Here is a 112,478-nt window from a genome sequence, read left to right on the forward strand (position 1 = left end):
TCCCGCCAAGCTCGAGGGTGACGGATTTGAGTGGAAGCACCGAACCATCGACAAAGCCGTCGCGGCGGCGTTGAGCGCCTAAGCGCGACTCAGGCGGATTGCCTGACGGGTGGCCCACCGCGCGCGCCGACGGTCACCCGACGCGTCGTAGGCAAGACCCAGGCGGAACCAGGAACGCCAGTCCTCCGGCGCAGCCTCAACCGCCGCCTTGTAGGTCGGGAAGAGATCCGTCGCGGCCTGGCGTTCGATGCGCCCGCTGGGGGTGAGGGGCAGGTGCTCGGTCGGCATCCCCCCCTCAGTTTCGAGACGTACTCCGAGCCGCTCAGCGCGCACCGCAAAGAGCAGTTCGGCGACAAGGGCCCAAGCTGCGATCAGCGGCAGCACGAACAGCGCGATCCCCATGGCCACAGGGATGGGCTGACCCACACTGACCAGAAACACTCCATACCGAATGGCGAACACCAGGTACAGAACCAGCAGCGCCACCATGAGTGCGACGGCTAAACGCGTGCGCACAGTTACAGCCCGAGAAGGGGACCGAGGCCGACGATCAGGCCCGTCCGAATCGTCGCCTCCCGCAGAGACAGCAGGATGCCGGGCTCGTACGACTCGTCGGACAGCGTTTCGTGAATGATCCGCACGGTCTCGCCCGTTCCGCCGAAGATGACTTCCTGCCGGGCAGCGATTCCCGCCATGCGGAGGGAGTGCACCGGCACGCTGGCGACCTGCTGGCCACGGGCACGCTGGTCGGCGTGGGGGGCCGCGACCGGACCGAGGTCGGCGCGCGCGGCACCGATCAACTCAGCGGTGCGGATGGCGGTGCCCGACGGCGAGTCGGTCTTGCCCGCGTGATGGGCTTCGACGATTTCGATCGAGCCGAAGTGCGGGGCTGCGAGTTCGGCGAACCGGGTCGCGAGCACCGACCCGAGCGAGAAGTTCGGGATGAAGAATGCGGTGAGGTTCGCATCCGCTGCCAGGCGACGCTCGATCGGCGCGATCCGGTCTGCGGTCCAGCCCGAGGTACCGACCACAATCGGGATGCCGCGATCAAGGACGGCGTTGACGACCTCCGGCGAGGACGCGGGCACGCTCACGTCGATCACGACGTCGGCACCCTCAACGCGGTCGATCGGGTCGTGCCTACCGATGCGCGCGTGAACGTCGAAGTCTTCGCTCTCCGCGAGGAGCCGCGTGACGAGTCCGCCCATCCGCCCGGTAGAGCCGACGACGGCGACCTTGGTTGCCATGGTGTTGAGCTTAGAGTCGTCTCATGCCCGAGTTCATCCCGACGCCGACCGACTCACCCGTCGCCGACGAGTTGCTCGGCGAATACTTCACCAGCCGCGAACTCGGGATGCCGGGCTACCACACCTTCCGTCCCGACCCGGCGCTGTTCGCAGGCGACGCGGGTGTCTTCCTCGTGGTCGAGGTTGACGACTCCCCGGTGGGTTGCGGTGGGGTCAGGATGCTGTCGCCGGTGCGCGGCGAACTCAAGCACGTCTGGGTGCGGCCCGAAGCGCGCGGAACCGGTCTCGGCCGCGCACTCGTCGTCGAGTTGGAACGACGCGCAGCCTCCCTCGGGGCGACCGAGGTGGTGCTCGACACCAACGAACGACTCGAGGCGGCCCAGAACCTGTACCGCACCTCCGGCTACGAGCAGGTCGAGCCCTACAACGACAACCCGAACGCCACGCATTGGTTTTTGAAGCCGCTCTAGTCCCCGAATCCCGCGTTCAGTTGTAGGGCCGATAGCCGATGAGTCGCAGTGGGAATGCGCAATCGCTGGTGGTACTGTCCCATCATGAGTCCCACCCACCAGATCCGCGTCGGCGACAAGGGCCGCACGGTGATGCCCGTCGACGTTCGAGAACGTTTCGGCTGGGTGGAGGGCACGACCTTGATCGCGCTCGAGGGGGCTGACGCGAAAGACGGCCTGCTGATCCTGTCGCAGGATGCCGCGCTGGCGGCGATCCGATCGCAACTTGCCGGTCACGACCTGGTTGCCGATCTGCTCGCCGAACGCCGTGCGGCCGCCGCTCGCGAAGACGCCGTGGCGTGACCGTTGTCGATGCGAGCGCTCTGCTCGCCTTCCTTCAAGGCGAGGCTGGCGCTCAGGAAGTCCAGGCTCGACTCGCCGAGGCGATCTGCGGAGCAGCCAACTGGTCCGAGGTCGCACAAAAGGTCAGGCAGGCCGGCGGTGACTGGCCTCTCGCGCGGCAGCTGCTGCTTAGCTACGGCATCCGCATCGAAGCTGTCACTGAGGCGGATGGCGAACGGGCGGCCACACTGTGGAGTGCCGGTTCGGGACTGTCGCTCGGCGACAGGTTGTGCCTCGCGCTGGCCGCTCGACTCGACCAAGACGTCCTGACGACCGACTCCGCCTGGCGGGGGTTGCCGCGCGTCATCCTCGTCCGATGACTCGCGGGGTGGGGCTCTAGTAGGGCTGTTCTTGCGGCAGTCCGCTTCGCAGTTCGCGAGGCAGATGGCCGAGATCGTTGTGCGTGATGAGCACCGGCGGTTTCGCCGATCTGACTCGGATGATCGTGAGCCCAGCGTTGGCCTGATTGATCCCGAGCCAGCGCCACCGAGGTGCGTCGAACACCTCTCGCACGAACCATCCGATGACAAAGTTGTGCGTGATCAGCAGGTCGTGCCGATCCTCGCGGGAGGGCGCCATCCATTCGCCTGTCGCGTCGGCCATCTGCGCTTCGCCGGCTTCGATCTCTTGTTCGGTTATCGCGCCGAAAAAGGGCTCGAAGGCGTGGGGCATATCGGGCGCCGGGCCTGAGGGGATGCAGTCCATCAAGAGCGCCGACGGCTCCGGCGTGAGCGAGGGAAGCCGCTCGGTCATGATGCGGGCCGTTTCCCGAGCGCGTTGCAGCGGCGAGGTCCAGGCACCCGTGAACGGCACATCGCCGAGACGTTCAGCGATCGCTTGAGCTTGGCTCACACCGCGCTTCGAAAGCGGACCGTCGGGCAGGCCGTGTTCGGCATCTTTCTGCTCGCCGTGGCGTACCAGGTAGAGATAGCGGGATGGCATGGCGAGCGGTTCTCCTTGCCGGGCAGTACTGCGGGTGGGACTTCAGGGGATGTGTCGGATCAGGCTGCAGGGGTGTCGCCGTCGAGGGCTGCGAGGGCACCTTCATCGACTGAACCGACCGCCGCGATCGACAGGGGCCGCGAGGCGAGTTCAGCCGCGAGGTCGCGCACATCGTTGGCTGTGACACTGTCGAGGCGACGGAGGATCTCGTCGAGGTCAGCGAACTCCCCCATTGTTAACTCGGAACGACCGAGTCGTGTCATGCGGGTGTCGGAGTCTTCCAGGGCAAGAGCCGAGGCTCCGCCGAGTTGGCCGCGTGCGCGCGTCAGCTCGTCGTCGGTGATTCCCGCGTCAGCCAACCGGTGAAATTCATCGAGCATGAGCTTGCCGACCTTGGTTGCCTTTTTCGGCGAGCATCCCGCGTACAGGCCGACGACGCCGGCGTCAGCGTACGACGCCGCGAACGAGTAGACCGAGTACGCGAGGCCGCGCTTCTCGCGGACCTCCTGGAAGAGTCGGGATGACATCCCCCCGCCGAGCACCGAATTGAGCACAGTGAGCGCCGGCCGCCGAGGATCGGACGCGGGCAGACCCGCGACGCCGAGCAGCAGGTTGACCTGTTCGGTGGGCCGGTCGGCGATCACGAGCGGGCTCCCGCGTTCGATCAAGTCGACGGTGGGGTCACGCCGTGCCACGGGACGAGCGTCGACCGTCAGGTTCCACTCCGCGGTCTCGAGCGCGGCGATCACCCAGGCGACGAGGAGGTCGTGGTCGACCGCTCCGGCGACCGAGATGACGAGATCTTGCGGCCGGTAGTTCGCGCGGTAGTGCTCAAAGACGGCCTCGCGCGTGACTGCCGTGATCGCGTGCGGGTAGCCGCCAATCGGACGGCCGAGGGGATGTTCGCCGAAGACGGCTTCGAAGAACCGCTCGCTGACGACATCCGATGGATCGTCGTCGGCCATCGCGAGCTCTTCGAGGATGACCCCGCGCTCGCTCTCGAACTCGTCGGCATCGAGAAGCGATGAGGTGAACATGTCGGCCAGAACTGTGACGGCCATGGGAAGGTCCTGGTCACGCACTTTGGCGTAGTAGCAGGTGTATTCCTTGGCGGTCATCGCGTTGTGCTCGCCGCCGACGGCGTCGAATGAGACCGCGATGTCGAGAGCCGTGCGGCTGGTGGTGCCCTTGAACAGCAGGTGCTCGAGAAAGTGCGTCGAGCCGTAGGTGATCGGCTGCTCGTCGCGCGATCCGACGGCGACCCAGAATCCGATGGTCGCGCTCTGCGAGCCGGGAACCTGCTCGCTGAGGATTCGCGCCCCGCTCGGCAGGATCGTTCGACGCACGAGGGAGCCCCCGGATGCGGCGATCCGCAGCTCGGGAACATCGAGTGGGAACGCGACAGCACCGTTCATCGTGTTGAGCCTAAGTCATCCGCACGCGGCCGGTCACCGACGCTCGAAACACCACGATTTGCGGACAGACACATCTGTCTGTCCCCCTGTGTTATGGTCGCCTAGTTGGCTTACGCGTTACCAGCGCTAGTCCGGCACAGTGTCCGTCCCCCGGGGATCCTGTGCCGGATCTCACAGCCCGATCCGCTTTACACCGTCCGCCAGCCGAGAGCAGCCTGCGTGTCCCTCATCATCGATCTCGACCCGCCCCTGACCGAGCTCCCTGAGGCGCCGGCCAAACTGCGCATCCTGCTCACCGCTGACGAGCTGTTCTACGACGAAAGCATCCGCTCGATCGGCGTTGATCGCTTGATCGCCGCCTCCAACGTGACCAAAGCGACCTTCTACAAGCACTACGGCTCCAAGGACCGCGTCATCGCGGCCTACATCGGCTACCGCCACCGGCAACTCGTCGCATCGATCACCAAGATCGTCACCGACGCACCCGACGCTGAGGCCGCGCTACGCGGAGTTCGGGATGGCATCCTCGCCAGGATCGCGGCGCCGGGCTTCCGCGGCTGCCCGTTCATTAACGCAGCAGCGGAGTTCTCCGACGAGAAGTCGCCGGTGCGGGTCGCCGTGCGCGAGCACCGCGACTGGTACAACACGGTCCTCGAGCGCCTGACGCGCGCGCTCGGCCATCCCCTCCCCGGCGACGCCGCCGACGAACTGGTGTTGGCACGCGACGGCGCCATGAGTGGCGGCTACGCCGGCGACCCCATCGCGGCCTCGACCGCCCTGACCCGCACGTACGAGCGACTCATCGCGGAAGCGAAGCGCTAGCAGACGTATTGACGTACCCCAAGAGGGGGACGCGCGTACTCAGGCACCGCTAGGATCGGGTCCGCACGGCACCCTGCCGTGGCCCGACAGCAAAGGTTGGATGATGGAAATCACTTTCGGTTTTGCCCTCACCCTCATGTTCATCGTCGCCGCCGTCGGCGGCGTGCTTGCCCTGGTCGATGGCGTCATCCGTGCACGCGGCGGCGCTGCCGTGCTCGCGGTCGTCGAGATCATCGTCGCTGTTCTGTTCCTCCTCTCGCTCTTCATCAAGGGATTCCCGATCGTGATCGGCGGCGCGGAGTTCACCACACCGCTGCTGGCCCTGATCCTCGTGATCATCCTGCTGATCCAGCTCGCGTTGCGGGGCACCACGCGTCGCGGGGGTGTCGCCCTCACGTTGATCGCGATCATCCTGCTCGTGATCTGGTTCGTCTTCGGCGACGGCGCCCGCGTCAACATCCCGGGCGTCAACGCGTAGCAACGATTCACTCCCGACCGCGTCGGCGAGTCACCCTCTGGGTGGTCTACTCGCCGGCGCGGTCGAGTGCTGTCAACTGTGATCGCGTCAGCGATACGGCAACAGCGGCGACCAGATCGAAGACCTGATCGCCGGTGCTCGCCGAGACGACTGGCGCGACAACGTTCGGCTTACTCAGCAGCCAGGCGAGCGCGATCGTGGCAAGCGGAAGCTCGTGCTCCGCGGCAACGGTGTCGAGCGTGTGCAGCACCTTGAGCCCTGAGCGGTTGAGGAAGCGGGCGACCTCCGACTCGCGGCGGTTGCCGAGAATGTCGGTCTTCGAGCGGTACTTCCCGGTCAGGAAGCCACCGGCAAGTGCGAACCGGGGCATGACTCCCAGGGAAAGGTCGGCCGCCACCCGCGCCAGCCCCTGCTCATACTCGGTTCGGAACACCAGGTTGTAGTGGTTTTGAAGCGCGACCATGCGGGCGACGCCGAGCTGCGCGGAGGCGATCCGTGCCTCGATGAGCCGGCTTCCGGTGTGGTGAGAGGCTCCGAAGTAGCGCACCTTGCCCGCCCGGATCAGTTCGTCGACGGCGAGCAAGGTCTCGTCGAACGGCACCTCAGGCTCATCCAGGTGCAGGTAGAGCAGGTCGATCCGATCGGTGCGCAGGCGGCGCAGCGACGCGTTGACGGCAGCCTCAATTGCCGACGCGCTGAGTCCGGGATGATCGGCGCTCTTGCCGACCTTGGTGGCGAGTACGACGTCGTCACGGTGCCCCCGAGATCGGAGCCAGTTGCCGATGATGATCTCGCTGCGGCCGCCCGCGTAACTGTCGGCCGTGTCGATGAGGTTGCCGCCGTGCGCCGCGTAGACATCGAGAACTCGCTCGCTCTCACTGGCATCCGCCGTCCACCCGAAGACGTTGCCGCTCATCGCGATCGGAAAAACACTGAGGTCGGAGTCGCTCACCCGGCGTCGTGTCGCCACGGGCATCGATCCAACAATCGCGCGCGTCTGCTCGGTTGTGATCACGGGCACGCCGGTCGGTGGGGTCGCGACAGGGGTGCTGCTGTGTTCGCTCATGCCCTCGCCTCCTCCCCCGCTCAACGCCGACGTACCTGCTTTGGTTCCACCGGCGTGTTGGCAGCGTAACCTCCGGGTTTCCCCGAAATGGGTCGACGTGGCCGAATCGTTACGTCCCCCATTGTGGGGACTCTTCGGAGGCGCGCGACGACGCGCATCCCAACGTTCGGCGAACACGGTGCGTCTATATAGGTAAGGGACTCGCTGGAGTCCGAGAGGATGTCTCATGGCCACCGTCACCGCCGCACCCGCTCAAGCCGCTCCGCGCGGTCTCGTGCTCTGGCTTGCCCCGGCCGGCGTCTTCGCGCTCGCGGCCATCGGCATCCTCTGGGCACTCCCCCGCCCTGCCGCGGTCTGCCCGGCGATCTACCCGGTGCCGCCGGAGTGCGCGACCGGCACCGACTCGAGCGTCGTGCTGCCGTTCCTCGTGGGGATCGTGTTCGTTTACGCCGCGATCATCGCCTGCACTCTGCTGGTCACGTCACGCTGGCGGCCGCTCGTGCTCGGCCTGCTGCTGGGGCTTCTCGCACTCGGGTTTCTCATCGGCGTCACCACGGTCCTTTCGGCGGCGACCAGTTCGGTCATCTACTACTGACCTGCTTAAAACGACGGATGCCGCCCTCCCAAAGGAGGACGGCATCCATGCCGCACTCTGTCATTCAGAACTCCCAAAGGAGGACGGCATCCGTTCGTTAAGCGCTGAAGATCACCCTTCGGCGGGGGCGTCTCCCGGACCCTCAGAGCCGGCGTCCGACCCTTCGGTGTCTGCGGCGTCAGCCTCGTCGACGACCGGGGCGAGCGACAGCTTGCCCTTGTCATCCATCTTGGTGATCTCGACCATGATCTTTTGCCCGACCGCGAGCACGTCTTCGACGTTCTCGACCCGCTTGCCACCGGCGAGTTTGCGCACCTCGCTGATGTGCAGCAGGCCGTCCTTGCCGGGCATGAGCGACACGAACGCACCGAACGTCGCGATCTTCACGACGGTGCCGAGGAAGCGCTCCCCGACCTCCGGGTTGATCGGGTTGCCGATCGCGAGCACCTGGGCACGCGCGGCCTCGGCCGACGGTCCATCGACGGCGCCGATGTAGACGGTGCCGTCCTCTTCGATGGAGATATCGGCTCCGGTCGAGTCCTGGATCGCGTTGATCGTCTTGCCCTTCGGGCCGATCAGCTCGCCGATCTTGTCGACCGGGATGTTGACGCTGATCACGCGCGGAGCGGTCGGCGCCATCTCATCCGGGCCGTCGATCGCCTGGTTGATGACCGCGAGGATCGCCGTGCGGGCTTCCTTTGCCTGCTTCAGCGCGCCATCCAGAACCGACGACGGCAAGCCCGCGAGCTTGGTGTCGAGCTGAATCGCGGTGACGAAATCGGCGGTCCCGGCGACCTTGAAGTCCATGTCGCCGAGCGCGTCTTCAGCACCGAGGATGTCGGTGAGGGCCGCGTAGCGCGTCTCGCCGTCGACCTCGTCGGAGATGAGACCCATCGCGATACCGGCGACCGGGGCGCGCAGCGGCACACCGGCGTTCAGCAGCGACAGCGTCGAGGCGCAGACCGAACCCATCGACGTCGAGCCGTTGGAGCCGAGAGCCTCGGACACCTGACGGATCGCGTAGGGGAAGTCTTCGCGCGGCGGCAGCACCGGCACGAGCGCGCGCTCGGCGAGGAAGCCGTGCCCGATCTCGCGACGCTTCGGGCTACCCACGCGGCCGGTCTCACCGGTCGAGTAGGGCGGGAAGTTGTAGTGGTGCAGGTAGCGCTTCTTCTTGACCGGGGCGAGCGAGTCGATCTGCTGCTCCATCTTGAGCATGTTCAACGTGGTGACGCCCAGAATCTGGGTCTCACCGCGCTGGAAGATCGCCGAACCGTGAACGCGCGGGATGACCTGCACCTCGGCGTCGAGCGCCCGGATGTCGGTCAGGCCGCGGCCGTCGATGCGGATGCCTTCGGTCAGCACGCGGGTGCGCATGACCTTCTTGGAAACCGACTTGTAGGCGGCGCTGACCTCGGCGTTGGCCGTGGCCGGAAGGCGCTCCGCCTCAACCTCAGCGGCGATGTGTCCCTTGACGCGATCCTTCAGCATGTCGTCAGCGTTCTGACGCTCCTGCTTGTCGGCGATCTGGTACACGCCCTTGAGCTCGTCGTAGGCGAGCCCCGCAACGGCGTCGTAGGTCGCCTGCTGGTACGGCGGGAACAGCGGGAACTCCTGGATGGCTTTGCCCGCCTGGTCGGCGATCTCCTGCTGCGCCTTAATGAGCTGCTTCAGGAACGGCTTTGCGGCCTCAAGACCCTGGGCGACGACGGTTTCGTCGGGCTTGGTCGCGCCAGCGCGGATCAGCTCCCAACTCCCCTCGGTTGCCTCGGCCTCGACCATCATGATCGCGACATCCTCGTTGCCGTTCTTGTCGGTGACCAGGCGGCCGGCAACGGTGAGGTCGAAGACGGCCTCAGCGAGCTGGGAGAACTTCGGGAAGGCGACCCACTGGTCACCGATGAGGGCGAGACGGATGCCACCGACCGGACCGTAGAACGGCAGGCCAGAGATCTGGGTCGACAGGCTGGCCGCGTTGATGGCGAGCGCGTCGTAGAACTCGTCCGGCGCGATGCTCATCACGGTGATGACGATCTGCACCTCGTTGCGAAGACCTTCAACGAAGGTCGGGCGCAGCGGCCGGTCGATCAGACGGCAGACCAGGATCGCCTCGGTCGACGGGCGACCCTCGCGACGGAAGAACGAACCGGGGATCTTGCCTGCGGCGTAGGACCGCTCTTCGACATCCACGGTCAGCGGGAAGAAGTCGAACCCGTCACGCGGGTGCTTGCCCGCGCTGGTGGCCGACAGGATCATCGTCTCTTCGTCGATGTACGCGGCAACGGCACCCTGTGCCTGCTGTGCGAGACGACCGGTTTCGAAACGGACGGTGCGCTTGCCGAACTTGCCGTTATCGAGAACGGCTTCAGCGAATTTGATTTCAGGACCCTCCATGGGTCACTCCTCTTGGTTTTGCCCGCGAGCGGGCGCATCGGAACCAAAAGCAGGAGCATGCACAGAAGTGCCCCCAGATTATTCCGCTGAATTTTCGGCGGCGATCTAGGTTTTCAGGGGCGATCTGGCCAACAGTAGAAGCGCTCCGCGCGAGTGCTCGGAAGACCACCACCGGTGACCAGGCTTCGATGCCGGCCTGCTCCGGGTATATCGGCCACCGATTGGCGGCCTCGGTAATGGTATCTGAAGAGCTGTCTCCAAGCCAGGAAGCAGCCCTGGACACAACCGCGCCGCGAGGCTTGACTGGAACTGTCCACGTCAACCTCGACCCTGAAGGAGAACCTCATGGCCACCGTCGCCCGTGTCACCACCATCACCTCACGAAGCACCAAAAGTTTCGAGGATGCTGCCCGCGAGGGCATCGCCCGCGCCAGCAAGACCCTGCGTCACGTCTCGGGCGCGTGGATCAAGGAGCAGAAGGTTGACGTCACCGAGGGCCAGATCACGAGCTGGCAGGTGACCCTCGAGGTCACCTTCGTCCTCGAAGACTGAGTCTGAGCACACTGCGTCTCATCTCAAGAATTCAGACACCGCGAGTCCACCAGGCTCGCGGTGTCTCTTCTTTCGGGCCAGGTTCTTTCGGGCCAGGTCGACACTGAGAGCGCCGGGTAGAATCTGCACATGAACGAGAAGCCCGTCGAGACCTCAGCGTCGGACGCTGCACCGATTGACGCTGCACCTATTGACGCTGCACCTATTGACGACATGAAGCGCAAGTTCCGCGAGGCGCTGGACCGCAAGAACAAGAAGCACCTCGAGAACCCCGCAGGCAATGTCGACGGCGAATCCTCGGTGGTGGGTGCGCAGTCGAAGATCGGCGGCAAGCGGGAGTTCCGGCGCAAAAGCGGCGGCTGAGACATGACCAACCACGTGGCCACGGCCGAGGGCGACGTCAATGCGACGATCGACGAAGTCTGGGCCGCCCTGACGAATACCGACACGCTCGGCGAGATCATGTTCGGGTCGACGGTCGAGACCGACTGGACGATCGGGTCGCCGATCATCTACCGCGGCGAATGGGAGGGTAAGCCCTTCGAAGACCGCGGGACGGTGCTCGAGCTGACAGCGCCCACGCTCATCCGCGTGAGCCATGAGTCGCCGGGCAGTGACGAGACGCACGAGGTGCGCTACGAACTTCGCGCGCTCGGTTCGGCTACCCACGTCACGCTCACCCAGGACGGCAACTCGAGCGTCGAAGCCGCCGAACATTCTTCAGCGAACTGGCGGGCGACTCTGGATTCCCTCCGGCGCGTGGTGGAGCATCCCGCTTAGGCTTGATCCCATGGCCCCCGTCGAACTGACTGCCGACACCTTTGAACCGACGATCGTCGAGTCGGGCATTGTGCTCGTCGACTTCTGGGCGGGTTGGTGCGGACCGTGCCTCGCGTTCGCGCCCATCTACGATGCCGCAGCGAGTGACAACGCTGACATCGTGTTCGGCAAAGTCGACACCGAAGCCCAGCAAGAACTGTCGTCGGCGATGAACATCCGCTCCATCCCGACCCTGATGATCTTTCGCGACGGCATCGGTGTTTTCTCGCAAGCCGGCGCGCTCCCCCGCCCCGTGCTCGACGATCTGATCGGCAAAGTTCGCGCGCTCGATATGGATGTCGTCCGCGCCCAAATCACGGAACGCGCGAACGCCTAAAACACCGGCTACGCACTACCAACACCGGGTGCGGCGAGGGCTAGTCTCGGTCCATGTCCGACGCCATGAACTCCGCCACTTCGCCCGCCTCTCCCGAGCCTGTCGTCGCCTCGGTCTCGGCGGTTGAGCCCGCTCCGCACGGGGCTACGGCCGCGACCAAGAAGAAGCGCGGATTCGGACTCTGGGCGTTCTTTCTCGCGCTGATCGTGGTGCTTTCCGACCTCGTGGTGATTGTCATCGTCGTCGTGGCCGTCTTTGCCGCGTTTGGATCGCTCAGCAGTGGAGCCCTCGGTGCCGGTGCAGACTGGGGCCCGGTCGTGAAGTCGATTCTCGCGTTGGGCCTCTTCGTGATTGCCGACTTCTGGGTGGGCTTCGTGCTCGCCGGTGTCGCCGCAGTTCTCGGCCTGATCGCCATCGTCTCCGGCCGGGGCCGCGTGATCGGTTTCATCGGTCTGATCTTGGCGGCCGGCGCGATTCTGGTGCGAGTGATGATCCTGTTCAACAGCTCGGGCCTCAGCAATGTCGTCACCAACGGTTCCGCGGGCAGCTAACCCTTCGGGTTTCGGGCTTACGGCGTCGGGCTTTTCGAGGCCTACTCCTCGCCGAGGACGATGATCTTGTCGCCCGGGGCGAACGTGCGCGCGAGGGTCTTCGTCGGGTTGACCGTCACACCGTAGGCGTCCGCTTTGCTGCGGGCGTGAGCAGAGATGCGGTATCCGATCGCAGTTTCGCCCCGGCGGCGCGCGGCCTCGAGCACGGTGTAGAAGTCGACCTCGGCCCCGTCGGTGACGTACAACTCCGCCGGACGCAGGTAGATCTCCGACCCGACGGCCGAGAACAGGTCCTCGAAGACATCCGTGAGCTGCTTGTTCTCGCTGACCTGAGAGAGCATCAGGCTGATCAGGTGGTCGCTGACGATGAAATCGTCGGCTTGGGTGACTTCGGCGAGTTCGCGGTTGCGGTCGTCGATCATCTCGCTGACGACATTGAGGTCGACCCCCCTCTGCTCGGCGATATCGCGAAGGTGAAGCAGGGTGATGAGTGTCTTGGCATCCGCTCGCTGGCTGCTCAGGGTCTCCTTGGCGGCGAGCACGATGATGTGGTCGTACTCGTGGGCATGGAGGGAGTCAAGAACGGCTCGACTCGTCGGATCGCCCTTCTCGAAGGTCACGTCGAGACCCGGAAAGGTCGCAAAGTCAGGGTGGTCGACGTTCGCGACGATCGTCACTCGCGAACGCGCCGTCGAGTAGTCATCGAGCTCGGTGAGCATCAGATGCAGCCCCTCGTTGTACCCGAGCACGAGCGTGGTCTCCGGCTTGGGCGGCTCGACCTTCGATGTGCTGATCGCGGAAACGTTGGCAGCACCGGATGCGCTGAGTGCGATCGTGTCGTCGTCTTCGGCGATCACGATGAGCTGATCCCCCGCGCCGATCACGGTGTCGGCCGGCGGGTTAAGCGCGACCTTGCCACCCTGCACCATCCCCATCACCGCGGACTGCGCAAAGGCCAGTTGGGCGTCGAAGTAGGTTCGGCCGACCAGCGTCGGCTGCTCGGTGAAGTAGATCTCGGCACCGGCGAAGTCGAGCAACTCGGCGTAGACGACCGACAGGCCGCTCTGCCGGCAGGTCTGCACGGTGATACGGCTGATCAGTTCCGACGAGAGCACCCAGTGTGCTTCGTCGCGGCCCACCAGTCGGGCCGCTTCCAGGTTCTTAGGATCCTGCAACTCTCCGACGATGTGGTACTCACCGGTCTTGCGGTTGGGGTTGTTCGTCACCGCGAGGGTCGTCTTGATCACCGTCGAGTCGGGGTCTTCGTCGCCTTCGGGCGCGAGCACGATGATGCTGCGCGCGGCGTGCGGGTTCGCGACCTCCAGCTCGGCGAGGTTCATCGGATCGCCGGAACGGATGACCACCTTCGTCTTTCCGAGGTTGGTCACCTGGGCCTTGATGTCATCCTCCATCTCGACCTTGTCGCGGTCGGCGAGGATGACGATCGCGCTCTTACCGCGGGACTCGTTTGCCGTGCAGATCTCGCGAACGATCGGGAACACCTTGTTGCTCCAGCCGAGGATCAGCGTGTGGTCCTGTTCGAGCACGCGCGACCGACCCTTGCGCAGCTCCTCGACCTTGCTGTCGAAGGCGCCCGACACGATGCCGATCAAACTCGCGACGATGATCAGACCGCCGATTGTGACGACGAGCATCAACAACCGGAAGTACCAGCCCTGGTCGCCCCCCATCGTGCCGGGGTCGAGGGTGCGCATCAGGCTGCCCCAGAACACGTCCCACGGGGTGTATTCCGGGTCATCGAACGTGTTGTACGAGGTCGGGAAGAGCGCGATGACGACGGCCGTGATGCCGCCAAGGATCGCGACGAACACCAGAGTCGCGATGCCGAGGAGTAGCACGAGAGCGACGGGGCCTCGCGACATCCAATTGTCGAACCAGTACCGCAGGCGTTCGCTCAGGGCAGGCTTGTTCATCGTTCCTCCGGATCGCAGTTCTCGAACCCTAGCGAACCGAAGGTACCGAGCGGCGAGCAGATCAGCGGCGCGAGGAGCCCGCCAGGATGCCGCGGAGCGCGAAGTAGACCAGTACCGCCACGAAGGCGACGATGATCAGCCGCACCACGAACCAGATGAACGAGAATAGGAACCCGACGAGGAACCACGCGATCACAGCTGCGGCGATGACGAGCAGGATCGTGAGGACGTTGCGGCTCATGCCCCCAGCGTAAGACGTGGCCGACGTCTCGCGGGCCGCGGGCTAGCCCTCACGCAGAATCGCGTCGGTGCCGCGCCGACGCTCAACGAGGTAGCCAACCTGGAGCAGCACGACCGCGAGCAGGATGGCGGCGGCCGCGGCGTGTGGCACCTCGTGGGGGCCGGCGGCGTCGAGTGCCAAGCCGCCCACGATCGGCGCGATCGCGATGCCGACGTACAACGCTGTCGAGTACCACGACAGACTCACGGCCGAGCGCTCGGGGTCGATCGCGACCAACCGGTGCTGGATCGGGATGCCAGCGCCGAACGCCGAGACACCCCAGAGCAGGAACAGAACCGCTATCACGATGAAGTTCGGCTCGGCGGGCGGCATCAGCACGAGTACAGCAAGTTGGGTGACCAACAGGATGCTGGCGACGATTCGGTTGCCGAGCCGATCGGTGAGTCGCCCCGCGATCACGTTGCCGACGACCCCGCCGATTCCGTAGATCAGCAGCAGCGTGGCCAACAGGGTCTTCGAGCCTCCGGTTGCCGTCTCGGTGAACGCCGAACTGTAGATGTAGGCGATGTTGAAGCCCATCACCGTCGCGACGACCGAGAGCGCGGTCAGCAGGATGCGCGGGTCCCCAAGTACGGCGAACCGGCGGGCGAACGAGAGCGGCGGCGAGGCAGGGATGCCGCGGACGAACAACGCGAGGGATGCCGCCGAAGCGAGCGACAGCACCGCGACGGCCGCGAGCGGGATCTGCCAGCCGCCGACAGCTGCGACGGCGGTGCCCAGCGGGGAGCCGACTGCGGTCGAAAGGGTGAAGCCGAGCGCAACGATCCCGATCGCCTGCCCCCGGCGGAGCGGGGTCACCATCGACGCGGCGGCCGCGACCGCCGTCGGCACGATCGCGGCACCGCCGACCGCAGCGACCGCGCGGCCCACCATGAAGATCGGAAGGGTGGTCGAGATCGCCGTGAGCGCCGTGCCGGCGGCGACCAGAATCATCCCGATCGTGACCAGCAGCGTGCGGGAGACGTGGCCGAACACCGTCGCGAACGTCGGGGCGAGCACCGCGACGACGCCTGCGTAGACCGTGAATGACAGGCCAACATCGCTGGTGCGCGCGTTGACGCTTTCGCCGATATCGGGCAGGAGCCCGGCGATGACGAAACCGTTCGTGCCGACCAGGAACGTCGCGAAGGTCAGCAGGTAGAGCTTGACCGTGATGCCGATCGGGATGCGGGCGGCAGCATCGGAGGGCTGAGCTGGGGTCACTTACCGACCCTACGACTCACCGGTGGCGGACGGAGAAACGGGCCGCCATCCCGAAGGATGACGACCCGTTTCCGTGTGTCTTGCGCTGCGGCGATCCGCTCCTTAGCGGCGCAGTCCCAGGCGTTCGATCAGCGAGCGATAACGCGCGATGTCGATGTCCTGGAGGTAACCCAGCAGCCGGCGGCGCTGGCCCACCAGAAGCAGCAGACCACGACGTGAGTGGTGGTCGTGCTTGTGCTCCTTGAGGTGTTCGGTCAGATCCTTGATCCGATTGGTCAGGAGTGCGACCTGAACCTCGGGGGAACCGGTGTCACCGGGCTGCACTGCGTACTCTTCGATGATCGCCTTCTTGGTCTCAGCGTCAAGAGCCATAGATTCGATCCCTCCTTCACCTCGTTGCGCGGCGCTCGGCACCTGATGTGCGAGCTCTCTGTATCCGCGGCCGTTCAGACGGCAACCTTGCGAGGATATCAGAGGACGAAGAAGAGGATGGTCGTCGCAGCCAATGAGGCGGTGACCAGTAGCGTCCAGAGGCCAGACACGACGATGCCTAGGATCGCCCAGCTGCGGCGACGGAGGCCGCCGACCTGGGTCTGGGCGATGCCGCGAATGCCGAACCGCACCGAGACAACGAAGAGCGTCACGACGACGACGAAGCGCACCACCTCGAGAATGAGGGCCGCCTGCGTGAGGTGGGAAGCATCCGACAGCAGGTAGAGCACGCCGAGCGCGGAACCGCCGAGCAGGATGTTGGCGAGCACCCCCAGCGTTGCAAACTGCAGCGAGCGGGTGGCCGCGAGCGACGCCGTTCCGGCCTTCACCGGCACGGTGACGCGTGAACCGCAGTGCGCGCAGAACGGCTCCCGGCTCTGGGTGCGGGTTCCACACGAGAAGCAGGCAATGGTGACTACGGCATCGAGGTGGGGCGCCTGGATGTCGGTCGTCGGGTAAGCGACCGTCATGTCCCCCATCTTAGGGACATGAGACTCAATCGGGCTAACACGGAGGCGAGCAGGAGGTCGCACGCCGCGCCGTCGAGGGGAGAAAGCTACGCGGCCTTCAAACCAGAGTTCGAAGGCCGCGTCTGGGGGTCATTCGCCGAGCATGCGGTAGAGCTCGCGACGCAGGTCGTCGAGCTTCTTCGAGGCGGCGGAACGCTGTTCCGACGTGCCTTCGGTCGCGACCTGCCGCACGACGCCGGCGAGCTTGCGCGCGGCACCGAGCAGTTCGCCCTGTTCCTGCAACGGATGCCGGGACGTGGTCCAAGCACCCGCGATTTCTTCGCTGTGCTCCTCGACGTGGGTGCGACCTTCATCGGTGAGCTCGTACTCGGCGCGAGCGCCCTCCGACGTCGGAACGATGAGTCCCTCGTCGACGAGTTGCTGAAGCGTCGGGTAGACCGAGCCGGGGCTCGGGCGCCAGGCGCCCTCGGTCTTGGTGTGGATGGCCTTGATGAGGCCGTACCCGTTGGTTGGACCCTCGCTCAGGAGAGAGAGGATCGCGCTGCGCACGTCGCCCTTGCGGGCTCTGCCGCCAAACCCACGCGGTCCGAACGCGGGACCGCCGAGGAAGCCCATGTAATCGGCTCCGGGGTGCGGTCCGCCGAAGTTGCGGAAGCGGGGGGTGGACATGGCCGCGTCGATGCGCGGCCTCTGGGGGTGATGTTGTCTGTTCATATCCGACATGTTACGACACGTCACCGATATATCGCAATAGATCGCCAAAAGAATTTCAGTGGATGCTGTCGATCTCGCCACTCGACCGGCGTAGCGCGCCAACCGGCGGGCGATCCTGTCGCACACTGGTCACCATGATCGCTGCCCGCCTCCTCGACGTGCTGCTCGTTCTCACCCTCCTGGTCTTCATCGGCGAAGGGGTGCGCAACGGGTTCGCTCGCAGTTTGGGATCGTTGATCGGCATCATCCTGGGCGGGATCATCGCGTTCCTGGTGATCCCCGTCATCTCGACGATCGTGCCCAACCCGTTCTTGCGCATCGCGATCGCTGTCGCCGTCTCGCTGTTGTTGCTCGTCGGGGGCCACGCACTCGGACGACGGATCGGCCGCGGCATCCGCGATCGACGTGACGAGCCGCTTCGCGCGGGGAGCCGGTTCGCGGGCGGGATCGCGAATGGGATCATCGCAGCCCTGACGATCGCGCTCGTCGCGGGCGGCGTCAGCGCGATGGGCAACCCGCTGCTCACCCAGGCGATCTCAGGCTCCTACGTGCTGCGCGCGATCGACGTCGTAACGCCCCCACCCCTGGATGCCGCACTCGCCCGCCTGCGCGCGACGGTTCTCGAAAAGGGTCTGCCTGCGATCGGCGAGGCGCTCGGTGGTGTGCAGGACTCCCCCGGCATCCCGAATGTTGCGACGAATACCGACCCGCTGGCGCTCGCCGCCCAGTCGGTCGTGCGCATCGGGGGCACGGCCTACGCCTGCGGGCAGAACCAGACCGGGTCGGGTTTCGTCGTCGCGACCGATCGGATCCTCACCAACGCCCACGTCGTCGCGGGAGTCGATCAGCCGACGGTCGAAGCTCCCAACGGTCAGACTCTCGAGGGCCGAGTCGTCTACGTCGACCCGATCGACGATCTGGCGATCGTCGCCGTCGACGGTCTGCAGGTCGCTCCTCTCGCGCTCTCCCCCGACCTCGCCGTGGGTGCCGACGCGATCGTCGAGGGCTACCCCTACGGCGGACCGTTCACGACCGGAGCGGCCGAGGTTCTCGCGGTGTCGACCGAGAACCTGCCCGACATCTACGACTCCACTCGGAGCACCCGGCAGATTTACACGATTGCGGCTCTCGTGCAGCCCGGGAACTCGGGCGGTCCACTGCTGTCCACTGATGGCCGGATCGCGGGTGTGGTGTTTGCGCGCAATGCCAACCAAGACAATCTCGGCTATGCGATGACGAACGCAGAACTCTCCCCCGTCATCGCATCCGCCCCGGGACTCGACCGCGCAATCTCGGCCGGAAGCTGCGTACGCGGCTGATCCCGGTCGTGACGCCGAAAGGTGACTCGGCGATGAGTCTGTGTGCGGGTATCTGATCGTCCACAATGGAGCCATGGCTACCGCCGCTCGCCTCGTCGACTATTCAGCACTTCTGACCCCCGCGTCGCCCGCCGACGTCGCGGCGTACCGGACCGCAGCGAAAGCGTCCGGCGCAAAGTGGACGGGCGCCTCGATGAGCACGCTGACCGGGGTCATCACGTTGGTCGTCATCGGGTCGCTCATCGGGATCACGGTGGTGGGTGGCATCACCTACTCGATCGCGAATGCCGCTAGCTCGGGCAACGCGAACGGGGTCGTGGCTATCACGATCGCGGTGATCGCCATCGCCGCGATCGCCCTCGCAATCAACCGCGGCTTGGCGGCCCTGAACCGCCGCTGGGAACGGTGGCTGCGCATGGACCGCTTCGCCCAGGCGAACGGTTTCACTTTCAGCCCTGCCGATTCTTCTCCGAGCTATCCGGGCGTGATCTTCCAGCAGGGAGACAGCCGCAACGCAATCGAGCACTTCCGGACCGTCGCTGGGCGGTTTCTCGATTTCGGCAACTATCAGTACATGACCGGTTCGGGCAAAAGCCGAGCCGTACACAACTGGGGCTTTCTGGCGATTCAACTGGATCGCAAGTTGCCCAACATGGTTCTCGACTCTCGGGCGAACAACCGACTCTTTGGATCCAGCAATCTGCCGGCGAGTTTTGACAAGAGCCAGATTCTGTCGCTGGAGGGAAACTTCGACTCGTACTTCACGCTGTATTGCCCGAAGGAGTACGAGCGCGACGCCCTCTACGTGTTCACGCCCGACCTGATGGCGTTGCTCATCGATGAGGCATCGCCGTTTGACGTCGAGATCGTCGACGACTGGATGTTCGTGTACTCAGCGACGCCCTTTCCGCCGGCAAACCCCGCGGTCTATCAGCGCCTGTTTCGTATTGTCGAAACCGTCGGCGCGAAGACTCTTCGGCAGACCGATCGCTACCAGGACGATCGCACGGCGCAGCCGTTCGCCGCGAACGTGGTTGCCCCTCAGGGCATTCGGCTCAAGCAACGCGTGAGCGTCATCGCGGTGATTTTCGGCATCCTGATCGTGGTGTTCTGGGGCTGGAGACTCGTCGCCGGCTTTATTTCGCCGTTTATGCGCTAGCCCGGATCGGCGCCAGCCCAGATCAGGTCGTCGGAACCGGTGCCGCCATGGTCGGAGCTGTTGCCGCCAGACGGGCGCGTGACTCGCTCACCTGGGTGAGGAGCAGTGTTTCGTCGGCTTGCGATGCGACCCGATCACGGCCCGAGACGATTCGGTTGCGCGTGAACGCGAGATGGGTCGCGTCCTTGATGTACTCCTTCATTACGGGACGCATACCGCGCTGACGGGCCCACGCCAGCGCCTGGCGTCGCCCTGCACCGGTGCCGAGGGTGTTGACCTCGGAGGGATGAATCCACCCCGCGGTCGCGTATTCGGCAAGTCGCAGTTGGGTCATCTTGGCCTCGCGACGCCGGAGTATCGTCACGGCCACGATCCCCAGCACGAACAGCGGCACCTGCACCACGAGGTAGTACAGGTAGAACTGGAAGGCGTTGTAGACGAAGAACAGAATGCCGTTCCAAAACGCGTGCAGCAGGATCGCGGGAATCAGCCCGAGGAAGAAGAATCCGACACCCGCCGCGGTGGTCCCCTTGCGGGCGGCGAGCCCGATGAAGAAGCCCGTGAAGGCAGTAAACATCACGTGCGCGAACGGCGACAGGATTCCTCGGATGAAGAAGATCTGCCCGACTTGGAGGTCGAGACTCCCCGATTCACCGATCTGCAGCGCGAAGTACTGGATGTTCTCGGCGAAGGCGAACCCTCCGGCGACCAGCGCCGCGTAGACGATGCCGTCGACGGGACCGTCAAAGAATCGTCGCGCAATCAGGTAGATGAGCAGAACGCCGAGGCCCTTGGCTGACTCTTCGACCACCGGTGCCTGAATGACGGTATGGATAAAGATGGTCCAGTTCGTTTCGCCACCGCCTGCGGCAATCAGGAGCGAAGCGCCGAGGTCGACGGTGAGCGCAATCACGATCGCCGCCGTCGCCCCCCACAGGAATGCGATCAGCACCAGCAGTCGCGGCTCGGGCTCCCAGCGGTCGATCCAGCGCACCCCGAGCAGCACGATCGTGAGGGGGATGAGCGCGAGCAACGCACCGAGGAAGGTCAGCCCGGGGCCGATGAAGGCCAAAAAGTACCCGAGGACCAACAACAGGGCGATTCCGAGCACAACTCCCGCAACGATGAGCGCAATCCGTGCGCCGCGCCGCTTGCGCGGGTCGGTGTCGAAGATCGCGTGCGGGGTCGAGGTCGTCGCTGCCTTCACTTCGGCGGGCGCCTCCATGGGCGGGTGGGCGCTCGCACCGGATGCGGCGTGAGCCGTCAACGGCGCAGGGGCCGACGGGCCGGGAGTCGGGGCACCGGGTGCGACGGTGCCAGCGGGCGCGGTGTTCTCAGCGGGAGCCTGCGTCATGGCAACAATCTATCCGCCCGGCGATCGTCGGCGCGTCAGCGTTGCTTCTCGCGCAGAATCGCGAGTGCCCGGCTGACTCGATCGCGCAGGCTGGGAACTCGTCCGCGCTGCGGGATGCGAGCCCGCTCGAGCATCGCAACTACTTCGGCACGCTGAGCGCCGAGGACCACGTCGAGGCGCCCGCGTCGCACTGAGGCTGCCCTGAGGGCGACGACGAATGCGACGATCTCGAGCGCGCCTCCCCCTAGATAGAGCCACCCTTCGGCGCGGTCGTTGACCAGAAACGTGAATGCACCGATCGACGCGACACCGAGCACCAGCACCAGCCCGATGAGCCGAACGGCCACTGCCGCCATCGGGTGACGCCGACGGATGCGGTCCGCGCGGTCGAGTCGGTCCTCGAAGTCGGCGAGCTCTTCCGCATCGACCGAGAAAGTCGATCGGTCGCGCAGGTCACGGCGAATACGGGCGTAGGTGGGACGTTCCCGGCCGAGCACCGCGCGCACCGCGATCAGACCCGCACCGAAAGCTCCGAACGCTGACGCGACGAGCACCCAGGCACCTGCCACCGGCTGTTGGCTGTCCCAGATCAGCCGTGCCGCGCCATCCACCCCGAACGCGATCAGAACCGCGAGAGTTGCGGTCACGGCGAGCGTCCAGAACAGTTCGCGGAAGCGGCGCCGGGTGAGCGCGTCGGGTTCGTCGATGTCGCGGATCGTGACGGCATCGATCACGCCAAACACGGCATCCATCAGTTGAAGGCAGAGGGCGAAAAGGGCGGCGATGACCAGCCCGACACCGACCAGGTTCACGTCATGACGCGGCCGAAGCCGGCGGTACGAGTTGGGCGACGAGCGAAAAAATGCAGACCCCGAACATCAGCCCGGCATAGCCGGCCAACACGGCGCGGCTGGCCTGCGAGAACGTCGCCTCGACGCGGGTGATGAGTTCGGACGGCACCCGGCTCGGGTCGGCGCCGACCGAGCGGCCCCACTCCAGAAGCAGCGACTCCGCTTCGGTGACCTGGGGATTGACCGGGTCGTCACCCCCGGCGCGCAGGATGCCCTCGAAGAACGCTGTCGGATACGGCGCCGGCACCGCGCGGGCGAGCGCAAGGGAGAACAAGGTCACCGCGCGTTCGCCGACCAGCTCTTCGAGCTCTTCCTTTACGTCGAACCACGGCGTGTACGCCGCAAAGACGGTCGGGTTGTTCAGCAGCGCGCGATCGAGGTCAGTCAACCGACCGGGGTGCGCGTCCTGAAACCTGTTGGCGGCCGCAATCGCATCCGACGAAAGCTCGTCGTCAGATGGGACGGGGAGAAAACCCATACCGTCAGCCTAGAGGGCGGCTCGGGCCCTTCCGCTAGCGGTTACGCGGCCAGCTGGCTTTCGGCGACCGGCATCAGGGCGATGTCATCGAAGACCCCGGCGCGGATCGCTTGGAACACCTCAACGGCGGCCTGAGCCAAACGCCCGTGGCTGCCGAGTTCGCGTCGGCGGGTCATCCTGTCATCCTGGATCGCAACGGCCGCCGTGTTGTCGACAACGCGGGCTCCGAGCGACCGCACCCAGGAGGCCGTGAGTTCGGCGACGAGAGGGTCGTGCGACTCGATGCGTACCTGCTCGCCTCGACTAAACGGCCGGGTACGAACCAACGCACGCGCGATCAGGCCGGCACCGAGGTAGGAGACGACTTGGTCATCGGAAACCCAACTCGGCACGCCCAGCACGTCATCCTGATCGATCAGGATGAGCTCTGAGAGGTGCTGCCCGGCGTCTCGCCAAGCGACCCTGTCGCGTGGGGCGAACCCGTTCGTGTCGGGGCCCACAGCATCCACGATTCCGACGATGAAACCGCGACCGCGGCGCGTCGGGCGCAGTCGAAGGCGCCCGGTTGTGGGTCGCGGCACGAAATTCGGGCGGATGCGCGTGTCACTCAGGTTCGTAGACATACAGAGGTGACAACGCCGGGTTGCGGGGCTCTATTCCCGCGATTGACCCACCATCGGGTTAGAAAATCTTGCCCGGATTCAGGATGCCGAGCGGGTCGAACACCTGCTTGATCTGACGCTGAAGATCGAACGAGTCGTCGCCCAGCTCGTCGCGCAGCCAGCGCTTCTTAAGGATTCCGACGCCGTGTTCGCCGGTGAGGGTACCGCCCAGCCGCAGACAGTCTACGAACATCTCGTCGGCGGCGGCCCAGACGTGCTCGGGTACCTCGACGTGACCGTTGACCTTCTCGCCATGGAAGACAAAGTTGGGGTGCAGGTTGCCGTCGCCGGCGTGCGCGACGGTCGGAATTTCGAGACCGTACTTCTTCGCGATCCGCTCGATCGAGGCGAACATCGCGGGCAGCGCGCTGCGCGGCACGGCGACGTCTTCAATGAGAACAGTGCCGCGGGCTTCGAGTGACGGGTGGAACGACCGACGGATGTTGAACAGCCGGACGCCCTCCTCGGCATCCGTTGTCGCCTCGACCTCGGCGCCCAGGGAGCGCATCACGGCCGCGATCGCGTCGGCCTCGTCGGCTGCTGCCATGCCGTCGGTCTGAACCAGAAGGATGGCGCCCTCGCCGAGTTCTAGCCCGAGGTACTCGGCGATGCTCGAGACCGCGTGCGGATCAAGGAGCTCCATCATCGACGGCTTGAGGCCGGTCGCACTGACGACACTCGACGCCCGAGCCGCCTGTTCGGTCGTCGCAAAGACGCCCTTCACGGTGACGACTCCCCCGCGCGGAAGCTGGAGCAGTTTGAGCGTCGCCTCGACGATCACGCCGAGCGTGCCTTCCGAGCCGATCATCAGCGCCGTGAGGTCGTAGCCCGTCACGCCCTTCACGGTGCGATGGCCAAGTTCGAGAAGCCGGCCGTCGGCGAGCACGACCTTGAGACCGAGAACGGCCTCGCGCGTGACGCCGTACTTCACGCACAACAGACCCCCCGCATTGGTGGCGATGTTGCCGCCGACGGTCGCGATCTTGCGGCTCGCCGGATCGGGCGCCCACCAGAGGCCGCGAGTGCTCAACTGGTCGTTGAGGTCGGCGTTCAGCACGCCCGGTTCAACGACCGCGAGTTCATCGTCAACCGACACCTCGAGGATGCGGTCCATCAGCCGGGTGCTCAACACCAGCTCGCCTTCGCTGCCGATCGCACCACCGGCCAGACCGGTACCGGCCCCGCGGGGCACGACCGGGACGCGGTGCTCGGTCGCCCAACGCAGCGTCGCCTGCACATCGGCAATCGTGCGCGCTTCGATCACGGCGAGCGGGGAGCCCTGCGCGACGTACCCGGATTTGTCGGCGCGGGCCGCATCCAGCGCATCGCTATCGGTGCGCAGCGCATCTCCGACCAGCGACCGGAGTCCGTCGAGGAAGGTGGTGGGGCTCGTCTGCTTCGACGTCATGCTCCGACTGTATCGGCGCGCCGAGGCATCCAGCCGAGGTCGTGTCCGATATCCGCTACTCGATGACGGGGGCGCGTGCGACGCTGGGCTGCATGGACGGATTCGCCGAGGCTCAATTCGCCCGACGGTACGCCGCCCTGTCGTCTCGTGACTCCCGCTTCGACGGGCAGTTCATCGCCGGCGTTCACACGACCGGCATCTACTGCCGACCATCGTGCCCCGCCGTCACGCCGAAGCCGGGAAACGTGTCGTTCTATCGCACGGCGGCGGCAGCTCACGAAGCGGGACTGCGCGCCTGCAAACGCTGCCAACCGGATGCCGTGCCCGGCTCCCCCGACTGGAACCTGCACGACGATCTCGCCTCGCGCGCGATGCGGCTGGTGCACGACGGCGTCGTCGAGCGTGAAGGCGTCACCGGGCTCGCGGCCCGCCTGGGCTACACCTCTCGACACGTGTCGCGGGTACTTCGCGCCGAGCTAGGAGCCGGTCCGCTCGCCCTCGCCCGTGCGCACCGCGCCCAGGCGGCACGGTCACTATTGGCGGCGACCGAGCTTCCGGTGTCTGACATCGCGTTCGCCGCAGGCTTTGGCTCGCTGCGCCAGTTCAACGACACGATCGGCGCGGTCTACCGCGCGACCCCGAGTGAACTGCGGGCTCTCGCACGGCGCGGTGCGTCAGCCCCGGGGAAGGTGCCGGAGGGCGGGGCCGTCACCCTGCGTCTCCCCGCTCGCGAGCCGTTCGATGGGATCGGACTGTTTCGCTTCTTCGCCGACCACGGCATCCACGGGTTTGAGGAGGGCGACGACACCCGATTCGCGCGGCCGATGCGGCTGCCGAGTGGGCTTGCTCAGGTGGAGGTGCGGCTCGATCCGCAGCGTGCCGGGGTCGTGCTGACGGCGCAGCTTGCGGCCCTTGCAGATGTGCCGGCGCTGACGGCTCGCGTGCGGCGAATGTTCGACCTCGACGCCGACTCGGTCGCGATCGATGCCTGGCTCGCCCGCGACCCCGATCTGGCTCCGCTCGTCGCGGCGGTTCCCGGCATCCGGATCCCCGGCACTGCCGACCCCGAAGAGGCCCTGTTCCGCACGCTCGTGGGCCAACAGATCTCGGTAGCCGCCGCACGCACGGTGCTCGGCCGGATCGTCGAACACTTCGGCGGGTTCCCGACCGCGAGCCAACTCGCCGAGCGCGGCGACGAGGTGCTGCGGGGGCCGGCGGCGCGAGTGCGGGCAATCCGCCAGGTCGCCGAACGAGTCGCGGCGGGAGACATCCCCCTCGACCCTGCCACCCCTGTCGTCGAACTTCGACGTCGCCTCCTCGCTCTGCCCGGAGTCGGACCCTGGACCGCCGAGTACCTCGCAATGCGCGCGCTGGGGCATCCGGATGCCGTCCCCGCCACCGACCTCGTGCTCAAGCAGTCGGCGGCGGCGCTCGGCATCGCGGACTCGCCCCGTGCCGCGTGGGCACCGTGGCGCTCCTACGCCGCCTTGCACCTCTGGCGAGCTCGACCGCTAACGATCCGCGGAGGGCGAATCCAGAGCGTAGAGTGACGCCCGATATGTTCGTCTCGGTCGTGATCCCCGCGCGGAATGATGCAGAAATGCTGGCTCGGTGCCTCGGCTCACTCGCCCACCAACGGCGGCCCCCCGACGAGATCGTGGTCGTCGATAACGGCTCAACTGACGAGACCCGAGCAGTCGCACAGGCGGCGGGAGCCCGGGTCATCTGGGAACCGATCGCGGGTATCCCGAGGGCGTCGTCGGTCGGGTTCGACGCGGCCCGCGGCGACCTGATCGCCCGGATCGACGCCGACAGCGTGTGCCCACCCGGCTGGCTCGACGACGCAGAACGCGCCTTCGACCGCGACCCGGACCTGTCGGTGCTGTCGGGATCCGGCGACTTTTACGACGCGGGTCCGATCCGTCGGCGGCTCGGCAAGTCAATGTGGGTCGGTGGCCTCTACTGGTCGATGACCATCTACCTCGGGCATCCGCCGATCTTCGGATCCAACTTCGTGATGCGCCGTTCGGTGTGGGAGCAGATCGGCCCCGAAGTGCATCGTGAGGCGACCGACATCCACGACGATCTCGATCTCAGCCTGCACATCAAGCCGTGGATGACGGTGCGCTACGACCCGGATTTCACGGTCGGCATCTCGGCACGCCCGTTCGCGTCATGGTCGGGTTTCACCCGGCGACTGTCGTGGATCCTGCCGACTCTGCGTAACCACTGGCCCGACGAATCGCCGTGGGCGCGCCGGGCCGCGCGTCGTCGTTGGGAACGGGAACGCGACACCGAGCGCGAAGCTCTGGCTTAGTCCGCGGCGCCTTCGGAGGATTCGGCGAACAGCGCGATCATGTCGCGCGACAGTTGGTTGGGCGTCGTTTCACACGGACTGTGCCCGGTCGGATAGACGACGAGTCGGGCACCGATCTGTTCGGCAAATGCAGCGTGTAACTCGGTCGGCCACAGGTCGTGTGACCCGACGGCGACCAGTTTCGGAATCGGCGACGCAGCAACCTGCGCGCGCAGGTCGGGGGCACGCTTCATCAGCCGGATGATGTCTTCCATGCTCCGCCGCGAGGTGAAGTTGAACCGCATCCGTACGAAGTCGAGCCGCAGCGGCGACACGTGATTTCTGTTGCTCGTGATGCCCCAGGTCATCAGGGCGGCACCGATCCGGCCGCCGACCAGGAATGTGTAGGGTCCCAGTCCACGCACCCCGCGGAAGCCGTTGCCCGGCTCGGGCGGGGTCGCGAGCAGCGTCACACTGCGCACCAGGTTGGGGCGACGAACGAGCACCAGTTGGGCGATCGTGCCGGCAAACGAGTAACCGAGCAGGTGAGCGGGCGACCCGTCTTCCAGAAGGGCGATCAGGTCGTTGGCGAACAGGTCATAGTCATAGTGAGCACCGCGGGGCGGCCCGGCCTGTCCCGACTGGTACTGCCCGGCGAGGTCGAAGGACTGCACGTAGTAGCCGGCCGCGGCGAGCACCGGCAGCATGAGCACGAAATCTTCTTTCGACCCCGACACCCCGGGCACCAGGACGACCCGGGGATGCCGCGGGTCACCGAGCGACACCACGGCGAGTTCACCGCTGGGCGCTGCAAACGTCGAGGCGATGGAGCCCGGCGCGGGAACGGTCCAGTCCCGGTCTTCGAGGGCGCGATCAAGACGCTCGGCTTCGTCGACCGGGTCGCCCGAAGTCTCCTGGTAGTGGTCGAACACCCGGCCAGAATACTGAGCGACTGGGCCCCCGACGACCACGACCGGTTCGCGGTCCGTAACATCGGGGCATGGTTCACGAAGGCGAGACCGAGGTCGAACGACTCGACCGTAACTGGGACGACATCCTTCAAGAACTGCGGGTGACGCAGACGGGCACGCAGATTTTGCTCGGGTTCTTGCTGACGATTCCGTTCCAGCAACGCTTTAGCTCGCTGGATGCCGAACAGCTCGGGCTGTACCTCGTGTTGGTCGCGGTGGCTGCCATCGCGACAATTCTCGCTCTCACTCCGGTGGCACTCCATCGGGCGCTCTTTCGACACGGCAGCAAACCGCGCCTCGTTCCGCTCGCCAATCTGCTGCTTCGCTTCGCCCTCGGGGCAGTTGGCTTGACGTTGAGTGGCGCGGTGGTGCTGATTTTCGACGTCGTGCTCGGGTTTGCTGCAGCGCTCGTTGCCGGTTCGATCACCCTCGCGCTGGTGGGGCTCGGCTGGGTGCTGCTGCCCGCCCTCATCCGCCGCGCTCCGGCAGCCGGAAGGCCGTAGGGCGCGCTAGCGTGATGGCATGTCGTTCATCACCCGCGGCTTCACCGGCAAGGGGCGCGAACGCGACCCGCGGCTGCCTCCCGGGCAGTCTCTCGTCGAGGACTGGCCGGTGCTCTCGGCCGGTCCGACGCCCGACATCGACATCGCCGACTGGTCATTCACGGTGCGCACCGAGACCGGGCAAGTACACAAGTGGACGTGGGATGAGTTGCTCGCGCTCGGCGTCGAAGATGTCACCGTCGACATCCACTGCGTCACCCACTGGACCAAACTTGACATGCCCTGGCGGGGAGTGTCGCTCGACAAGATCTTCGAAAACATCGAGACCAGCGGCGACTTCGTGATGGCGCACAGCTACGGCGGCTACACAACCAACCTCGCCCTCGACGAGCTGCTTGACGGGCAGTCTTGGATCGCGACCGAAGCCGACGGCGAGCCGCTCGAACCGGAGCACGGTGGGCCGGCCCGGCTGCTGGTTCCTGCGCTGTACTTCTGGAAGAGCGCCAAGTGGCTTCGGGGCCTCGTGATGATGGGCGACGATTCGCCCGGATTCTGGGAGCAGAACGGGTACCACATGCACGGCGATCCGTGGACCGAAGAACGCTACTGGTAGAGCGCCTGTGGTAACCCGCATCCGACCGGCGTGGCTGGTCGGCACTGTTGCTGAAGTCACGGTCGAAACCGCCACAGCGCGGCGAATCGTGCTCGACGTGGCGGGCTGGCCCGGCAACGACGCCGGGTCGCACCTCGACGTACGGCTCACCGCGCCAGACGGCTATCAGGCAACTCGGTCTTTTTCGATCGCGTCGTACGGCCCTTCGTCGCGCGTGGTACTTGCCGTCGACGAGGTGCCCAACGGTGAGGTGTCGCCCTACCTCGTCGAAGAACTGCGAGTCGGCGACCGGGTCGACGTGCACGGCCCGCTCGGTGCCTACTTTGTCTGGAAGCCGCACGGTTTCGGCTCGACCACGGGCCCCGTACAACTGATCGGCGGAGGGTCGGGCATCGTTCCCTTGGTCGCGATCGCGCAGGCCGCGGCAGACGCCGGCCGGATGGCCGACTTCCGTTTACTGAGCAGCGTGCGCTCCCCCAACGACCAGTTCTTCGACGCCGAGCTCACGGCCCTATCAACCGAAGGTCTTTGGATTGATCGGGTGTACACGCGTCAGATTCCGGATGGCTGGCCGGTCCCGGCGGGACGACTCACCCGAGAGACGCTCTCGGCCGCAATCACGAACCCCGCCGAGATCGAGCGCAGCTACGTCTGCGGTCCGACGCCTTTCGTCGAAGCCGTCTCCTCGTGGCTCATCGAACTTGGGCACGCACCCGGCACGATCCGCACCGAGCGGTTTGGCGGCGCGGGCCCCGCTTAGAGCGAAGGCGCTTTCGCGCGGGCCCCGCTAAAAGCGAAGGCGCTTTTGCGCGGGCCCCGCAAAAAGCGAAGGCGCTTTCGCGCCTTCGCCGCGGCCCCAGCGCCGATGCCCGTCCCGGGGGTCGGGTCGGCCTAGGAAGCTTTCTTCTTGGCGGCGGGCTTCGTGGCCGCCTTCGAAGTGGGCGCCTTCTTAGCCGGAACTTTCGCAGCATCCGCACCCCCGCGCTTCGCGTCGACCGACCGGCGCAGCGCCTCCATCAGGTCGAGCACTTCGCCGCCCCCCTCGGCCTCTCGGCTGAAGGTCGCCTCGGTGTCGAGAGCGTCGCCCTGCTCGAGCTTCGCCTCGATGAGTGTCTTCAACTGCTCCTGATATTCGTCGGTGAACTTCTCGGGAGTGAAGTCGCTCGCGAACGACTCGACCAGTTGTCGCGACATTTCGAGTTCCGCGGGAGTGATCCGCGGCGTCTCGTCGAGTTCGGGGAACCGTGCCTCGCGCACCTCGTCTTCCCAGAGCAGCGTCTGCAACACCAGGATGCCGTCGCGCACACGAAGTGCGGCAAGCCGGGTGCGCTGACGCAGCGCGAACTGCACGATCGCGGTGCGGTCGGTGTCTTCGAGGGTGCGCCGCAGCAGAACGTACGCCTTGTTCGACTTGGAGTCGGGCGCGAGGTAGTAGGTCTTCTCGAGCATGATCGGGTCGATCTGGTCGGTCGGCACGAATTCGACGACGTCGATGTCTTTGCTGCGCTCGAGCGGCAGCGACGCGATGTCCTGGTCGGTGAGGATGACGGTCTGATCACCGTCGACGTACGCCTTCGCGATGTGTTCGTACTCGACGGTCTCGCCGTCGATCTCGCACACCCGCTTGTACCGGATGCGCCCGCCGTCTTTGTCGTGCACCTGGTGCAGCGAGACGTCATGGTCTTCAGTCGCGGAGTACAACTTCACGGGCACGTTGACCAGCCCGAAGCTGAGCGAGCCTTTCCAGATGGAGCGCATCTGCCCATTCTCCCGTGCGATCAGTAGCTTGGGGAAGGTGGTTGCGCAGAGCGGGTCGAAGCGGGCAGAAACACTCGTGAGCGTGGGAGGCCACCGCCTCAAGCTCACGAACCTCGACAAAGTTCTCTACCCCGAGACCGGCACGACCAAGGCCGAGGTCATCGACTACTACTCACGCATCGCGGATGTTCTCATCCCGCACGCCCGCAATCGACCGGTCACCCGCAAGCGCTGGGTCGAGGGCGTCGGCACCGATGCGAAGCCCGGCAGCGTGTTCTTCGAGAAGAACCTGCCGAGTTCCGCGCCGTCCTGGATTTCGAGCCGCGACATCCAGCACTCCGATCACGTCAACACCTACCCGCTGGTCAACGACCTCGCGACGCTGGTCTGGATGGCGCAGCAAGCGTCGCTGGAACTGCACGTTCCGCAGTGGCGGTTTGCCGGTGCTGGTCAACAGAGCGCGGGAGCCCGACAGAATCCCGACCGACTGGTGCTCGACCTCGACCCCGGCGAGGGTGCGGGTCTCGAGGAGTGCGTCGAGGTCGCGAAGCTGGTGCGCGCGATCCTCGAAGGAATGGGGCTTGAGGTCTTCCCGGTGACGAGCGGGTCGAAGGGCATCCATCTGTATGCCCCGCTCAACGGCGAACAGACCACCGACGACGCCTCGGCCGTCGCCCACGAACTCGCGCGGGCGCTCGAGGCGGATCATCCCGACCTCGTCGTCTCCGACATGAAGAAGGTGCTGCGCCACGGCAAGGTGCTGCTCGACTGGAGCCAAAACAATGGCAACAAGACGACGATCGTGCCGTACTCGCTGCGCGGGCGGATGCGGCCGACGGTTGCCGCACCGCGCACCTGGAAAGAACTGCTCGCGCCGGGGCTGCGGCAGCTCGAGATGCACGAGGTACTCGCGCGGGTGGCGAAGAACGGTGACCCTGCCGACGAGTTGGAGCGGGAGATCTGGCACTCGAGCGAGGCCGACGAGAAGCTGTCGACCTACCGGTCGATGCGGGATGGCACGAAGACTCCCGAACCGATGGGCGGCGAGGTGCCTGCGTTGGGCAACTCGTTCGTCATCCAGGAGCACCACGCAACCGCGCTGCACTACGACTTCCGGCTCGAGCGCGACGGGGTGCTCGTCTCGTGGGCGGTGCCGAAGGGTGTACCGACCGAGCCCGGCAAGAACCACCTCGCCGTGCACACCGAAGATCATCCGCTCGAATACGGCCAGTTCGAAGGCTCGATTCCGCACGGCGAGTACGGCGCCGGCTCGGTCGAGATCTGGGACCGCGGCACCTACGACCTCGAGAAATGGCGCGACGATGAGGTGATCGTCACGATCCATGGCGAGAAGCATGGCTCCCACCGGCTGGCTCTGATTCAGACCGACAAAGGTGCGACACCCGGCAAGAACTGGCTGCTGCACCTGATGAAAGACCAGCAGCCGGTCGACTGGGATGACCCCGACAGCATCGCCGCCTCGAAGCAGCGCAGCGCCGCCGGGTCGTGGAAGCGGGTTGGCGCCGAACCGCGGCGCGGGCTGAAGCGGGGCAAGAGTGTCGTCGGGGGTCGCACGAACGCGACGGGCACCGTGCATCCGATGCTGGCCACCCTCGCCGACCTCGACTCCTCAGACCGCGCCCTTTTTGAGAATGACGCCGACTGGGTGTTCGAGATGAAGTGGGACGGGTACCGCGCGATCGCGACAGTTCGCGGGGGCGAAGCCGACTTCCGCTCGCGCAACGGACTCGACTTCACGGCGACCTACCCGGAACTGGCCGAGCTCACCGCTGCCGTCGACGGCAATGGTGCGGGCGGCGACGTGGTGCTCGACGGCGAGATCGTGGCGCTTGATGCCCATGGGCGACCCGACTTCGGACGTCTGCAGACCCGGTCGGGCATCACCAATCCACGGGATGTCGACCGCGCCCGCGCCGTACAGGGCGTCGAGTATTTCATCTTCGACATCCTCGAACGCGACGGTCGGTCGCTTGTAAATCTGCCGTACTCCGAACGCCGCGCGGAGTTGCGAGCCGCCGTTCGCGACGTCGGGGTCATCCGTGTGCCGCCCGAGACCGGCACCGATTTGGATGCCGCGGTCGCCACCAGCCGTCGCCTGGGGCTCGAAGGGGTGATGGCGAAGCGCGCCTCCAGTCCCTACCGTCTGGGTCGCCGCTCGCGCGACTGGTTGAAGATCAAGCACACCCTCACGCAGGAGGTCGTGATCGCGGGGTGGCGACCCGGCAACGGTGCACGTGCCGACACCATCGGGTCGCTGCTGCTCGGAATCCCCGACGGCGATCAGCTACGGTACGTCGGCCGGGTTGGCTCGGGCTTCAGCGACCGCGACCTCACCGACCTCCGCGCGAAGCTGGACCGGATCGCCCGGCAGACCTCTCCCCTCGTCGATGTTCCGGCTGCCGACGCCCGTGATGCGCACTGGGTAACCCCGAAACTGGTCGGCGAGGTCGAGTATGCGGAGAGGACGGCCGACGGCAAACTGCGAGCGCCGACGTGGCACGGCTGGCGCCCCGACAAGTCCCCCGCCGACATCAACGTCGAGTCCTGAGAGTCGGTCGAGCCCCGCAGTCCGCGTTTTGCGTATGCTTCCGCGGAATCCCAGGCCGCCAAACGTGGGCCCCGACGCAAAACGCGGGCTGGGGCGTCCACGAGGCGCGCGAGCATCAGTACAGAAAGAAGATCGGCGCCCAGGTCGGCTGCCGCGCGTGCACGATCGCGAGAAACACCAGCGCGTCGAACATCAGATGCACCGCGAGCACGTAGCCCAGCGATCGGGTTTTCGCGAAGAGGTAGCCCTGCAGAAGGGCAAACGGAATCGTCAGCGCCGGCCCCCAGACGCGGTAGCCGAGTTCCCACAGGAACGACACGAAGATCACCATCGTGAGCAAATTCGCCTGCCAAAGCGGGAAATGCCGGCGCAGCAGGGCAAGCACCGTGCAGATGAAGAACAGTTCATCCCAGGTGCCGACAGCGTTGACGCCGACAAAGAACCGCAGCAGTTCTGAACCATCGGCAAGCACCGGCCAGTTCAGGTACGCCCCCGAAGCGATGAAGTAGAACGGCAGAATCAGATAGCCCAGAGCCGGCACCGCGACCAAGTAGGCAATCTCGAGCCGCGTCTTCTTCTCGCGCGACCGCCAAGGAAAGGTCACCACCCGCCGACGGAACACGAACCTGTCGATGACGAACGGGGATGCCACGGCGAGAGCGAGCACCGTGCCGATCCTGATGAAACTGGGCCACGAGACGTCCGCCTCGACACTCGTCGTGGCAACAATTCCGATGCCGAGGGCGACCAGCGCGAGATCTTTGCCGAGCTCGGCGTCGAGCATGGCGGCCGCAATCACGGAAACCGCGAGTAGCGGGATGCCGACCGCGTGCCACTGCAGCCCGAAAAGGAAGAAGGCGGCCAGCGAGACCCCGCCCGCGGGAAGCAGGTTCCACCTGGGGCGGGTTTCGACACGCCCGCTTCGCGGGCTGCTCAACCAGCGAGACCAGAAACCGCTTCGCGGGCTGCTCAACCAGCGAGACCAGAAGCTGCTTCGCGCGCTACTCAACCGGCGGGACGGGCACCGGCAGGGTGATCGCTCCGGTGGCCGGCACCATCCCCGACAACCGCTCCGGTGACAGGACGCGCTGCAACTGCTCTTCGGACATCACCCCGGAGTCCCGAACCAGGTCGGCGATCGAGGCGTGCGTCGTGAGGGCGATATGGGCGAAGGTGGCGGCAGCGGCGTAGCCGATATACGGCGTCAGGGCCGTCACGACTCCGACGGAGGTTTCGACCTGCATCGAGAGGCGCTCGGTGTTCGCGGTGATGCCGTCGACACAGTTCACCCGCAGCGTGCGGCAGGCGTTCGTCATCCAGGCCAGCGACTGCAGGATGCTGTGGGCGATCACCGGCTCGAACGCGTTGAGTTGCAACTGCCCGGCTTCCGCCGCCGCCGTGACCGTGGCATCCGCTCCGATGACGCTGAACGCAACCTGGTTCACGACCTCAGGGATGACGGGGTTCACCTTTCCGGGCATGATCGACGAGCCGGCCTGCCGCGCCGGGAGGTTGATTTCGCCGAACCCGGCCTGCGGTCCCGACGAAATGAGCCGCAGGTCGTTGCAGATCTTCGAGAGTTTCACGGCGGCGCGTTTGAGGGTTCCCGAGACGGTCATGAAGATTCCGGCATCCGAAGTTGCCTCGATGAGGTCGGGTGCGGTTTCCTGCGGCATCCCAGTCAGCTCTTCGAGGTGTCGGCGCACCGCCTCGGCGTAGCGTGGGTCGGCCGTGATGCCGGTGCCGATCGCGGTCGCGCCCATGTTGATCTCATTCAGCCACGGGATCACTTCGCCCAACCGATCCTGATCTTCGCCGAGGGTGTGGGCGAAGCCCGTGAACTCCTGCCCGAGCGTCATCGGTACGGCATCCTGCAACTGGGTGCGCCCGATTTTCAGGATGTGCGCGAACTCGACGCCCTTCTTGGCGAATGCCGCACTGAGTTCGCGGTGCTCAACCAGCAACCGCTGGATGCCGAACACCATCGCCAACTTGATGGCGGTCGGGTAGACGTCGTTGGTCGACTGTGAGCGGTTCACGTCATCGATCGGATGCAGCGCCTCATAGTCGCCGAACGGGCGACCCATGGCCTCGAGCCCCGCGTTGGCGATCACCTCGTTGGTGTTCATGTTGGTGCTCGTGCCCGCGCCGCCCTGAATCACCCCGACCACGAACTGGTCGTGCAACTCGCCGGCGACGATCCGCTCGCAGACGGCGTCGATCACGTCAGCCAGGTGCGGATCGAGAACGCCGATTTCTTTGTTGGCCCGAGCCGAGGCCTGCTTCACCCGCGCCAGAGCCCGGATCAGGTCGGGGTAGTTCCAGATCGCGCGCCGCGAGATCGGAAAGTTCTCGAGCGCCCGCGCGGTGTGAATTCCCCAGTAGGCGGCGGCCGGAATCTGCATCGAACCGAGCGAGTCGCTCTCGGTACGCGTCGGGCCATCCCCCTCGAGCAGCATCGATGCGGGCTCGGGTCCGTTGGTTCCCTGCATGAGTCGAGCCTAGGCTCACCGACCGAATGTCAGTGAGAAACGAATGTCAGTGAAAAAACGGAACCACGAGCCAGATCCCCACGAGCGCGATCCCCGCGCAGATGACGAACAGGGCGACGGCGACCGGGCGTCGCCAGGGCGCGGTGCCGTCGATCAGTCGCAGTCCCAGCGAGAACAAGGCCACTAACGCCGCTGCGGCGACGAGCGAGACCGCGACGACGAGCACGAACGACATCCAGGCGATTGTCATCGGGACGCCGCCTTGCGCTTCTTTGGCCGCACGAACTGGCCGGGTTGCGGCTGGTGAAAGGTGCGATGCGTCACGCTGTTGCGACGCGACCAGAGGTAGATGCCCGCGATCACGACCAGCGCGAGCACGACATCCGCGATTATGCCCCAGAACCCGATGCCCGCGAGGAGTGCCGCGAGTGCGGCCACGATGCCCGCGGCCGGAATCGTGATCAACCAGCCGATCGCGATCTTGCCCGCCGTGCCCCACTTGACCTTGGCTCCCACGCGACCAAGCCCGGTGCCGATCACCGACCCCGAGGCGACCTGGGTGGTGGAGAGCGCGAAGCCGAGGTGTGACGAGGCGAGGATGGTCGCAGCCGTCGACGCCTCGGCCGCGAACCCCTGGGCGGGTTCGATATCGGTCAGATCGCGGCCGATCGTCTTGATGATGCGCCAGCCGCCCGTGTAGGTGCCGGCGGCGATCGCGACGGCGCACGCCACGATCACCCATATCGGTGGCGTGGCGTCAGGCTCGAGGGCCTTGGCCGCGATCAGGGTGAGGGTGATCACGCCCATCGTCTTCTGGGCGTCGTTAGTGCCGTGAGCGAGCGAGACGAGCGACGAGGTGAAGATCTGCCCGATCTTGAAGTTGTCGCGCTGGCGCTTGCGGGTGATGGCGTAGGCGATCTTGGTCGCGAGGAACGCCACGCCCATCGCGGTCAGCGGCGCGAGCACGGCCGGGATGAGGATTTTCGACACCAGCACCCCACCGTCGATCGCCCCGGTGCCGGCGCCGACGATCGCGGCGCCGATCAGGCCGCCGAAGAGCGCGTGACTCGACGAGGAGGGAAGGCCCAGCAGCCAGGTGAGGAGGTTCCAGACGATCGCGCCGATCAGCCCCGCAAGAATCAACGTTGGGGTGATTTGCACCCCGCCAGCGCCCTCCTTGATGAGGCCACCCGAGATGGTGCGAGCCACCTCGGTGCTCAGAAACGCGCCGACCAGGTTGAGCGCTGCGGCGAGCGCGACCGCGACTCGGGGACGTAGTGCTCCGGTCGCGATCGGAGTCGCCATGGCATTGGCGGTGTCGTGGAAACCGTTCGTGAAATCGAACAGCAGAGCAAGCCCGATGACGAGCACGACGAGAAGTGTGGGGTCCACCGCCGACGAGTCTCACACATTCTCGGCAACGCGTCACCTTGCCGTGGCCCAGCGTGTCCTCCGTGTGGGTGCTCCTCGAACGGGGTGCCCCCGAAGCGGGGCGTATCCCCTGTCGGCACGCCGCCCTAGTCTCTGAGCAGTCAAGGTTTTCAGGGACTACCGCACCTGACGATGGGAAAAAACAGTGCACTCGTCGCGAGTGCTGGGCGTGGTCGCGCTGGGTGCGATCGTTGTCGCAGCGATCAGCTTTGCCGTCGTGGATGTCACGGCGGCAGACAGCTGCGCGACAAATGCGTGCAATTCGGGCATCCCGATCGTCACGATCACCTTTGCGGCACTGGGGGTTCTCGCGGCTCTGGTGAGCGTCATCCCGGCCGTCACCTGGATCGTCGACACCATCCGGTCGGTGCGCACCCAGGATCACGAGACCGACCGCGAGGTCGCTCGCGCCGTCAGTCGCCGCACCGTGAACGACCACGACTTCCCGGACGACGAGCACTAACTTTCCCGAGCTCGCGCTTCGGCTGTCAGTCGAGCCGATCTACGCGCAGGACGGTGACGACAGCGACTCCCTCAGCTGCTGACGCCTCAAGATCGACTTCGGCGACGATTCCCCAGTCATGATGTGCGGCCGGGTCGTCAAGGATTTGCCGCACCCGCCAGAAGCCGAGCCGATCGGCCGGCTCCTCTTCGATGATCAGACGAGCGGTGCTGCGGGCATCCGGCCCGGTGCCGATCGCGTCGTGTTCGGCGTAGTAGGCGTCGAGAGCCTCCGGCCAGCCGGCGTTCGGGTCGAGCGCGGTGAGTTCGTCATCCTGCTGGAGAGCCGCGAGGTGCACGCGTCGCCATAGGGCGTTGCGCACGAGCACCAGGAACGCGCGACGGTTGGTGACAACGGAGGTCGGTGCTGGCGGCAGCACCGGCTTCTCGGGGTCGATCTCCGCCGGGTTCTGGAGCGCATTCCACTCGTCGAGCAGACTCGAGTCGACCTGGCGCACGAGTTCGCCGAGCCACTCGATGATGTCGTGCAGTTCTTCGGTCTTGGCCTCGTCGGGAATCGTCTGGCGGGCCGCGCGATAGGCGTCGGACAGGTAGCGCAGCACGAGTCCTTCGCTACGCCCGAGCTGGTAGAAGGCGATGTAGTCCGAGAACGACATCGCGCGTTCGTACAGGTCACGCACGACCGACTTCGGTGAGAGTTCGAAGTCGCGCACCCACGGCTGGGATGTCGCGAAGGTCTCGAAAGTCACCTCGAGCAGCTCGTCGAGCGGCTTGGGCCAGGTCACCGACTCGAGCAGTTCCATGCGCTCGTCGTACTCGATGCCGTCGGCCTTCATCGCGGCGACAGCCTCGCCTCGAGCCTTGAACTGCTGCTGCGAGAGCACCGGTCGCGGGTCGTCGAGGGTCGCTTCGAGGATGCTGATCATGTCGAGCGCGTAGGTGGGCGCTGGGCTTTCGGGGGAGCCCCGATCGAGCAGTTCGAACGCGGCGAGCGCGAACGGTGACAGCGGCTGGTTGAGCGCGAAGTTCGGTTGCAGGTCGACGGTCAGACGCGGGATGCCGTCCCGCAGCTCGACGACGCCAGCTGCGGTGAGCGTGCGGTAGATACCGATCGCGCGACGGGCCAACTCACGCTGACGGGTGATCGGCTCGTGGTTGTCGTACACCAGCTGCTTGACATCGGTGAACGGGTCTCCCCCGCCGTGCCCGTCAGAAGCCCGCCCGATGACGTTGATCAACATCGCCGCCGTGATTTGCATCGACGAGGTGAGAGTCTCGGGCTCGGCCGCGATCAGCCGCTCGAACGATGCCGGACCCCACGAGACGAAGCCCTCGGGCGCACGCTTCTTCGGTCCTTGCTTACTCTTCTTGCCCGATGCGGTGGCCTTCGCCTCGGCCTTGATCGCGACGAGCGCGTTCTCGATCTCGTGCTCGGGGGCCTCGGCCTCGACCTCACCTTCGGTATCGAAGCCTGCCCTCCCCGCACGGCCCGCAATCTGGTGAAACTCGCGAGCCGACAACTGCCGGGTCTTCACCCCGTCGAACTTCGTCAACGCGGTGAACAACACGGTTCGGATCGGCACGTTGATGCCAACTCCGAGGGTGTCGGTGCCGCAGATGACGCGCAACATCCCGAGTTGAGCGAGCTGTTCGACGAGTCGCCGGTACTTGGGCAACATCCCCGCGTGGTGCACGCCGATGCCCGACCGCACGAGCTTGTTGAGGGTCGACCCAAATCCGGGCGAGAACCTGAAGCCGCCGATCTCTTCGGCGATCCGGTCACGCTGCTCCCGAGTCGCGACGCGTGCCGAGAGCAACGCCTGGGCGCGCTCGACGGCTGCCGCCCGCGCGAAGTGCACGATGTAGACCGGGGCGAGCTTGCCATCCATCAACTCTTCGACCGTCTCGTGGACGGGCGTCGTGACGTACTTGTAGCGCAGCGGAACCGGTCGCTCGACCCCCGTGACGTGCGCGACCTCGCGGCCGGTGCGACGTTCCAGGTCGGCTGAGATGTCGGTCAGGTCGCCGAGGGTCGCCGACATCAGCACGAACCGCGCACGATTCAGGATGAGCAACGGAACCTGCCACGCCCAGCCGCGTTGCGGGTCGCCGTAGAAGTGGAACTCGTCGGCGATGACGACATCCACCTTCGCGTCGACCCCTTCGCGGAGGGCCAGGTTGGCGAGGATCTCGGCCGTGCAGCAGATGATCGGGGCGTCGGGGTTGACGCTCGAGTCGCCCGTGACCATGCCGACGTTCGCGGGCCCGAAGGTCTCGACCAGGGCGAAAAACTTCTCGCTCACGAGTGCCTTGAGCGGGGCGGTGTAATACGAGCGCTGGCCCTGGGCGAGGGCAACGGCATGGGCGGCGATCGCGACCAGCGACTTCCCCGTACCGGTCGGGGTCGACAGGACGAGGTGACGGTCGAGCACCAGCTCGAGCACCGCCTCTTCCTGTGCGGGGTAGAGCTTGAGGCCGCGCGAGCGGGCCCAGTCGTCGAAGGCCTCAACGAAGGCATCCGGATCCCACGGCGACGGCAGGGCGGCGGCAAGGCCGGTATCGCCGAGGGAAGTCATGTGGTGAAGTCTGCCCTGTTCGGTCGGGGTCGCCCCTCTGCGGGTGTCCCCTGGTCGGGGTAGACGAACCGGGTACCCCCGGGAGGCCCCACCGCTTAGAATCAGCTGTGAATCCCGACTTTTTCGGGCAGTCAGGGACGTGAAGGAGCGCAGTCGTGGCAGACGACGACGTCCGCGTTCCTGCGGGATGGTACCCCGATCCTCTCGGGTTACCGCAACTGCGATGGTGGGACAACCACTCGTGGACCGAACACACTTCGGATGCCCGTCAGCCCATGGTTTCGCAGCCGTTGCGGGCGCAAAGCGCTCCGATGGAGCAGGTGGCGGCTCTGCCTCCCCGGCTCGCGTTTGCCGACGATCTTCCGTTCGCGGACGACCTTCCCTTTGCCGACGATCTCATCGACCTCGAGGACACCCAGCTGTACTTCGAGGAGCCCCTCTACACCGGCGCGACCGACCTGCCGTCGCGGCGAGCGCTGCGCGAACAGGAGCGCCTGGCCCACGACGATGACGTCGTTCGCGACCGCGCGGGCGACTCGCCGCGCTTCGCCGAGCCGCTGAGCGAACTTGAGGCACCGACGCGAGGGCACGAGATCGCGACCGAGATGTCGCCTGCGGCGCGCGCCGCCCAGAGCTCCCCTGTCGATGATGCCCCGCGCACGATGCGCTACGACCTCGACGAACAACACGAAGATCTGTTGGGCGAGCCGTCCATGCCGCGCTCGTCGTTCCAGCACGCGTCGTCGTCAACGACAACGTTCATCCCCGAGTTTGCGCCGGAGCGCGCCTACGGGACGAGCCCCGCTGGGGACGCCGGCTACGGACACCGTCGAACGACGCTCACCGCGGCACCATCGACAAGTACCGTGCCGGGCTGGATCTTGACCCTCATCCCGGCCTACATGTTGCTCATCGCGATGCTCATCCTGCTGAGCGGCCCAGACGCGTCGTTCGCCCCGTTCGCTCTCGGGATCGTTCTTGGCGTGCCCTGGATCGCGGGCGTCGTACTCGCAGCCCTCGATCGGCGCCGCCTGCTCAGCACCGGGATGACCTCCCCCGCACATTGGGCGTGGGCCTTCCTTGGCGCTCCCGTGTACCTCGTGGCGAGGCTTGTGGCGACGGTTCGCGAAGCCGGAACCGGCTTCGCGCCGGTGCTCACCTACCTCGTGCTGGGGCTGTTCACCATCGGCGCGATCGTCGCCGTTCCGGGTTTGGTGATGGAACTCGCGCCTTCGACGTTCTCGGCAGAGGCCGAACGGTCGGTCACTCTGGACGCCAGCTCGATCGGCGCTCAGCTCACGATCGACTGCCCCGAAACTCCTCCGCTGCTGGTCCAGCAGTCGTTCACCTGCGTCGCCAAGAACGCCGCCGGAGAGCAGTTCAATGTGCTCGTCAGCCTCCAGCGATCCAATGGTTGGATCGACTGGCGCGTCGACGACTGGGGCGTTTTCTCGATCGGCAACTGAGCCACCCGGCTCTGAACGGTGCGTGAGCGCGATGTCGACACACCCGAACTGGGTTCAGCGCCCCACAGCCCAGGTACCTAGACTGAGGCCACCCACTGCACCATCCGTGACCTGCACCGCCCTTCTATTACCCATCACAGAAGCGTCCCCAACCGACGCGCTGTCCAGAAGGAGAACGGCTTGACCTACGAGGCGACCCGCGTCGTCCCCGCGGGCTGGTACGAAGACCCGGCCTCGAGCGCCCACGTGCGCTGGTGGAATGGTCTGGCCTGGACCGAGCACACGACGCTCAAGCCGACGGCGCCGCCTCGCCCACAGCAGCCGGTCGCCGAACAACGCTACGGCGATGGATTTACTCACCAGCAGAACCAGCAAGGCTGGCTGAGCGACCACACCGATGGTCAGCACGCCACGAGCGACCAGGGGTCGACCGCACCCGATGCTGTCGATGCCGGCCAGGCCGCATCCACCGCTGCTCGCATCGCCGAAGCCCGCGCCCTCGAGCGCCAGTACGGCATCAGCACCGAAGAGCACGACGTCATCGTGCGCTCGGCGACGGAAGGCTCGGCCCAGGATGCCAGTGCTGGCCTGTACGGCGCCAGCGACGCCACCTCCAGATCTCGCGGCACCTCGAACTGGCACGCCGAACCCGAAAGCCCCGAACCCTCGGCGCGGCGCACGGCAACCGCCTCGTCGTGGCTTATCGCGCTCTACCCGGTTCTGACCCTGGTCGCGGCGATCGCGGCCGCCTACGTCGCCTTCTACATCTCCCCTGAACCCGCCGTCGCCGGCATCCCGGTCGTCGCGGGTCTGGTGCTCGTTCCCTACCTGCTCTGCCTCATTTGGGCGTTCGTGGATGCCAGCCGCCTGAAGTCGCTCGGCCACTCGCCCGCGAGCGGGGCCTTCGCGATTCTCGGCCCGCTGGTCTACCTGATCGCGCGCCGGGTGCGCGTGAAAGGTGTCGGCCCGCTGATCGCGTTGATCCTCCTGACGCTGGCTTCGGTTGCTGTTCCGGCGGTCGCCATTTCGTCGGGTGCCACGGCACCGCTCGCCAAGGCTCTCGAGGTTCAGCAGACGATCCGCGCCGACTTGGTCGGCTCGGGGCGGCTCGCGTCGGTCAGCTGCCCGATCTCTGTCGAGAGCATCCAACCGGGAACCCTGTACACCTGCGACGGAACGCTGGCCGACGGCACGGCTAAAACGGTGTGGGTCAGCATCGACACCAGCGCCGGCGGCTTCTCGTACGCGCTGGCCGTCAAGTAGCCTGCCCACTGGTTCAAGCGCCCGGCATAGGCTGAGGTCGACATGCGGATTCTCTTCATCAGGCACGGCCAGACTCAGGCCAACGTGGATGGCGCCCTCGAGACAGCCACCCCCGGCCCCGGCCTGACCTCCCTCGGCACCCGTCAGGCCGAAGCCGTGCCCGCCGCGCTCGGCGATGCCGGAATCTCCGCGATCTACGTCTCGAAGTTGCGTCGCACGCACGAGACCGCCGCCCCACTTGCCGCCGCCCTCGGTCTGACCCCGATCGAGTTGCCGGGTCTGCATGAGATCGAAGCGGGATCGCTTGAGGGCCTGAGCGACCTCGAGTCGGTGCGCGGATACATGGGGACTGTGTTCGGCTGGGGTGAGGGACATCTCGATCGCGCGATGCCCGGCGGACTCGACGGCACCGCATTCTTCTCGCGCTTCGACGCGGATGTCGCCCACATCGTCGCCAGCCACGCGGCCGACGACACCGTTGTGGTTGTCAGTCACGGTGCAGCAATCCGGGTCTGGACCGGCAGCCGCGTCGCCAACCTCGGCGAAGAGTTCACCGCCGAGAATCGCCTCGACAACACCGCGGTCGTCGTCGTTGACGGTTCGCCGGAATCCGGCTGGACCGCGCTCTCCTGGGGTGGGGTACCGATCGGCGGCGCCGCCTTGAACGACCCCGGTGCTGAGGATGTCATTGGCGAAACCGTGGACGAACCCGCTGCTGAGACATCCACCGCTAAGACATCCACCGAGTCCTGAGCGCGGCGCGCGTCCCTGAGCGAGTCGGGGGTGCGTTCTACGGTGAGGGGATGACCCGGCGCCTGCTCTTCGCACGTGCAGAACTGGTTGCCGAGTCGATCGAATCCCGCGGCATCCAGAGCACCTGGCATTCGCTCGTCGCCACTCATGCGTCCCGGGTCGCTGAAACCCGTGTCACTGAAACCCGGGCGCTTCCGTCGCTGACAGCGATCCTCAGCGACCTCCCGCTGCGGGATGCGGCGTTCGCCGATGACCTTCTCGACGGCCTCACGATGAGTGAAATCGGGGTGCTCTACGAGTTTTCGCTGGCCCACGTCGACCGCGGCAGCCGTAAGTCGTCGGGCCAGTTCTTCACCCCCGACGACGTCGCGCAGTTTCTCGCCGCTCGTGCCGCGCGGTTTCCGGCCGGCGTCTGGATCGACCCGTGCTGCGGCGTCGGCAACCTGTCGTACTGGCTCGCGCGCGAGCAACCCGATCCTGACCGTTTCGTCGCGACCTCGCTCGTGCTCGTCGACCGCGACCCGCTCGCCCTCCTGATCGCCTGCGTGCTGCTCACGGTCGAGTTTGAACGAGAGCGCCCGATCTACCTCGCCGTCGTCGGCCGTTCACGAGTAGCCGACGCGCTCACCGACGAGCTTCCCGAGTACGACTACGCGATCCTCAATCCGCCCTACGTCGTCGTGCCGCGTGACGACCGGTTTGCCTCAGCCGAGTCACGCGACCTGTACGCGTACTTCATCGAACGGATGCTGCGCGCCGGCGACCGCGAACGTCGGGGCATCGTCGCGATCTGCCCGCAGAGTTTCACGACCGGGGCGAAGTTCACGACCTTTCGCCAGCTACTCGTTCGGCGTCTTGCCACGATGGATGTCTACTGCTTCGACAATGTGCCCGACAACGTGTTTCGCGGCATCAAGTTCGGGTCGCAGAACAGCAACCGGGTCAACTCGACCCGTGCGGCGGTGCTCGTCGGCACGGCGCGGGTCAGCGGCGATGCTGACGGCGAGCAGGCGCTGCCGAACCGGCACCGCATCACCCCGCTGCTGAGATGGCGCTCGCACGAGCGGGCGGAGCTATTCGAGCGGGCGGATGACTTCCTCTCGCCCCTGCAACCGGATGCCGAGCGCGCATTCCCCAAGGTTGGGGCAGACCTGGTGCCGCTGCACCGCGAGATGGTGGCGGTCGAGGCCACCTTGGCCGACATCACGTCCCGAGAGTGGACGGCGTTTCACCTCGATATTCCGATGACGCCGCGCTACTTTCTGTCGGCGGTGAAGCGCTCCCTCGATCGCGGCCACGTTCACCGCCTCTACTTTCCGACATCCCTCGCGCGGGATCGCGCCTACGTGGTGCTGAACTCCTCTCTCGCCTACTGGTGGTGGCGGGTTTACGAGGGCGGCATCACGGTGTCGAAGTCCACGCTCGCGTCGCTGCCGCTGCCGATCGCCTCAGCCCGCCGAAGCCTGGTGGTGGAGATCGAGAAGTCAGAGCACGAGAACGTCGTCGTCAAACAGAACGCCGGCCGCCGCAACGAGAACGTCAAACATCACTGGCGTCTGCTGCGTGAGCTGAATCGGGTGGTGGCTCCCGAGTACGTCGAGCACCTCATGGCGGTGCATCAGAACTCGAATATCGCGATCTACAGCGAGGCGAACAATTCGTCGAGCGAACTGAGGTCGGTCATCAGGACGCCGGCCGACGCCGCCATCTCGCGGTCGAGTTGAGACACCGGGTCGCCGAGTAACACCACCGCTCTCGTCGAGTCGTGCATCGCCGACAGTCGGGTGCGGTATTCGATGACTTGGCCCAGAGCGAGCCGGGCCTGTTGGCGATGGTTCGAGGGATTCGCGCTCTTCACCTCGACGACAACCACGGTGCCGTCGATCTCCCAGGCGAGATCGAAGTCGGGCTCCCCAGACCCCGGCGATCGCGGGCTGTACCCGGCAGCCCGAACGACCTCCGCCAGGGCAGACTCGAGCCGCTGATGCGCGCGAGTGGCTTCGTCGAGAGCATCCCAGTTGCGCACCAGTTCGGTGGGCGCTGCCGCGATACCTCCGGTTCGAGGGCGGTATTCGACTCCGAGCCCCGCCGCATTCGCCTTGGTCGCACTGGACTCCCCTGCGCGACGCTCGAGCGCCTCAATCATGTGGTTGAGGCCCGACAGGGTGACGGTCGATCCCCTCGACCAATGTTCGGCATCCCAACTCAACCCGGCTGCCTCGACCACTCGGCGGGCGCGTTCGGGCATCGAACCATCGTTCGACAGCCCGAGTCGCGCTGTCGCGGCGTCGAACAGGACCGACGAAACCGAACTGCCGACACCGATCTGTTCGTTCGTTCCGAGAATTTCGTTGAGGCGTCGAATGGCGTCTTCTTTGAGAGCGCTCGCGGTGAAGGCCATGTGCGCGACCTTAGCGAGAGTTACGGCACACCCGGCAGAACTGGACCATGAGGCGGCCGACACAGGTACGGTATTCGAAACCGAGGGGGAACGGATCATGGGACGACACAGCATGGACACGCACAGCGAGGTCGGCGATCAGGTCGAAGACGACGAGGTGGTCGAGGCAGAGGTGGTCGACCCGGAGTTGCTGAAGACAGAGCTGCTCGAGCCAGAGTTGCTGGAGCCAGAGTTGCTCGACCCCGAGTTGCCGCCAGCCCCGGGCTCGCACCGGGCAACCGGGCCGTTTGATGTGACGGGCTCGGCCGAGGACAGCTAGCGAGACTCCCGCCGGCGCGCCGCCGCTCCCCCGACATACTGTCGCGCGAGCGTGACGCCGACGAGCACCAACCCCAGCAACACTCCGAACGGGGTGAGCGTGCCGAACACGATCCCCGCGTTCTGATTACCCTGCACGAGCTGCTCGGGTGTTGCGATCGACACCGCCCACGATCGACCGAGGAGCGCGAGGGCGACCAAGAAGACGAGCAGCAGCATCCCGATCAGGAAGCCACCCCAACGCCGCGAGACGAGTCCGATGACGAGCCCGGCGATCGCCATGCCCGCCGCGAGCGGCACGAACAGCCCCAGGATGAGGCTCGCCGCTGGCAGCGCGATGATCACGATCAGATCTATCGGGTTCACGCCGCCACGCTAACCCCACACCCGTGGGATTCCGTCGGGGCGCACAGGTGAGTCGCCGCTCCCCCGAGCGGCGACCCCTGGGCGATCCAGCCCCCCGGCTGGACTACCGCAACCCGTTCAATCCCGCGCGAGCGCAGCGCGGCGACGGGGGACTACAACAAGACGGGGGACGACAACAACCAGAGTTCCGGTGATCAGCAGAAGCAGCGCTGCGATGATCGACGGCACCATGGTGGTTTGGGCGTCGACACCGGTGGAGGCGAGGACCTGAGGTGCACTGAAGATGCGACTCGCACCGTGGCTGCCAGCGTTGCGGCTACCACTCGATCCGCTCGTGCTCGTCGTTCCATCCGTGCCGCCGGTCCCGGATCCACCGGTCCCGCCGGTACCACCCGATTCCTCAGCGGCGATTCGCTCCGTCGAGGTCTGACGCACGCACGGTGATCCCATGGTGATCAGGTTGTTGTCGAGGGTTACGGCACCGGCGTTGGTGGCCCCGGCCAGCAGTTGTCCCTGAATCGTGGCGCCGGTGAGCGCCGAGATGGAAGTCGCGGCAACGACGGTGCCGACGAACGTGGCGTTAGTCCCGATTGTCGCGGAACTGCCCACCTGCCAGTAGACGTTGCACGACTGGGCGCCTCCGACGAGGAGCACGACGCTGTTGGAGCCGACGGTCAGTGATCCGGTGGATGCCTGGAAGATCCAGACGTCGTCAGCCGCTCCCGAAAGAGTAATGGTGCCGTCGAGCAGCAGATCGCTTGCCGACTGGTACACACCCGGTCCGTACGGGAGAGGGTTGGCTGCGAGATTGGTCGTGCCAACGACGTCTGTTGCTGCCGTGTTGGCAAGAATGACGTAGGCAATGTTGAGGTCGGCGTCGGCAGTTGTGGCAGCCGTGTCGTTGACGTGGATGTCGCCGCCGACCTGAATGTCGCCGAGCTGCTGGTCGGTTCCAGGCGTCAGCCCCACGTTTCCTTCGACCTGGGTGCCGTGCGTCGCGGTGTCAGTGATCGTGTCCGACGCGATCACCGAGTAGTCCTCGGCTGAACCGAGAAAGTCGTCATCACCCGGTTCTGCCGCGCTGGCGGCGAGCGGAGCGAAAAGGATGGCAGATCCGACAGCGAGCATCGTGCCAACTGCAATGAGCAGCGGACGACGAGAGCGTTTGGCTGTCGCGGGTACGGAAATGTCGTAGGGCATTGTGCAAGCCGGCTTTCTCAGTGGGTGTTGAACACCGGACAAGAGCAGCAAGGCTTGGGGCCTACGGGGGAAGCAGCTGATGAAATGGCGTCCCGAGGAGGGGACGCCGCGATGGGTATGACAGTCTGCGAATCACGGGGATCGCTCGGTTCGCGATCTCTTAATCGCGAATGCGCCCTTATCGGGCCACGCGGAGCGACCGCCGGTCTCACGGACCGATGATCGACAAGTTGGGAGGAATCCCAACCTTCGGCTTACTTATGCTCGCAGAGAGCACCTAGACGAAACGGTACACCCACAGGCTAGTGGGATACGAACCTGTGAGAAATGGGAAAAGCTCACAGGTTCAGAAACCCGGCTTTCAGCAGTCGCGCCCGCGACATCTCGAAATACTCGGGGTTGAGTTCGATCCCGGCGAATCGGCGCTGCAGAGATCCGGCGACCAGGGCCGTTGTGCCCGAGCCCAGAAACGGATCCATCACCAAGTCGCCCGGCTCGCTGCCGAGGGCCACACACGGCTCCACCAGAGTCGAAGGAAACGTGGCGAAGTGACCGCTCGCCTCCCCCACCCGCTGAGTCGGCACATCCCACACCGTCCGCAGCCGGCGATCGTTCGGTCCTCGCACCGCATCGACGTCGTACCGGTAGTGCTCCGACTTGGTGAGCAGAAAAACGGTTTCGTGTGAGCGAGTGGGTCGGTCACGCACCGACTCGGGCTGGGCGTTCGGCTTGTTCCAGATGATCTCCGAGCGGAGGTACCAGCCGCGTTCTTGCAGAGCGAAGGCGAGTCGCCACGGCACCCCGATGAGATCTTTCGACTTCAGTCCCTCGGGGGTCCCGGGCCGCGTCGACATCGCGCGCGCGACGTTCTTCTTGTCGGGGGCACGCCAGGTGCGCCCGCCGGATGTGTACGAGTCGCCGATGTTCAGCCAAAGAGTTCCGTCGTCACGCAGCACGCGCTGCACGTCGTCGAAGAGCTCGGCAACTCGGTCGATGAAGTCGAAGACGGATGCCTCGAGCCCGACCTGACCGCCGATGCCGTAGTCGCGCAGCGACCAGTACGGCGGGCTCGTGACGACGGTCTGCACGACCTTGCTCGGCATCGCTCTCAGCACCGCCTGTGCATCACCCTGCACCAGCACCGACTCGTCGGCGAGCATCCCGTAGCTGCTCGAGTCGTCGTGAGTGATGGCCCGAAACTCGGGGCGCTTGATCGGGACAGCCGGCACTCGATGGAGGCTACCGTGCGGCAAACGGCAGCCTCAGAACCGCGCTCGGCCCCGAGCAAAATGTGTTCTCCCATAAGGGATTCGCGGTCCAAATCGACCCGCAATTTGCCACTACCCCCACACGGGGGTCAACCCCCCAATCCGGGGGGCATCCGGGGGTAGAACGACCGGTGTACGGTGCCGGTAAGTACCTGGATATCGCTCTCACCAGCGGGATGCCAGGGATCGTCCATGGGGGGCGAAATCGAAAGATGGGAACGGGCATCATGACGACAACTCTCACATCACCCAAGCCGCGGACTACGCCGGAACAGGCGCAGCCCACTGGGGTCGAACCGAACAGGGTCGAACCGAACAGGGTCGAACCGAACGAACAACCCCGCGGGAACACGATCGGGATGGTCGCGCTCGGCCTCGGCATCCTCGGGTTCCTGCTCGCGATCTTCCTGATAACGGCTGGCCTTGCCTGGATGCTGCTGATCCCCGCGATCGCGCTCGCAATCGTCGGGCTCATCCAGCCGAAGCGCCGTCGGGGAGTCGCCATCGCGGCGCTCACCGTCGGGGTGATCGGACTCCTGCTGTCGTTCGTCGGCTTTCGGCTTCCGGCCGGCACCGGTGCGGGCACCGAGGTTCTGAACAATGACGGGGTCAACCCGTTCTCGGTCTTCACCGGACCGCTTCCCGGCCAGACGGTTGGCGGCAACCCGGTCACCGGTGGAGGCACCCCGGTCACGGGGACCAACGCCGACGGGTTGACCGTCACGGTGAGTTCGGTTGACTGCCACGCGCCTCTGGCGAGTGTTACCGGCCTCAACATCACCGGCAACGTCTGCGCTGTGACCCTCACGGCCACCAACAATGGCAACGACCTCGTCACCATCGACAGCTCGAACATCACGGCCAACGCTGACGGCGCGAACCTGCTGGCAAGTGTCGACCTCGGCGAGGGTCCGGTACTGAGTGCCGAGCTCAATCCGGGCGACTCCACGACGGGGTTGATTTACGTCAACGTGCCCAACGGCACCGGCCTCGACGGCTTGTCGGTCAACGCCGGAAACACCGGCGGCGACCTGTTGAACCTCAATCTCGGCGGCCTGACCAACGGGGGTTGAGTCAGTCCGTCGCTCCCAAAGAGTGGTCGGTGAGCCTTCGGGTTTGCCGGCCACTCGTCTGTTTCTGAGGGGCTCTGTGCCTGAGGGGCTCTCTGTGCTCGGGGGCTGTCTTTTGCTGCGACGATGAATGGATGACCGACATCCAGATCCTCGAGTTGGGCGCCATCGACACTTGGCGCGACTTCTTCGGCGGTTTCCGCCCCGAAAGCTACCGCGACGGCCGCCGAGTCGTCGACCACGAACTGCCGATGCAATACATCGGGATGACGTCGAACGCCTACGAACCCGGCGAGTCCGCGGGGTACTGGCACGCACACTCTGACATCGAGGAGCTCTACGTGTTTCTCACCGGCCGCGGCGAGATGGGTCTGGATGACCAGGTCGTGCCCGTCGGACCCGGAACCGCAGTGCGCGTGGGTCAGGGCGTCATGCGCACCTGGCGCTGTGTGCCCGACAGCCCGGAAGCGCTCACCTGGTTCTGCATCCGTGCCGGCGGCGGCGCACTCGACCGTCTGCCATCCGACTCCACTCGGGATGCCGACCGCCCGATGCCCTGGTAGGTCACCCCGTGAGCTCTCGCTGCGCATCGGGTTGTCGCCGTGAGAGGTGCGCCCGCATCGCGCGCGACTTGGTCTCGAGCATCGCGCCGATTTTGGCCGATCCGTCGGGTGGCTCGAGCCAGTAGCGTCCGGCCCGCAGAATGATCCGCCATCCTTCGTTGTGTAGTCGCAAATGGTGGTGACGGCAGAGGAGGATTCCGCGGGCGACGTCGGTGCGGCCGTCATCGCGGGCCCAGTGATCGATGTGGTGCGCCTCGGTCCAGGATGGGGGCCGTTCACAGGTGGGCCACATGCATCCGCCGTCGCGAACCGCGAGAGCCACCCGCTGTCGTGAGGAGTACAGCCGCTGCTCGCGCCCGAGATCGAGAACGTTGCCGACCGAGTCCACGAGCACCGACTGCGTGCCATTCGCGCACGCGACCCGCTCGATGGTCGCCCGCGAAAAACTCTCGCCCGATCCTTCGGCATAGCCGTGACCGGTCGGCGATTCGAGCGCCTCGGCGGACACAATGATCCGAACCGAGGGGGTCGCGGATCCGATCAGTACGTTCTGGTCGACCGACGCCGACTGGCGGAGCAGTTCTGCAAACGAGTCGGACGCGATCTGCTCGACCGTGCGCTCATCCCGCTCGAGCTCTGACGCCCGCGCCGCCTTCTCGGAGTCCACGAAACGCGGACCACCGCGACGCGGTGAGGTCGCGCGGTCGTAGATGTCATCGACGATGCCGGCCGTCTCGGGGTCGTAGTCCCAGATGATCCGCTTCATCCCGTCGCGAAGATCGATGCGCCGCAGCGATCGACGCAGGCGCAGAACGTTCTCCCGATCGGCTACGCCCGCCTCGTCGAGTTCGTCGCGCACTTCGCGAGCCCGCTTGCGCAGCCGGTCGGGATCGAGCAGTCGCGCCTCGTCGCACAGCAGTTCTGCGGCACGCGCGAGAAGACCCTCGTCAACCCGGCCAGCGCTCATCGAGCCGGCGTCGTCCGCTCCGAATCCGCCGAGCCCACCTCGGATGGCGTCTGCAGCTTCGACAGACACGGAGCCCGCCGCCACTCCGCTCGCGACGACAGCGAAAGGCCCGACCTGATCGGTGAGCTTTCCGACGCGGACGGCGGTAGCGGCATCCCGACCCGTGACCTTCATCGTGGTGGTCAGCAGTTCTTCGACGGTGCGAGCGCCCTGCCGGCGGGCTAGCCCGGCGCCGCCCAGTTCCGGACGAGAGCGGTGCGCGATCTGGCCTGCCGCGAGCGCGCTGTGGGCACCGGCCAGCCGCGTGATCTCGGCCACGACGCGGGACACATCGAGCAACTCCGAGTCGGCAGCAGCCGCGTAGTCGCCCGCCACCCGCGGCACCTCGCGCAGCGACCGAAGCGCTGCGTCGAGGGCGGGAAGGGTGGCGAAGGTCATGGGATCAATCCTTTCTGATCCCATTCTCGCCGATCGAACAAATCTTCGAAAGTACCAGAAGTCGGCGCGCGGCGGCCTGTGGAGGACTCGCAAAGCCCGGCGCGAAGTCTCCGGTGCGAGTCTCACCACCCGATCGAGCATCGCGGTAGCTCACCCCAGGTGACGCACGTGCACCGCTGAACTCAGCACAGTGCCGTTTACGTCGAGATACAGCTGCCCCTCGATGACCGACACGTTGAGCACGGTGCGCCGTTCGAGCGCCGCGACTGCGGCATCCACAAATCCGGCGTCGAAACTGTGCAACGTGATCTGCTCCAACTGATGGATGCGTTTGCCCGCCCACGCGCCGATCACCTTCTCCGGATCGCGGTGCGTGTAGATCGTCGTGCGGTCGGCCAGTTTGCTGGCGTAGTGCAACCGGTCGGCATCGGGGGCGCCCACCTCGATCCAGGTGGTGAGTTTGCCGGTCAGGTCTCGCACGAGCACCGCCGGTTCATCCGTCGACGAGACACCCTCGCTGAAGGTGATCCCCTCCACGTATTCGAGGCAGTACGCGAGCACGCGCGTCACCATGTAGGCGTCCGACTCGGACGGGTGACGCGCGACCCGGAGGGCGAGATCTTCGTACACTCCGCGATCCACGTCGGCCAGCTGCACGGCGAAGTTGTACATCACTGCGCCGGCTGCCACGCGTCCGACCCTATCCTGGCGGGGTGAGCGAGATTCAACGATGATCAGCTGGAACACGAAGCTTGCCTACGGCGTCGGCGCCCTCGGCAGCAACATCATCTACGGCTTCGTGGTGACCTACCTCGCGGTGTATTACACCGACGTTGCCGGCATCGCGGCGGGGACGGCCGCCATCCTGTTCCTCGTGGTGCGCAGTATCGACGCGCTGCTGGATCCGGTGATGGGCCTCATCGTCGACCGCACGAAAACGCGCTGGGGGCGGTTCAGGCCCTACCTGCTGGTTGTGCCGCCGATCCTCACGATCACGACCGTGCTCGCCTTCTCGCTGCCTGTTCAGCAGGGCGCGCTCACCCTCGGACTCGCGTACCTGACCTACCTGCTGTGGAGCCTCTCGTACACGGCGACCGACGTGCCCTACTGGTCGATGTCGGCTGTGTTGACGATGGATGCCCGCGACCGCACGTCTCTCGTCATGGTGCCGCGCACTCTCGCGAGTGTTGGCGCGATCGGCGTCAACATCATCACCCTCCCCCTCGTCGTGCTCTTCGCCTCGCTGTTCGCGGCGGGCCAGGTGACCGCGGGGTGGCAGACGGTTGCCCTTCTCTACGGGGTTGTCGCGCTCGCGCTGATCTGGGTGACGTTCTTCCGGGTGCGCGAACCCGCCATCGTGCCGGGCGCGAGGGCGGCGACGCACTACGGCCTCCCCCAAATGCTGCGCCTGTTCGCGAGCAACCGGCCCCTGCAACTGCTGCTGGTGACGATGCTGTTCACCGAGGCCGCGCTCACCCTGCGCAGCGTCGTGCCGGTCTACTACATGACCTACAACTTCGGCTCGGCGGCGCTCGTGCCGGCGTTCCTCGGCATCTTCGCCATCACCGCGGTCATCGGGTCGCTGCTGAGCCCGCTGCTCGCCCGCCTCTGGGGCAAGCGCCGGGCCGCGTTCGTCGGCATCGCCCTCACCGCCGTCACTTCGGTGGGCGCCTGGCTGACCGGCTACTCCGACCTCGCGCCGATCCTCGCCTGGATCGGGGTCGCCGGGCTCGGGTTCGGCGTGACCAACATCGCGCTCGTCTCGATGCTCTCCGACACCGTGGAGTTCGGCCAGTGGCGCACCGGCCGCCGCACCGAGGGGCTCATCTTCTCGAGCAACATCTTCAAGTCGAAGGTGGCCTCCGCCCTCGGAACGTCCGCGGCGCTCGCCCTGCTGGCCGTGTTCGGTTACGTCGCCGGGGTGCCGCAGAACACGGCGACTCAGGATGGCATCCACCTGACGGTCACGCTGGTTCCGGGAATCATCGGCGCGCTCGGCGCCATTCCGCTGATCTGGTACCGGCTCGACGAGAAGCGGCACGGCGAAATCGTGGCGGAACTCGAAACCAGGGAAACGGTCTGATGATCTCTTGGCAGCTCGGCGTGCGCGCGGAGTCGGGAGTGCACGTCATCACGGAGCCCGGCACCAACGCTGGCCTCACCCTCCGCACCGGCGGCACCGGCCTCTCCGCGGGTGACGGCGACTTCTGGATCGAGGTGACCGCAGGCGAGCATCAGGTCGACCTCGACTACCTCGTCGTGACGTTCCCCGCCGAAGTCGAACTCGGCGACCTGGTCTGGCTCAACGGGTACCAGAGCTGGTCGGAGTCGGCCGTTCGCCCCCTCGGCCGCGGACGTCGCCCCCTCTTCTCACCCGCGCGGCTGCTGAAGCTGCACCTCATCGGCGACGACGTCATCGCACCCGCGCAACGGAACCGACGCGCCGAGGTGTCGCACGAGGTGCTCGCCGCGCAACCGTCCTCGGCGACGGGTGCGCCCGGGGCGCGGCTGTGGGCGTCACGTCTCGGCAGCGACGCCTTCACCATCCTCGAAGTGTCAGCCGGAAGCATCCGGGCCGTCATCGATGTCGCAGGTTGGCGTCTGGCGGCCGGTGAGTCCGCCCGCATCGCCTGGCTCGAGGCCCGCACGGGTGACACCGCACCCCACCTGCTGCGCGACTGGGCCGGGTCGCTCGCGACGGCGCGCGAGGTGCCCGCGATCACCGGCTGGACGAGCTGGTACCGCTACTACACCGACATCGACGCCGAGCGGCTGAGTGCCGAGATCGATGCGCTCGCGGCATCCGAGATCCGTTTCGACGTCTTCCAGATCGACGACGGATTCCAAGCGCAGATCGGCGACTGGCTCGACCCCAACCCCGGGTTTCCGAACGGCGTGGCGCCGCTCGCGAAACAGGCACGGGATGCCGGCATGCTGCCCGGACTCTGGATCGCCCCGTTCATCGTCTCGAAGCACAGTGCCGTCAGCCGCGAGCATCCGGACTGGGTTCTGCGCGACCGTCGTGGCCGCCGGGTGCCCGCCGGCTGGAATCCCGCCTGGAAGGGCGACTACTGGCTGCTCGATCTGGAACTCCCCGAGGTGCAGCACCACCTCGCCGAGGTCTTCCGCACGGCGCGCGACGACTGGGGTTTCGGCCTGTTCAAACTCGACTTTCTGTTCGCCGCCGCCCTCGACGACCGCCCCGGTGCAACCCGAGCCCAACGGATGCGTCGAGCGATGGAACTGCTGCGCGAATGGTGCGGCGACGCCGTCATCCTCGGCTGCGGTGTGCCGCTCGTGAGCGCTGCCGGTCTCGTCGACTACTGCCGCGTCGGCGCCGACGTCGAAGCCCGCTGGGAGAGCCCCCTGCGCCTGCTGAACTACCGCGAGCGCGCCTCAACGGTGTCGGCGCTGCGCAGCACCCTCGCACGCTCCTGGATGGACGGCACCTGGTTCGGAATCGATCCGGATGTCGTCATCCTGCGCACCACCGACACCCGACTGGATGACACCGAGCGTCGTGCACTGTTCACGATGAACTCCGCGCTGGGGTCTCTCGTATTTGTGAGTGACGACGTTGTGGGGTATGACGGGGAAACGGCTCGGCTGCTGGGGACGTGGGACCCACCGGGTGCGGCGCGCGTACTCGCTCACACGCAGGTGTCGGGGGTGGATCAGGTCGTCACCGATCGCGGGGTGCTGAGCGCGCGGCTCGGGCGCGACGGCGGGTGGGTGCGGGTCGACGGCTGAGCCGACGGCGCGTACTCGGCCGCCGGAAACCTCGGGCATCTCGAACCCACAATTGCTCACACGGCGAGCGCGAGCACCCGCAAGGCGCGCCACAACGTTGGCAGACCTTCGCGTAATTGGGGCCCCGCGATACCCTGGGCTCATGTCGTTCGCGGCCGCCTCACCCGAGACTCTCGCCCTCCGCGAGCTTCTCGACGCGCGGCGAGGCGACTTCCAATCGCTGCTGACGAAGTACGGCGCAACGAATCCGAAGCTGTTCGGCTCGGTCGCTCGGGGCACGGCGCACGAGGGCAGTGACATCGACATTGTGGTCGAGATGGATCCCGCTGACGGGAATCTGCTCATGCGCGCTTCCGGGCTCATGGAAGAGACCCGAACCCTCTTCGGCCGCGACGACATCGACATTTTCCCCGTGCAGCTGCTCAAGCACCCGGTCTCAGAGTCGGCGCTCGCAGACGCGATCTCCCTGTGACCCGCGAGACAGATCAGCGGGTCGCCGACATCCTTCAGGCGATCGACCGATGTCGGCGATTCGTCGACGCGTTCGACAGCGACGATCGGAACCTCGTTGACATGGCCGAGGATGCGGTAGAGCGCAACCTTCAGATCATCGGCGAGGCAGCGAACCATCTGCCGCCAGCGATCACCGAGGCCCACCCGGAAATCCCATGGCCGCAGAGCCGCGGCTTTCGGAACATCCTTGTGCACCATTACTTCGGGGTGGATGTCGCCACCGTGCGCGACGTGGTCGAAACGCACCTCCCGCCGCTCGCGGAAGCGCTGAGCGACGGCGCATCAGGGTAGTTGCCTAAGCGCCGTCCGGTCCCGATGTTGTCGCGAGCAAGGCTTGTCGCTGCAGGTCATCTCACCGCAACGACGGCCAGCCGTGGAGCACCTGCAACCACGCCGCCGGCACCCCGCTCAGCCCCTGACCTGCACCGGCGAGGGATCCCGCGATGGCCGCGACCGTGTCGGTGTCACCTCCACCTCGCACGGCCCGCTCCAGGATGTCGACCAGCGAGTCGCCGCGCGTGATCGCCGACCAGGCCCCCTGTAGTGCCTCGACCACCCAGCCGTTGTTCGCAAAGTCGCGGGGCCGCTTCGCTTCGGCGTCATCGATCCGCGCCGCCCACAGCGCCGCGCGATCCGCACGTAGAAGCGGCAGCCCCACCCGCGCATCCACCTCGCCGGTGCGCACCGCGTGCCGGATCGCGAGGCTCCACAGCACGCAGGCGTCGCCGGCATCCTGCTCAAAATGGGTGAGAGCACTGAGCGCCCGCGCGACCGCAGCGAGCTCAGGCTCCCGCCCGTCGTCGAGGTAACCCAACGCGACAGGCCCGGTGCGCATCAGCGACCCGTTGCCGCCGGAACGTCCCGACGCCTCGTGCACCCGCTGCGCCGACACCCGCGCCTCCGCAACGGTCGGTACGGTGAGACCCGCCAGCACCTGACGCGTCTGGATGCCGACATCCGGAGCCGTCTTCGCCCACGCCACCCACTCGGCAACGATGGCATCCTGCGTCGCCTGCGCCGCGAGGTCACGGCCCTGCGACAACGCCCGCAGAATCGGAATCGCCATGCTCGTGTCGTCGGTCCACTCCCCCGGTGCCCAGCCGAAGGAACCCCCACCCGCCATCCGCACGTCGACCGAATCGTCGAGCGGCGGGCCGAACTCGTAGCCCGCGCCGAGGGCATCACCCGCAGCTGATGCGACGACGGCCCCGATCGCGCGGTCCTGCTGTGCGGTGGCGAGCTTCACGCAGGGCAGGTTATCGCCCGCTAGGAGCGCACGAATCGCGCGGCGAGCAGGTCGGTCGTCGCGGCGACGTCCAGAAGCTGTGGGCCGGGGGCGGTCATGCGATCGATCAACTTCCGCGCCCACAGCACGTGGATGCCTCGCACCGAGACGTCGCCGCCGATGATCGGCCAGTCCGCATCGACGAAGCACAGAGCGCCGAACACGGGAAGGTCTCCGACAACCGCCTGCACCTCGGTAGCCTGCCACTCGGCACCCTCGATGAGCTTGGTCTTGTCGCGACCGCCGATGAAGAGACGTTCAACCCGCGGCCGGAACAGTCCGCCCTCGACGCGCTGCTGCGGGCGACCCTTGTACTTCTTGGCGTCCACAACCCAGATGCTTCGAGGCGCAGACCCATGAGGATGCGTGCGACTCGCAGATCACCAAACTTGGCGCAACGTAGCGCGAACTGCGTCCGAGAAGAGAAGTGCTGGAAAGACCCGCGAGGTGTGGCGTTGCCAACGGGATGGATGGCGCGGTGAATCTCCGAACGACCACGCAGAAATCTCCCGAGATTGCAGTTCTCCTATGACCCACTCGACCTGCGCTCGCTGATGGGCACGTGCAGGCCCGGATGGCTGGCTCGTACCCCAGGCGAGGAGCGCAACATCAGCTTGTTCCATCGCCCTCTCAAGCGGCTGGCGAGAAGCAACCCATGGTTGAAGATCACGACCTAGTGTTGATATTTGTCGCGTGTTGGACGTCGGCAATCCGAAGAGGTTCGCGACCACGATCGCATTCGCGCCGACGACCTCGGCGGCTTGTCTCACACGAGACATTGTGCGATCGCCAGATGTTGCAAGCGGCGGGGCCGCAAGCAGCGCGAGCAATCTCACCGGTGCTGCCCAAGGGCAGCACCGACCCCGCTCACCCAACCAAAGGTGCGACAGGGGTTGGCAAGATTTTCCGCCCTGTTTCTAGTCAGCAAAGACAAACTCGGCGGTCTCCCATCTGCTGCCGGTTCCGTCGAGTGGCGCCGAGGCAATTACATCTTGAGATTCCACGATGATGGGCCCATTTCCTTGAACCCACGTATGAAAACGATAGGCGCCGGCGAGTTTTACGCATGTCTCGTACTCCCCGCGCGAGAGGTGAAACCTTACGATCGAACTCACCGTGGACTTGACTTCGATGGCGAGCTGTCGCCAGACCCCATCGTCTACCTCCCACGATTGGATGTCGTAACCCGCCGAGTTGTCATCCAAACTTAGCCATCGCGGAAGATAAGGGCACCCGATCTGCGAGAGCCTGTCGAGCTCGTACTCAAGGGAACGCCGCTCTGCATCGCGTCCGAGCTCAAGGCGCCTGGCGTCTAGGTCGCCGCGGGCTCGTGCCGCCAATTGGTCCCACCACTCGATCGCCTCGACGCTGGGAACTGGGTCAAATAGCCCGCCGGCACGCAGGACCTGAAGGACGTCTGGCTCAAGCTGACTGGCGACCCGCTCGCGCCCCAGCGGCACGACCTGAAGCCAACCGGGAGGGTCCGCCTCGAGCAAATCCGTTACTAGACGGCGAATATCACTCTCGAAGTTGAGCAAGAGATTTGACGAGTCGACGACCGCGTCAAGTCGAACCGCAGCCTCATAGTCGTGGGCCGCGCGGACAACGTCCAGAAACGGAACATGCAACACCGCTTCGGCGACCGATTCCGAATTGGCCGAAGCAAACTCGCGAAGATACTTCAGCGCAGTGACCGCGCTCATGGAAATATCCTCGAAGAGCATCAGAAGTTCTCATCTTGCGCCGGAGCACGACCCTGCAGCTCTAGAACGAGATCCGCGACGTCATTGAAGTCCACTGAGTCATCGACGGGCAAATCTGCATCATCCTCCGCCATAGCGATCTCGGCGAGATCCGGATCGTTCAGAAGTTGCCCGAGATCGCGTGCCTTTGTCGCGAGCCTTCGACTGATCGAAACGTCGATGTTCCCGATACCAGTTGGCGTGACGCTCTGAAGCACCTGAACCCGAGTTACTGTGCCGACTTCAAGGCCGAGCCTGTGGATGCGGTCAATGGATTGCAGATAGTGCGCCGCATTGTAAGTCCGGTCCACATAGATCGCCTCGTGGCATCGCTCATGCAACGAAAGACCCTCGCTCGCTGCGGCGGGATTTGCGACGAGGACCATGGATTCGTCGGTCTTCACGAACCTCCGCAGTGCCTCGTCTCTTGTTACTTCGCCCGCCAGCGGGTCATCACGATTTCCCCCATAGATGGCGACTGCATCAAGATCCACTAGGGCCGTCCGAAGCAACTTGAGCGTGTCGGTAAAGATCGTCCAGATGACTGTCTTGCGCCCTTCGTCGGCATTCTGACGAGCTAGAAACGCCGCCATTTCGATCTTGGGAGATAGCCCCTCCGCAATTGCTGCGGCCAGGACGTCAGAGGGGCCAGAGAACGCGCCAGCCGCGAGGGGTGGATTGACCGACGCCTGCATCAGCCTGAAAACTGCGCCTCGCGCCTGCGGGAGGGTTTGTGGGGTCCTAGCGATCTGTGTCAACTGGGCAAGAGTGCGCTCCCGCAGAATCCCGTAGAGCGCGAGCTGCCCGTCGCGCATGGGGACTGGCACAAAGATCGTCGGCTCGCGCGGAGGCAAGTTCAGCTCGCGTTTCGTGGTTCGAACGAATCGGCCCGCAAGCACGTGAGAGGGTGACGAACCGTTGCGGATTGCGCGGCCAAGCCCTTCTCCTTGCCAAAGGAAGTCGGCTTGTGCGGCGATATCACTGGCTCCTTGAGGCATCGGAGTCCCCGAAAGAATGTCACGACGTGCCGCTGCTGAGGCAAGCGCTAACGCAGTGGCGCCGCGCTGCGACCCCGGGCCAGCCTTGATGCGATGGGACTCGTCGATCACCAAATGGGACGGTGCAGCCGCTAGGTAGCGCCTGACCTCTGTCGCGACTTGGACTGCCATTTCGTAGTTGATTACTAGCCGAGGGTGCCCGCTCCGAAGGAGTCGAATTACTTCTTGGCGGTCCTCAGCCAGACGAGCGAAAGGCGTGAAGTCGGCGTCCATGCAATCCTCAACGACCTCTTCCCACGCCGTGAACGCTGATTTTGGAGCGACGACGAGCATTCGGGAGTTCGCTGGCATGGCAATCAGGTGAAGCGCGAGAGTCACAGTGGTCTTGCCTGCACCGGGTACGGAGAAGTTCGCGCCGTGTGGCGCGGACGCAAGCTGCCTCAGATCGCGCAACTGATGGTCCTTCAGTTGCCGTCTAGTAAAGCCAGATGCAATAAGTAGGGCATTTAGCTCGTCAGCGGTAAGGTCACTAATGCCTTGATTGTGCTCGCGGGCGTTCTTTACCCTTTCGACGAACTCGTGAACCCTTTCGCGTGACTCCGAATCCGCGAACACGAATCTAAAGGCCCACTGCCGCTGCAAAGGAGCCAACTCGCGGAGGAGGTCCAATCCATCCCCGTAGGCGAGCGTAAGTGTGAAACGGCTCTGTACGTACTGGTACCCAAAGGCGGAAGCTTGAGCCCTGAACTGTTCGAGAATCGCCGGAGCTACGGCTTCATATTCAAACGAAAGCTCGTCTTCGGCGAGGTCTACTCGCACAATCACATCTGACACGATCCCGGCTAACGCGAAAGACCGTCGAGTCGCGCCTGAGCGGCATCCCGCAACACACCTGCGCGGATAATGAGCTCGCTCAGCTGGGCCACAACCTGTGGGAGGTCATCAACCGGAGCTAGGAGGACCTGGAGACCCTCGAGGTTTGAACGCGCCGAGCGAATGATCTTTAGTGGCTTAGCGGCTCGCTCAGCGTTCTTCTTCTTGTCTACCAAGTCGTCGGCCGCGTCTTGAATAGCAGCTTGGACGACCTCGCGAGTGCCTGCCGAGTCGGCAGCGTCAATAAAGCCTTGGAGGTCAGCGCCCGGAGCGATCGCACCAAAGTCAACTTCGAATGGCTCTGGGTCGTCGGCGCCGGGCTCAAAGCCGCCAAGAACCTCAGCGACTCGTTCGACGATCAGACTGGGGTCATCACCGATTACCGCGTTATAGTTGTAAATACGCCCAGATCGGTCTTCCGAAGTCTCAAGCGACCACGCGACCCGGCGGCTGGCCTCGGAATCGAGAACGGACTTGTCCTTAACACGCTTTGCGACGTCCAGGAAAAACTGCTTCTTGTTCTTCACTAAGTTGAACGCGGTCGGATTCGCAATCCAGTCACGGAGGTAGCGTCGCGCCTCGTCGAGAGCACGAATCGTTGAGTTGACCCACTGGGTGCTCTCGTTGTTGAGCGCGGCGACCTCGCGTGGAGTTCGACCTTGTGCAAGCGCCTCCTCGATGACCAGCGCCTGGTCGACCCAGGAGTACTCAAGAAGCGTCTGAGGCGTCATCTGAAGTCTCACTTCAACTTCCAGAGACTGCTCAGGAGTCAGCAGAGGCAGGACCGCGACATCGATGTTGCTGAAGTTGCTATAAGCAGCTGGGTCAGTCTCGTACAGTTCTCGCATCGCCGCGAGACGACGATTTCCATTGAGAACTACCCCTGAAGGCGTTACAAGAATCGGTTCCCGCTGGCCGTTCAGTTTGAGTACTTCCATAATCGGCGTCACGCTGCTCTCGCGCCCGACAACCGCAAACTCAGCCAAAATCTCATGTTGCTTTTGTTGCGCGTTCTGGTTCTCCTGGCCGTTAGAGAAGAAGTCCACAGGCAAGTCATTGTCCGCGACGAACTCCATTTGGGTACTACGCGTCCGGCCGTTTGTCATACGGTAAAGCGGAAGAGAGTGATGGACGCTGACCACTGGAAGTTGGGTCGCCGTACCGGGGTTAACCTCCCATGAAATGAAGGTAGTCGAGGGCGACTGGGCCAGATCTTGAAGATGGGTCTTGCGCTGGGGTTCGGGCGTGACCACGACGTTGTACGGCAAGAAGACTCCGATCCTGACCTATTCGAATGCAACCAGCAACATCGGTACCGTAATCTGTCGGCTGAAGAGCTGGAGCTCGTCCCACATTCTGTCGCTGTTTGCGATGTTGGAGCCAATCCTGGACGCACCCACCTTCGTGGGCACCGCGAGCGCGGCAGCCCCTATCCCCTCGGTCAGGTACAAGTGCTGGAGCTTGAGGAGGTCGTAGGCAGCCCGGCTGACGTTCCCAGTCTGAACTTGAAAGGCGAGATCGCCCTTCTTGGCAGTGACAGTCAAGTCGAAGTGGGGCGCAATTCGGCAATCGATCGCCCACCCGCTCTCACCTAGATTCTTGGCAACATGGGCTCGAATCGCCGCTCCAGACTTTGGCCCAACGTGAACGTTGGGCGCATCGAACATGTCGGTGAGCCACTCGAAAGCCTCGCGAGACTGCCAAGCCGACTCGCCTCCATGAGAAGAGAAGCTTTCTACATACCTCACCGGGGAGACCCCGTCGGTTCATAGACCGGCTTGTTCATGGGACGAGTCCGAAGTTCACCACGTCCGAGCCTCTCGAGTCTGTCGCGGGCAATGTCGATGTACTCGGGGACACTGTCGACGCCCAACCCCCGTCGTCCGTTCTTCACGGCCGCGATCGCGGTGGTGCCAGACCCAAGGAAGGGGTCGAGGACGGCGTCCTCTATATTGCTCATTGCAAGAATCAATCGTTCAACCAGACCGACCGGGAACTGACAGGGATGATCTGTCTTCTCCAGGTGGTTCGCTTTGACATTCGGAATGTCCCACACATCACCGGGGTTCTTGCCGAGCGGGTTGCTCGACACTTCGCCGCGGCGAGGCCCTTTGAAGTGCTTCTTCAGTGGGTACTTGGATGGCACTCGCACGCTATCCAAGTTGAATGTGTAGTCGTCACCCTTGGTGAACCAAAGGATGGTCTCATGACGACCGGAAAAGCGTCGACGCGCATGGAGGCCATGGCCAAAGGTCCACACGATTCGGTTGCGAAGCTTGAGCCCGGCTGCCTTGAAAATGGGGTAGAAGATGGCATCGAGGGGAATCACTTCTCCATTCGAAACGCCATTCCCTACTTGCCAACAGATGGAACCTCCTGGCGCGAGCACCCGGACTAGCTCTCGGATGATTTGCGACTGCCACGATACGTAGTCCTCATGCGAGAGACGATCCTCGTACTCCTTCCCGACGTTATACGGAGGCGAGGTGACAACGAGCTGCACTGACTCATCAGCGAGACCCTGCAAGTAGGCGAACGCGTCGCCGCACTGAATCTCATACGGTAACCCCCGAGGGGCCAGCCTCACGATGGGGGGCAACTTGTCGACGGATTGCGGTTCTTCCGCTGCCACGCTTGGGATGCTCACACTGAGAGACTAGATCCAACCGGCGACTAGTTGGCCGGGACTCGCCAAACACGTCACCACTCAAGTCGGCGACCCTATCGGCGTTCACCCGACGCAGGCAGCCTCACCCAGGTCTCCGCAAGTCCCATACGACCCTCGACGCCAGCACGTGGCGTTACGCGGGCGTCAAGAGTTTCAGTGTCGGGAACGCGCTGCGGTAGCGGCGAGCGTCGCGGGTGACGAGCGTCAGACCGTCCACGACGGCGTGCGCGCCGATGAAGAAGTCGGGGAGCGTCGCCACCCGAGTACCGCCGCGTCGCCGGTAGGCGTTGTGCGCCTTCGCCGCGAGGAAACCAGCGCGGTACGGGAGCGGCGCGCGTGTCAGAACCGACTCCGGCATCCGCCGATCCAGGTCGTCGATGTGATCGAATCCCACGGAGACTTCGGCGTAAATGAGCGGGTTGATCAGCGTGCGACCTCGACGTACCGACTCCGCAAGTGTGAGAGAGGACCACTCGCCCCAGACGGGATCATCGGTGACGATGTCGAGCAGCACGTTTGAATCGATGAGGAAGGCCTCCCGGTCGGATTCGCTCATTCGTAGTCGCGAGTGAGGCGCATGATCTCGTCGGTCGAAAGCTCGCCTCGACCGCTCCCCCGCAGTCCGCTCACCAGACGCTCGGCGCGGTCGGGCTTCGACCCAGCGCGGGATGGGCGCACCACGACGAGCCCATCCTGCTCGACGAAGTCGATTTCGGTGTCGGGCAGGAACCCATGACGCTCCCGGATGTACTGCGGGATCGTCACTTGGCCCTTCGAAGTGATGCGCACGAGTCCATCGTAATTCTTACTCATCGAAGTAATACCACCTTTCACTCAGTTGCAGCGTGGCAGCGACAATGCGCCCCGCAGGCGTTGGTGCGAGAACGTGCGCACTGCCGTGTGCAACGACCCGGTGGGGTGGACGTCGCACCTCGCCGATAGCCTCCAAGCATGTTCATCCGCAATGACCGCGTGTACTACAGCGCCTCCGACCTGAAGGCGGCGGTGGAGTGCGAGTGGGCGCTCATGCGGAAGCTCGACGCGAAACTCAAGCGCGTCGAGATGATCGACGAAGCGGAAGACGCGATGCTCGCCCGCGCGGGCGAACTCGGCAACAAACACGAGGAGTGGGCGCTCGACCGCTACCGCACCGAACTGGGTGACGGTGTCGTCGAGATCGACACCACCGAGACTCGCGCCGACCCGGTGCTGCTTGCTGAGAAGCACGACGAGACCCTCGCCGCGCTGCGGGCCGGCAAAGACGTCGTCTTCCAGGGCACCTTCCTCGACGAACCCGCTGGCGCGCGCACGGGGTTCGTCGGGTTCGCCGACTTTCTGGTGAAAGACGCTTCGGGCGCCTACGAAGTCTGGGACACCAAGCTCGCCCGCAAAGCCCGCGTCACGGCGCTGCTGCAACTCGCCGCCTACGCCGACCAACTGCGGCGCCTCGACATCCCGGTGTCGAACACAACGGTTCTGTTGCTCGGCAACCGGGAGCGATCCGATCACAAGCTGACCGACATCGAGCCCGTGTTCCACGACCGGGTCGCCCGGCTCAAAGAGATGATCGAAGCACGGCTCGACGACCCGAATCCGATCGAGTGGGGCGCCGAGGGCTACACCGCCGACGGACGCTGCGACTGGTGCGCGCCCGAAGTCGAACGCACCCGCGACGTTCTGCTCGTCGCCGGCATGAGAACCACCCAGCGGAGCAGGCTCAACGCCGTCGGCATCCACACCATCGATGAGTTGGCCGCCAGCACGGGAAGCGTCGAAGGGATCGGAGACCCGGCGCTCGAGAAGCTGCGTAAGCAAGCGCGGATGCAACTCACCGCTCCCGCCCACGTCGAGGGCGAAGCGCACGAGGTGCTCTACGAAGTCGCGAGCGCTGCGGGGTTGTCGGCACTCCCACCCATGGATGCCGGGGATCTGTTCTTCGACTTCGAAGGCGATCCGCTGTGGACCGACAACGGCATCGACTGGGGCATCGACTACCTGTGGGGGGTCGTGACGCTCGAACCCGAAGAGCGGTTCACCGCGTTTTGGGCACACGACCGGAAGGAAGAGAAGCAAGCGCTGATCGACTTCCTGGCGTTCGTGCAGGAGCGGCGCAAGCAGCATCCTGGGCTGCACATCTACCACTACGCCGACTACGAACGCGCCCACCTGCTGCAACTGACGGCGCGGTACGGGGTGGGCGAGGCGATCCTCGACGAACTGCTCACCGAAGACGTCTTCGTCGACCTGTACCCGATCGTGCGGCGCAGCATCCGCATCTCGGAGGGCTCCTACTCGATCAAGAAACTCGAACCGCTCTACATGGGCGCCGAGGTGCGCACCGGCGACCTGAAGAAGGGTGACGAGTCGATTCAGTTCTACGTCGACTACACCGAACTTCGGGATGCCGGCGACACCGAAGCGGCAGGGGCGAAGCTGCAGCAGATCGCCGACTACAACGAGTACGACTGCGTCTCGACCCACCGCCTGCGCGATTGGCTGCTCGCCCGCGCCCACGAGAACGGCATCGAACCGGTCGCCTACCAGGTCGCCGAGGCATCCCCAGAAAAGAAGCAAGACAGTGACGAGTCGCTGGTGCGCGACCGACTGTATGCGCAGATTGACGGCATCCCGGCGCTGGAACGCACCGCCGATCAGGCCGCCATTGCGCTGGCCGCCGCGGCGATCGAATACCACCGCCGCGAAGACAAGTCGTACTGGTGGGAACATTTCTCGCGCGAAACCCTCGACCTCGACGACTGGGAAGACACTCGGGATGTATTCCGCGTCTACGACGCCGCCGTGGTCGACGACTGGCGCATGCCGGAGGGCAAGCGCACCGAGTCCCGACAGATTCGGCTGCGGGGGCGCCTGGCACCCGGTTCGCGACTCGGCGTCGGGGCACGGCCGTTCGTCATGTACGAGCAGCCCCTCCCCGCGGTCTGCCCCCCCGTGCGACCCGGCCAGCGCGGCGAACACGCGCGCGGCGAAGGCATCCTCTCGATCACTCCGGTCGAGGGTGGGGGTGGGGATGTCTTCGAGGTGCTGCTCGACGAGAACGCCGGGGTCGGCGGTGAGACCTGGTCGAGCTACCCGGTCGCGCTGACGCCCGAATCCCCGGTGCCGACTAAGGCGCAGCGGGAGGCGATCCTGCAGTGGGGTGGAAAGGTGGCGGATGCGCTGCCGGGCTTCCCTGCGGATGCCAGCCTCGACATCCTGCGTCGCGTTGCGCCTCGGATGATCGACGGGGAGGGCCTCGAACCGGTCGGGATCGACGGCGCGCCAGCAGCGATCGTGGAGTCGCTGAAGCGGCTCGACCACTCCTACCTCGCCGTGCAGGGTCCCCCCGGATCGGGCAAGACCTACGTCGGCGCCAAGGTCATCGCACACCTGGTGACCGAGCTCGGCTGGAAAGTCGGAGTCGTCGCGCAGTCACATGAGGTGATCGAAAACCTGCTGCGGAAGGTGCTGACCGAGGGGGTGCCCGGCGAGCGGATCGGCAAGAAGCCGTCGAGTGCCGGCTACGCCACCCCGCCCGGCTGGACGATCCTGCCGGAGAACTCCGACATCCCACCCTTCATCTCGGCGAACTGGGACGAGGGTTTCGTCCTCGGCGGCACCGCCTGGGATTTCGCCAACGCCGGCAAGGTTCCGCGCGACAGTCTCGACCTGCTCGTGATCGACGAGGCCGGGCAGTACTCGCTCGCAAACACGATCGCGGTGTCGGTTGCGGCATCCCGCCTGCTGCTGCTCGGCGACCCGCAGCAACTGCCGCAGGTGACCACCGGCGTGCACCCCGAGAAGATCGACACCTCGGCGCTCGGCTGGCTGTCGGACGGCCACGACGTACTGCCCGACTCCCTGGGCTACTTCTTGGAAGAGACCTGGCGCATGCACCCCGCGCTGACGACCTCGGTGTCCGACCTGTCGTACGAAGGCCGGCTGCGGTCGCACCTGCCCGACACCGTGCTGCGGCATCTGGATGGTGTCGAGCCCGGGTTGCACTCGGTACCGGTGCACCACTTCGGCAACTCGACCGAGAGCGTCGAAGAGGCTGTCGCAGTCGTCGCACTCGTGAAGCAGCACCTCGGCGTGCCGTGGGTCGACCCGTCCACCGGTCGGGATGACGTGCTTCGCCCGTCGGATGTCATCGTCGTCGCGCCCTACAACGCCCAGGTGGAACGCATCCGCCAGCTGCTCGAGGCCGAAGGTCTCGGCGACACCCCGGTCGGAACGGTCGACAAGTTCCAGGGGCAGGAGGCGGCGGTCGCGATCCTGTCGTTGACGGCATCGAGTGCGGCCGATGTGCCACGCGGGGTGTCGTTCATCCTGTCGCGCAACCGCCTCAACGTCGCCATCTCGCGCGGCAAATGGGCGTCGTACCTGGTGCACTCCCCCGCCTTGCGCGACTACCTCCCCCTCACCCCGCAAGGTCTCGCCGAGTTGTCGGGATTCATCCGACTGACCACCGCCTAACCCGCGCCACCAGATTCGGCAAGGGTGTCGCGCCGCGCCGCGGTCAGGCGTTGAATGACCCCATGGACATTGACAACGTGGACATCGACGACATCCCGAATGACGACGGCACCGACGACGGCACGGCGGGGCTGCGCTCCGACGGCGGAACCACCGAGGCCGAGCGCCTCGCGAATCGCGGCTCGGGAGTCAGCGTTCCGCAACCCGACCCGACCGGCGCAGGCGGGGTTATCCCGCAACCCGAAGTGCCACTCCCCGACGGCGAGATGTATCCCGAAGAGCACGAAAAGGACAAGTAAATGGATGACATGACGCCCGGCGATCTGCCCAACCGGCTCGGAGACGACGACTCCGACAAGGCGACCCACCCCGAAACGCCCGGCGACCCCGAAGAGACCGACCCCGTGCTCACCGACGACTTCGACAAGTTGATCAGCGATGACTTCAAGAAGATGGCTGGCATCGAGCAGGGCGACCCGCCGGAGAGCGGTCCGGGCGGCAACCCGTTCCTGCAGCAGAACCTCTAGACAGCCACGGTCTCGCTAGCAAGGCATCGCTAGCTCGAATCCGCCCCTCTGGCAAGCCCTCGACGGCCCGTCGCGTCCGGCGTGAAATAAGTGCATGGCTGACAACGAGAACATGACCCCGGATGCCGAAGACCAGAAGCGCATCAATGACCAGCGCCGAGCGGATGACGCCAACGAGCCGAGCGGACGACACCTGCCGGTGATGCCGGCCGACACGATGAGCCCGCGCGGCATCGACGTTGACGACGTGGTCGACGACGAGGGCAACGACGACTGGATGGCGGATCGCAAGGGCGTCGTTCCCGATGCCGACATCGTCATCCCGGAAGCCGACGAAGAAGCCGAAGAGCCGGTCAGAGATCGAGACCTTCCGAAATAAAGAGGCGCAGCGCGAACAGCGTTGCGTCATCGACCGACCCGGTCTGACGCAGAACGCGTTGGCGTGAGGTGCTTCTCAGCTGCTCCGTCATCCCCCAGGTTTGCTCAGCAAGCCCGGTCTGGCCTCGCAGCGCGACGTGATTGGGCCATCCGCGATCGCGGGTGGTCGCGGGGATGAGATGCACGAGCGAGTCGACGGATGTCAGGAACCTGACTGACGAGACGACTACGGCTGGTCGAATTCCAGCCCGTTCAGGTCCGCGACCCTCTCCGAAATCTGCCCAGACCACCGCTCCCGGAAAGTACTCCACCTACTGAGGGTCGTACTCAGCGAGGTCGGCATCGGAGGCCTCATCGAAGGCCCGTGTCTCCTCGTGGTATTCGGCCCACTGTGCAGGAGTCGTGTTGCGCATCGCAACCCGAACGGCTTCCCACCGCTCCTCACGCTCGCGCGCGGCAATCAACTTCTCGATCACTTGCCCAACGGTGAGGCGGGTATACCAGCTAGCGCCCTCGGCCTCCACCGCCGCCGCCGCCACCACCCGAGAACCCGCCCCCGTGCGAGCCGCCCGAGAACGACGACCCTGACGAGCCGCTCCAGCCGCTGCTCGAGCCGCCCGTCCCCCAGCCGCCCTTCCAGAAGTTGTCGCTCGAGGCGAGGCTCTGCGCGACGATCGGCTTCGGCACTTGGGGGGTGCGCAGCCGCAGGTTTTGGATGGTCGAGTTCAGCTGCCATCCGGAGAACTGCGACGAACCCGACCACCATTCGACCGGAACATTCGCCGCGGCCGCGCGCACGCTGAGCTCGTTCGACCACTTGTCTTCGACGCCAAAGATCACCGCATACGGCAGCAGTCGTTCGTAGAACTTCACCATCTGCGTGGTGTCGTCGACGTTGATCCGTTCGGCACCCTCCGGGCTCTGCAGCATCCTGATGCGGTCCTCCTCAGCGAGGTGCAGATACTCCTTCAGGCCGAGCAGCTGATCGTTGAGTTCGTGGCCTCTCGGGGTAAGCAGGGCGATCGTCGCACGATGAGCCCAGACCGAGCCCAACGAGAAGACGGCGAACCCGAGACCAATCCACGAGAACCCCAGGTCGTCATTCACCAACCGCCGCAGGGTGTCGATGCCGGCCGCGAGAGTCGCCAGCAAGGTGATCACGAACAGCACCACCCAGAGCGCCGTCGGCCGGCTACCACCCTGGATGCCGGCGCCCGTGAGCTGAGCCTTGACTGACTTGTAGACGGGCTCGATCTTCGAGCCGAGCGTGGTGTTGGTGCCGCCAAGGGTGATCCGGATGCCGGGCGCCGGTTGCGCCCCGAACATCGCGGTCACCAATTGGGTCTCAATCGCGTCGAGCCCGGTCGCGTCGAGCAGCTCGACGGCGAACGGCACGCCCTTCTCTTTGTTGTCGAGCAGTCGCACCTTTCGGCGCACGGCGAGGCTGATGATCTGCGCCGCGAACGCCCGAGTCGGTTCACCAACGAGGTAGGCCGCGACCATTACGTTGAGGTCTTTCGGCGGGGTGTACTGGGCGATGATCGTGCCGCTCGGGCCGAACTTGCCCGGACCGCCGGCGCCGCGAGTTGCCGACGCGATCAGCCGAGAGACGATGGCGGTGCCGCCGAGCACGAACGGTGCGAACATCTCCCACCAGGGCGAGGCCGGATATTCCGGTGGATCCACATATTGAGTGCCGCCACCGTTCGACGTCGGCGGCGCGACGACGACCTCGCCCGGCGTGAAGGTGCCCGCGGTGAAACCGATCGAGAAGGTGAGCGAGTCGTTCGCGCTCAGGTTGGTGGAGCCTGCCGTGAAGGTGACCGAGCCGTCGTCGTTGGGGTGCTGAACGAGCGGGTCGGTGCACTCCCCGGTGAGCACGTAGCAGGCCGAGTCGCCGCTCAGGGTCGGCACGATGGACGGGTCGATGCGCAGCGACATGCTCGCCTCGCCGAACGGCTGCGCCCACCCGGTGCCGTTGACATCCCAATACAGTTCGTCGGCGCCGGTGTCGGCAAATGACTCCACCACGTCGACCTGGTCATAGGTGATGACGTACGTCTGCCGGCCGTGAACGTAGGTGTCGTCACCGAGCCCGACGCTGAAGAAATCTTCGTAGTACTCGGTCGTGTGCGGCACCCGCTGGCCGTACTCGTCGACGACCGAATCGAGGACGGTGTGCAGTTGCACGCCGTGGCGATACTCCGGGATGTCGCGGAAGAAACCCTTGTTCTGGTCGAAATCGGGGTAGACCGCCACGATCGTCTCGACCACGTGAAGATGGGCGCGACCCTCGGCATCCTGAGTGAGGGTGTAGTCGGAGTGGAACGACTGGATGTCGTAGTCGTCGAGTCCGGATGGCGCGGCCAGCGCGGGGCTCGACACCCCGGCGAACAGCAGCAGGACCGCACCGGCCACGAGCCCGAGCTTCGAGAATCTGCGCATTCGTCCACCCTACGGGCAGGATTCGGGCTGAAGCGTAGGCTAGAAACGTGACCGAGAACGAGGGGCGGCCGCGGCACGCGAGCCTGGAGGTGCTGCGCGCCGAGGCGCAGGAAGAGCTCGGCACGGTTGTCTGGGAACGCCTTCGGAGCGGCGAAGACCCCTGGGCATTCATGGAGGAGATTCCGAGTGTCGACGAACTCGTGGTGCTGATTCTGCGCGCCGAATGGATCACCGCCAACAACGGTGTGCGCCCGACACCCGAGGTCGACTACCGCGTCCTGCGCCAGATCGGGCTCGCCTACCCGGGGCTCACACTCACGGTGTGGTCGATGCTCGACCGACGGATGGCGTCAACGTGATCGGCGACGAGATCGGCGACGCATGACCGCCAACTCGGCGCTCGCCCTCGTGTCGTTCGACGACGCGGGTGCGGCGACGGGCCATCGGATGATCGATCCCGACGAGGCCGTGCTGCGGGTCACCGAACTCGCCGCGACCCGCGGTGACGGCATCTTCGAGACGGTCGGACTCTCCAACGGACGGCCGTTGAAACTGGCCCGGCACCTGGTGCGAATGGCGAACTCGACTCGGATGCTCGACCTTCCCGAGCAAGATCCCGCGATCTGGAGCGCGGCGCTGCACGCTGTCGCCGACGCCCTCGGGCCGGCCGACGAGGGCTGGGTGAAGATGGTGCTGAGCCGGGGCATCGAGGGCGGCACGACTCCCACCGGCTGGGCGTACGGGATGGTCGCCCCCTCGTTCGCACCCGAGCGAGCGGATGGCATCCGGGTGGTGTTGCTCGATCGCGGCTACCGCCACGACGTGGCCGCGACATCCCCCTGGTTGCTTCAGGGGGCGAAGACGATCAGTTACGCGGTCAACCGCTCGGCGTACCGGGAGGCGACCCGTCGCGACGCCGACGACGTCGTTTTCACCTCGAGCGACGGCTACCTGCTCGAGGGACCCACCTCGAACCTGGTGCTGCGGGATGGCATGCGCCTGCGTACCCCGCGAACCGACCTCGGCATCCTCGCCGGTACCACGCAAGCCGAACTCTTCGCCTGGGCCGGGGAACGCGGCTACCAGACCTCGTACGACCTGCTGACTCCCGCCGACCTTGCAGCCTCCGACGCCGCCTGGCTGGTGTCGAGTGTGCGCCTGGCCGCCCCCATCCGCTCGGTGGACGGCACCGCGAAACCCGTGGATGCCGCCCTCACGACAGCGTTCAACGATCACCTGCGCGGGTTGACTGCCGAGGGTTAAGAGTCCCGGGGAAAATCGCGGAGAAGAATCGCGGAGAAATATTGACGGCGGTGAGCTCGTCTGCGAATTCGCACTTACCCCCGTAATTGCGATTCGTATCTTTGACGAGGTCACCGCCGTCTGGCTAGTCCCCCAACTAGTGCACTCCTGAGACTACCGACGGGGTACCCATGTCGCTGTCCCCAATGGGGGTGTCCGCGCCAATGGGGACACCGCTACGCCAAAACGGGGTACAGAAGGGAAAGTCTGCGGACAAACGAAAGGCCCTCGAAAACCGCGTTCACCAGCCTCAGTGTTGCCACTAAGCCGGGTGTTCGTCGAGCCTCAAGGGCCTTTCTGTTGCCTTCTGGTTTTACCCTTCCGGCAAACTCCAACTTACTCAGCGGTGAACATCGCGCAACCCGTGAACTCTCGCTAGATAGTTGAGGGTTGGCTGGTGCGGCCTAGTCGGAGACGTTGTCGCGCAGCAGCGAAATGAGCGCTTCAAGCTGAACCGAACCCTCTGCGGCGGCGAGCTCCTCCTCGCCGTCGAGGGCGCGCGCGGCGAGGCCGGCCTTCGAGTCGATCAGTTCCGAGATGCGTCCATCGAGCGTTCCGGCGGCGATGATGCGCCATGCGGTGACCGGCAGTTCCTGACCGATGCGATGCACCCGGTCGATTGCCTGGGTCTGCTCGGCATTGGTCCAGGACAACTCCGACAGCACCACGTTGGATGCCACTTGAAGGTTGATGCCGACGCCGGCCGCGGTCAGCGAACAGACCGCGACCGCGACAGTCGGGTCGTTCGTGAACGCGTCAAGCGCGAGAGTGCGGGCCTTCGTGGTCTGCTCACCACGGATCGACACCGTCTTCAGCCCGGCCTTCTTGAAGAACTCTTCGGCCGTGTCCATCACGTCGATGTGCTTGGCGAAGAAGACCACCTTGCCGACGTTGCGAGCGAGGTTGACGGTGTAGTCCGCTGCCGGCACAGCCTTCGCCTGCCCGATCTTGCGCACCATCGAGAAGACGTTGTCGCCGCCGGTCCCGACGCCGCGCGATTCCTCGAGTTCGGCGGCGGCCACCAGACGGATCACGTCGCTGGGGTCACTGTCGGGTCGCGTCGCGCGCAGCCGCCGGTACCGCTCGACGAGACGGGCAACGAGTGCCTGCTCGGCATCACGGATCGAGCGACCCGCCTCGCCGTCGAGTTCGACCGGGATGTCGGCGATGCGCCGCGCGGGGATGTCGGCGGCGACATCCACCTTCTTGCGGCGCACCATGCCCATGTCGACGACGGCGGCGCGGGCGGCGGAGAAGAAGCCCGAGTCGCCGGGATCTAGTTCGGTCTGCTCGAGGCGTCGCATCAGTTCGGGCAACGGCTTCTTGTCGTCGATCCAGCCGAGGTACTGCCAGATCATCTTGAAGTCTTCGATCTGGTTGATCAGGGGGGTACCGGTCAGCGCGACGAACAGCGCGTTCGGCGTGGCCGCGCGGATGTTGCGCGACAGGGTCAGCACGTTCTTCGACCGCTGCGAGTCTTTGTTTTTGATGAAGTGCGCCTCGTCGACGACCATCCCCTTGAACCCCCGTCGCGAGAGCCAGGCCACGTGCCGGTCGAGCACCTCGTAGTTGACGATCACGACATCCGCAAACGCGTCGATGTCGTCGCCGTCACCGTGTACGACGGTCGCGACGCGCTGCGGCGTCCACTTCTCAACCTCGCGCGACCAGTTCACCTTCACGACGTTGGGCACGACGACCACGATCGGATACGCGTGGGCCGCCTCGGCGGCGAGCAGTGCCTGGGCGGTCTTGCCCAGACCCGGCTCATCGGCCAGCAGATAGGTGCGATGGCCCGACCGCGCGCTCTCGATGAAGCGCGCCTGATGGCGCATCAACTCTTTGCCGCCGGCTGCGGCGAGCGAGCGAGCTTCGGGCAGCTCCATGCTGGCCGCTCCCCCGCCGCCGAGCTCGAACGAGCGGAACAGGGGCTCGATGAGTTCCCAGTTGTTCAAACGTCCGGCGGTGCCCGACTTCGCGATCGAGGCGCTGAAGTCGGGCGCGAGGAACGGGTTCGACATCTGGAACTGCTTCACCGACTGCGGAACGACCTGCTTCTCCTCAGCCCGCGCGGCCGGAGCCTCGGTGACGACGATCAGATCTTCAGGCGACAGTTCGGCGCCCGCCTCGAGCAGCATCGCCCGCTTGGCTTCCTGCTGTTGCGGGGTGAGCGGGGCGGTATCGGTGAGCAGCTGGATGAGAGAGGTGTCGCGCGCCGCGGTCTTCGCCATGATCGTGGCGATGCCGTCGAGACGGGTGAGTTCTTTCGTGCGTTCGGAATCCGAGAGGGCGGGGTCGGTCTTGATGCGGGCGCGTTCCTCGCGCACCAACATCGCGACGACCCGAAACCGGGTGCGGTTCGACGGGGCGACTTTGCCGCGCTCGGCCGAGTTCTCGATCGCGCGAACCGTGCGCGCGAGGATCGGGATGATGCCCGACTCGTCTTGATGCTGGCGGCGACGCTGCTGCGGGGAGGTCGAACGCTTGCGGGTCGACGACTTCTGGCCTGACGCGCTGTGGCCGGAACTGGCCTTGTTCTGCCCGGTAGGGCTCATCGGTCTCCTTGGCTCGCGTCGCAGACGTGAGCCGGTAAGTCGATCCACCAGCGGCGGCGGACCGGAAGTGATCCTGACGTGCTCCGCGAAACGTACCCAGACCCGGCTTGACCGGTGGGAGGGGAGCGAGCCAACTCTAGCGCACCGTGGGCCCGACGTCCCCCGAACCGTAGGATCGACACGTGCTCTCCACCGTGCTCCGGGTTCTCGTTCGGTGCTGGCCTGCCCTTCTTGCCTGGTTCCTCGTGGGCTGGACCGTGCGCGCGCTCATCATCCGCGGCGGGTCGTATCTGCTCAACATCAGCTATGACCTCGGTGATCTGGTGCTGCCGCTCGCGATCCTCGCGCAGCTAGCTGCCTACGTCGGCATGTTCTTCGCGATCAAACGCGAACTACGCCATGTCAGCCAGGCGGACGATGTCCAGGCGGGCGAAAGCGCGGTCTCCGCCGCTCGGCAGTGGCGCGAGTCGTTACTCGCCTCGATCTTGCCCTTCTTTCTGCTGTACCTCGCGTGGAACCTGAACGTCGCAGATCGCACGGATCTCTATGCGGCGTCCCTCACTCAAGGCAACTTCGGCAGCGACTCCAGGGTCGAGTCGGTCACCTGGTTCGTGCTGGGATTCGCCGTGCTCGCGTTCGTCGCACGTTGGTTGCTCGGTCGGTTCTCAGCCCGCCTCCCCCGCTGGAGCACTCTGCTCGCGACCTACCTTGAAGCAGTGTGGGTGTTCATCGCCCTGTCGTGGATTCAACACGGATTGGGGATTCTCGGCAGCTGGCTCTCGACCCGGCGCATGTTTGGCGGCATCGTTGATGCGTGGGCCGAACTGCGCGCGAACTTCGCGTGGCTCGGCGCCATCGGCGACGCGATCGGCTGGACGTGGGCGCAGATCGGAACGCTGGTCGGCCTCCCGCTCGCCTGGCTCGCGTTCGCATCCATCATCTATTTCGGAACCATGCCTCGCTCCCCGCGTCCCGACTCTTCGGTAGCGCGGGTCGCCAGCGAGCGATGGAACAGGATGCCGGTCTGGCTCCAGCGCGTCGGCTCGACCGCCAGCGCGGGAATTCTCGACCGTTGGCGACCGGTGACTCTCGCGGCGCGACTCATCTGGCGCTCCGGTCCGATCGCGATGGGGACCTACCTGCTGGCGTTCGCCGTCATCACCGCCGCCTCCGAGTGGCTCAGCATGCTCATCTTCCGCCTTCTCGGGCCTCACGAGGTGGCGTGGTGGTACGGGGCGAGCGACGCAGTCAATCTCGGCGTCAGTGCCGTACTCGCCGTGCTGCAGGTGTGCGTCGTCGCGGCGGCGTTCGACCACGCGTTGCGCAGTGACGCGGCTGAACAGGGTGCGCTCGAGGAGATTGTCGAAGAGGCGGGCGACGCCGTCAGTGCAGCCGCAGCTCCTGCGGGAACGCCGCCGTCGACGTGAATCGGATGGCGGGGTCGGGCACCTCGCCTCGCGGCACATAGAAAACCAGCTGCAGGTGATACCGGCGTGCTTCGCTGAGGTCGCAGTATTTCTCGAACTCGTCCGGCACCTCGTAGTCACTCGATGCGATCGCCTCGTCCCACTCACGCTCGACCCCGTCGATCGGCGCGACCAGCGTCACGGTGCACACCGATGATGCGGGCGGGTCGACCACATCGATCGCGAACGTCGCAACAACGACATCCGAACCCGCCGGGGCATTCAACGCTTCGCCGTCGAGAACCTCGAGGTCGGTGAGTTTCACGTTGGCTCCCGAGTAGCGCTCGTCCAGCCCGCGGGCGACGTCGATCACCGCCGGTTGATTCTCGAGGTACGGGAAGAAGCGTGGGATGAGCGACACCACGAGAGCCGCCGGGATGAGCACGGCGAGCGCGACGAGGAACCAGCGGTTGCGGCGCAGCCACGTCATCGGCACTTCGGTGACGGGCCGCTCGGAGTCGCTCATCGGCTGCCGTCCCGCGCGGGCTCAAGTTCGACGCGGTCAGCCACCTCGAGGGTGGTGAGGTCGATAACGATCTCGACGACGCTGTCCAGGCGATCATCGCCGAACGGGCTGATGCGCAGCACCGCCGAGCGCGCCCCCGGGAAGTTGACAACGTCGGCAGGCAGTTCGATCAGCAGCGGCCCCGTCGCCGGAAAGCGCACGGCGACCGTGTGTTCGTCGACGGTGCCGCCATCTCCGCGTTTGGTCCCTCCATACTGCACACCGTCGATGAAGAGATCGACCTCGATGAGTTTCGACTCAAGGGTCGCTTCGACGGTCGCGTCCGCCACGAACCAGACCCCCGCGGTGGTTCCCCGCCAGGAGCCGAGCTCGACCTCGTGCGCGAGCGACGCCTCATGCACGGTCGCGATCAGGTGCTGCGACGAGACGGTATCGCCCAACGACCCCCGAGACCCGAAAGGTGCTTCGACGAGTTGAGAGGTCGGGGTCGTCGCCGCTACCGCGTAGGTCGCGGCGAGCAGCCCGAGGCCGGCGACGATCGCGAGACCGCGCTTCATCGGTCGTCTCGCACGGTGGTCGAAACCTCGACGGCGACGTGCTCGTCAACCCACCGGGTGCCGTCAATGATGTCGGCCTTCTCGGGCGTCGCGTCGGTGAGACCGATGCGCAGAACGTCACCCTGCGCGAACTGGCCAGAGCGCACCGTGAACACGAACAGAAGGGTATCGGGAACCCCGGGGCTGAGCACCGGCTCGAAAGTGCCGTCTCGCTTGAGGAACACGGTGAGGTCACCGTAGCCGGGGCGCTCATCGAGGTTCATCAGCCCGTCGATCGTGAACGGACTGGGGGGTCCGATCGAGATCGGCGACTCAGGCTCGGCGGTCAGTCCTTCCAGCGTCGCGACCACGACGAGGAAGCTCTCTCCGGGTTTGGTTTCGGTGTAGTCATCCGGAAAATCGTCGGTGAGGTAGAGGTCGTCGATCGAAATGGCGAGCCGGTTGCCGACGAACGTGTCGCCAACCGACTGCTCGGGGATGACGGCGCTTTGAAGTTGCACCGTGTCCCAGCCGCCGAGCGGGATGGCGACGACGCCGGCGACTGCCAGCACGGCGCCCACCACGAGGATCGGCAGCCAGGCTCGAACTCGGGACGCGAGGGTCGCGCGTGGGGACGGTTTAGCGGGCACGACGCTGCTCTTCCGAGATGGGAACTTTGATCATCCAGCCCGCGACCAAAAAGACGATCGCGGCGACGTACTGCGCCACCTGCCAGAACGGATCGGGGATCGCGATGATCCACACCGGGTTCCAGGCGACGGCGATGGCGGCGAAGACCGGCAGCCATCCCCACTGTTTGGCTTGGAATGCAAAAACCGCGACGATGAGCGCGAAGATCGCCGCGATGTACCGCACGACGATGAACGAGTCCTCAGCGAGGACCGCCAGTCCGATCAGCAGCGCGAGGGCAGCGATCAGTCCGGGCGCGAGCGCAAGGCGCCGCCATCCCGGATCGGGCTTGGTCCCGTAACGGGAGCTGTTGGATGCCATCGCTGCCACCCTACGATGTGCCGCATGGGCTTCTTTGACAGCATCGCCGATTCTTTCCGCTCGGCCGTCGGCTCGGCCGACCCCGACCTCATCAAGAACGGCACGCTGGGCCGCGGTGACCTGACCGGCATCCAGGTCTCGAACACGACGATCACGATCGGCAACGGGCTCACCGAACGCAAATGCACCTTCCAACTGAAGGTCTACCTCGAGGGCGTCGAACCGTTTGACGCCACCTGCGAACAGCGCGTGCAAGAGGTTTACCTGCCGCAACTGGTTCCCGGGGCGGCCGTGCTCGCGGTACGCGTCGACCCGACCGATCACACCAAAGTGGCGATCGACTTCGCGTCAGAAGTGCCCAACGTCACGATCAAGGCTGGCACCGGTCACGATTCTGCGGCGTGGGTGCTGGCCAATGGCACGCCCGCGAAGGTCGTGCTCGTCGCCAATCAGCCGATCGGTCTCACCTCCTCGAAGGGTGATCCGGTTCAGGCGCTGACCCTGACCGTCGACAAGGGCGATGCGAGCTATCAGGCCCAGGTGGGCAACGGGGTGCCAAACAGCGCCCTGCCGCTGCTGTTTCCCGGCTCGAAACTGCACGCGATGATCGGCGACGGCCCGAACGACATCGTCGTCGACTGGGCCAAAGGCGCGCGCACCGACTGACCCGCCGCTTACGCTCAGATCGTGGATGCTGACGCGGCGGTCGAGCGACTTCGGGCGCTGATCCGAGTACCGACGGTTTCTCGCGAAGATTCCGACCTTCAGGATTCGGCAGCGTTCGAGCGCTTCCCCGCACTGCTTGCCGAGCTTTTCCCGCGTGTCCACGCGACCCTCGACCTCGAGACCCTCGACGGCCCCGGCCTGCTCTACCGCTGGCACGGGCGCGAAACCGGGGACGCGCTCATCCTGATGGCGCATTGGGATGTCGTGCCCGCCGATGAGGAGGGCTGGACTCACGAGCCCTTCGCCGCCGACCTGACCACCGACCCGGATGGCGCACGCCGACTCTGGGGGCGTGGCGCGATCGACGACAAGGGCGCGCTGGCCGGCATCCTCGAGGCCGTCGAAGCGCTGCTCGAGTCCGGGTTCACGCCAGCCCACGATGTCTACCTCTCGTTCGGCGGTGACGAGGAGGTGCAGGGTTCGGCGGCCGAAGCTGCAGTGGCCCTGCTGGCGTCGCGGGGGGTCGCCGTCGATCTCGTGCTCGACGAGGGGGGCGCCATCGTCGAAGGGCAGTTCCCCGGCATCAGCGGCCCAACTGCCGTGATCGGGATCGCCGAGAAGGGCATCGCGACGATCGAACTGCGCGCGACCGAGCAGGGCGGGCATGCCGCGCATCCGCCGCGTTCGGGCCGCACCGCGACCGCTCGGCTCGCCCGCGCCATCCTGCGGGTGTCTCGCCCTGTTCCTGCGGGGATGCCGCCGACGATGTACCCGATGTTCGCCGCCCTAGGTCGCCGGGCGGGCGGAATCCTCGGCCTGGCCTATCGGCATCCGCAGCTGTTTCGTACCGTGTTGCTCGGCGCCCTGGCCCGCGGAAGCGACGAGGCGAACGCGCTCATCCGCACCACCCGGGTCGTGACGCGGCTGCGGGGTGCTGCCGCCGATAACGTGCTGCCCGAGGTGGCGACAGCATCGATCAACCTGCGCATCGTCGTCGGATCGACGCTCGCCGCCGAAGTGGAACGCATCCGTCTGGATATCGCCGATCCCGGCATCACCGTGCGGGTTGTGCGCGGTAGCGATCCCTTCCCGGTCGCCCCCGTGACGGGGTTGCCCTGGGACCGAGTCGTGCAGGCGCTGGCGCACTCGCATCCCGAGGCACTGCCGGTGCCGTACGCGATGCTCGGCGCGACCGACGGCCGGCACTTCACCCGTCTCACTCCGGCCGTCTACCGCTTCACGCCGTTCGAACTGACCACCCGCGAGTTGGCCGGGCTGCACGCGATCGACGAGAGCATCCGCGTCGACCCCTACCTGCGCGGGATCACCTTCTACCGCGCCCTGCTCGAGTCGGCCTAGATCGAAGCGGCCTGACTCGAATCGGCCTACGCCCTACAGCACCGACTTCGTGTGCCAGACAGTTTTCGTCTCGGTGAACGCGAGGATGCGGCCCAGCGACAGCTCCGGGATGCCGGGCTCCGGCGAGAGCACCCGCTTCAGGGTGTCGGCGGCGGCGATCTCGAGGTCGATCCATTCGAGGGCCCCGGCTCCGGCAAGGTCGAGTGCGTTGACATCGGCGTGTGAGGCGAGCCACGGTGCGATCTCGGCGGGTGACCCGGTGAGCACGTTGACCACTCCCCCGGGCACGTCGCTGGTGGCAAGCACCTCGGCGAGCGTGATCGCCGACAGCGGCCGAGTCTCGTCGGCGATCGCGACCACGGTATTGCCGGCGACGAGCGCCGGCGCAACGGTATTCACGAAGCCCAGCAGTGATCCGCCCTGGGCTCCCTGCGGCGCGATGACGACGACGACGCCCGTCGGTTCCGGAACCGAGAGGTTGAAGTAGGGACCGGCGACCGGGTTGCCCGACCCGGCGACCTGGGTGTATTTGTCGGTCCAGCCCGCGTACCAAACCCAGGCGTCGGTCGCTCGGTCGACCTGAGCCGAAGCGGCCGCCGCCGACACGCCTTCCGACGAGCGGATCTCTTCGACGAACTGTTCGCGGCGACCTTCGAGCAACTCGGCGATGCGGTACAGCACCTGTCCACGGTTGTAGGCCGTCGCCCCTGCCCAGCCGGACTGTGCTGCGCGGGCGGCGACCACGGCATCCCGTGCGTCTTTGCGGGAGGCCTGGGCGGCGTTCGCGAGGAACGCTCCCTTCGGCGTCGTGACCTCGTAGGTGCGGCCGGACTCGCTGCGCGGGAACGCCCCACCGATGCTCAACTTGTACGTCTTCGGAATCGCGAGCCTGCTCATTTCGACGAACCCTTCAGATAGGCGGCGAGCCCGTGACGGCCACCCTCGCGGCCGTAGCCGGACTCCTTGTAGCCGCCGAACGGCGACGCGGGATCGAAACGGTTGAAGGTGTTCGCCCAGATCACTCCGGCCCGCAGTTTGTCGGCCACGGCGAGAATCTTGGAACCCTTGTCGCTCCAGATCCCAGCCGAGAGGCCGTAGGGCGTGTTGTTCGCCTTCGTGATTGCCTCAGCCGGAGTGCGGAAGGTCAGCACCGACAGCACCGGTCCGAAGATCTCTTCGCGGGCGATCGTGGATGCCGCCTGCACGTTCGTGAAGATCGTGGGTGCGAACCAGAACCCGTTTTTCGGGATCTCGCAGGGCGCCGTCCAGCGCTCAGCACCCTCCTTCTCGCCGATATCGCTCAGTTCGCGAATGCGATTCAGTTGCTCGCGGGAGTTGATCGCGCCGATGTCGGTGTTCTTATCGAGCGGGTCACCGAGCCGCAGCGTCGACAGCCGCTCCTTGAGCCGCGAGACGACCTCGTCGTGCACGTTCTCTTGAACCAGCAGGCGGCTCCCCGCGCAACAGACGTGACCCTGGTTGAAGAAGATGCCGTTGACGATGCCTTCGATGGCCTGCTCCATCGGGGCGTCGTCGAAGACGATGTTCGCGGCCTTGCCCCCGAGCTCGAGGGTGACCTTCTTGCCGGTTCCCGCGACGGCCTTCGCGATCTCCCGCCCGACCGCCGTCGACCCGGTGAAGGCAACCTTGTTCACGTCGGGATGCCGCACCAGCGCCGCGCCGGTCGCGCCCGCTCCGGTCACGATGTTCACCACACCCTTGGGCAGGTCGGCCTGCTGCAGGATCTCCGCGAAGATCAGCGCCGACAGCGACGTGGTCTCTGCGGGCTTGATGACGACGGTGTTACCCGCGGCGAGGGCCGGCGCGATCTTCCAGGCGAGCATCAGCAGCGGAAAGTTCCACGGGACGATCTGCGCGGCCACCCCGAGCGCCCGCGGGTCCGATCCCAGACCCGCATACGAGAGCTTGTCGGCCCAGCCTGCGTAGTAGAAGAACCACGCAGCGACGAGCGGGATGTCGACATCCCGACTCTCTTTGATCGGCTTGCCGTTGTCGAGGCTCTCGGCGACGCTGAGTTCGCGGGCACGCTCCTGGATGAGGCGGGCGATGCGGTAGAGGTATTTGCCGCGGTCGGCGCCGGGCATCTTCGACCAGGTCTTGTCGAACGCCCGGCGGGCCGCGATGACCGCCCGGTCGACATCCTCGGGCGTCGCCGTCGCGATTTCGGCGATCTTCTTCTCGGTGGCCGGCGAGATCGTCTGAAACGACGAACCCGATCCGTCGACGAAGTCGCCGTCGATGAAGAGCCCGTAGGACTTCTTCAGGTGCAGGATGCTGGTCGATTCCGGCGCGGGCGCGTAGTCCAGAAAGCTCATCAGTCCACCGTCACGTAGTCGGGGCCGCTGTAGCGACCGGTAGCCATCTTCTGACGCTGCATGAGCACGTCGTTGAGCAGGGTCGAGGCGCCGAACCGGAACAGGTGCGGCTGCAGCCACTCCTCCCCCACCGTCTCGGCGACTGTCACCAGATACTTGATCGCATCCTTTGAGGACCGGATGCCGCCAGCCGGCTTCACCCCGATCTTCTCGCCGGTCAGCCGATGCCACTCCTGCACGACCTGCAGCATGAGCAGGGTCACCGGGAGGGTGGCGGCGGGCTGCACCTTGCCGGTCGAGGTCTTGATGAAGTCGCCCCCGGCGAGGATCGCGAGCCAGGATGCGCGGCGCACGTTGTCGTAGGTGTTGAGTTCCCCGGTTTCAAGGATGACCTTGAGGCTCGCGGAAGAGCCGTCCTTACGACGGCATGCTTCCTTGACGGCGACGATCTGCTCGAAGACCGTTCCGTAGGAACCCGCGAGAAACGCCCCGCGATCAATCACCATGTCGATCTCGTCGGCGCCAGCAGCCACGGCATCCTCGGTGTCGGCGAGCTTGACCCGCAGCGACGCCCGGCCGCTCGGGAAGGCTGTCGCGACGGCCGCGACGGCGATCTTGCCGTCATCCGGATCGCCGTGCAGGTCGCCCAGTGCTTCGACGGCGGTGCCGACCATGTCGCCGTAGACGCAGACCGCGGCGACGCGCGGGGTCGACGGGTCGGTCGCGTCAGGAGTGACGGCCTTGGCGACCAGCGACTTGACTTTGCCGGGAGTGTCGGCGCCCTCGAGCGTCGTGAGGTCGATCAGGCCGATGATGCGATCGAGCGCCCACGCCTTCGAGGTCGTCTTGATCGAGCGCGTGCCCAGCCCCGCTGCGCGGGACTCAAGGCCGACAGCATCCACACCCGAGAGTCCTTCGAGGTGGAGCCGCAGACTCTTCTCAGTCAGGTCTCCGCCGAGCAGTTTGACTGCCCGTTCGGCCGGAGCCAGCGCCGTCGCGTTCATCCGACGAAGTCTACGCTGGGGCTGTGAACGACCCTGTGCTGGCCATCGATTTCGGCGGCACCAAGGTCGAGGCCGCTCTCGTCGCCGACGGGCTCCTGGTCGAGGGGAGCCGATTCCGCGAGACCACCGGCGCCGTGAAAACTGCTGCCGAGCTCGACGACGCCGTCCGTTCCGTCGTGACGCAGGCACTCGGTGACCGCACGGTGACCGCGGTTGGGATCGGATCCGCCGGCCCGGTGGATGCCTCCCGCGGCGTCGTGTCGCCTCTCAACGTGCCGGCCTGGCGCGATCATCCCCTGGTGTCTCTGGTGGCGTCACTCGTGCCGGACGTTGCGATCACCCTCGCGATCGACGGGCTCGCGATCGCCCTCGCCGAGCACCGCTACGGCGCCGGCCGGGGCGCCAGAAATCTGCTCGGCATGGTCGTGTCGACCGGAGTCGGCGGCGGGCTCGTGCTCGACGGTCGGGGCTTCGCCGGCACGACGGGCAACGCCGGTCACATCGGCCACATCGAGGTTGCCGGGTTCACCGACGCGTGCCCGTGCGGCGGTTTCGGCTGCCTCGAAGCGATCGCGTCCGGCCCGAGCAGCGTGCGGTGGGCTCAGGCCCAGGGCTGGGCCGGATCGACGGGCGAAGAACTCGCCACCTCGTCTGACCCGATCGCCCGCGCCGCGATCGAACGTTCGGCCCGCGCCGTCGGGCAGGCTCTCGCGTCGGCGACCGGGCTCCTCGACCTCGACGTCGTCGCGGTCGGCGGCGGCTTCTCACACTCCGCCCCGGATTACCTCGACCTCGTGCGTGCTGAGTTCGCCGGCCGACTGTGGGAGTTCGTGACGAAGGTGCGCATCCTGCCCGCCGGTCTCGGCAGCGAAGCCCCGCTGATCGGGGCCGCTCTGCTCACCGAGCAGTAGCGCGCTTCGCGGTCAGACTCGCCACCCCGAGTGCGGGAAGCGCAAGCAGAAACACCGTGAACGGTGGGATGTCGTGCACCACCGCAACGAGGATGACCAATCCCAGCGCTACCGCTGCGCACACCCACCGGCTCCAGTCGCGCAGGGCGAAGACGAGCACTCCGAAGCCGGCCGCCATCGTCAGGAACGCGACGAGCCAGAGCACGTGGCCGATCTCGCCGAGCACCAGGTACGACAAATCCTTCGCCGTTCCGCCTTGCGCGTCCGACATCAGGATGTTCGTCGACATCGTGACCAGCGCGACAATCCACAGAATGATTCCGCCCGAGAGCACACCGACGCCAGTTGTAACGAGCGGTCGGCCCGCGTAGGCGCCCAGAGCGTTCACTCCCAGGAGTGCGGCGATGCCGGTGAGCGCCCAGAGAACGCTCGACAACTGGTAGCCCGCTCGCAGGGTGTGCACGACATCCACCGCATCGAGCGCGCGCGCGGTCACGACCGGCCAGGCATCCGGAATGGCGAGCGCCGCGATGGCAAGCACGCCACTCGCCACCAGCAGGATGCCGGGCACCCGGCTCGAAGGAGAGGTGGCCACGGCGCTCATGACGTGACCCTACTGCGACGCGTGGACGACCTGGGGATGCCGCTCGAGCTCATCATCGACGTATCGTCGGTGGCGCAGGATTGCGACTGCAGGGACGGCGATCAGCGCGGTCGCGAGCAGGGCGAACATCCCCGCGGTCCAGTTGCCGGTCAGGTCGTGGAGGACGCCCATCCCGAGCGCGAACAGCCCCGCCGCGAGGTAGCCGATGCCCTGTACAAACGCGCTCAGTGCCACCGTGACGTGCTGGTCGCGGGTGCGGGTGTTCACCAGGAGCAGCGCGAGCGGGAACAGGATCGCCACGAGGCCGATCAGCACCGCCCACAGCAACGGAGCAGCCGCGGGGGCGGTCAACATCCCGATCCAGGCTGCAACGTCGCACACCGCGGCGATCACGACCATCGGCACGACCGCGCCAGCTCGGCGCGCGAGGAGCGGCACGATGAGAGCCTCAGGGATGCCGAGCGCGATCGCGATTCCGACGGCAACACCCGCTGTGGTGGCAGACACACCCCCGGCCTGCACCAAGATCGTCGGCAGAAACGCCATCGCACCGTAGATGTTGATCGACGTGAACGCGAGTGCGCCGGTGATCGCCCAGGCGGTCGGCGAGCGCACGATGGCCCGGCGAGCGTGGGTCGCGGTGGGAATTCCCTCGGTATCGAACTCGGGCGCGAGGGTGCTGACCTTGTCGTCAGGCGGAGTCTTGAGCATCGAGATCCACGGGATGACCGCGAACACCGGCACGACCGCCCAGACAACGAGCGCGACCCGCCAGCCGTAGCTCTGGGCGATCTGCACCCCGGCGAAGGCAGCCGTCGACGCGCTGACCCCCATCAGCACGAGGTAGAGCGAGGTCATCGGAGCGATCTGGCGAGGGAAGTAGCGCCGCACGAGCGGCGGCAACAGCACGTTTGCCAGCCCGATTCCGGTCATGATCACCGACGTCGATGCCACCAGCAGCACCGCCTCCTGCGAGAGAACGCGGGCACCCTGCCCGATGAGGATCGCCAGGATGGCGACCACGAGTGTTCCTTCAAGGCCCCATCGTTGAGTGAGCGTCGGCGCGATCAGCCCCGCCACCGCAAACATCAGAGGTGGAGCCGCGCCGACCAGTGACAACACGATCACGCCGAGACCCAGGTCGTCGGAGATCAGCGAGAAAACCGGCCCGATTACGGCGACCCCGCTGCGGATCGACAGCGCAACCAGCACGATGCCGAGCACTGCGACGATTCGGCCCCCGCGCGGGACCACGGCCGCGGGCAGAGTCACCCGACGAGTCGCTCGTGCCAGGCGTTCGCCGAAACGTCGGTGAGTGACGCGACCTGGTCGACGACGACGCGTTTGCGAGCCGTGTCATCCGCGGCCGCGGTCCAGTCGCCGGTGAAGCCGACATCCAACTGGGTCGGGTCGGCCAGCAGCCGGTCGGCCAGTTCGGTCAGAATTCCGCGCTGGCGGGCATAGAGCGGCTGGCGGGCGTTGGTCGACATGACGTTCGCCGCGACGATTCCCTTGAGAACCGCGATCTCGGCTTGAGTCTCGAGAGGGGTCGCGACATCCGCTCCGAACCGGGCGAGGGCGCCCTGTGGATGCGCGGCACGTGTGGCACGCTCGGCGTGTCCGGCGAAACGCCCGATCAGAAAACTGGTGAGGTTCTTCAGCCCGGCCAGATCCCGACGACTGCCGTCCCACGAGTCGATCCAATACTCCAGGTTGTCGAGTCGATCGAAGGCCGCGATCAGGGTGTCGTGGTCGAACTCGCCGCCGATCCAGGCGAACATCGCGTCGACCAGTTCGTCGTGATCGACCCGCGCACCCAGCGCCCGCACGTCGAGGTAGCCGTTGACGATCGCATCCTCGAAGTCGTGAACCGAGTAGGCGATGTCGTCGGAGAGGTCCATCACCTGGGCTTCGATGCAGCGCACCCGGTCGGGTGCGTCGGCCCGCAGCCACTGGAACACCGGGGTGTCGTCGTCGTAGAAGCCGTACTTGCTGCGACCCGACGGATCCGGGATGCCCTGCGCCGCCGGCCACGGGTACTTACAACTGGCATCCAGGGACGCGCGGGTCAGGTTGAGGCCGTACGACCTCGCGTCGTCGAAGACTTTGGGTTCGAGCCGGGTGACGAGGCGCAGGGTCTGCGCGTTCCCCTCGAACCCACCGATGTCGCTCGCCCACTCGGCGAGAGCGCGCTCCCCGTTATGACCGAACGGGGGATGCCCGAGGTCGTGCGCGAGACACGCGGTGTCGACGACATCCGGATCCAGTCCGAGCCGGGCACCCAGCTCACGCCCCACCTGCGCGACCTCGAGCGAGTGCGTGAGACGGTTGCGGGCGAAGTCAAGTCCGGCGGTCGGACTCAGCACCTGCGTCTTCTGTGCGAGCCGACGCCAGCCGCTGGAATGCAGGATGCGGGCGCGATCGCGGGCGAAGTCGCTGCGGCGGCTGGCGTGTTCCTCGGGAAGCCAGCGCTCGGCATCCTGTTCTCCGTAACCCGGAGGGAGGTGCTCAACCGCCACTGTTGTGCAGTTCCGCCTCGGCGACCTCGGCCCGCATGCCCTCGGCGATCTCGCGACTGTCGAGCCAGCCGTAGGGCAGGGTCGGAATCTTCGGGGTGCCCGCGCGCCCCCGCTGGCCTTCGGCGTCGACGCCCGGGTAGAGCTGGTCGTCGTCGAGCGTGCCGATCAGGTCGGCGATCTGCTGCAGGCTCGACGACATCGCGAGCGCCGCACGGGTTTCGCCGCCCACCGCGTAGCCCTTGAAATACCAGGCGACGTGCTTTCGGATGTCGCGGCAGGCATGGTTCTCGTCGCCCTCGAAAAACTCCACGAGCAGTTCAGCGTGGCGCAGGAACGCCGCCGCGACCTCCCCAAGCGTCGGCTCGGCCTTGAGCACCTGCCCCTGGAACGCGGCGGCCAAGTCGCCGAACAGCCAGGGCTTGCCCAGACACCCGCGGCCCACCACGACGCCGTCGCAGCCGGTCTCGTCGACCATGCGCAGAGCGTCTTCGGCCGACCAGATGTCGCCGTTGCCGAGTACCGGAACGCTGGTCACGGTCTCTTTCAGTTTCGCGATTGCCGACCAGTCGGCGTGGCCCGAGTAGAACTCGCTCGCCGTGCGCGCGTGCAGGGCAATGCTCGACACCCCGGCTCCTTCGGCGATGCGACCGGCCTCGAGGTAGGTCAGGTGGTCGGGATCGATGCCCTTGCGCATCTTGATGGTGAGCGGCCGATCGCCCGCCGCCTTGACCGCCCCTTCGACGATGTCGCGGAACAGGCCAAGCTTCCAGGGCAGCGCCGCTCCCCCGCCCTTGCGGGTGACCTTCGGCACCGGGCATCCGAAATTGAGGTCGATGTGGTCGGCGCGGTCCTCAGCGACCAACATCGTCACGGCATCCGACACCGTTTTCGGGTCGACCCCGTAGAGCTGGATGCTGCGCGGCGTCTCCGACGGATGGTGCTGGATCAGCCGCATGCTCTCCGGGGTGCGCTCGACGAGGGCACGGCTCGTGATCATCTCCGAGACGTAGAGTCCCGCGCCGTACTCCCGGCACAGCCGACGAAACGCCGTGTTCGTGATACCCGCCATCGGCGCCAGCACCACCGGAACCGTCAACTCGATCGGCCCGATGTGCAGGGGCGCTGCGACGCCCTGTGCGGCGACGACGGAGGTGGACACCGTCCGATTGTTTCAGACCCGGTGCGTGCCCGCCTGCGGCGCGGTGCCGGTGCCTGGCCCAGCGCGTACCTAACTCTCGGAATTCCGGGCTTTCGTCGCCATGGCATCGATAGACCCCCGCTTTCCCGAGAGTTAGGTACGCGAGAATGGCGAGATGACGGGGCACCGTCGTCGGATCGCGCATTTCGGGCGGGCGGGCCGCCGGAACCCCCTGAACAGACACCCGACACACGACCGGATGTCGCCCACCGTTCACCCCGGATTTCTAGCCTGCGAACGTGAGAATCTCGGTAATCGGATGTGGATATCTCGGAGCCGTTCACGCGGCGGCGATGGCGGAACTCGGCCACGACGTCGTGGGAATCGACGTCGACCCTCTTAAAGTCGACTCCCTTGCCCAGGGCATCGCGCCCTTCTTTGAACCCGAACTTCCCGAGCTGCTGGCTCGCGGACTCGACGCCGGCAACCTGACCTTCAGCAGTTCGATGGCCGAGGCACGCGGTGCCACCGTTCATTTCATCGCCGTCGGCACCCCTCAACGGGCGGACGGCTCGAGCAACCTGAGCTACGTCGACGCAGCCGTCGACCAACTCCTGACCGTCCTCGCCGCCGGGGACGTCGTCGTCGGAAAATCGACGGTGCCGGTCGGAACCGTCGCTGCACTCGCCCCCCGGATCGAAGCGGCCGGCGCGACGCTGATCTGGAATCCTGAGTTCCTGCGGGAAGGGCATGCGGTGCGCGACACGCTCGCCCCCGATCGGCTCGTCTACGGGATCGGTGCCGGCGACAACCGGTCGGCCGACGTGCTCGACGACGTCTACGCCGCCCTGCTAGAAGCGGGCGTGCCGCGCATGGTCACCGATCCCGCGACAGCCGAGCTCGTCAAGGTTGCCGCGAACGCGTTCCTCGCGACGAAGATTTCGTTTATCAATGCAATGGCCGACATCGCGGATGCGGTGGGCGCCGACGTCGGACAGCTCGCCGACGCGATCGGGCAAGATCCACGCATCGGGCGACGGTTCCTCAACGCCGGGCTCGGCTTCGGCGGCGGGTGCCTCCCGAAAGACATCAGGGGCTTCATCGCACGCGCCGACGAGCTCGGGGTCGGCGCATCGTTCGGCTTCCTCCGCGAAGTCGACGCGATCAACCTTCGCCGACGCGAGCGCCTGGTCGAGGTGACGCGGGCCGCCCTCGGCGGAGACCTCGTCGGGCGACGCATTGCCATCCTCGGCCTTGCCTTCAAGCCGGGTTCCGACGACGTCCGGGACTCCCCTGCGCTCGACGTTGCGACGCGTCTGCGGGCCGAAGGCGCCCACGTCGTCGCGACCGACCCTCAGGCGATCGAGACGTCACGTCGGCTGGTCCCCGAGCTCGAATACCGCTCGAACGTCGCGGCAACCGTGACGGGCGCCGACGCGGTGCTCGTGCTGACCGAATGGCCCGAGTTCGTCGAGCTCGACCCTGCGGTGCTCGGCCGTATCGTCGGGCGCCACCTCGGCGAGCAGATCGTGATCGATGGCCGCAACTGCCTCGACCCCGCTCTGTGGCGGGACGGTGGCTGGCGGTACTACGCCCTGGGACGCATCAGCGATCCGGCTCCGGCGGGGATGAACGTCGCGCAACTCGCGTAATGACAGCGTCGGTGACGAAGCCCACTGTTACCGCAATCAGCACTGAGACCACGATCGCGACGAGCGGCGTCGCCGAGAACACCGTGCCGAAGACCACGCCGACGACGCAGTTGTAGACGGCCCACGACAACCCCGCCACGGCGGCGAGGGGCAGGAATCGGCGCAGCGACAGCCCGCTCGCGCCGGCGCTGAGATTGACGGCGATGCGGGCAAACGGGATATAGCGAGCGGTGAAGATCAGCGCGGCGGGCCTGCTGCGCACCGTCGCGCTCGCCCGCGCGACCGCACGCTGGATGATCGGAAGCCGCTGCCACCGCCACCTGTCCAGCCCCACGCGGCGCCCGATCGTGAAACACAACAGGTCACCAACCCACGCTCCCGCCGCGGCGACCGGGATGATCGCGGCTAGCGACGGAGACCCGGTCGCTCCGCTCAGGGCGGCGAGCGCGACCACAACTGTTTCGCTCGGCAGCACGACGAGAAACGCGTCGCCGACCACAAGCAGGAACAATGCCGGCAGCAACCACGGCGAATCCGCCAGCGTCCTGAACCATGTCTCGTCCACCGCCCCTGTTTAGCGTCCCGAGGTTAACGCGGGGCGACGTCGTCGTGCGAGCGAACATCAGGTGAAGCTCGGGTGCGCGACCCTGTTTCGCGCCCGTTCGTGACACGAAATTCGACACGCTGGTCGCGTGAGAGTCGTCTTGGTTGCCGAATCCTTCCTTCCGCAGATGAACGGCGTCGTTAATTCGCTGCTCCACGTGCTGCGCCACCTCAATTCCCAGGGCCACGAAACGCTCGTGATCGCCCCGCGTGGCGACCGCGAGCCCGAGACCAGTCGGCTGCACGGCGCCAGCCTCGCCCTGCTGCGGTCGCTCCCCCTTCCGACCTACCGGGAGGTGCGGTTCACGATCGCCGGGATCCACGAGATCGAGACGATCTTGCGCGACTTCCATCCGGATGTCGTGCACCTCGCGTCGCCGTTCGTGCTCGGCTGGCAGGCACTGCGCGCTGCCGACCGCCTCGGCATCCCGACCGTGGCCATCTACCAGACCGATATTCCCGGCTATGCACAGCGCTACGGCATCCCGGCCCTTGCCCCCGCGCTGACGCGACACCTCGCGAAGATCCATAAACGCGCGACCATGACTCTCGCCCCGTCGACGTCCGCGATCGCCGAGCTCGAGGCGATCGGCGTTGATCGCATCCGGCAGTGGGCACGCGGCGTGGATGCTGAACGCTTCACCCCTAACCGACGCAGTGACTCTTGGCGGCAGCGCATCGCACCGGGCGGCGAGTTGGTCATCGGATTCGTCGGCCGGCTCGCCCCGGAGAAGCAGGTCGAAGATCTGGTTGCCCTCGCGAGCATCCCGGAAACCAAGATCGTCATCGTCGGCGACGGCCCGAGCCGCGCAGCACTCGAGCGACTGCTTCCCGACGCCGCGTTCCTCGGATTCCTCGCCGGTGACGAACTCGCCGACGCCGTCGCGAGTTTCGACCTGTTCGTGCATCCGGGTGAGAACGAGACGTTCTGCCAGACGGTGCAGGAGGCGCTCGCGAGCGGTGTGCCGGTCGTCGCGACGGGACGTGGGGGGCCGCTCGATCTCGTGCAGAACAGTCGAACCGGCTGGCTCTACCGGCCCGGCGACCTCGACGATCTCCGAGCCCGCGTTCTCGACCTCATCGGCGACGATGCCAAGCGCCGCGCGTTCGCCGTGGCAGCTCGCGCGTCGGTGGCTCACCGCACCTGGTTCAGCCTCGGCGAAGAGCTGCTCGGCCACTACCGCGACGCCCTCGTTGCGCCGGCCCGTTCCTCCCGCGGGGTGACCGCCGTGTCCCCCGTTACGACAGTTGCGGATGCCGACGTCACTCGGCCGCGCGCGGCGGTCGCCTGGGCGAGCTACATCGCTCTCGGCGACTCGCTGACCGAAGGGCTGTGCGATTCGTCGCGGCAAGGTGAAGGGCAGTACCGCGGCTGGGCCGATCGGCTCGCGATGTTGCTGGCGCACAGCGGCTCGGCTCCCGTGCCACCGCTCTACGCAAATCTCGCGGTGCGCAGTCGCCGCATCGCCGACGTCACCGAAGAGCAGATTCCCCGCGCCCTTGAGCTCGGCGCGGGACTCGTGTCGGTCCTGGTCGGGGCCAACGACCTGGTACGACACGACGCGAATCCCGAGGCCCTCGCTCGTCGCCTCTCGGCCGGAATCGTAAGACTGCGGGAGTCGGGCGTCGACGTTCTCGTCGTCACGCCATTCGCCCCGCATCGTGGCTACCTCCGCGGCTTGCACGCGCGGCTGGCCCGATTCAACGCGATCCTCAAACAGACAGCCCGCGACACCGACTCGATCTTCCTCGACTTCTGGACCGACCCGGTTTGCCGCGATCCGCGGGCTTGGGCCGAAGATCGCGTGCACCTCAGCTCCCACGGCCACCGGATGCTGTCCTATCGCGCCGCTGCGGCCCTGGGAATCCCGCGGGCGGCCGAACTCGGCGCGCTCGATGCCGCGATGCACGACGAGAGCGCCGACACCGACACCTCGATCCCGACGGCATCCTGGCTGTGGACCCACGTTCGACCCTGGGCGCTGCGTCGGATGCGCGGCCGCACGGCGGGAGACGGCCTTCCCCCGAAGCACTCGGTGCTCATCCCGGTCGAGCGGCATCCCGTCTGACTGCGTTACGAAGGGCTTACCTAACTCTCGGAATTCAGGGGGTCCGTCGACGTGGCATCGATGAATGCCCCGAATTCCGAGAGTTACGTCCGCCCGCTGCGAGAATCGGGATGTGAGCCCCGCACCCGTGAGCAGCGCATCTGGACGCGAACGCGTTGCGGCGGATGCCGAAGCTCGCGGCATCCCGGTCGAATTCCGTGAGCGCAGTGTTGCCCGCTCGCTTGAGGAAGCCGCACAGATTCTCGGAATCACCCCTGCCGACATCGTGAAGTCGCTCGTCGTGCGGCGGCACGATGGCAGCTACCTCTTCGCGCTGGTTCCGGGCGACCGGCAAATCTCGTGGGCCAAACTTCGCACGGTCGTCGGGGTCAACAAACTGCGTCTGCCTGAAGCCGAGCTAGCACTCGAGGCGACCGGCTACGAGCGCGGCACGATCACTCCGCTCGGGTCGACGACGCCGTGGCCAGTGTTCGCCGACGAGCGGATCGCGGGTCAGCGCGTCTCGATGGGAGCCGGCGAGCACGGGTACTCGCTCTTCGTGGAGGCCGACGACCTCGTCCGGGGTCTTGACGCAACTGTCGCGGATATCACCGATCCGATGCCGCACTAGGTGCGGGATGACATCCGAGTTGGGTTGGGCGTACACTCGCGACCACCCCGCAAGGGGTGTCTGCCGGGACCCGACTCCCGATAAGCGCGGGCCCCGGCAGAACTCTGTTCGGCGGATCTAGGCGACGGCTCTGCGTTCCTGATCCACCGTGGTACCGATCGGTCGGCCGAGAGCGCGGAACTCCCAGCCAGCCGCGAGATAGGCCTCGGCATCGAGCGCGTGCCGCGCGTCGATCATGCGACGAGACCTGACGAGGAGGCCCAACGCGACCGGGTCGGCCTCGCGGAACTCGTCCCACTCGGTGAGCAGCAGAACGAGGTCCGCGCCGCTCACCGCGTCAGCAAGCGAGTCGGCGTAGACGAGGTCGGGGTAGACCCGGTGCGCGTTGGCGTTGGCCTCGGGGTCGTAGACGATGACATCCGCGCCCTCGAGGTACAGCATGCGAGCGACGTCGAGCGCCGGCGCATCCCGGACGTCGTCGGAGTTGGGTTTGAAGGCTGCACCGAGTGCCGCGATTCGGACGCCGGAAAGATCGCCGCCGACCAACTCGCGGGCCATATCGAGGACACGCACACGACGGCGGATGTTGATCTGGTCGACCTGGTCGAGGAAAGCGACGGCGTGACCGACCCCCAGCTCTTGGGCCCTGGCCTGGAATGCTCGGATGTCTTTCGGCAGGCATCCGCCGCCGAAGCCCAGACCGGGCTTGAGGAAGCGACCGCCGATTCTGGCGTCGTGACTCAGTGCTTCAGCGAGGAGGTTGATGTCCGCTCCGGTGGCCTCGCAGACCTCGGCCATCGCGTTGATGTACGAGATCTTCGTCGCCAGGAAGGAGTTCGCGGCGACCTTCACCAGCTCGGAGGTGCGGAGGTCGGCCACCACGAGGGGGGTGTCCGCCGCGAGAATCGGCGCATATACCTGGCGCAACCGTTCTTCGGCCCACTCCGACGCCACCCCGAAGACGAGGCGGTCAGGATGCAGGGTGTCCTCGACGGCGAAACCTTCGCGCAGAAACTCGGGGTTCCAGGCAAGCTCCACCAGGTCGCCAGCGGGCGAGACCTCGCGGGCCAGTTGGGCGAGCCGCTCCGCGGTTCCGACCGGAACGGTCGACTTTCCGACAATCAGGGCGCGGCGCGTGATTCGGCTGGCGAGTTCGGTCACCGCAGAGTCGACGTAGCGCATGTCGGCCGCGTGGGATCCCGGCTTCTGGGGCGTTCCGACGCAGACGAAATGCACATCTCCGAAAGCTGCCGCCTCCGCGAAGTCGGTCGTGAAACGCAACCTTCCCGTTGCGAGGGACTCGGCGAGCAACCCGGGCAGACCGGGCTCGAAGAACGGCAAGGTGCCGGACGAGAGTGCGTCGATCTTGGATTGGTCGACGTCAACGCCGAGAACGTCATAGCCGAGCGCGGCCATGCAGACCGCATGGGTCGCGCCAAGGTAGCCCGTGCCGAGCACGGTGATCCGAATGGGCTGGACAGGCAAGCCGGTACCCGATTGAACGATGGTCACAATTTCCTCCTGGGGGGTGGAGAGTTCTGATGCGATGGGCGGCCGTAATCGGGGTCGGCCTTGGGTCTTCCTTTAGCCGGACACGCAGCTCACATTGCTCAAGCCACTGCCAGCACCGGAAGCCGTGTTATCGCACGTGACGACGTTGTCGCGGGCGGGAGTAAAGGAGAACCCGAAACCGGGTCCGTTGATGACAGCGGTGTTGCCGCGGAATGTGTTGCGCGTGCCCCAGCCGTCAACGATTTCGTGCGTTTGGAATCCGTCCATCGGGGTGTTGACACCGGTGTTGCCCTCGATGAGCCAGTCGTTGCCTTTGACGTCGACCCACGAGTCACCGCCGGCGTTAGTCAGCCCTGCGCCGTCGAAGGAGTTGCCGCGCACGGTTCCCCCGGTCGTGCCCTCTTTGATGTCGATCGATTCGGCCGTCGTGGCCCAGATCGTGTTGCCTTCGATCACATTCCGGTCGCTCGCATCGGGGTTGCAGTCCGAGATTTCGCACCAGTTGCTCTTTGCCGTCCCGACGTAGATTCCTTCGCCGTACTTGTCGCGTCGCAACCCGGTCGCGCTCACCTGGTTACCGGTGACGAGATTGTCGGTGCTCGTCCGGCGGAGGTGGATCGCCTCGTCGCCGATCATGGTCACTGTCAACCCCTCGATCACCGACCCAACCGTGCCGTCGGCCATGACGCCTTTCTGCCCGTTGGTGACCGTGAACCCGGCGAGGTGCCAGTAGCTCGCACCGTCAAGGTGAACGACATAGCCCTGATCCACACCACCTCCGTCGAGCACGCTGTCGGGCGTCCCACACAGGGTGATGGGGTTCGACGCCGTCCCGGAGGTCGTGATCGTGAAGTTGCCGACATACCGTCCGGGGGCGATCGAGATGACATCGCCAGGTGCCGCGCCGTCGAGCGCGGACTGAAGGTCGAGCTCGGACGCAACGGTCGTTGTCGGCTCCGCGCACGAGCCGTCAGCGCTCGGCGTCGAGATGGGCGTTTTCGACGGCTCAAGGGCGGTCGGAGTCGGGCCGGTCACGGCCTCGGGCGTCGTTGGTCGGCTTCCCAGAAATACCCACACGCCTCCCACAATGAACAGACCAAGCACGAGGACGAGGACGACGATGGCGATCACGGGGCGGCGCTCAGTGGGCTCGTCATCGGCTTTCACGACCCGATCCCGGTCGACGGTTCGCCGAGGTTGGGGACCTGCACCCGAGACCCAACTTGCGCCCGAGGAACGATGCCGCGCGTGAAGCTCGACAGCGGTGCCTGGTCGGCGTACGGGTTGACTCCGACGCGGCGGCGACGACGCATGACCAACGTGACGATCAGGAGGAGCGCAATCACCAGCCACATGACCGTCAGTGGCTGGAAAATACGAGCCAGGACGATCGCGAGCGGCTTGGTGTCGTGCCACCCTGTGGCGTCGTTGTCGCGCACCGCCATCCCGGTGGAGCGGCTCACGTCGATCGCGCTCGGACCCGAGCCGTCGATGGTGTTTCCGACGATCACCGACCCTCCGGTCGCGCCGACGAGTGCAATGCCGTGGTTGCTGACTTTGCTGACGCGGTTGTCTTCGATGCGTCCGCCCGCGTCTCGCAGGTAGATGCCGATCTCGCCGCCATCGACGCGGTTGTCCACGACGGACATGTCAGCACCGGAGTCGCGCACGGCGATCCCCTGCTGGGTCGATCCGCTGACTTCGTTGGCACGAATGGTCACCCCGGTCGCCCCGGAGGTCACCACGATGCCCATCAGGTTGTTCGAGACCTCGTTGCCGATGATGTTGATGTCGAAGCCACCGACCACCTCGATGCCATACCGGCCGTTGCCCGCCGAGGTGCTGTTGCGCACCTCGTTGCCGCCGTAGCTGCTGACGGCGATGCCCGTTGCGCTCGGACCGTCGACCAGAGCACGGCCCTCAATCGTGATGCCGTTGCGACCGTTGTCGCGCGCCTCAAGATCGTCGAACACGACGCTCGACGTCGCCCGAGTGAGGTTGAAACCGTCCTGGGCGTTGCCGGTCGCGACCGAGCCGGAGACCGTGCTGTTCGTGACATCGCGGTGAAAGACCAGGCCGTCGACAAGCGAGTTCTCGAACGACGACCCGCGAATATCGACACGGTCGGCCGCCGTCACGAAGAGCCCGAACGCGTTGCCGATCGTTTCGACCGACTGCAGGAGAGCGGAGGCGTAGCCCGCACCATCCGGTTCTCCCTCGAGGGCGAGGGTGTCGAGCGGCGACGCGTCGGGGCCGAGGCTAACCAGGTTCTCGTCAAGCGGTTGGGCCGCCGATGTCGGGTCGTCGGCGATGAGCGGTTCGGGGATGACGGAACCGGTGATCGCGAGACCGCCGGTGATTCCGCTCCAGAAGCCAAGCTGCTCGAACTTCGCATCGGTGATTTCGGCATGACCGCCGTACACCCGCACGTAGGCACGTCCATCGTCGGTGAGGAGGTCGGGTCCGACTGCGTCGGAGTCCCAGCTCCCCACCTCGAGCGGTGAACTTGCGTCACCCCGGATGACGAGAGTGCCTCCGTCGGCGACGATCGACACGAAACCGTGCGCGTTCGAGGCGAGCAGCAGCTTGACGCCGACGCCGTCGATCCGCAGAGTCGCACCCTCGGCGACGTAGATGTGCTCCGAAATCAGGTAGCTGCCGTCGCTGCGCTTCTCGACGCTCCGCGGCGCTATGCGGGCGAGTTCGTCGATCGTGTACGGCGCCGAACGGCCGACGAGGACGATCGTTGGCACTCCGGTCGTGGTGAGCCGGAACGGTCGCCTCGGCACCACGCCTTGCAGAAGCGCGGTTTGCAGAGTCGTTCGGATGTCGATGATTCGGCGTTCCTCGGCGGCAACGAGCGGCGCTTCGGTGTCCGGGTTCCCGGGGTAGTCGCGGCCGGCGGTGACGGTATCCGGAGAGGTGAAGGTCGCGGTCGGAGCGGCGGAGGCTGCAATCGAACCGGTGAGAAGTCCTACAGCGATCAGCAGGATGGCGGCGACGGCCGCAATCAGGCGCGTCACGCGACGACCTCCGCTCCGAGCGAGCGGGTGTTCTGGCCGTCGCCGCCGATCTGGTCGGCGCGGCGGGTCAGCCATCCCTGGCGGTTCATCGTGACGAACGCGAAGAGCTTGATCGGGAGGGCGATGAAAATCACGACCAGAGCCACGATGGGCAACAGGAAGATCTCACCGGGGTGGCGACGAAGGTGCGACGCGCCACGGATGCCACGGGTCACCAGCAGCCAGGCGACCACCGCGCCGATGGCGAGCGGCGTGAAGTCGAGCCGGCTGAGCAGGAGGTATGCCACCGTGAAGCCCATCGTTACCGGGGTGAGCAGGATCTGCAGAACCGTGACCTTGGTCACGAACGGCTGCTTCCACAGCCACCCCTTGAAGATCGCCGTCAAGTAGCAGCGGTAGGAGTTTCGGCTCCAGCGCACGCGCTGCTTCACGAAGCCGCTGAGTGTCGAGGGGAACATCGATAGCGCCCGTGCGGAGCGCTGATGCACGGTCTTGAACCCCGACGCGAGGACGAGCCAGGTGAGGCGCCCGTCGTCGCCAGAAATGCAGCGCTTGCCGAGGAAGAACTCGTTCTCGAGACGGTCGAGCACCGGCAGGACTGCCGAGCGGCGATAGACGGCAGTGCGTCCCGAGATGCACGGCACCGCGCCAGCCCTGCCCATCGCCGGGACGTAGTTGTAGTACCGCAGGTTGACTAGCCAGTCGGCGACGCGTCGCCAGATGCTCGTCGTGCGGGCGTAGACGTTCTGCTGGGTCGAGACGCCGCCCACTGCGGGGTCGGCGAACGGCTTCTGCACGTTGACCAGCAGCCCCGGCAGCCACGAGGTGTCGCTGTCGGTCAAAACCAGAATCTCGTATCTCGCCAGGCGAATGCCAGCGCCGAGCGCCGAGCGCTTGCCGACGTGCTCGAAGAGGATGGGGCGGATGCGGTCATCATCGAGCGCAACGATGCGGTCGTAACTGTCGACGTCCGCAACGTCCAGAACGATGATGATCTCGTCAGGGTCTTGGGCTCGCCAGGACTCGAGGCAGCGCATCAGGATGTCGGGATCCTCGTGGAACGAGGGCACGACCACAGAGGTTGGGGCTCGGAAGTCGCCCTCGATCGCCGGGGCCGTCGCCGACAGGATCACGCGGTAGAGCCAGAGGCCCCAAACGAGGATCCCTGCGAGCGCGATCGGGAAGTACGGCGCGAGGCTTGCCACGAAGTTGGCGATGGCGTCGGGGTTGAACGGCGAGGCAAGAAAATCGCCGAGCGGGTCGATCGGAAGGTATGCAGGAGCGGGCATCGGGTCACGCTTTCGGTCGGGGGAACCATTGGTATCGCTACCAACCGACGCGCCCAGTGGGCAGCGCAATCCCCATCGACCGAACTCCTGAAGGTCGAGGCCTCAATCGGGGGTTGGCCTCAACGTGCGGAGCTTCCGGCTAGGCCGTAAGAGTCCCCCGAAACGGGGACGTGAGTCAAGCGGATACGGAGGAGTTCTCACGTCTGTAACAAGCTGTTAATATCTGGCATCCAGGGCGCACGGGTGCACCTCAGGCCGGAAAGCCCGAGAAGTCAGATGTTGTCGGAGTCCACTCGGCGGTTCATGACGTGCTGATCGTGGTGGGGCGGGATGACGCAGAACTCCCCCTCGCAAACCTCCGCGGCGGTGTCGCCCACCATCTCCAACACCAGGGGTGCGGGGTTCGGCTCGGTCACGACGCCTCCGTTATTTCGGACTCCACGGCGGCCGCACGCTCGTCGGCTACCTGTTGCAGGACGTTAGCGAACGTGGCCGGGTCTTGCGCGCCCGACACTCCGAACCTGCCGTCGAGCACGAAGAACGGAACCCCGCGGATACCCAGCTCGCCCGCCAGCGCAATGTCGGCGCGCACGTCGTCGAGGTACTCGTTCGCCGTCAAGGAGCGGATGACATCATCCCGATCGAGGCCGAGCTCGGTGGCGAGATCGGCGAGTTCCGGGATGCGGCCGACGTGGCGCCCGTCCTCGAAGTACGCCTTCATCAGGTGTTCCTTCATCTCGAGCTGCAGCCCCTTCGCCTTCGCGTAGTGAATGAGCTGATGCGCGAGCACCGTGTTGGTCGACTGCAGGGCGTCGTAGTCGTAGTGCAGTCCCACGCTTTCGGCGATACCCGAGACCCGATCGATCATCGCGGTCGCCTGCTCGAGCGGCACACCCAGGTGCTGAGCGAGGTGCTCGACATGGTGACCTTCAACCTCGACCGCAGTACCCGGCGAGAGCTCGAACGAGTGGTACTCGACCTCGACCGGCAGCCCCGCGGCGGCGACACCTGCTTCGAACTTTCGTTTGCCGATGAAGCACCACGGGCAGGCGATGTCCGACCAGATGTCGACCTTGATGGGTTCGGTCGTGGTGATGTTCATGGTGGGTTCACGGGTCATGTTGGGTTCAACCGCCCAAAGTCGCAGGCATTCCCGGTTGGGTCGGCGGGTCGGGAACGAGACGGGTCACCGCGATCCGACTGATCCGCTGCGGGTGCATCCGACGTGCCGCAAACTCGATCGCGGTGAGCCAGACAGCCGCAGTGATCAGCGGCGGGATGACATCCATCGGTGTGCCGACGGCCCCGGCAGAGTTGGTGGGCCCGAACATCCCGGTGCCGGTGATCAGGAACGTTCCGATGTTGTGCACCGAGTGGTAGGCGATCCCCGATTCCAGGCCGCCGGTTCGGATCGCCGCGATGGCGAAACTCACGCCGAGGATGCCGACCTGCAACTGCCCCCAGATGTCGTAGCTGTGGCTGAGCGCGAACAGGGTCGCCGAGATGACGATGCCGACCGGAGCCCACCGCGCCCAGGCGCCGATGACCTGTTGCAGGACGCCGCGAAAGAGGTACTCCTCGGTCGCCGCCTGGAGTGGTACCAGAAGCACCACGATCAGCGCACCCACGAGATAGGGACCGATCGGGGTGCTGAACGGCAGCAGCGGCTGGCCGGATGCGACCCCCACGAGAACCTGCACGGCCAGGCTAACGATCCACACGACGGCGGAGATCGCCGCCGTGACACCGAGCCAGCGCCAACGCAGTCGGAAGGTGACCGAGTGCAGGATGTTCACCCGATACCCCGACGGGCGGATGCCAGCGATCCGCAACGCCAACGGAATCAGCGGCAAGACCAGCAGGATCGCCCCGAGCCCAAACACCAGAGTCCACGGATTGGTCAGGTCGGGCGACAACTCGGCGAGCAACTCGGTCTGAGTCGGGATGTGGCCGACACTGATCGTGCCATTGGCGAACAGCACGACGACCAGAACGATAGCCAGCACGACTTGGACACCCAAAAAGAACACCGCTGCCATCACAAGAGCAACGAGCGGACGCCACCACCGATACGTCGGCTGCGCGCGAAAAAGACGGTGATAGGGCAACTCGACGATCGTGGTCTGCTCGGCACGGGAGGTCGGCGGTGGTGGAGGCGGGAGGTCGGTCATCGGCCTTCTTCTTTTTCGTCGAGGTTGTCGAGATCGTCGATCAGGGTGAGCCCGTTGCGCGCCCACGCGATCTCTTGCTGGGCACGTTGCACGAGCCCCTCGTACGCGAAGCGCTTGAACGCGGTAGTTCGCGCGCGGTCGGCTTCCGGAGTGACGGCGAGCCGACGATTCAGCATCGGGGAGGTCGACGTGTTGATCTGGATGATCTGCTCCTCCCACTGCGCAAGTTCTGCCTCGTAGTGCGCGATGTGGGCGCGCAACTGGGCGCGCGCGGCATCCGGTGTCGCCCACTCGAAGTAGGCGGACTTCAGGTGCATGGCATCCCGGAATCGGGCGTACGGCAGCATCGCGTTCATCCACTCACGCAGCGCAGTGCGACCTTCATCGGTGATGTGGTACTCGCGCTTGGTGCCTTTGGGACCCCAGGCCACCTCCTCGGCGCGGACCACGCCGTCGGCTTCCATCTTGCGCAGCTCGGGGTAAATCTGAGAGTCCGGCGCGTACCAGACGTGACCGACCGATGAGTCGAACCGCTTGTGCAGGTCGTACCCGGTCATGGCGTCGACGCTCAGGAGCGCGAGTAACGCGAATCTCAGAGACATTTTTCACAAAGCCTAGGGTCGGACGCGGGACCGTGAAGTGATCCAGCGTCCGACCCTAGCGGCTTATCAGCTCTTGTAGCCGGTGCGCCAGCCGCCCTGGTACGACCCGCGAGCGACCGTCGAGTACGGGACTGGGCTGACGACGGCGCGAACCGGAAGTTGCACATGGGTCTCGACCGAGGCCTTCGTGGTGTTCGGGTCTTCACCCCACAGCACGTGAAGTTCGGTGCCCTCGGGCACGTCGGGCGAGATGGTTGCGAGCGACAGCGCGCGCTTCTCGTTCGACGAGTAGCCGGTGAACATCGAGTAGCCAACGACCGTGCCGTCGGCGTCCACGACGGAGTCGTAGTTCGCCGAGCCGTAGTTGGCCAGCGGGAGGTCGAAGAACTTGTGCGACGGTCCGTCGACGTCGAACAGCGACGCGAAGATCTTGGTGACGTCCTCGGCGTCCCAGGCCAGGGTGACCTTCTTGCGCTGGGTCTCCGTGTCCATCTTCTCGAGGGCGTCGCGGCCGATGAAGTCGTGGTCGAACTTCACGAACGAGCCGTAGCCGAGCTCCCACGGGGTCAGGTAGTAGTCCTCGATGTTCGCCGAGACGAACGAGCCGGCGAGCGTGCCGGTCGCCTCGTAGGAGTCGGCGGGTAGCCAGTCGCGGTAGCCCTGCTCTTCAGCACCCGTGTAGATCGCAGGAAGCGGCGACGGGATCCAGCCCGACTCGAGGGTGTTCGACGGGTAGGCGCGCGACCCGACCTGCACGAGGCCGAAGTCCTTGCCGGCCTCGACGATGAGGTCGCGGATCTTGTGGTGGTCGGCGTACGGGCCCCACAGCTCGAGTCCCGGCGCGCCGGCCATGCCATGACGCAGGGTGCGCACGTTGATGCCGCCGACGCTCATGGTCGCCATGCTGAAGAACTTGAGCTGCTCGAGCGGCCCGCCGTTGAGCTTCTCGATAACCGACCAGGCGGCAGGGCCCTGGATCTGGAAGCGGTAGTACTTGCGACTCACCGCATCGCCGTAGGGGCGCGAGTTCGAGCGACGGTCGACGACGACCTCGAGGTTTTGGTAGCCACCGGTCGCACCGTGGTACATCAGCCAGTTGGATGCCGGGGCGCGGCCGACGTAGACGTACTCATCTTCGGCCTCACGAAACAGGATGCCGTCACCGACGACGTGACCGGAGGCGGTGGTCGGAACGTACTGTTTGGCGCGATCGACCGGGAACACGGCCGTCGAGTTGATCGCCGTGTCGGAGATCAACTTGATCGCATCCGACCCCTTGAGAAAGACGTTGTCCATGTGGTGGGACTGGTCGTAGAGAACGGCCGTCTTGCGCCAGGCCTGCTGCTCCTTGATCCAGTTCTGGAAGTCGGCAGGCACAACCGGGTAAATGTACGACCCGATCTGGGAGTTGCGCAGCATCTCGACGGGGTTGCCCGCCGCATCGATCTTGCCTTGGAGGTTCGTGGGCTCGGCCATGGGTTCCTTCTTCGTTGAATACCTATGGAGATAGGTGTTGGGTGGATGTGAAAGAGCCCCGAGAGGCCCGGTGGTGGCTAGAAGACGATCGTTTCGCGGTCGGCGCGGATGACGCGGTCTTCGCAATGCGCAAGGACAGCACGGGAGAGCACGGCGCGTTCGACGTCGGCGCCGCGAAGCTGCAGGTCCAAGGCGGTGTCGGCGTGCGTCACGCGCACGACGTCTTGCTCGATGATCGGACCTTCATCCAGGTCGGGGGTGACGTAATGCGCCGTCGCGCCGATCAACTTCACCCCGCGCTCTTTCGCCTTCCGATACGGGCCAGCACCGATGAACGCCGGCAAGAACGAGTGGTGGATGTTGATGATCGGAACCCCCACCTTCTCGATGAAGTCCTCTGAGATGACCTGCATGTAGCGGGCGAGCACGACGAGATCGGCGTTGCCGCGGATGAGGTCGAGCATCTTGGCCTCGGCCTCTGACTTGTCCGGACCCGGCTTCGAGGGCACGTGCAGGAACGGGATGCCGAAGCCGCGCACGTCATCCGCCAGCTCCGGATGGTTGCCGATCACCATCGGTACCGTCATCGGAATCTCGCCTCGACGCTGACGCCAGAGCAGGTCGAGCAGGCAGTGGTCGGACTTGGATGCCATGATCACCACCCGCTTCGGCACTGAACGCTGCGTGAGTTTCCACTGCAGGCCAAAGCCCTTCGTGATGGTCTCGCCCAGCTCGGCTTCGAGGGCGGGGAGCTTTACGTTGAGCTCCGCGAGGTGGAAGACGGTGCGCTGGTAGAACTTTCCGCCTTCGGGATTGTCGGAGTACTGATCGAGCGACACGATGTTCGCCCCGAGCCCGGCCAGCATGGTCGAGACCGCCGCGACGATCCCCGGCTGGTCCTTGCCGTGCACGGTCAGAACCGCCTGGTTGGTGTAGCTGTCGAGCTGCGCTGCCGCCGCAGCGGCGAGCGTCGTCGCCGGGCTATTGATGGTCGCCATGCTCACAGCTTCTCCTTGAAGTCGCGGATCCACTCCGACGTCGCGGCGAGACCGCCGAACGTGTAGAAATGCAACTTCACCACACCGTGCTTCGCGGGGTCGAGCTTCTTGGCGAGGCGGTTGATGAACTTGTCGGGCCCCGCGGTGCCCATGAGGTTGGTGAGCGACAGGCCGTATTTCTTCGCAATGCCGGCGCTCGACGCCACACCGAAGCGCGCGGCGAACGACAGCAGCCGCTTGATGCCTGCTGGGCCGGGCACACCGATGCGGATTTCATAGTCGATGCCGGCCGCACGTACCTTCTCGATCCAGGTGAGCACCGGCTTCTCGTCGAACCCGAACTGCGTGAGGATCGTGCCGCGGGTGCCCGCCGCCGTCAGGGCAGCATGCTTGCCGGTGAGGGCAGCCCAGAGCTTGTCGTCGGAGATATCGGGGTGCCCCTCGGGGTATCCCGCGATCGAGATGTCGGACGCGCCGTACTTCTGCAGCAGACCGGTCTGGATGACTTCGAGCGAGTCCTCATAGGGACCCTCGGGTTCGTGCGGGTCTCCTCCGACGCTGAATACGTGCGACGCGGTGTTCTGCGCCTTCAGCGCACCGAGGAACTCCTCGAGCATCTCCTGGCTCTTCAGACGGCGCGCGGAGATGTGCGGCACGGGGATGAACCCGCTGTCGAGGACGGCCTTCGATGCGATGAGCCGCATCGAGAGGTCTTCGTTGCCGAGGAACGTGACGTTGATCCGAGTTCCGGCGGGGATCAGCGGTGCGGCTTCACGGAGGCCGGGTACGTCTTTGCCGGTCATCTCCACCGAGAAGTCTTCGAGGAGCTGGGCGGGAGTGTAGGTCGCCATGGGGGTGGTCCTTTCGACGTCGTCGTCGCGGGCTGTACCGTCATAAGCACACTACCTATGCCCATAGGTAGTTGTCCAGCACCGCACCCTCACCCGACACCGGCCGCCCCGCGCGGTGACCCTGTGGAAGGGGCGGTCAGAGCCGTTCGGCGAGGTAGCCGTGCAGCTTCGCGAGTGAGACCCGCTCCTGACTCATCGTGTCGCGCGAGCGAACGGTGACCGCCTGATCCTCAAGCGTGTCGAAGTCGACCGTGACCGCAAACGGGGTGCCGATCTCGTCTTGACGGCGGTAGCGACGGCCGATCGCGCCGGCGTCGTCGAACTCGATCATCCAGTCCTTGCGCAGGTCGGCGGCGAGATCGCGCGCGACCGGCGAGAGCTGCTCGTTGCGCGACAGCGGCAACACCGCGGCCTTGACCGGGGCGAGCTTCGGGTGAAGGCGCAGCACGGTACGGGTATCGACCCCGCCCTTGGTGTTGGGCGCCTCGTCTTCTGCGTAGGCATCCACCAAAAAAGCCATCAAGGCACGGGTCAGCCCGAACGCCGGTTCGATGACGTACGGCGTCCAGCGCTCGTTCGTGGTCTGGTCGAAGTACGACAGATCGACGCCTGACTCGCGGGAATGGGTCGACAGGTCAAAATCGGTGCGGTTCGCCACACCCATCAGTTCGCCCCACTGCGACCCGGCGAAACCGAATTTGTACTCCAGGTCGACGGTGCGCTTGGAATAGTGCGACAGCTTCTCGGGTGCGTGCTCATAGCGACGGATGTTGTCGGCCGTCAGTCCGAGGCCGGTGAACCAGGCCTCGCACTGGTCGAGCCAGTAGCTGAACCACTCCTCGTCGGTGCCCGGCTGCACGAAGTACTCCATCTCCATCTGCTCGAACTCGCGCGTGCGGAAGATGAAGTTGCCGGGGGTGATCTCGTTGCGGAAGCTCTTGCCGACCTGGGCGATGCCGAACGGGGGCTTCATGCGCGCACTCGAGACGACGTTGGCGAAGTTCACGAAGATGCCTTGTGCGGTCTCCGGACGCAAGTAGTGCAGGCCGGCTTCGTCGTCGACCGGACCGAGGAAGGTTTTGAGCAGACCGCTGAACGCGCGCGGTTCGGTCCACTGGCCGCGAGTTCCGCAGTTAACGCAGACGATGTCAGCCATCCCGTTCTCGGGGGCGCGGCCCTTCTTCTCTTCGAACTCTTCAAGCAGGTGATCCTGGCGGTAGCGCTTGTGGCAGTGCTGGCACTCGACCAGCGGGTCGGAGAAGACATCGACGTGACCGGAGGCTTCCCAGACGCGCTTGGGCAGGATGACCGCGGAGTCGAGACCCACGATGTCGTCGCGGGTCTGCACCATGAACTTCCACCACTCGCGCTTGATGTTCTCCTTCAGCGCGACGCCGAGCGGGCCGTAGTCCCAGGCAGACCGGGACCCTCCGTAGATCTCGCCCGATTGGAAGACGAAACCGCGACGCTTTGCGAGCGAAATGATCGATTCAAGAGGGGTGGCCATAGCCCCGCCAGCCTACCGGCGAGCGTGGGCGCTGATATTCTGCCGCCAGCATGCGCCCGCACCGTGCTCTTACCGCCCTGGCGATCCTGGTCGCCCTCCTCGGCGTGCCCGCCGTCGCAGCGACCGCCTCACCGCTCGCAGACGACCTCGATCCGCTCGTCGTGTACGAGGGCGAGGGCGAGACAGTCGCGACTGACGGGGTGAGCTCGCCGGTCCATCTCCAGGTCACGGTCGACTGCTCGACCCAGCCCTGCAGAGTCGCCGCGGTCGCCTCCAACTCCGCCGATACGGCGTCGCTGACCGGCAAGACGACCTACGCCTTGACCAACGGTCACTTCGAAGCCGACATCCCGGCAGTCGGTGATATCTGCGCCGACGACTACACGCCGCCGATCCACACGGCGATTGACATCACGGCGGTATCCGCCCACCTGCAGGTCACGGGTGGGTCGAGCGGCGAGGTCGACTGCGCCGACGGATCGACGATCGAGTACGACGCGGGAACTATTGACGCGACGCTGCCATACATCAGCGGCTCCGTGTGCCTGCTCGACGCCAGCTGCAATAACCCGTCCGCGACTCCCCTCTCGAGTTCCGGGCCGTTCCCTTCGTACCCGCCGCGTCCGCCCGCCGACCCGGGGGTTCTCAGCACCCTCGCCACCCCGTCCCAGGCGATCACGGTGGCGAATGTCATCTGGGCCGCGGCGGGGAGTGTCGTGCTGGTGCTTCTTGTTGCGCTGCCCACGGCGCTCTTCGACTCGGCGATCGAGCGGCTCACCGCCGGTCGCGCTCCCCGTGAGAAGAAACTCAGGATGCGGTTCACGCGCTGGCCGTACGCCGTCGCCGGTCTCGGTGTCGCAGCGATCGCAGCAACCTTCGTCGACCCACGAGTGGGACTCGACGTTGCCGGGTTGCGCACTCTCACCGAGATCACCCTCGCTCTCGCAGTGTCGATCGGAGTCGGCTGGGTCGTCCTGATGCAGATTGCGCGGCGCCTGCATCCGTCGTCTCCGATCGCACTGGAGTTTCGACCGGTGACCCTCGTGGTCGTCATCGGCGCGGTGCTGTTCAGCCGCCTCACCGGGTTCGAGCCGGGCATCGTCTTCGGCCTCGTCGCCGGAGTCGTCGTGGGTGGACTTCTCGCGACCGTCGAACAGGCACGGCTCGCGCTGATCGGACTCGGCTGGTCGCTGGCGGCAGGCATCCTGAGCTGGATCGGGTACGGACTGCTCCCCGCCACCGGCGGGACCGTCTTCGTGCGTGAGACCCTCTCGGCTGTTGCGGTCGCCGGAATCTCGGCCATGCCCATCGCGCTGCTCCCGCTGCGCGGGCTCACCGGCAATGCGGTCTGGGCGGCAAACAAGATCCTCTGGGCTGTTGCCTACCTGGCCGGGCTGTTTGCGTTCCTCCTCGTGCTGCTGCCCCTGCCCTCGTCGTGGGATCGCGTCCAGGTCGACCTCTGGGGCTGGATCGGGCTCTATCTCGCTTACGCCGTCGCAGCTCTCGGCCTGTGGCTCTTCGTCATCCGACCGTGGCGACGGGATGCCGCCCCGGCAGCTCAGGCCGAATCGACTCAGTTCGATTCGACCGGCGCGAACTCCTGATTGTGGATCACGTAGCTGTAGAGCGGTGCCTGCAGTGCGAAGAACGCGATCAGCCACACGACGAGGGTCACCAGCGCGACGACGACAATCGAGGGTGTTCTCGCTCGTAGCCGCCGACCGGCCGGGGCGACGACGTTCGGCACCGACTGTGCCGCGTGCTCATCCTGGTAGCCATCGCCCTGCACAACCACCTCAGGCGCCACGGCACTGATGATGGTGAAGATGCGCCGCCAGTCTTCCGCGGTGTTCTGCTGAAAGCTGTAGCCCTTCGTGAAAATCACCCAGTCGTCGACGATCTCGACGTGCCAGGCCGCCGCGTCATCCACGAGCACCGCCATGACGTCGGGCGTGATGACCTGAAGCGCATCCCGCTCATACCCGGTCGGCGCATAGAACCGAAAGTAGGTCTGAAAGTCGCCCTCGAGCGGCACCAGTTGAGAGCCATCCACGCTCAACCAGTTCGGCACGCGCGCCTGCGTCGAGAGGAAGGCCATGTGCGGCAACTTCCGATCGAGACGCACCGCGACGTATGCGGCCGGCTCCATACCGGGGTCCAATTTGCTCTCCGGCTGCACCCGCTGCAGTTCGCCGATCTCGAATTCCCGGCCGGTGGCCGAACTCACCCGGTACACCGCTAGGCGCCGGCGAGTGTCAAAGAGCCAGCCCGAGACCCGATGGTCGGTGGGGTATTCCTCGAACTTCAGACCGTTCGCCGCGGCAAAGGCGGGAAGACGGCGCATCACCGGAACGACCGGCTCGCCGTTGAAGACGACCCAGAGGATGACGCCTCCCAGCCCCAGCGCGAACAGTCCCCATGTCGAGATGGCGAGCAGCAGACCGTACTGCGACAGCCACGGGTCGGGCACGCCGTAGTCGGTGATCGTCTTGGCGATCGTCGAGGGCAGCGAATAGCCGATGATCGCCAGCATCGGCAGAGTGATCACGATCACGCCGAGCGCGCCGATCGGCATCTGCTTTTTGGGGCGACGCGCGGAGCGAATCGGATTGGCCGCTTCGTCCGCACCGGGGGTGTCGAGGGGTGCGAAGTCGATCGTCTGCGGCATGTCAACATCCTGGTGGATGCCAACATCCGTTCAGGACGTCGGGGTGTCGACCGCTCCGCCGAAGCGCCGGGTGCGGCTGGCGTAGAGCTCGACCGCGCGCCACAGGTCGGCTCGCGTGAAGTCGGGCCACAGGGTGTCGAGAAACACCATCTCGGCGTAGGCGCTCTGCCAGAGCATGAAGTTGCTGGTGCGCTGCTCCCCCGACGACCGTACGAACAGGTCGACATCCGGCAGTTCGGGCACGTACAGGTGCTTCTGCAGGGTCTTCTCCGAAATGCGGTCGGGCTTGAGGCGGCCGGCCGCGACCTCGGCGCCAATCGCGCGCACGGCATCCGCCAGCTCGTTTCGCCCACCGTAGTTGACGCACATCGTGAGGGTGAGTCCGGTGTTGCGGGCGGTCAACCGTTCGGCGACCTCGAGCTCGTCGATCACCGAACGCCACAAGCGCGGTCGTCGCCCGGCCCACTTCACCTGCACTCCCCACTCGTGCAACTGGTCGCGGCGGCGGCGGATGACATCCCGGTTGAAGCCCATCAGAAAGCGCACCTCGTCGGGGCTGCGGCTCCAGTTCTCGGTGGAGAACGCGTACGCCGACAGGTGCGTCACCCCGATTTGGATGGCGCCCGCGACGACATCGAGAAGACTCGCCTCTCCCGCTTTGTGGCCTTCGACTCGGGACAGGCCGCGCTGGTTCGCCCAGCGACCGTTGCCATCCATCACGATCGCGACATGTTTCGGTACCGCGGCAGCGGGCAGCGTGGGAGGCTTCCCGCCCGCGTAGTCGAGCGGCAGCCCGGTGCGTTGTTGGTCGGTCACGCGGAGGTCCGATCGACGTGCTCGAGTGATCGCAACCCGCGCTCAAGATGGAACTGGGTGTACGCCGCTACCACTCCGGAAGCCTGGGCGCGGGTGCGGGCGTCGGCGGCATCCGCGGTCTGCCAGTCACCGGCCAGCAGCGCTGCCAGGGTGGTGAGGGTCAGCGGATCGAGACGCGGGGCGCCGGGCGGTGCGACCGCGTCACTCACCACCCCGCCCAGTTGCACGACGAACGCGCTGTGCGGCCCGGGTTCTGCCGTGACGGCGCAGTCCACGAACGACGGTGCCCAGCCCGCGACCGACAGCGCGCGCAACAGGTAGGAGTCGAGGGTCAGCCCGGGTGCGTGCTCGTTCTTCGACAGCGATCGCAACGCGCCGACCAGAAGGAGGTAGTGCTGCAGCCCCGCCTCGTGCTCGGTGAGCCGGTCGGCGGCCTCCACCATCGCGGTCGCGGCGGTGAACCGCGGGTAGTCCTCAACAATGTCGGCACCGTACGACCCGATGGATTCCGCCTGCTGCACAATGTCGAGAGTGCGACCCTTGTAGAGCTGCAGGTCGGCGACCATGAACGGTTCGAGTCGAGAACCGAAACGGGATGCCGTGCGGCGAACACCCTTCGCGACCGCCCGGATCTTGCCGTGCTGCCGCGACAGCATCGTGACGATACGGTCGGCTTCACCCAACTTGTGGGTGCGCAGCACGACCGCCTCATCGCGATAGGTCATCGGCACGGGAGTAAGTCTGCCCCGCCCCGCCTGTGATGATGTGGAGGTGGACGTCTTCGACGAGGTGCGGCCCCGACTGTTCGGGATCGCCTACCGCATGCTCGGGTCGGTGCACGATACCGAAGACGTGCTGCAGGACACCTGGCTGCGCTGGCAGGGCGCCGATCGGGATGCCGTGGCCGAGCCCGGTGCCTACCTCGCGACGATCGTGACCCGGCTCTCG

116 protein-coding genes (2 of these 116 cut by a window edge) are annotated in these 112,478 nt (G+C 65.9%); 47 read left to right on the plus strand and 69 right to left on the minus strand.

The genetic code is table 11. The annotated features are described in order from the left end of the window. On the plus strand, positions 1–82 hold the final stretch of the coding sequence (locus ABIR17_RS04170; protein ID WP_348003099.1) for a TIGR01777 family oxidoreductase. The gene continues 821 nt to the left of window position 1, outside the view; only the last 82 of its 903 coding nucleotides appear in the window; its start codon lies beyond the left edge, outside the window; it ends in the stop codon at positions 80–82. On the opposite strand, the gene ABIR17_RS04175 is transcribed toward ABIR17_RS04170, so the two are convergent. Beyond that, a complete protein-coding gene (locus tag ABIR17_RS04175; protein ID WP_348003100.1) occupies positions 79–516 on the minus strand; it encodes a tetratricopeptide repeat protein in 438 nt (145 codons plus the stop codon). The genes ABIR17_RS04170 and ABIR17_RS04175 overlap by 4 nt on opposite strands. Positions 517–518: 2 nt before the next feature. Further along, positions 519–1,247 carry a 4-hydroxy-tetrahydrodipicolinate reductase gene (dapB, locus tag ABIR17_RS04180; RefSeq protein ID WP_348003101.1) on the minus strand — a complete coding sequence of 243 codons (729 nt, stop codon included), beginning with the start codon at positions 1,245–1,247 and terminating at the stop codon, positions 519–521. 23 nt (positions 1,248–1,270) lie between these two features. On the opposite strand from dapB, the gene ABIR17_RS04185 reads away from it, so the two are divergent. From ABIR17_RS04185 to ABIR17_RS04195, 3 genes are all read left to right on the plus strand, one after another. Next, entirely contained in the window at positions 1,271–1,717 is a 447-nt protein-coding gene (locus ABIR17_RS04185) for a GNAT family N-acetyltransferase (RefSeq protein ID WP_348003102.1), read from the plus strand. Positions 1,718–1,801: 84 nt separating this feature from the next. Next, positions 1,802–2,059: an AbrB/MazE/SpoVT family DNA-binding domain-containing protein gene (locus ABIR17_RS04190; RefSeq protein WP_348003103.1), complete on the plus strand. Its 258-nt coding sequence runs from the start codon at positions 1,802–1,804 to the stop codon at positions 2,057–2,059. Continuing rightward, positions 2,056–2,418 carry a type II toxin-antitoxin system VapC family toxin gene (locus ABIR17_RS04195; RefSeq protein ID WP_348003104.1) on the plus strand — a complete coding sequence of 121 codons (363 nt, stop codon included), beginning with the start codon at positions 2,056–2,058 and terminating at the stop codon, positions 2,416–2,418. The genes ABIR17_RS04190 and ABIR17_RS04195 overlap by 4 nt, the downstream gene beginning before the upstream one ends. 16 nt (positions 2,419–2,434) lie before the next feature. On the opposite strand, the gene ABIR17_RS04200 is transcribed toward ABIR17_RS04195, so the two are convergent. Then, positions 2,435–3,040: a histidine phosphatase family protein gene (locus tag ABIR17_RS04200; protein ID WP_348003105.1), complete on the minus strand. Its 606-nt coding sequence runs from the start codon at positions 3,038–3,040 to the stop codon at positions 2,435–2,437. A 59-nt stretch (positions 3,041–3,099) separates the two neighbouring features. Continuing rightward, positions 3,100–4,455 (minus strand): pitrilysin family protein, encoded by a 1,356-nt coding sequence (locus tag ABIR17_RS04205; protein ID WP_348003106.1) that lies wholly within the window; start codon positions 4,453–4,455, stop codon positions 3,100–3,102. Between the two features lie 219 nt (positions 4,456–4,674). Here ABIR17_RS04205 and ABIR17_RS04210 point away from each other — a divergent pair, with 219 nt between their 5' ends. After that, positions 4,675–5,277, plus strand: coding sequence for a TetR/AcrR family transcriptional regulator (locus ABIR17_RS04210; RefSeq protein ID WP_348003107.1), 603 nt, complete (start codon positions 4,675–4,677; stop codon positions 5,275–5,277). 103 nt (positions 5,278–5,380) lie between these two features. Further along, on the plus strand, positions 5,381–5,755 hold the full coding sequence (locus tag ABIR17_RS04215) for a hypothetical protein (protein ID WP_348003108.1): 375 nt from the start codon (positions 5,381–5,383) through the stop codon (positions 5,753–5,755). A gap of 46 nt (positions 5,756–5,801) precedes the next feature. On the opposite strand, the gene ABIR17_RS04220 is transcribed toward ABIR17_RS04215, so the two are convergent. Next, positions 5,802–6,821 carry an aldo/keto reductase gene (locus ABIR17_RS04220; RefSeq protein ID WP_348003109.1) on the minus strand — a complete coding sequence of 340 codons (1,020 nt, stop codon included), beginning with the start codon at positions 6,819–6,821 and terminating at the stop codon, positions 5,802–5,804. 226 nt (positions 6,822–7,047) lie between these two features. Here ABIR17_RS04220 and ABIR17_RS04225 point away from each other — a divergent pair, with 226 nt between their 5' ends. Further along, entirely contained in the window at positions 7,048–7,416 is a 369-nt protein-coding gene (locus ABIR17_RS04225; protein WP_348003110.1) for a hypothetical protein, read from the plus strand. Positions 7,417–7,527: 111 nt separating this feature from the next. On the opposite strand, the gene ABIR17_RS04230 is transcribed toward ABIR17_RS04225, so the two are convergent. Then, positions 7,528–9,810: a polyribonucleotide nucleotidyltransferase gene (locus ABIR17_RS04230; RefSeq protein ID WP_348003111.1), complete on the minus strand. Its 2,283-nt coding sequence runs from the start codon at positions 9,808–9,810 to the stop codon at positions 7,528–7,530. A 345-nt stretch (positions 9,811–10,155) separates the two neighbouring features. On the opposite strand from ABIR17_RS04230, the gene ABIR17_RS04235 reads away from it, so the two are divergent. The 5 genes from ABIR17_RS04235 (at position 10,156) to ABIR17_RS04255 (ending at position 12,069) form a co-directional block, all read left to right on the plus strand. Further along, positions 10,156–10,362 carry a dodecin family protein gene (locus ABIR17_RS04235; RefSeq protein ID WP_348003112.1) on the plus strand — a complete coding sequence of 69 codons (207 nt, stop codon included), beginning with the start codon at positions 10,156–10,158 and terminating at the stop codon, positions 10,360–10,362. 129 nt (positions 10,363–10,491) lie between these two features. Further along, complete coding sequence (locus ABIR17_RS04240; RefSeq protein ID WP_348003113.1) at positions 10,492–10,725, plus strand: DUF5302 domain-containing protein; 234 nt, start codon at positions 10,492–10,494, stop codon at positions 10,723–10,725. A gap of 3 nt (positions 10,726–10,728) precedes the next feature. Beyond that, on the plus strand, positions 10,729–11,142 hold the full coding sequence (locus tag ABIR17_RS04245) for an SRPBCC family protein (protein WP_348003114.1): 414 nt from the start codon (positions 10,729–10,731) through the stop codon (positions 11,140–11,142). A 10-nt stretch (positions 11,143–11,152) separates the two neighbouring features. Next, the gene (locus ABIR17_RS04250) at positions 11,153–11,518 is read left to right on the plus strand and encodes a thioredoxin family protein (RefSeq protein ID WP_348003115.1); all 366 of its coding nucleotides are present in this window, start codon (positions 11,153–11,155) and stop codon (positions 11,516–11,518) included. A 53-nt stretch (positions 11,519–11,571) separates the two neighbouring features. Next, a complete protein-coding gene (locus tag ABIR17_RS04255) occupies positions 11,572–12,069 on the plus strand; it encodes a hypothetical protein (RefSeq protein WP_348003116.1) in 498 nt (165 codons plus the stop codon). Between the two features lie 41 nt (positions 12,070–12,110). On the opposite strand, the gene ABIR17_RS04260 is transcribed toward ABIR17_RS04255, so the two are convergent. The 6 genes from ABIR17_RS04260 to ABIR17_RS04285 form a co-directional block, all read right to left on the minus strand. Further along, positions 12,111–14,003 carry a hypothetical protein gene (locus ABIR17_RS04260; protein ID WP_348003117.1) on the minus strand — a complete coding sequence of 631 codons (1,893 nt, stop codon included), beginning with the start codon at positions 14,001–14,003 and terminating at the stop codon, positions 12,111–12,113. Positions 14,004–14,064: 61 nt separating this feature from the next. Then, entirely contained in the window at positions 14,065–14,244 is a 180-nt protein-coding gene (locus tag ABIR17_RS04265; RefSeq protein ID WP_348003118.1) for a hypothetical protein, read from the minus strand. 42 nt (positions 14,245–14,286) lie between these two features. Further along, positions 14,287–15,507, minus strand: coding sequence for an MFS transporter (locus tag ABIR17_RS04270; protein ID WP_348003119.1), 1,221 nt, complete (start codon positions 15,505–15,507; stop codon positions 14,287–14,289). A 102-nt stretch (positions 15,508–15,609) separates the two neighbouring features. Then, positions 15,610–15,879: a 30S ribosomal protein S15 gene (gene rpsO, locus ABIR17_RS04275; protein ID WP_348003120.1), complete on the minus strand. Its 270-nt coding sequence runs from the start codon at positions 15,877–15,879 to the stop codon at positions 15,610–15,612. 98 nt (positions 15,880–15,977) lie between these two features. After that, a complete protein-coding gene (locus ABIR17_RS04280) occupies positions 15,978–16,469 on the minus strand; it encodes a hypothetical protein (RefSeq protein WP_348003121.1) in 492 nt (163 codons plus the stop codon). A gap of 129 nt (positions 16,470–16,598) precedes the next feature. Further along, positions 16,599–17,138, minus strand: a complete 540-nt coding sequence (locus tag ABIR17_RS04285) for a PadR family transcriptional regulator (RefSeq protein ID WP_348003122.1) — start codon at positions 17,136–17,138, stop codon at positions 16,599–16,601. Between the two features lie 179 nt (positions 17,139–17,317). On the opposite strand from ABIR17_RS04285, the gene ABIR17_RS04290 reads away from it, so the two are divergent. Both ABIR17_RS04290 and ABIR17_RS04295 read left to right on the plus strand, forming a co-directional pair. After that, positions 17,318–18,502, plus strand: a complete 1,185-nt coding sequence (locus tag ABIR17_RS04290; RefSeq protein WP_348003123.1) for a MarP family serine protease — start codon at positions 17,318–17,320, stop codon at positions 18,500–18,502. Between the two features lie 73 nt (positions 18,503–18,575). Further along, positions 18,576–19,661, plus strand: coding sequence for a hypothetical protein (locus tag ABIR17_RS04295; protein WP_348003124.1), 1,086 nt, complete (start codon positions 18,576–18,578; stop codon positions 19,659–19,661). A gap of 22 nt (positions 19,662–19,683) precedes the next feature. Here the strand turns inward: ABIR17_RS04295 and ABIR17_RS04300 are convergent, their stop codons facing one another. The 5 genes from ABIR17_RS04300 to ABIR17_RS04320 are packed head-to-tail and all read right to left on the minus strand — an operon-like array spanning position 19,684 to position 24,414. Continuing rightward, positions 19,684–21,015 carry a PrsW family glutamic-type intramembrane protease gene (locus ABIR17_RS04300; RefSeq protein ID WP_348003125.1) on the minus strand — a complete coding sequence of 444 codons (1,332 nt, stop codon included), beginning with the start codon at positions 21,013–21,015 and terminating at the stop codon, positions 19,684–19,686. 35 nt (positions 21,016–21,050) lie between these two features. Continuing rightward, positions 21,051–21,827 (minus strand): hypothetical protein, encoded by a 777-nt coding sequence (locus ABIR17_RS04305; protein ID WP_348003126.1) that lies wholly within the window; start codon positions 21,825–21,827, stop codon positions 21,051–21,053. 1 nt (position 21,828) lies between these two features. Then, positions 21,829–22,344: a hypothetical protein gene (locus ABIR17_RS04310; protein WP_348003127.1), complete on the minus strand. Its 516-nt coding sequence runs from the start codon at positions 22,342–22,344 to the stop codon at positions 21,829–21,831. A gap of 41 nt (positions 22,345–22,385) precedes the next feature. Then, positions 22,386–22,967, minus strand: a complete 582-nt coding sequence (locus ABIR17_RS04315; RefSeq protein WP_348003128.1) for a hypothetical protein — start codon at positions 22,965–22,967, stop codon at positions 22,386–22,388. A 58-nt stretch (positions 22,968–23,025) separates the two neighbouring features. Further along, positions 23,026–24,414, minus strand: a complete 1,389-nt coding sequence (locus ABIR17_RS04320; RefSeq protein WP_348003129.1) for an FAD-linked oxidase C-terminal domain-containing protein — start codon at positions 24,412–24,414, stop codon at positions 23,026–23,028. A gap of 62 nt (positions 24,415–24,476) precedes the next feature. Between ABIR17_RS04320 and ABIR17_RS04325 the strand changes: the two genes are divergently transcribed. Continuing rightward, a complete protein-coding gene (locus ABIR17_RS04325; RefSeq protein ID WP_348003130.1) occupies positions 24,477–25,964 on the plus strand; it encodes an AlkA N-terminal domain-containing protein in 1,488 nt (495 codons plus the stop codon). An 8-nt stretch (positions 25,965–25,972) separates the two neighbouring features. After that, entirely contained in the window at positions 25,973–26,731 is a 759-nt protein-coding gene (locus ABIR17_RS04330) for a glycosyltransferase (RefSeq protein ID WP_348003131.1), read from the plus strand. Here the strand turns inward: ABIR17_RS04330 and ABIR17_RS04335 are convergent. Then, positions 26,728–27,642, minus strand: coding sequence for an alpha/beta hydrolase (locus tag ABIR17_RS04335; RefSeq protein WP_348003132.1), 915 nt, complete (start codon positions 27,640–27,642; stop codon positions 26,728–26,730). The two genes, ABIR17_RS04330 and ABIR17_RS04335, sit on opposite strands and share 4 nt — an antisense overlap. 68 nt (positions 27,643–27,710) lie before the next feature. Here ABIR17_RS04335 and ABIR17_RS04340 point away from each other — a divergent pair, with 68 nt between their 5' ends. Genes ABIR17_RS04340 through ABIR17_RS04350 form a run of 3 tightly spaced genes read left to right on the plus strand, consistent with a single transcriptional unit; the run spans position 27,711 to position 29,557 of the window. Then, positions 27,711–28,184, plus strand: coding sequence for a DUF6328 family protein (locus tag ABIR17_RS04340; protein WP_348003133.1), 474 nt, complete (start codon positions 27,711–27,713; stop codon positions 28,182–28,184). Positions 28,185–28,203: 19 nt separating this feature from the next. After that, the gene (locus ABIR17_RS04345) at positions 28,204–28,797 is read left to right on the plus strand and encodes a molybdopterin-dependent oxidoreductase (RefSeq protein ID WP_348003134.1); all 594 of its coding nucleotides are present in this window, start codon (positions 28,204–28,206) and stop codon (positions 28,795–28,797) included. A gap of 7 nt (positions 28,798–28,804) precedes the next feature. Further along, on the plus strand, positions 28,805–29,557 hold the full coding sequence (locus tag ABIR17_RS04350) for an FAD-binding oxidoreductase (RefSeq protein ID WP_348003135.1): 753 nt from the start codon (positions 28,805–28,807) through the stop codon (positions 29,555–29,557). 131 nt (positions 29,558–29,688) lie between these two features. Here ABIR17_RS04350 and ABIR17_RS04355 read toward each other — a convergent pair whose 3' ends face one another. Beyond that, positions 29,689–30,555 (minus strand): Ku protein, encoded by an 867-nt coding sequence (locus ABIR17_RS04355; RefSeq protein WP_348003136.1) that lies wholly within the window; start codon positions 30,553–30,555, stop codon positions 29,689–29,691. A gap of 37 nt (positions 30,556–30,592) precedes the next feature. Between ABIR17_RS04355 and ABIR17_RS04360 the strand changes: the two genes are divergently transcribed. Next, positions 30,593–33,124 (plus strand): ATP-dependent DNA ligase, encoded by a 2,532-nt coding sequence (locus ABIR17_RS04360; protein ID WP_348003137.1) that lies wholly within the window; start codon positions 30,593–30,595, stop codon positions 33,122–33,124. 115 nt (positions 33,125–33,239) lie between these two features. Here ABIR17_RS04360 and ABIR17_RS04365 read toward each other — a convergent pair whose 3' ends face one another. The 4 genes from ABIR17_RS04365 to ABIR17_RS04380 all read right to left on the minus strand — a co-directional run bounded on the left by ABIR17_RS04365 (position 33,240) and on the right by ABIR17_RS04380 (position 37,008). Further along, positions 33,240–34,061 (minus strand): CPBP family intramembrane glutamic endopeptidase, encoded by an 822-nt coding sequence (locus ABIR17_RS04365; protein WP_348003138.1) that lies wholly within the window; start codon positions 34,059–34,061, stop codon positions 33,240–33,242. A gap of 64 nt (positions 34,062–34,125) precedes the next feature. Further along, complete coding sequence (locus ABIR17_RS04370) at positions 34,126–35,616, minus strand: aspartate ammonia-lyase (RefSeq protein ID WP_348003139.1); 1,491 nt, start codon at positions 35,614–35,616, stop codon at positions 34,126–34,128. A gap of 46 nt (positions 35,617–35,662) precedes the next feature. Beyond that, positions 35,663–35,866 carry a hypothetical protein gene (locus ABIR17_RS04375; protein ID WP_348003140.1) on the minus strand — a complete coding sequence of 68 codons (204 nt, stop codon included), beginning with the start codon at positions 35,864–35,866 and terminating at the stop codon, positions 35,663–35,665. Continuing rightward, complete coding sequence (locus ABIR17_RS04380) at positions 35,863–37,008, minus strand: inorganic phosphate transporter (RefSeq protein ID WP_348003141.1); 1,146 nt, start codon at positions 37,006–37,008, stop codon at positions 35,863–35,865. Before ABIR17_RS04380 ends, ABIR17_RS04375 begins: the two co-directional genes overlap by 4 nt. A 184-nt stretch (positions 37,009–37,192) precedes the next feature. On the opposite strand from ABIR17_RS04380, the gene ABIR17_RS04385 reads away from it, so the two are divergent. After that, complete coding sequence (locus ABIR17_RS04385) at positions 37,193–37,510, plus strand: hypothetical protein (RefSeq protein WP_348003142.1); 318 nt, start codon at positions 37,193–37,195, stop codon at positions 37,508–37,510. Between the two features lie 25 nt (positions 37,511–37,535). Here ABIR17_RS04385 and ABIR17_RS04390 read toward each other — a convergent pair whose 3' ends face one another. Then, positions 37,536–40,085 (minus strand): DUF3516 domain-containing protein, encoded by a 2,550-nt coding sequence (locus ABIR17_RS04390; RefSeq protein ID WP_348003143.1) that lies wholly within the window; start codon positions 40,083–40,085, stop codon positions 37,536–37,538. A gap of 155 nt (positions 40,086–40,240) precedes the next feature. Here ABIR17_RS04390 and ABIR17_RS04395 point away from each other — a divergent pair, with 155 nt between their 5' ends. From ABIR17_RS04395 to ABIR17_RS04410, 4 genes are all read left to right on the plus strand, one after another. After that, positions 40,241–41,551 carry a DUF2510 domain-containing protein gene (locus ABIR17_RS04395; RefSeq protein ID WP_348003144.1) on the plus strand — a complete coding sequence of 437 codons (1,311 nt, stop codon included), beginning with the start codon at positions 40,241–40,243 and terminating at the stop codon, positions 41,549–41,551. A gap of 180 nt (positions 41,552–41,731) precedes the next feature. Next, positions 41,732–42,814 (plus strand): DUF2510 domain-containing protein, encoded by a 1,083-nt coding sequence (locus tag ABIR17_RS04400; protein ID WP_348003145.1) that lies wholly within the window; start codon positions 41,732–41,734, stop codon positions 42,812–42,814. 42 nt (positions 42,815–42,856) lie between these two features. After that, positions 42,857–43,567 (plus strand): histidine phosphatase family protein, encoded by a 711-nt coding sequence (locus tag ABIR17_RS04405; RefSeq protein WP_348003146.1) that lies wholly within the window; start codon positions 42,857–42,859, stop codon positions 43,565–43,567. A gap of 50 nt (positions 43,568–43,617) precedes the next feature. Continuing rightward, positions 43,618–45,291 (plus strand): N-6 DNA methylase, encoded by a 1,674-nt coding sequence (locus tag ABIR17_RS04410; protein WP_348003147.1) that lies wholly within the window; start codon positions 43,618–43,620, stop codon positions 45,289–45,291. On the opposite strand, the gene ABIR17_RS04415 is transcribed toward ABIR17_RS04410, so the two are convergent. Next, the gene (locus tag ABIR17_RS04415; protein ID WP_348003148.1) at positions 45,207–45,968 is read right to left on the minus strand and encodes a hypothetical protein; all 762 of its coding nucleotides are present in this window, start codon (positions 45,966–45,968) and stop codon (positions 45,207–45,209) included. The genes ABIR17_RS04410 and ABIR17_RS04415 overlap by 85 nt on opposite strands. Positions 45,969–46,065: 97 nt before the next feature. Here ABIR17_RS04415 and ABIR17_RS04420 point away from each other — a divergent pair, with 97 nt between their 5' ends. Beyond that, entirely contained in the window at positions 46,066–46,287 is a 222-nt protein-coding gene (locus tag ABIR17_RS04420; RefSeq protein ID WP_348003149.1) for a hypothetical protein, read from the plus strand. Here ABIR17_RS04420 and ABIR17_RS04425 read toward each other — a convergent pair. The 3 genes from ABIR17_RS04425 to ABIR17_RS04435 all read right to left on the minus strand — a co-directional run bounded on the left by ABIR17_RS04425 (position 46,284) and on the right by ABIR17_RS04435 (position 49,012). After that, entirely contained in the window at positions 46,284–46,652 is a 369-nt protein-coding gene (locus tag ABIR17_RS04425; protein ID WP_348003150.1) for a hypothetical protein, read from the minus strand. The two genes, ABIR17_RS04420 and ABIR17_RS04425, sit on opposite strands and share 4 nt — an antisense overlap. A gap of 117 nt (positions 46,653–46,769) precedes the next feature. Then, on the minus strand, positions 46,770–47,852 hold the full coding sequence (locus ABIR17_RS04430) for an ice-binding family protein (RefSeq protein ID WP_348003151.1): 1,083 nt from the start codon (positions 47,850–47,852) through the stop codon (positions 46,770–46,772). Between the two features lie 338 nt (positions 47,853–48,190). After that, positions 48,191–49,012 (minus strand): site-specific DNA-methyltransferase, encoded by an 822-nt coding sequence (locus ABIR17_RS04435; protein ID WP_348003273.1) that lies wholly within the window; start codon positions 49,010–49,012, stop codon positions 48,191–48,193. A gap of 467 nt (positions 49,013–49,479) precedes the next feature. Here ABIR17_RS04435 and ABIR17_RS04440 point away from each other — a divergent pair, with 467 nt between their 5' ends. Together ABIR17_RS04440 and ABIR17_RS04445 are read left to right on the plus strand one after the other, a co-directional pair. Further along, positions 49,480–50,193, plus strand: coding sequence for a DUF4352 domain-containing protein (locus ABIR17_RS04440; protein ID WP_348003152.1), 714 nt, complete (start codon positions 49,480–49,482; stop codon positions 50,191–50,193). 131 nt (positions 50,194–50,324) lie between these two features. After that, entirely contained in the window at positions 50,325–50,753 is a 429-nt protein-coding gene (locus tag ABIR17_RS04445) for a cupin domain-containing protein (RefSeq protein ID WP_348003153.1), read from the plus strand. 1 nt (position 50,754) lies between these two features. Here ABIR17_RS04445 and ABIR17_RS04450 read toward each other — a convergent pair whose 3' ends face one another. Next, positions 50,755–52,158: a DUF222 domain-containing protein gene (locus ABIR17_RS04450; RefSeq protein WP_348003154.1), complete on the minus strand. Its 1,404-nt coding sequence runs from the start codon at positions 52,156–52,158 to the stop codon at positions 50,755–50,757. Positions 52,159–52,308: 150 nt separating this feature from the next. After that, positions 52,309–52,848 carry a YaeQ family protein gene (locus ABIR17_RS04455; RefSeq protein WP_348003155.1) on the minus strand — a complete coding sequence of 180 codons (540 nt, stop codon included), beginning with the start codon at positions 52,846–52,848 and terminating at the stop codon, positions 52,309–52,311. A 40-nt stretch (positions 52,849–52,888) separates the two neighbouring features. Between ABIR17_RS04455 and ABIR17_RS04460 the strand changes: the two genes are divergently transcribed. The 4 genes from ABIR17_RS04460 (at position 52,889) to ABIR17_RS04475 (ending at position 56,712) form a co-directional block, all read left to right on the plus strand. Further along, entirely contained in the window at positions 52,889–54,241 is a 1,353-nt protein-coding gene (locus tag ABIR17_RS04460) for a glycoside-pentoside-hexuronide (GPH):cation symporter (protein WP_348003156.1), read from the plus strand. Beyond that, positions 54,241–55,908, plus strand: coding sequence for a glycoside hydrolase family 36 protein (locus ABIR17_RS04465; protein ID WP_348003157.1), 1,668 nt, complete (start codon positions 54,241–54,243; stop codon positions 55,906–55,908). The genes ABIR17_RS04460 and ABIR17_RS04465 overlap by 1 nt, the downstream gene beginning before the upstream one ends. Before the next feature lie 142 nt (positions 55,909–56,050). Further along, positions 56,051–56,380, plus strand: coding sequence for a nucleotidyltransferase domain-containing protein (locus ABIR17_RS04470; protein WP_348003158.1), 330 nt, complete (start codon positions 56,051–56,053; stop codon positions 56,378–56,380). After that, positions 56,377–56,712, plus strand: a complete 336-nt coding sequence (locus ABIR17_RS04475; RefSeq protein WP_348003159.1) for a DUF86 domain-containing protein — start codon at positions 56,377–56,379, stop codon at positions 56,710–56,712. The genes ABIR17_RS04470 and ABIR17_RS04475 overlap by 4 nt, the downstream gene beginning before the upstream one ends. Positions 56,713–56,773: 61 nt before the next feature. Here ABIR17_RS04475 and ABIR17_RS04480 read toward each other — a convergent pair whose 3' ends face one another. From ABIR17_RS04480 to ABIR17_RS04515, 8 genes are all read right to left on the minus strand, one after another. Continuing rightward, positions 56,774–57,667: an ADP-ribosylglycohydrolase family protein gene (locus ABIR17_RS04480; protein WP_348003160.1), complete on the minus strand. Its 894-nt coding sequence runs from the start codon at positions 57,665–57,667 to the stop codon at positions 56,774–56,776. A 20-nt stretch (positions 57,668–57,687) separates the two neighbouring features. Further along, positions 57,688–58,035, minus strand: a complete 348-nt coding sequence (locus ABIR17_RS04485; protein WP_348003161.1) for a hypothetical protein — start codon at positions 58,033–58,035, stop codon at positions 57,688–57,690. Between the two features lie 588 nt (positions 58,036–58,623). After that, a complete protein-coding gene (locus ABIR17_RS04490; RefSeq protein ID WP_348003162.1) occupies positions 58,624–59,409 on the minus strand; it encodes a DUF3883 domain-containing protein in 786 nt (261 codons plus the stop codon). Positions 59,410–59,429: 20 nt separating this feature from the next. Continuing rightward, positions 59,430–61,280: a DEAD/DEAH box helicase gene (locus ABIR17_RS04495; RefSeq protein WP_348003163.1), complete on the minus strand. Its 1,851-nt coding sequence runs from the start codon at positions 61,278–61,280 to the stop codon at positions 59,430–59,432. A gap of 8 nt (positions 61,281–61,288) precedes the next feature. Next, positions 61,289–62,587, minus strand: coding sequence for a hypothetical protein (locus ABIR17_RS04500; RefSeq protein WP_348003164.1), 1,299 nt, complete (start codon positions 62,585–62,587; stop codon positions 61,289–61,291). Between the two features lie 476 nt (positions 62,588–63,063). Beyond that, positions 63,064–63,966: a site-specific DNA-methyltransferase gene (locus ABIR17_RS04505; RefSeq protein ID WP_348003165.1), complete on the minus strand. Its 903-nt coding sequence runs from the start codon at positions 63,964–63,966 to the stop codon at positions 63,064–63,066. 154 nt (positions 63,967–64,120) lie between these two features. Next, positions 64,121–64,543: a type II toxin-antitoxin system VapC family toxin gene (locus ABIR17_RS04510; RefSeq protein ID WP_348003166.1), complete on the minus strand. Its 423-nt coding sequence runs from the start codon at positions 64,541–64,543 to the stop codon at positions 64,121–64,123. Continuing rightward, the gene (locus tag ABIR17_RS04515; protein ID WP_348003167.1) at positions 64,540–64,776 is read right to left on the minus strand and encodes an AbrB/MazE/SpoVT family DNA-binding domain-containing protein; all 237 of its coding nucleotides are present in this window, start codon (positions 64,774–64,776) and stop codon (positions 64,540–64,542) included. The genes ABIR17_RS04510 and ABIR17_RS04515 overlap by 4 nt, the downstream gene beginning before the upstream one ends. A 162-nt stretch (positions 64,777–64,938) precedes the next feature. Between ABIR17_RS04515 and ABIR17_RS04520 the strand changes: the two genes are divergently transcribed. The 4 genes from ABIR17_RS04520 to ABIR17_RS04535 all read left to right on the plus strand — a co-directional run bounded on the left by ABIR17_RS04520 (position 64,939) and on the right by ABIR17_RS04535 (position 69,366). Beyond that, on the plus strand, positions 64,939–68,460 hold the full coding sequence (locus ABIR17_RS04520) for a TM0106 family RecB-like putative nuclease (RefSeq protein ID WP_348003168.1): 3,522 nt from the start codon (positions 64,939–64,941) through the stop codon (positions 68,458–68,460). Between the two features lie 62 nt (positions 68,461–68,522). Beyond that, entirely contained in the window at positions 68,523–68,759 is a 237-nt protein-coding gene (locus ABIR17_RS04525; RefSeq protein WP_348003169.1) for a hypothetical protein, read from the plus strand. Continuing rightward, positions 68,760–68,987, plus strand: coding sequence for a hypothetical protein (locus ABIR17_RS04530; protein ID WP_348003170.1), 228 nt, complete (start codon positions 68,760–68,762; stop codon positions 68,985–68,987). A gap of 94 nt (positions 68,988–69,081) precedes the next feature. Next, a complete protein-coding gene (locus ABIR17_RS04535; RefSeq protein WP_348003171.1) occupies positions 69,082–69,366 on the plus strand; it encodes a hypothetical protein in 285 nt (94 codons plus the stop codon). Here the strand turns inward: ABIR17_RS04535 and ABIR17_RS04540 are convergent. Genes ABIR17_RS04540 through ABIR17_RS04550 form a run of 3 tightly spaced genes read right to left on the minus strand, consistent with a single transcriptional unit; the run spans position 69,341 to position 71,810 of the window. Next, positions 69,341–69,676: a type II toxin-antitoxin system PemK/MazF family toxin gene (locus tag ABIR17_RS04540; RefSeq protein ID WP_348003172.1), complete on the minus strand. Its 336-nt coding sequence runs from the start codon at positions 69,674–69,676 to the stop codon at positions 69,341–69,343. The two genes, ABIR17_RS04535 and ABIR17_RS04540, sit on opposite strands and share 26 nt — an antisense overlap. Beyond that, on the minus strand, positions 69,677–69,841 hold the full coding sequence (locus ABIR17_RS04545; protein ID WP_348003173.1) for a hypothetical protein: 165 nt from the start codon (positions 69,839–69,841) through the stop codon (positions 69,677–69,679). Positions 69,842–69,869: 28 nt separating this feature from the next. Then, positions 69,870–71,810 carry a DUF2207 domain-containing protein gene (locus ABIR17_RS04550; RefSeq protein WP_348003174.1) on the minus strand — a complete coding sequence of 647 codons (1,941 nt, stop codon included), beginning with the start codon at positions 71,808–71,810 and terminating at the stop codon, positions 69,870–69,872. 47 nt (positions 71,811–71,857) lie between these two features. Here ABIR17_RS04550 and ABIR17_RS04555 point away from each other — a divergent pair, with 47 nt between their 5' ends. Next, positions 71,858–72,169 carry a tryptophan synthase subunit alpha gene (locus ABIR17_RS04555; protein WP_348003175.1) on the plus strand — a complete coding sequence of 104 codons (312 nt, stop codon included), beginning with the start codon at positions 71,858–71,860 and terminating at the stop codon, positions 72,167–72,169. Positions 72,170–72,191: 22 nt separating this feature from the next. Continuing rightward, positions 72,192–73,073 (plus strand): aminotransferase class IV, encoded by an 882-nt coding sequence (locus ABIR17_RS04560; RefSeq protein ID WP_348003176.1) that lies wholly within the window; start codon positions 72,192–72,194, stop codon positions 73,071–73,073. Positions 73,074–73,516: 443 nt separating this feature from the next. Here ABIR17_RS04560 and ABIR17_RS04565 read toward each other — a convergent pair whose 3' ends face one another. Then, positions 73,517–75,667: a DEAD/DEAH box helicase gene (locus tag ABIR17_RS04565; RefSeq protein ID WP_348003177.1), complete on the minus strand. Its 2,151-nt coding sequence runs from the start codon at positions 75,665–75,667 to the stop codon at positions 73,517–73,519. Between the two features lie 182 nt (positions 75,668–75,849). On the opposite strand from ABIR17_RS04565, the gene ABIR17_RS04570 reads away from it, so the two are divergent. After that, positions 75,850–77,094, plus strand: a complete 1,245-nt coding sequence (locus tag ABIR17_RS04570) for a hypothetical protein (protein WP_348003178.1) — start codon at positions 75,850–75,852, stop codon at positions 77,092–77,094. Here ABIR17_RS04570 and ABIR17_RS04575 read toward each other — a convergent pair. From ABIR17_RS04575 to ABIR17_RS04590, 4 genes are read right to left on the minus strand one after another with little or no spacing between them, the layout of a single operon-like run. Continuing rightward, a complete protein-coding gene (locus ABIR17_RS04575; RefSeq protein ID WP_348003179.1) occupies positions 77,051–77,599 on the minus strand; it encodes a hypothetical protein in 549 nt (182 codons plus the stop codon). The two genes, ABIR17_RS04570 and ABIR17_RS04575, sit on opposite strands and share 44 nt — an antisense overlap. Next, positions 77,596–78,156 (minus strand): hypothetical protein, encoded by a 561-nt coding sequence (locus ABIR17_RS04580; protein ID WP_348003180.1) that lies wholly within the window; start codon positions 78,154–78,156, stop codon positions 77,596–77,598. The genes ABIR17_RS04575 and ABIR17_RS04580 overlap by 4 nt, the downstream gene beginning before the upstream one ends. Next, on the minus strand, positions 78,153–78,785 hold the full coding sequence (locus ABIR17_RS04585; RefSeq protein WP_348003181.1) for a hypothetical protein: 633 nt from the start codon (positions 78,783–78,785) through the stop codon (positions 78,153–78,155). The genes ABIR17_RS04580 and ABIR17_RS04585 overlap by 4 nt, the downstream gene beginning before the upstream one ends. Beyond that, entirely contained in the window at positions 78,775–79,146 is a 372-nt protein-coding gene (locus ABIR17_RS04590) for a DUF6804 family protein (RefSeq protein ID WP_348003182.1), read from the minus strand. The genes ABIR17_RS04585 and ABIR17_RS04590 overlap by 11 nt, the downstream gene beginning before the upstream one ends. A gap of 24 nt (positions 79,147–79,170) precedes the next feature. Between ABIR17_RS04590 and ABIR17_RS04595 the strand changes: the two genes are divergently transcribed. Together ABIR17_RS04595 and ABIR17_RS04600 are read left to right on the plus strand one after the other, a co-directional pair. Further along, the gene (locus ABIR17_RS04595; protein ID WP_348003183.1) at positions 79,171–79,812 is read left to right on the plus strand and encodes a hypothetical protein; all 642 of its coding nucleotides are present in this window, start codon (positions 79,171–79,173) and stop codon (positions 79,810–79,812) included. Positions 79,813–79,833: 21 nt separating this feature from the next. Further along, positions 79,834–81,171: a M20/M25/M40 family metallo-hydrolase gene (locus ABIR17_RS04600; protein ID WP_348003184.1), complete on the plus strand. Its 1,338-nt coding sequence runs from the start codon at positions 79,834–79,836 to the stop codon at positions 81,169–81,171. 33 nt (positions 81,172–81,204) lie between these two features. On the opposite strand, the gene ABIR17_RS04605 is transcribed toward ABIR17_RS04600, so the two are convergent. The 3 genes from ABIR17_RS04605 to deoC are packed head-to-tail and all read right to left on the minus strand — an operon-like array spanning position 81,205 to position 84,511. Next, positions 81,205–82,068 (minus strand): aldehyde dehydrogenase family protein, encoded by an 864-nt coding sequence (locus ABIR17_RS04605; RefSeq protein WP_348003185.1) that lies wholly within the window; start codon positions 82,066–82,068, stop codon positions 81,205–81,207. After that, positions 82,065–83,507, minus strand: a complete 1,443-nt coding sequence (locus tag ABIR17_RS04610; RefSeq protein ID WP_348003186.1) for an aldehyde dehydrogenase family protein — start codon at positions 83,505–83,507, stop codon at positions 82,065–82,067. The genes ABIR17_RS04605 and ABIR17_RS04610 overlap by 4 nt, the downstream gene beginning before the upstream one ends. Beyond that, positions 83,507–84,511 (minus strand): deoxyribose-phosphate aldolase, encoded by a 1,005-nt coding sequence (deoC, locus tag ABIR17_RS04615; protein ID WP_348003187.1) that lies wholly within the window; start codon positions 84,509–84,511, stop codon positions 83,507–83,509. The genes ABIR17_RS04610 and deoC overlap by 1 nt, the downstream gene beginning before the upstream one ends. A 23-nt stretch (positions 84,512–84,534) precedes the next feature. Here deoC and ABIR17_RS04620 point away from each other — a divergent pair, with 23 nt between their 5' ends. After that, complete coding sequence (locus ABIR17_RS04620) at positions 84,535–85,422, plus strand: ROK family protein (protein WP_348003188.1); 888 nt, start codon at positions 84,535–84,537, stop codon at positions 85,420–85,422. Here the strand turns inward: ABIR17_RS04620 and ABIR17_RS04625 are convergent. From ABIR17_RS04625 to dusB, 4 genes are read right to left on the minus strand one after another with little or no spacing between them, the layout of a single operon-like run. Further along, entirely contained in the window at positions 85,409–86,026 is a 618-nt protein-coding gene (locus ABIR17_RS04625) for a hypothetical protein (RefSeq protein WP_348003189.1), read from the minus strand. The two genes, ABIR17_RS04620 and ABIR17_RS04625, sit on opposite strands and share 14 nt — an antisense overlap. Positions 86,027–86,035: 9 nt before the next feature. Continuing rightward, complete coding sequence (locus ABIR17_RS04630) at positions 86,036–87,298, minus strand: MFS transporter (RefSeq protein ID WP_348003190.1); 1,263 nt, start codon at positions 87,296–87,298, stop codon at positions 86,036–86,038. Then, positions 87,295–88,545 carry a deoxyguanosinetriphosphate triphosphohydrolase gene (locus ABIR17_RS04635; RefSeq protein ID WP_348003191.1) on the minus strand — a complete coding sequence of 417 codons (1,251 nt, stop codon included), beginning with the start codon at positions 88,543–88,545 and terminating at the stop codon, positions 87,295–87,297. Before ABIR17_RS04635 ends, ABIR17_RS04630 begins: the two co-directional genes overlap by 4 nt. Continuing rightward, positions 88,535–89,662, minus strand: coding sequence for a tRNA dihydrouridine synthase DusB (dusB, locus tag ABIR17_RS04640; RefSeq protein ID WP_348003274.1), 1,128 nt, complete (start codon positions 89,660–89,662; stop codon positions 88,535–88,537). The genes ABIR17_RS04635 and dusB overlap by 11 nt, the downstream gene beginning before the upstream one ends. Before the next feature lie 320 nt (positions 89,663–89,982). Here dusB and ABIR17_RS04645 point away from each other — a divergent pair, with 320 nt between their 5' ends. Beyond that, complete coding sequence (locus ABIR17_RS04645; RefSeq protein ID WP_348003192.1) at positions 89,983–91,335, plus strand: UDP-glucose/GDP-mannose dehydrogenase family protein; 1,353 nt, start codon at positions 89,983–89,985, stop codon at positions 91,333–91,335. Here the strand turns inward: ABIR17_RS04645 and ABIR17_RS04650 are convergent. Further along, positions 91,289–91,900 carry a DedA family protein gene (locus ABIR17_RS04650; RefSeq protein WP_348003193.1) on the minus strand — a complete coding sequence of 204 codons (612 nt, stop codon included), beginning with the start codon at positions 91,898–91,900 and terminating at the stop codon, positions 91,289–91,291. The genes ABIR17_RS04645 and ABIR17_RS04650 overlap by 47 nt on opposite strands. Positions 91,901–92,027: 127 nt before the next feature. Between ABIR17_RS04650 and ABIR17_RS04655 the strand changes: the two genes are divergently transcribed. Further along, positions 92,028–94,007, plus strand: a complete 1,980-nt coding sequence (locus ABIR17_RS04655; RefSeq protein WP_348003194.1) for a glycosyltransferase — start codon at positions 92,028–92,030, stop codon at positions 94,005–94,007. A gap of 112 nt (positions 94,008–94,119) precedes the next feature. After that, positions 94,120–94,617 (plus strand): YbaK/EbsC family protein, encoded by a 498-nt coding sequence (locus ABIR17_RS04660; protein ID WP_348003195.1) that lies wholly within the window; start codon positions 94,120–94,122, stop codon positions 94,615–94,617. Positions 94,618–94,734: 117 nt separating this feature from the next. On the opposite strand, the gene ABIR17_RS04665 is transcribed toward ABIR17_RS04660, so the two are convergent. The 12 genes from ABIR17_RS04665 to ABIR17_RS04720 form a co-directional block, all read right to left on the minus strand. Continuing rightward, positions 94,735–96,102 carry a UDP-glucose/GDP-mannose dehydrogenase family protein gene (locus tag ABIR17_RS04665; protein WP_348003196.1) on the minus strand — a complete coding sequence of 456 codons (1,368 nt, stop codon included), beginning with the start codon at positions 96,100–96,102 and terminating at the stop codon, positions 94,735–94,737. Positions 96,103–96,201: 99 nt separating this feature from the next. Continuing rightward, positions 96,202–97,296 (minus strand): right-handed parallel beta-helix repeat-containing protein, encoded by a 1,095-nt coding sequence (locus tag ABIR17_RS04670; RefSeq protein WP_348003197.1) that lies wholly within the window; start codon positions 97,294–97,296, stop codon positions 96,202–96,204. Beyond that, positions 97,293–99,152 (minus strand): right-handed parallel beta-helix repeat-containing protein, encoded by a 1,860-nt coding sequence (locus tag ABIR17_RS04675; RefSeq protein WP_348003198.1) that lies wholly within the window; start codon positions 99,150–99,152, stop codon positions 97,293–97,295. Before ABIR17_RS04675 ends, ABIR17_RS04670 begins: the two co-directional genes overlap by 4 nt. Then, the gene (locus ABIR17_RS04680; protein ID WP_348003199.1) at positions 99,149–100,441 is read right to left on the minus strand and encodes a glycosyltransferase; all 1,293 of its coding nucleotides are present in this window, start codon (positions 100,439–100,441) and stop codon (positions 99,149–99,151) included. The genes ABIR17_RS04675 and ABIR17_RS04680 overlap by 4 nt, the downstream gene beginning before the upstream one ends. A gap of 272 nt (positions 100,442–100,713) precedes the next feature. After that, positions 100,714–100,857, minus strand: coding sequence for a hypothetical protein (locus tag ABIR17_RS04685; protein ID WP_348003200.1), 144 nt, complete (start codon positions 100,855–100,857; stop codon positions 100,714–100,716). Next, positions 100,854–101,561: a DsbA family oxidoreductase gene (locus ABIR17_RS04690; RefSeq protein WP_348003201.1), complete on the minus strand. Its 708-nt coding sequence runs from the start codon at positions 101,559–101,561 to the stop codon at positions 100,854–100,856. Before ABIR17_RS04690 ends, ABIR17_RS04685 begins: the two co-directional genes overlap by 4 nt. A gap of 7 nt (positions 101,562–101,568) precedes the next feature. After that, on the minus strand, positions 101,569–102,612 hold the full coding sequence (locus ABIR17_RS04695) for a type II CAAX endopeptidase family protein (protein WP_348003202.1): 1,044 nt from the start codon (positions 102,610–102,612) through the stop codon (positions 101,569–101,571). Then, on the minus strand, positions 102,609–103,214 hold the full coding sequence (locus ABIR17_RS04700) for a PadR family transcriptional regulator (RefSeq protein WP_348003203.1): 606 nt from the start codon (positions 103,212–103,214) through the stop codon (positions 102,609–102,611). Before ABIR17_RS04700 ends, ABIR17_RS04695 begins: the two co-directional genes overlap by 4 nt. A 66-nt stretch (positions 103,215–103,280) precedes the next feature. Then, positions 103,281–104,690 carry an aminomethyl transferase family protein gene (locus ABIR17_RS04705; protein ID WP_348003204.1) on the minus strand — a complete coding sequence of 470 codons (1,410 nt, stop codon included), beginning with the start codon at positions 104,688–104,690 and terminating at the stop codon, positions 103,281–103,283. Between the two features lie 77 nt (positions 104,691–104,767). Further along, the gene (gene purU / locus ABIR17_RS04710) at positions 104,768–105,688 is read right to left on the minus strand and encodes a formyltetrahydrofolate deformylase (RefSeq protein WP_348003205.1); all 921 of its coding nucleotides are present in this window, start codon (positions 105,686–105,688) and stop codon (positions 104,768–104,770) included. 2 nt (positions 105,689–105,690) lie between these two features. Next, positions 105,691–106,539 (minus strand): methylenetetrahydrofolate reductase, encoded by an 849-nt coding sequence (locus ABIR17_RS04715; RefSeq protein WP_348003206.1) that lies wholly within the window; start codon positions 106,537–106,539, stop codon positions 105,691–105,693. A 136-nt stretch (positions 106,540–106,675) separates the two neighbouring features. Next, a complete protein-coding gene (locus tag ABIR17_RS04720) occupies positions 106,676–108,046 on the minus strand; it encodes a glycine--tRNA ligase (protein ID WP_348003207.1) in 1,371 nt (456 codons plus the stop codon). A 50-nt stretch (positions 108,047–108,096) separates the two neighbouring features. Between ABIR17_RS04720 and ABIR17_RS04725 the strand changes: the two genes are divergently transcribed. Further along, complete coding sequence (locus ABIR17_RS04725) at positions 108,097–109,650, plus strand: hypothetical protein (RefSeq protein ID WP_348003208.1); 1,554 nt, start codon at positions 108,097–108,099, stop codon at positions 109,648–109,650. Here the strand turns inward: ABIR17_RS04725 and ABIR17_RS04730 are convergent. Genes ABIR17_RS04730 through recO form a run of 3 tightly spaced genes read right to left on the minus strand, consistent with a single transcriptional unit; the run spans position 109,620 to position 112,261 of the window. After that, complete coding sequence (locus ABIR17_RS04730; protein ID WP_348003209.1) at positions 109,620–110,714, minus strand: hypothetical protein; 1,095 nt, start codon at positions 110,712–110,714, stop codon at positions 109,620–109,622. The genes ABIR17_RS04725 and ABIR17_RS04730 overlap by 31 nt on opposite strands. A gap of 30 nt (positions 110,715–110,744) precedes the next feature. Further along, positions 110,745–111,506: an isoprenyl transferase gene (locus ABIR17_RS04735; protein ID WP_348003275.1), complete on the minus strand. Its 762-nt coding sequence runs from the start codon at positions 111,504–111,506 to the stop codon at positions 110,745–110,747. Between the two features lie 20 nt (positions 111,507–111,526). Then, a complete protein-coding gene (gene recO, locus ABIR17_RS04740) occupies positions 111,527–112,261 on the minus strand; it encodes a DNA repair protein RecO (protein ID WP_348003210.1) in 735 nt (244 codons plus the stop codon). Between the two features lie 40 nt (positions 112,262–112,301). On the opposite strand from recO, the gene ABIR17_RS04745 reads away from it, so the two are divergent. Then, positions 112,302–112,478 carry the beginning of an RNA polymerase sigma-70 factor gene (locus ABIR17_RS04745; RefSeq protein WP_348003211.1) on the plus strand. 684 nt of this gene lie beyond the right edge of the window, so 177 of the gene's 861 nt are visible here — the first part of the coding sequence; it begins with the start codon at positions 112,302–112,304; the stop codon falls past the right edge of the window.

The organism is Pseudolysinimonas sp. (assembly GCF_039912695.1).
Lineage (GTDB): Bacteria > Actinomycetota > Actinomycetes > Actinomycetales > Microbacteriaceae > Pseudolysinimonas_A.

Excerpts from the sequence above, each read along its gene's own strand:
- dapB (WP_348003101.1), bottom strand. The coding sequence starts at position 1,247 with ATGGCAACCAAGGTCGCCGTCGTCGGCTCTACCGGGCGGATGGGCGGA.
- ABIR17_RS04185 (WP_348003102.1), top strand. The coding sequence starts at position 1,271 with ATGCCCGAGTTCATCCCGACGCCGACCGACTCACCCGTCGCCGACGAG.
- ABIR17_RS04190 (WP_348003103.1), top strand. The coding sequence starts at position 1,802 with ATGAGTCCCACCCACCAGATCCGCGTCGGCGACAAGGGCCGCACGGTG.
- ABIR17_RS04200 (WP_348003105.1), bottom strand. The coding sequence starts at position 3,040 with ATGCCATCCCGCTATCTCTACCTGGTACGCCACGGCGAGCAGAAAGAT.
- ABIR17_RS04205 (WP_348003106.1), bottom strand. The coding sequence starts at position 4,455 with ATGAACGGTGCTGTCGCGTTCCCACTCGATGTTCCCGAGCTGCGGATC.
- ABIR17_RS04215 (WP_348003108.1), top strand. The coding sequence starts at position 5,381 with ATGGAAATCACTTTCGGTTTTGCCCTCACCCTCATGTTCATCGTCGCC.
- ABIR17_RS04220 (WP_348003109.1), bottom strand. The coding sequence starts at position 6,821 with ATGAGCGAACACAGCAGCACCCCTGTCGCGACCCCACCGACCGGCGTG.
- ABIR17_RS04225 (WP_348003110.1), top strand. The coding sequence starts at position 7,048 with ATGGCCACCGTCACCGCCGCACCCGCTCAAGCCGCTCCGCGCGGTCTC.
- ABIR17_RS04230 (WP_348003111.1), bottom strand. The coding sequence starts at position 9,810 with ATGGAGGGTCCTGAAATCAAATTCGCTGAAGCCGTTCTCGATAACGGC.
- ABIR17_RS04235 (WP_348003112.1), top strand. The coding sequence starts at position 10,156 with ATGGCCACCGTCGCCCGTGTCACCACCATCACCTCACGAAGCACCAAA.
- ABIR17_RS04240 (WP_348003113.1), top strand. The coding sequence starts at position 10,492 with ATGAACGAGAAGCCCGTCGAGACCTCAGCGTCGGACGCTGCACCGATT.
- ABIR17_RS04245 (WP_348003114.1), top strand. The coding sequence starts at position 10,729 with ATGACCAACCACGTGGCCACGGCCGAGGGCGACGTCAATGCGACGATC.
- ABIR17_RS04250 (WP_348003115.1), top strand. The coding sequence starts at position 11,153 with ATGGCCCCCGTCGAACTGACTGCCGACACCTTTGAACCGACGATCGTC.
- ABIR17_RS04255 (WP_348003116.1), top strand. The coding sequence starts at position 11,572 with ATGTCCGACGCCATGAACTCCGCCACTTCGCCCGCCTCTCCCGAGCCT.
- ABIR17_RS04260 (WP_348003117.1), bottom strand. The coding sequence starts at position 14,003 with ATGAACAAGCCTGCCCTGAGCGAACGCCTGCGGTACTGGTTCGACAAT.
- ABIR17_RS04265 (WP_348003118.1), bottom strand. The coding sequence starts at position 14,244 with ATGAGCCGCAACGTCCTCACGATCCTGCTCGTCATCGCCGCAGCTGTG.
- rpsO (WP_348003120.1), bottom strand. The coding sequence starts at position 15,879 with ATGGCTCTTGACGCTGAGACCAAGAAGGCGATCATCGAAGAGTACGCA.
- ABIR17_RS04280 (WP_348003121.1), bottom strand. The coding sequence starts at position 16,469 with ATGACGGTCGCTTACCCGACGACCGACATCCAGGCGCCCCACCTCGAT.
- ABIR17_RS04285 (WP_348003122.1), bottom strand. The coding sequence starts at position 17,138 with ATGTCCACCCCCCGCTTCCGCAACTTCGGCGGACCGCACCCCGGAGCC.
- ABIR17_RS04290 (WP_348003123.1), top strand. The coding sequence starts at position 17,318 with ATGATCGCTGCCCGCCTCCTCGACGTGCTGCTCGTTCTCACCCTCCTG.
- ABIR17_RS04295 (WP_348003124.1), top strand. The coding sequence starts at position 18,576 with ATGGCTACCGCCGCTCGCCTCGTCGACTATTCAGCACTTCTGACCCCC.
- ABIR17_RS04300 (WP_348003125.1), bottom strand. The coding sequence starts at position 21,015 with ATGACGCAGGCTCCCGCTGAGAACACCGCGCCCGCTGGCACCGTCGCA.
- ABIR17_RS04310 (WP_348003127.1), bottom strand. The coding sequence starts at position 22,344 with ATGGGTTTTCTCCCCGTCCCATCTGACGACGAGCTTTCGTCGGATGCG.
- ABIR17_RS04315 (WP_348003128.1), bottom strand. The coding sequence starts at position 22,967 with ATGTCTACGAACCTGAGTGACACGCGCATCCGCCCGAATTTCGTGCCG.
- ABIR17_RS04320 (WP_348003129.1), bottom strand. The coding sequence starts at position 24,414 with ATGACGTCGAAGCAGACGAGCCCCACCACCTTCCTCGACGGACTCCGG.
- ABIR17_RS04325 (WP_348003130.1), top strand. The coding sequence starts at position 24,477 with ATGACGGGGGCGCGTGCGACGCTGGGCTGCATGGACGGATTCGCCGAG.
- ABIR17_RS04330 (WP_348003131.1), top strand. The coding sequence starts at position 25,973 with ATGTTCGTCTCGGTCGTGATCCCCGCGCGGAATGATGCAGAAATGCTG.
- ABIR17_RS04340 (WP_348003133.1), top strand. The coding sequence starts at position 27,711 with ATGGTTCACGAAGGCGAGACCGAGGTCGAACGACTCGACCGTAACTGG.
- ABIR17_RS04345 (WP_348003134.1), top strand. The coding sequence starts at position 28,204 with ATGTCGTTCATCACCCGCGGCTTCACCGGCAAGGGGCGCGAACGCGAC.
- ABIR17_RS04355 (WP_348003136.1), bottom strand. The coding sequence starts at position 30,555 with ATGCGCTCCATCTGGAAAGGCTCGCTCAGCTTCGGGCTGGTCAACGTG.
- ABIR17_RS04370 (WP_348003139.1), bottom strand. The coding sequence starts at position 35,616 with ATGCAGGGAACCAACGGACCCGAGCCCGCATCGATGCTGCTCGAGGGG.
- ABIR17_RS04375 (WP_348003140.1), bottom strand. The coding sequence starts at position 35,866 with ATGACAATCGCCTGGATGTCGTTCGTGCTCGTCGTCGCGGTCTCGCTC.
- ABIR17_RS04390 (WP_348003143.1), bottom strand. The coding sequence starts at position 40,085 with ATGACTTCCCTCGGCGATACCGGCCTTGCCGCCGCCCTGCCGTCGCCG.
- ABIR17_RS04405 (WP_348003146.1), top strand. The coding sequence starts at position 42,857 with ATGCGGATTCTCTTCATCAGGCACGGCCAGACTCAGGCCAACGTGGAT.
- ABIR17_RS04410 (WP_348003147.1), top strand. The coding sequence starts at position 43,618 with ATGACCCGGCGCCTGCTCTTCGCACGTGCAGAACTGGTTGCCGAGTCG.
- ABIR17_RS04415 (WP_348003148.1), bottom strand. The coding sequence starts at position 45,968 with ATGGCCTTCACCGCGAGCGCTCTCAAAGAAGACGCCATTCGACGCCTC.
- ABIR17_RS04420 (WP_348003149.1), top strand. The coding sequence starts at position 46,066 with ATGGGACGACACAGCATGGACACGCACAGCGAGGTCGGCGATCAGGTC.
- ABIR17_RS04430 (WP_348003151.1), bottom strand. The coding sequence starts at position 47,852 with ATGCCCTACGACATTTCCGTACCCGCGACAGCCAAACGCTCTCGTCGT.
- ABIR17_RS04435 (WP_348003273.1), bottom strand. The coding sequence starts at position 49,012 with ATGCTCGCCGACGAGTCGGTGCTGGTGCAGGGTGATGCACAGGCGGTG.
- ABIR17_RS04440 (WP_348003152.1), top strand. The coding sequence starts at position 49,480 with ATGGTCGCGCTCGGCCTCGGCATCCTCGGGTTCCTGCTCGCGATCTTC.
- ABIR17_RS04445 (WP_348003153.1), top strand. The coding sequence starts at position 50,325 with ATGACCGACATCCAGATCCTCGAGTTGGGCGCCATCGACACTTGGCGC.
- ABIR17_RS04450 (WP_348003154.1), bottom strand. The coding sequence starts at position 52,158 with ATGACCTTCGCCACCCTTCCCGCCCTCGACGCAGCGCTTCGGTCGCTG.
- ABIR17_RS04460 (WP_348003156.1), top strand. The coding sequence starts at position 52,889 with ATGATCAGCTGGAACACGAAGCTTGCCTACGGCGTCGGCGCCCTCGGC.
- ABIR17_RS04465 (WP_348003157.1), top strand. The coding sequence starts at position 54,241 with ATGATCTCTTGGCAGCTCGGCGTGCGCGCGGAGTCGGGAGTGCACGTC.
- ABIR17_RS04470 (WP_348003158.1), top strand. The coding sequence starts at position 56,051 with ATGTCGTTCGCGGCCGCCTCACCCGAGACTCTCGCCCTCCGCGAGCTT.
- ABIR17_RS04490 (WP_348003162.1), bottom strand. The coding sequence starts at position 59,409 with ATGAGCGCGGTCACTGCGCTGAAGTATCTTCGCGAGTTTGCTTCGGCC.
- ABIR17_RS04510 (WP_348003166.1), bottom strand. The coding sequence starts at position 64,543 with ATGAGCGAATCCGACCGGGAGGCCTTCCTCATCGATTCAAACGTGCTG.
- ABIR17_RS04520 (WP_348003168.1), top strand. The coding sequence starts at position 64,939 with ATGTTCATCCGCAATGACCGCGTGTACTACAGCGCCTCCGACCTGAAG.
- ABIR17_RS04525 (WP_348003169.1), top strand. The coding sequence starts at position 68,523 with ATGGACATTGACAACGTGGACATCGACGACATCCCGAATGACGACGGC.
- ABIR17_RS04530 (WP_348003170.1), top strand. The coding sequence starts at position 68,760 with ATGGATGACATGACGCCCGGCGATCTGCCCAACCGGCTCGGAGACGAC.
- ABIR17_RS04535 (WP_348003171.1), top strand. The coding sequence starts at position 69,082 with ATGGCTGACAACGAGAACATGACCCCGGATGCCGAAGACCAGAAGCGC.
- ABIR17_RS04550 (WP_348003174.1), bottom strand. The coding sequence starts at position 71,810 with ATGCGCAGATTCTCGAAGCTCGGGCTCGTGGCCGGTGCGGTCCTGCTG.
- ABIR17_RS04560 (WP_348003176.1), top strand. The coding sequence starts at position 72,192 with ATGACCGCCAACTCGGCGCTCGCCCTCGTGTCGTTCGACGACGCGGGT.
- ABIR17_RS04565 (WP_348003177.1), bottom strand. The coding sequence starts at position 75,667 with ATGAGCCCTACCGGGCAGAACAAGGCCAGTTCCGGCCACAGCGCGTCA.
- ABIR17_RS04575 (WP_348003179.1), bottom strand. The coding sequence starts at position 77,599 with ATGAGCGACTCCGAGCGGCCCGTCACCGAAGTGCCGATGACGTGGCTG.
- ABIR17_RS04580 (WP_348003180.1), bottom strand. The coding sequence starts at position 78,156 with ATGAAGCGCGGTCTCGCGATCGTCGCCGGCCTCGGGCTGCTCGCCGCG.
- ABIR17_RS04590 (WP_348003182.1), bottom strand. The coding sequence starts at position 79,146 with ATGGCATCCAACAGCTCCCGTTACGGGACCAAGCCCGATCCGGGATGG.
- ABIR17_RS04595 (WP_348003183.1), top strand. The coding sequence starts at position 79,171 with ATGGGCTTCTTTGACAGCATCGCCGATTCTTTCCGCTCGGCCGTCGGC.
- ABIR17_RS04605 (WP_348003185.1), bottom strand. The coding sequence starts at position 82,068 with ATGAGCAGGCTCGCGATTCCGAAGACGTACAAGTTGAGCATCGGTGGG.
- ABIR17_RS04610 (WP_348003186.1), bottom strand. The coding sequence starts at position 83,507 with ATGAGCTTTCTGGACTACGCGCCCGCGCCGGAATCGACCAGCATCCTG.
- deoC (WP_348003187.1), bottom strand. The coding sequence starts at position 84,511 with ATGAACGCGACGGCGCTGGCTCCGGCCGAACGGGCAGTCAAACTGCTC.
- ABIR17_RS04625 (WP_348003189.1), bottom strand. The coding sequence starts at position 86,026 with ATGAGCGCCGTGGCCACCTCTCCTTCGAGCCGGGTGCCCGGCATCCTG.
- ABIR17_RS04680 (WP_348003199.1), bottom strand. The coding sequence starts at position 100,441 with ATGCCCGCTCCTGCATACCTTCCGATCGACCCGCTCGGCGATTTTCTT.
- ABIR17_RS04690 (WP_348003201.1), bottom strand. The coding sequence starts at position 101,561 with ATGACCCGTGAACCCACCATGAACATCACCACGACCGAACCCATCAAG.
- ABIR17_RS04695 (WP_348003202.1), bottom strand. The coding sequence starts at position 102,612 with ATGACCGACCTCCCGCCTCCACCACCGCCGACCTCCCGTGCCGAGCAG.
- ABIR17_RS04700 (WP_348003203.1), bottom strand. The coding sequence starts at position 103,214 with ATGTCTCTGAGATTCGCGTTACTCGCGCTCCTGAGCGTCGACGCCATG.
- ABIR17_RS04705 (WP_348003204.1), bottom strand. The coding sequence starts at position 104,690 with ATGGCCGAGCCCACGAACCTCCAAGGCAAGATCGATGCGGCGGGCAAC.
- purU (WP_348003205.1), bottom strand. The coding sequence starts at position 105,688 with ATGGCGACCATCAATAGCCCGGCGACGACGCTCGCCGCTGCGGCGGCA.
- ABIR17_RS04715 (WP_348003206.1), bottom strand. The coding sequence starts at position 106,539 with ATGGCGACCTACACTCCCGCCCAGCTCCTCGAAGACTTCTCGGTGGAG.
- ABIR17_RS04720 (WP_348003207.1), bottom strand. The coding sequence starts at position 108,046 with ATGGCCACCCCTCTTGAATCGATCATTTCGCTCGCAAAGCGTCGCGGT.
- ABIR17_RS04725 (WP_348003208.1), top strand. The coding sequence starts at position 108,097 with ATGCGCCCGCACCGTGCTCTTACCGCCCTGGCGATCCTGGTCGCCCTC.
- ABIR17_RS04730 (WP_348003209.1), bottom strand. The coding sequence starts at position 110,714 with ATGCCGCAGACGATCGACTTCGCACCCCTCGACACCCCCGGTGCGGAC.